Annotated in this window: 108 protein-coding genes and 3 pseudogenes; 25 read left to right on the top strand and 86 right to left on the bottom strand. The window is 31.1% G+C overall.

The window, feature by feature from the left end; genetic code table 11:
- Positions 1-13 precede the first annotated feature (13 nt).
- A complete protein-coding gene (locus J5A73_RS02015) occupies positions 14-1,249 on the bottom strand; it encodes an ABC transporter substrate-binding protein (RefSeq protein WP_211616176.1) in 1,236 nt (411 codons plus the stop codon).
- Between the two features lie 353 nt (positions 1,250-1,602).
- Here J5A73_RS02015 and J5A73_RS02010 point away from each other — a divergent pair, with 353 nt between their 5' ends.
- From J5A73_RS02010 to J5A73_RS01995, 4 genes are all read left to right on the top strand, one after another.
- Positions 1,603-2,544 carry a tRNA-dihydrouridine synthase gene (locus tag J5A73_RS02010; RefSeq protein WP_211616174.1) on the top strand — a complete coding sequence of 314 codons (942 nt, stop codon included), beginning with the start codon at positions 1,603-1,605 and terminating at the stop codon, positions 2,542-2,544.
- Between the two features lie 18 nt (positions 2,545-2,562).
- Positions 2,563-3,621 (top strand): LD-carboxypeptidase, encoded by a 1,059-nt coding sequence (locus J5A73_RS02005; RefSeq protein ID WP_249069343.1) that lies wholly within the window; start codon positions 2,563-2,565, stop codon positions 3,619-3,621.
- A 162-nt stretch (positions 3,622-3,783) separates the two neighbouring features.
- The gene (locus tag J5A73_RS02000; RefSeq protein WP_211616172.1) at positions 3,784-4,749 is read left to right on the top strand and encodes a dipeptidase; all 966 of its coding nucleotides are present in this window, start codon (positions 3,784-3,786) and stop codon (positions 4,747-4,749) included.
- Positions 4,750-4,992: 243 nt separating this feature from the next.
- Entirely contained in the window at positions 4,993-5,721 is a 729-nt protein-coding gene (locus J5A73_RS01995; protein WP_211616170.1) for a gamma-glutamyl-gamma-aminobutyrate hydrolase family protein, read from the top strand.
- Between the two features lie 42 nt (positions 5,722-5,763).
- On the opposite strand, the gene J5A73_RS01990 is transcribed toward J5A73_RS01995, so the two are convergent.
- The 3 genes from J5A73_RS01990 to J5A73_RS01980 all read right to left on the bottom strand — a co-directional run bounded on the left by J5A73_RS01990 (position 5,764) and on the right by J5A73_RS01980 (position 10,148).
- A complete protein-coding gene (locus J5A73_RS01990) occupies positions 5,764-7,095 on the bottom strand; it encodes a citrate synthase (RefSeq protein WP_211616168.1) in 1,332 nt (443 codons plus the stop codon).
- A gap of 25 nt (positions 7,096-7,120) precedes the next feature.
- Positions 7,121-8,125: an isocitrate/isopropylmalate dehydrogenase family protein gene (locus J5A73_RS01985; protein ID WP_211616166.1), complete on the bottom strand. Its 1,005-nt coding sequence runs from the start codon at positions 8,123-8,125 to the stop codon at positions 7,121-7,123.
- Between the two features lie 85 nt (positions 8,126-8,210).
- Positions 8,211-10,148: an aconitate hydratase gene (locus J5A73_RS01980; RefSeq protein WP_211616164.1), complete on the bottom strand. Its 1,938-nt coding sequence runs from the start codon at positions 10,146-10,148 to the stop codon at positions 8,211-8,213.
- Positions 10,149-10,368: 220 nt separating this feature from the next.
- On the opposite strand from J5A73_RS01980, the gene J5A73_RS01975 reads away from it, so the two are divergent.
- Positions 10,369-11,553, top strand: coding sequence for a CDP-glycerol glycerophosphotransferase family protein (locus tag J5A73_RS01975; RefSeq protein WP_211616163.1), 1,185 nt, complete (start codon positions 10,369-10,371; stop codon positions 11,551-11,553).
- 55 nt (positions 11,554-11,608) lie between these two features.
- On the opposite strand, the gene J5A73_RS01970 is transcribed toward J5A73_RS01975, so the two are convergent.
- From J5A73_RS01970 to J5A73_RS01950, 5 genes and pseudogenes are all read right to left on the bottom strand, one after another.
- A complete protein-coding gene (locus J5A73_RS01970; protein ID WP_211616161.1) occupies positions 11,609-19,189 on the bottom strand; it encodes an S-layer family protein in 7,581 nt (2,526 codons plus the stop codon).
- A 51-nt stretch (positions 19,190-19,240) separates the two neighbouring features.
- Positions 19,241-21,301, bottom strand: a complete 2,061-nt coding sequence (locus J5A73_RS01965) for a hypothetical protein (protein ID WP_211616159.1) — start codon at positions 21,299-21,301, stop codon at positions 19,241-19,243.
- Between the two features lie 329 nt (positions 21,302-21,630).
- Positions 21,631-22,287 (bottom strand): hypothetical protein, encoded by a 657-nt coding sequence (locus tag J5A73_RS01960; RefSeq protein ID WP_211616157.1) that lies wholly within the window; start codon positions 22,285-22,287, stop codon positions 21,631-21,633.
- Positions 22,288-22,509: 222 nt separating this feature from the next.
- Positions 22,510-22,623: pseudogene (locus J5A73_RS10755) on the bottom strand (PhnA domain-containing protein); the annotation flags it as partial.
- A 119-nt stretch (positions 22,624-22,742) separates the two neighbouring features.
- Positions 22,743-23,840 carry an RNA-guided endonuclease TnpB family protein gene (locus tag J5A73_RS01950; protein ID WP_211616155.1) on the bottom strand — a complete coding sequence of 366 codons (1,098 nt, stop codon included), beginning with the start codon at positions 23,838-23,840 and terminating at the stop codon, positions 22,743-22,745.
- A gap of 417 nt (positions 23,841-24,257) precedes the next feature.
- On the opposite strand from J5A73_RS01950, the gene mnmA reads away from it, so the two are divergent.
- From mnmA to J5A73_RS01915, 7 genes are all read left to right on the top strand, one after another.
- Positions 24,258-25,361: a tRNA 2-thiouridine(34) synthase MnmA gene (gene mnmA, locus J5A73_RS01945; RefSeq protein WP_256438655.1), complete on the top strand. Its 1,104-nt coding sequence runs from the start codon at positions 24,258-24,260 to the stop codon at positions 25,359-25,361.
- A 153-nt stretch (positions 25,362-25,514) separates the two neighbouring features.
- A complete protein-coding gene (locus J5A73_RS01940) occupies positions 25,515-25,970 on the top strand; it encodes a bifunctional precorrin-2 dehydrogenase/sirohydrochlorin ferrochelatase (protein WP_249069342.1) in 456 nt (151 codons plus the stop codon).
- A 40-nt stretch (positions 25,971-26,010) separates the two neighbouring features.
- A complete protein-coding gene (gene hemB / locus J5A73_RS01935; protein WP_211616149.1) occupies positions 26,011-26,979 on the top strand; it encodes a porphobilinogen synthase in 969 nt (322 codons plus the stop codon).
- Positions 26,980-27,122: 143 nt separating this feature from the next.
- Positions 27,123-28,475 carry a Trk system potassium transporter TrkA gene (trkA, locus tag J5A73_RS01930; protein ID WP_211616147.1) on the top strand — a complete coding sequence of 451 codons (1,353 nt, stop codon included), beginning with the start codon at positions 27,123-27,125 and terminating at the stop codon, positions 28,473-28,475.
- A gap of 36 nt (positions 28,476-28,511) precedes the next feature.
- On the top strand, positions 28,512-29,960 hold the full coding sequence (locus tag J5A73_RS01925) for a TrkH family potassium uptake protein (RefSeq protein ID WP_211616145.1): 1,449 nt from the start codon (positions 28,512-28,514) through the stop codon (positions 29,958-29,960).
- A gap of 154 nt (positions 29,961-30,114) precedes the next feature.
- A complete protein-coding gene (gene tuf, locus J5A73_RS01920) occupies positions 30,115-31,299 on the top strand; it encodes an elongation factor Tu (RefSeq protein WP_211615219.1) in 1,185 nt (394 codons plus the stop codon).
- Positions 31,300-31,473: 174 nt separating this feature from the next.
- On the top strand, positions 31,474-32,517 hold the full coding sequence (locus J5A73_RS01915; RefSeq protein ID WP_211616143.1) for a succinate dehydrogenase/fumarate reductase iron-sulfur subunit: 1,044 nt from the start codon (positions 31,474-31,476) through the stop codon (positions 32,515-32,517).
- Between the two features lie 308 nt (positions 32,518-32,825).
- Here J5A73_RS01915 and J5A73_RS01910 read toward each other — a convergent pair whose 3' ends face one another.
- The 8 genes from J5A73_RS01910 to J5A73_RS01875 form a co-directional block, all read right to left on the bottom strand.
- Positions 32,826-33,158, bottom strand: coding sequence for a hypothetical protein (locus J5A73_RS01910; protein ID WP_249069341.1), 333 nt, complete (start codon positions 33,156-33,158; stop codon positions 32,826-32,828).
- Positions 33,127-33,498 carry a hypothetical protein gene (locus tag J5A73_RS01905; protein ID WP_211616141.1) on the bottom strand — a complete coding sequence of 124 codons (372 nt, stop codon included), beginning with the start codon at positions 33,496-33,498 and terminating at the stop codon, positions 33,127-33,129. The genes J5A73_RS01910 and J5A73_RS01905 overlap by 32 nt, the downstream gene beginning before the upstream one ends.
- An 11-nt stretch (positions 33,499-33,509) precedes the next feature.
- Positions 33,510-33,836: a universal stress protein gene (locus tag J5A73_RS01900; protein ID WP_211616139.1), complete on the bottom strand. Its 327-nt coding sequence runs from the start codon at positions 33,834-33,836 to the stop codon at positions 33,510-33,512.
- An 11-nt stretch (positions 33,837-33,847) separates the two neighbouring features.
- Entirely contained in the window at positions 33,848-34,126 is a 279-nt protein-coding gene (locus J5A73_RS01895) for a hypothetical protein (RefSeq protein WP_211616137.1), read from the bottom strand.
- Positions 34,127-34,179: 53 nt separating this feature from the next.
- Positions 34,180-34,722 carry an N-acetylmuramoyl-L-alanine amidase gene (locus tag J5A73_RS01890; protein WP_211616135.1) on the bottom strand — a complete coding sequence of 181 codons (543 nt, stop codon included), beginning with the start codon at positions 34,720-34,722 and terminating at the stop codon, positions 34,180-34,182.
- Complete coding sequence (locus J5A73_RS01885) at positions 34,723-35,247, bottom strand: glycoside hydrolase family 108 protein (protein ID WP_249069340.1); 525 nt, start codon at positions 35,245-35,247, stop codon at positions 34,723-34,725.
- An 18-nt stretch (positions 35,248-35,265) separates the two neighbouring features.
- The gene (locus tag J5A73_RS01880) at positions 35,266-36,000 is read right to left on the bottom strand and encodes a hypothetical protein (protein WP_249069339.1); all 735 of its coding nucleotides are present in this window, start codon (positions 35,998-36,000) and stop codon (positions 35,266-35,268) included.
- A 259-nt stretch (positions 36,001-36,259) separates the two neighbouring features.
- Positions 36,260-37,075, bottom strand: a complete 816-nt coding sequence (locus J5A73_RS01875; protein WP_211616133.1) for a tyrosine-type recombinase/integrase — start codon at positions 37,073-37,075, stop codon at positions 36,260-36,262.
- Positions 37,076-37,239: 164 nt separating this feature from the next.
- Here J5A73_RS01875 and J5A73_RS01870 point away from each other — a divergent pair, with 164 nt between their 5' ends.
- Positions 37,240-37,425 (top strand): hypothetical protein, encoded by a 186-nt coding sequence (locus tag J5A73_RS01870; protein ID WP_211616131.1) that lies wholly within the window; start codon positions 37,240-37,242, stop codon positions 37,423-37,425.
- 50 nt (positions 37,426-37,475) lie between these two features.
- On the opposite strand, the gene J5A73_RS01865 is transcribed toward J5A73_RS01870, so the two are convergent.
- The 44 genes and pseudogenes from J5A73_RS01865 to J5A73_RS01645 form a co-directional block, all read right to left on the bottom strand.
- On the bottom strand, positions 37,476-38,198 hold the full coding sequence (locus J5A73_RS01865) for a hypothetical protein (protein WP_211616129.1): 723 nt from the start codon (positions 38,196-38,198) through the stop codon (positions 37,476-37,478).
- Between the two features lie 15 nt (positions 38,199-38,213).
- On the bottom strand, positions 38,214-39,023 hold the full coding sequence (locus tag J5A73_RS01860; RefSeq protein ID WP_211616127.1) for a hypothetical protein: 810 nt from the start codon (positions 39,021-39,023) through the stop codon (positions 38,214-38,216).
- Positions 39,023-39,409: a hypothetical protein gene (locus tag J5A73_RS01855; protein ID WP_211616125.1), complete on the bottom strand. Its 387-nt coding sequence runs from the start codon at positions 39,407-39,409 to the stop codon at positions 39,023-39,025. Before J5A73_RS01855 ends, J5A73_RS01860 begins: the two co-directional genes overlap by 1 nt.
- A 14-nt stretch (positions 39,410-39,423) precedes the next feature.
- Positions 39,424-40,521, bottom strand: a complete 1,098-nt coding sequence (locus J5A73_RS01850) for a baseplate J/gp47 family protein (RefSeq protein WP_211616123.1) — start codon at positions 40,519-40,521, stop codon at positions 39,424-39,426.
- An 18-nt stretch (positions 40,522-40,539) separates the two neighbouring features.
- The gene (locus J5A73_RS01845; RefSeq protein WP_211616120.1) at positions 40,540-41,019 is read right to left on the bottom strand and encodes a DUF2634 domain-containing protein; all 480 of its coding nucleotides are present in this window, start codon (positions 41,017-41,019) and stop codon (positions 40,540-40,542) included.
- Between the two features lies 1 nt (position 41,020).
- A complete protein-coding gene (locus J5A73_RS01840; RefSeq protein ID WP_211616118.1) occupies positions 41,021-41,488 on the bottom strand; it encodes a DUF2577 family protein in 468 nt (155 codons plus the stop codon).
- Between the two features lie 5 nt (positions 41,489-41,493).
- Positions 41,494-41,892, bottom strand: a complete 399-nt coding sequence (locus tag J5A73_RS01835; RefSeq protein ID WP_211616116.1) for a hypothetical protein — start codon at positions 41,890-41,892, stop codon at positions 41,494-41,496.
- Positions 41,892-42,821: a hypothetical protein gene (locus J5A73_RS01830; RefSeq protein WP_211616114.1), complete on the bottom strand. Its 930-nt coding sequence runs from the start codon at positions 42,819-42,821 to the stop codon at positions 41,892-41,894. Before J5A73_RS01830 ends, J5A73_RS01835 begins: the two co-directional genes overlap by 1 nt.
- The gene (locus tag J5A73_RS01825; RefSeq protein WP_211616112.1) at positions 42,802-43,530 is read right to left on the bottom strand and encodes a hypothetical protein; all 729 of its coding nucleotides are present in this window, start codon (positions 43,528-43,530) and stop codon (positions 42,802-42,804) included. Before J5A73_RS01825 ends, J5A73_RS01830 begins: the two co-directional genes overlap by 20 nt.
- Positions 43,531-43,533: 3 nt before the next feature.
- Entirely contained in the window at positions 43,534-46,284 is a 2,751-nt protein-coding gene (locus J5A73_RS01820) for a phage tail tape measure protein (RefSeq protein ID WP_211616110.1), read from the bottom strand.
- Positions 46,274-46,426: a hypothetical protein gene (locus J5A73_RS01815; protein WP_157697372.1), complete on the bottom strand. Its 153-nt coding sequence runs from the start codon at positions 46,424-46,426 to the stop codon at positions 46,274-46,276. The genes J5A73_RS01820 and J5A73_RS01815 overlap by 11 nt, the downstream gene beginning before the upstream one ends.
- A gap of 44 nt (positions 46,427-46,470) precedes the next feature.
- On the bottom strand, positions 46,471-46,923 hold the full coding sequence (locus J5A73_RS01810; RefSeq protein ID WP_211616108.1) for a hypothetical protein: 453 nt from the start codon (positions 46,921-46,923) through the stop codon (positions 46,471-46,473).
- A 17-nt stretch (positions 46,924-46,940) separates the two neighbouring features.
- Positions 46,941-47,369 (bottom strand): phage tail tube protein, encoded by a 429-nt coding sequence (locus J5A73_RS01805; RefSeq protein WP_060917200.1) that lies wholly within the window; start codon positions 47,367-47,369, stop codon positions 46,941-46,943.
- Positions 47,370-47,386: 17 nt separating this feature from the next.
- Positions 47,387-48,520 (bottom strand): phage tail sheath C-terminal domain-containing protein, encoded by a 1,134-nt coding sequence (locus tag J5A73_RS01800; RefSeq protein WP_211616106.1) that lies wholly within the window; start codon positions 48,518-48,520, stop codon positions 47,387-47,389.
- Complete coding sequence (locus J5A73_RS01795) at positions 48,520-48,984, bottom strand: hypothetical protein (protein WP_211616104.1); 465 nt, start codon at positions 48,982-48,984, stop codon at positions 48,520-48,522. The genes J5A73_RS01800 and J5A73_RS01795 overlap by 1 nt, the downstream gene beginning before the upstream one ends.
- Before the next feature lie 11 nt (positions 48,985-48,995).
- Positions 48,996-49,418, bottom strand: coding sequence for a hypothetical protein (locus J5A73_RS01790; RefSeq protein WP_094080187.1), 423 nt, complete (start codon positions 49,416-49,418; stop codon positions 48,996-48,998).
- Between the two features lie 13 nt (positions 49,419-49,431).
- Entirely contained in the window at positions 49,432-50,436 is a 1,005-nt protein-coding gene (locus tag J5A73_RS01785) for a major capsid protein (RefSeq protein ID WP_060917196.1), read from the bottom strand.
- Between the two features lie 18 nt (positions 50,437-50,454).
- On the bottom strand, positions 50,455-50,832 hold the full coding sequence (locus J5A73_RS01780) for a hypothetical protein (RefSeq protein ID WP_211616102.1): 378 nt from the start codon (positions 50,830-50,832) through the stop codon (positions 50,455-50,457).
- Positions 50,833-50,844: 12 nt separating this feature from the next.
- Positions 50,845-51,810 carry a hypothetical protein gene (locus J5A73_RS01775; protein WP_211616100.1) on the bottom strand — a complete coding sequence of 322 codons (966 nt, stop codon included), beginning with the start codon at positions 51,808-51,810 and terminating at the stop codon, positions 50,845-50,847.
- A gap of 81 nt (positions 51,811-51,891) precedes the next feature.
- Entirely contained in the window at positions 51,892-52,740 is an 849-nt protein-coding gene (locus J5A73_RS01770) for a Rha family transcriptional regulator (RefSeq protein WP_249069337.1), read from the bottom strand.
- A gap of 110 nt (positions 52,741-52,850) precedes the next feature.
- Entirely contained in the window at positions 52,851-53,030 is a 180-nt protein-coding gene (locus J5A73_RS01765; protein WP_211616098.1) for a dihydrolipoamide acetyltransferase, read from the bottom strand.
- A gap of 457 nt (positions 53,031-53,487) precedes the next feature.
- Positions 53,488-53,982: a phage virion morphogenesis protein gene (locus J5A73_RS01760; protein ID WP_211616096.1), complete on the bottom strand. Its 495-nt coding sequence runs from the start codon at positions 53,980-53,982 to the stop codon at positions 53,488-53,490.
- A gap of 45 nt (positions 53,983-54,027) precedes the next feature.
- Positions 54,028-54,243, bottom strand: a complete 216-nt coding sequence (locus J5A73_RS01755) for a hypothetical protein (RefSeq protein ID WP_211616094.1) — start codon at positions 54,241-54,243, stop codon at positions 54,028-54,030.
- Positions 54,222-57,179 carry a DUF935 family protein gene (locus J5A73_RS01750; protein ID WP_211616092.1) on the bottom strand — a complete coding sequence of 986 codons (2,958 nt, stop codon included), beginning with the start codon at positions 57,177-57,179 and terminating at the stop codon, positions 54,222-54,224. Before J5A73_RS01750 ends, J5A73_RS01755 begins: the two co-directional genes overlap by 22 nt.
- Before the next feature lie 12 nt (positions 57,180-57,191).
- A complete protein-coding gene (terL, locus tag J5A73_RS01745) occupies positions 57,192-58,634 on the bottom strand; it encodes a phage terminase large subunit (RefSeq protein WP_249069448.1) in 1,443 nt (480 codons plus the stop codon).
- Between the two features lies 1 nt (position 58,635).
- Positions 58,636-59,040 (bottom strand): terminase small subunit, encoded by a 405-nt coding sequence (locus J5A73_RS01740; protein WP_249069336.1) that lies wholly within the window; start codon positions 59,038-59,040, stop codon positions 58,636-58,638.
- Between the two features lie 180 nt (positions 59,041-59,220).
- Positions 59,221-59,727, bottom strand: coding sequence for a sigma factor-like helix-turn-helix DNA-binding protein (locus tag J5A73_RS01735; RefSeq protein WP_211616086.1), 507 nt, complete (start codon positions 59,725-59,727; stop codon positions 59,221-59,223).
- Positions 59,728-59,736: 9 nt separating this feature from the next.
- The gene (locus J5A73_RS01730; RefSeq protein ID WP_211616084.1) at positions 59,737-60,234 is read right to left on the bottom strand and encodes a hypothetical protein; all 498 of its coding nucleotides are present in this window, start codon (positions 60,232-60,234) and stop codon (positions 59,737-59,739) included.
- Entirely contained in the window at positions 60,235-61,614 is a 1,380-nt protein-coding gene (locus J5A73_RS01725) for a DEAD/DEAH box helicase (RefSeq protein ID WP_211616082.1), read from the bottom strand.
- A gap of 20 nt (positions 61,615-61,634) precedes the next feature.
- Positions 61,635-61,916 carry a VRR-NUC domain-containing protein gene (locus J5A73_RS01720; protein WP_211616080.1) on the bottom strand — a complete coding sequence of 94 codons (282 nt, stop codon included), beginning with the start codon at positions 61,914-61,916 and terminating at the stop codon, positions 61,635-61,637.
- A 516-nt stretch (positions 61,917-62,432) separates the two neighbouring features.
- Positions 62,433-64,397, bottom strand: a complete 1,965-nt coding sequence (locus J5A73_RS01715) for a virulence-associated E family protein (protein WP_249069335.1) — start codon at positions 64,395-64,397, stop codon at positions 62,433-62,435.
- 482 nt (positions 64,398-64,879) lie between these two features.
- Positions 64,880-66,847: a DNA polymerase gene (locus J5A73_RS01710; RefSeq protein WP_211616075.1), complete on the bottom strand. Its 1,968-nt coding sequence runs from the start codon at positions 66,845-66,847 to the stop codon at positions 64,880-64,882.
- 62 nt (positions 66,848-66,909) lie between these two features.
- On the bottom strand, positions 66,910-67,464 hold the full coding sequence (locus J5A73_RS01705; protein ID WP_211616073.1) for a DUF2815 family protein: 555 nt from the start codon (positions 67,462-67,464) through the stop codon (positions 66,910-66,912).
- 132 nt (positions 67,465-67,596) lie between these two features.
- A pseudogene (locus J5A73_RS01695) lies at positions 67,597-68,579 on the bottom strand (DUF2800 domain-containing protein); the annotation flags it as partial.
- 86 nt (positions 68,580-68,665) lie between these two features.
- Positions 68,666-69,091, bottom strand: coding sequence for a hypothetical protein (locus tag J5A73_RS01690; RefSeq protein WP_211616067.1), 426 nt, complete (start codon positions 69,089-69,091; stop codon positions 68,666-68,668).
- A gap of 45 nt (positions 69,092-69,136) precedes the next feature.
- The gene (gene dnaN / locus J5A73_RS01685; RefSeq protein WP_211616065.1) at positions 69,137-70,243 is read right to left on the bottom strand and encodes a DNA polymerase III subunit beta; all 1,107 of its coding nucleotides are present in this window, start codon (positions 70,241-70,243) and stop codon (positions 69,137-69,139) included.
- Positions 70,234-70,527 (bottom strand): hypothetical protein, encoded by a 294-nt coding sequence (locus J5A73_RS01680; protein ID WP_211616063.1) that lies wholly within the window; start codon positions 70,525-70,527, stop codon positions 70,234-70,236. The genes dnaN and J5A73_RS01680 overlap by 10 nt, the downstream gene beginning before the upstream one ends.
- A 177-nt stretch (positions 70,528-70,704) precedes the next feature.
- Positions 70,705-71,490: a hypothetical protein gene (locus J5A73_RS01675; protein WP_211616061.1), complete on the bottom strand. Its 786-nt coding sequence runs from the start codon at positions 71,488-71,490 to the stop codon at positions 70,705-70,707.
- Between the two features lie 9 nt (positions 71,491-71,499).
- Entirely contained in the window at positions 71,500-71,697 is a 198-nt protein-coding gene (locus J5A73_RS01670; RefSeq protein ID WP_211616059.1) for a hypothetical protein, read from the bottom strand.
- A complete protein-coding gene (locus J5A73_RS01665) occupies positions 71,694-71,846 on the bottom strand; it encodes a hypothetical protein (RefSeq protein WP_211616057.1) in 153 nt (50 codons plus the stop codon). Before J5A73_RS01665 ends, J5A73_RS01670 begins: the two co-directional genes overlap by 4 nt.
- 19 nt (positions 71,847-71,865) lie before the next feature.
- Positions 71,866-72,135 carry a hypothetical protein gene (locus J5A73_RS01660; RefSeq protein ID WP_211616055.1) on the bottom strand — a complete coding sequence of 90 codons (270 nt, stop codon included), beginning with the start codon at positions 72,133-72,135 and terminating at the stop codon, positions 71,866-71,868.
- 74 nt (positions 72,136-72,209) lie between these two features.
- Positions 72,210-72,737, bottom strand: a complete 528-nt coding sequence (locus tag J5A73_RS01655) for a phage antirepressor KilAC domain-containing protein (RefSeq protein WP_211616053.1) — start codon at positions 72,735-72,737, stop codon at positions 72,210-72,212.
- A gap of 68 nt (positions 72,738-72,805) precedes the next feature.
- Positions 72,806-73,006, bottom strand: coding sequence for a hypothetical protein (locus J5A73_RS01650; RefSeq protein WP_211616051.1), 201 nt, complete (start codon positions 73,004-73,006; stop codon positions 72,806-72,808).
- 72 nt (positions 73,007-73,078) lie between these two features.
- Positions 73,079-73,291: a DUF739 family protein gene (locus tag J5A73_RS01645; RefSeq protein WP_211616049.1), complete on the bottom strand. Its 213-nt coding sequence runs from the start codon at positions 73,289-73,291 to the stop codon at positions 73,079-73,081.
- Positions 73,292-73,460: 169 nt separating this feature from the next.
- On the opposite strand from J5A73_RS01645, the gene J5A73_RS01640 reads away from it, so the two are divergent.
- From J5A73_RS01640 to J5A73_RS01595, 11 genes and pseudogenes are all read left to right on the top strand, one after another.
- Positions 73,461-73,901: a helix-turn-helix transcriptional regulator gene (locus J5A73_RS01640; protein WP_211616047.1), complete on the top strand. Its 441-nt coding sequence runs from the start codon at positions 73,461-73,463 to the stop codon at positions 73,899-73,901.
- 4 nt (positions 73,902-73,905) lie between these two features.
- Complete coding sequence (locus J5A73_RS01635) at positions 73,906-74,325, top strand: ImmA/IrrE family metallo-endopeptidase (RefSeq protein WP_211616045.1); 420 nt, start codon at positions 73,906-73,908, stop codon at positions 74,323-74,325.
- Between the two features lie 20 nt (positions 74,326-74,345).
- Positions 74,346-74,975, top strand: a complete 630-nt coding sequence (locus J5A73_RS01630; protein ID WP_211616043.1) for a hypothetical protein — start codon at positions 74,346-74,348, stop codon at positions 74,973-74,975.
- Positions 74,976-75,036: 61 nt separating this feature from the next.
- The gene (locus J5A73_RS01625; protein WP_211616041.1) at positions 75,037-75,180 is read left to right on the top strand and encodes a YHYH domain-containing protein; all 144 of its coding nucleotides are present in this window, start codon (positions 75,037-75,039) and stop codon (positions 75,178-75,180) included.
- Positions 75,181-75,219: 39 nt separating this feature from the next.
- Entirely contained in the window at positions 75,220-75,579 is a 360-nt protein-coding gene (locus J5A73_RS10750) for a hypothetical protein (protein ID WP_371813408.1), read from the top strand.
- A 165-nt stretch (positions 75,580-75,744) separates the two neighbouring features.
- Positions 75,745-75,912, top strand: a pseudogene (locus tag J5A73_RS10745) (Fic/DOC family N-terminal domain-containing protein); the annotation flags it as partial.
- A gap of 9 nt (positions 75,913-75,921) precedes the next feature.
- Entirely contained in the window at positions 75,922-76,269 is a 348-nt protein-coding gene (locus J5A73_RS01615) for a GIY-YIG nuclease family protein (protein ID WP_211616039.1), read from the top strand.
- Between the two features lie 73 nt (positions 76,270-76,342).
- Complete coding sequence (locus tag J5A73_RS01610) at positions 76,343-77,227, top strand: hypothetical protein (RefSeq protein WP_211616036.1); 885 nt, start codon at positions 76,343-76,345, stop codon at positions 77,225-77,227.
- Positions 77,228-77,351: 124 nt separating this feature from the next.
- Positions 77,352-78,380: a site-specific integrase gene (locus J5A73_RS01605; protein ID WP_211616034.1), complete on the top strand. Its 1,029-nt coding sequence runs from the start codon at positions 77,352-77,354 to the stop codon at positions 78,378-78,380.
- Positions 78,381-78,581: 201 nt separating this feature from the next.
- Positions 78,582-80,213: a L,D-transpeptidase family protein gene (locus tag J5A73_RS01600; RefSeq protein WP_249069334.1), complete on the top strand. Its 1,632-nt coding sequence runs from the start codon at positions 78,582-78,584 to the stop codon at positions 80,211-80,213.
- A 33-nt stretch (positions 80,214-80,246) separates the two neighbouring features.
- Positions 80,247-81,902, top strand: coding sequence for an SH3 domain-containing protein (locus tag J5A73_RS01595; protein WP_211616032.1), 1,656 nt, complete (start codon positions 80,247-80,249; stop codon positions 81,900-81,902).
- Between the two features lie 78 nt (positions 81,903-81,980).
- On the opposite strand, the gene J5A73_RS01590 is transcribed toward J5A73_RS01595, so the two are convergent.
- The 9 genes from J5A73_RS01590 to J5A73_RS01550 all read right to left on the bottom strand — a co-directional run bounded on the left by J5A73_RS01590 (position 81,981) and on the right by J5A73_RS01550 (position 95,414).
- Positions 81,981-83,435, bottom strand: a complete 1,455-nt coding sequence (locus tag J5A73_RS01590; RefSeq protein ID WP_211616030.1) for a ComEC/Rec2 family competence protein — start codon at positions 83,433-83,435, stop codon at positions 81,981-81,983.
- Complete coding sequence (locus J5A73_RS01585) at positions 83,436-83,978, bottom strand: type II secretion system protein (protein ID WP_211616028.1); 543 nt, start codon at positions 83,976-83,978, stop codon at positions 83,436-83,438.
- Positions 83,979-84,175: 197 nt separating this feature from the next.
- Entirely contained in the window at positions 84,176-87,745 is a 3,570-nt protein-coding gene (nifJ, locus tag J5A73_RS01580; RefSeq protein WP_211616026.1) for a pyruvate:ferredoxin (flavodoxin) oxidoreductase, read from the bottom strand.
- A 278-nt stretch (positions 87,746-88,023) separates the two neighbouring features.
- A complete protein-coding gene (locus J5A73_RS01575) occupies positions 88,024-88,860 on the bottom strand; it encodes a sulfate ABC transporter permease (RefSeq protein WP_249069332.1) in 837 nt (278 codons plus the stop codon).
- 103 nt (positions 88,861-88,963) lie between these two features.
- The gene (cysT, locus tag J5A73_RS01570) at positions 88,964-89,827 is read right to left on the bottom strand and encodes a sulfate ABC transporter permease subunit CysT (RefSeq protein WP_211616022.1); all 864 of its coding nucleotides are present in this window, start codon (positions 89,825-89,827) and stop codon (positions 88,964-88,966) included.
- Between the two features lie 43 nt (positions 89,828-89,870).
- Complete coding sequence (locus tag J5A73_RS01565) at positions 89,871-90,905, bottom strand: sulfate ABC transporter substrate-binding protein (RefSeq protein WP_211616020.1); 1,035 nt, start codon at positions 90,903-90,905, stop codon at positions 89,871-89,873.
- 19 nt (positions 90,906-90,924) lie between these two features.
- Positions 90,925-92,613, bottom strand: a complete 1,689-nt coding sequence (locus J5A73_RS01560; protein ID WP_211616018.1) for a sulfate adenylyltransferase subunit 1 — start codon at positions 92,611-92,613, stop codon at positions 90,925-90,927.
- Positions 92,613-93,515 carry a sulfate adenylyltransferase subunit CysD gene (gene cysD, locus J5A73_RS01555; protein ID WP_094079957.1) on the bottom strand — a complete coding sequence of 301 codons (903 nt, stop codon included), beginning with the start codon at positions 93,513-93,515 and terminating at the stop codon, positions 92,613-92,615. The genes J5A73_RS01560 and cysD overlap by 1 nt, the downstream gene beginning before the upstream one ends.
- Positions 93,516-93,743: 228 nt before the next feature.
- Positions 93,744-95,414 carry a S16 family serine protease gene (locus J5A73_RS01550; RefSeq protein ID WP_211616016.1) on the bottom strand — a complete coding sequence of 557 codons (1,671 nt, stop codon included), beginning with the start codon at positions 95,412-95,414 and terminating at the stop codon, positions 93,744-93,746.
- 271 nt (positions 95,415-95,685) lie between these two features.
- On the opposite strand from J5A73_RS01550, the gene J5A73_RS01545 reads away from it, so the two are divergent.
- Positions 95,686-96,639: a helix-turn-helix domain-containing protein gene (locus tag J5A73_RS01545; protein ID WP_211616014.1), complete on the top strand. Its 954-nt coding sequence runs from the start codon at positions 95,686-95,688 to the stop codon at positions 96,637-96,639.
- A gap of 455 nt (positions 96,640-97,094) precedes the next feature.
- Here J5A73_RS01545 and J5A73_RS01540 read toward each other — a convergent pair whose 3' ends face one another.
- The 16 genes from J5A73_RS01540 to J5A73_RS01470 all read right to left on the bottom strand — a co-directional run bounded on the left by J5A73_RS01540 (position 97,095) and on the right by J5A73_RS01470 (position 115,338).
- Complete coding sequence (locus J5A73_RS01540; protein ID WP_211616012.1) at positions 97,095-100,400, bottom strand: protein kinase; 3,306 nt, start codon at positions 100,398-100,400, stop codon at positions 97,095-97,097.
- On the bottom strand, positions 100,393-101,157 hold the full coding sequence (locus J5A73_RS01535; protein ID WP_211616010.1) for a PP2C family serine/threonine-protein phosphatase: 765 nt from the start codon (positions 101,155-101,157) through the stop codon (positions 100,393-100,395). Before J5A73_RS01535 ends, J5A73_RS01540 begins: the two co-directional genes overlap by 8 nt.
- Positions 101,158-101,163: 6 nt before the next feature.
- Positions 101,164-101,493, bottom strand: a complete 330-nt coding sequence (locus J5A73_RS01530; protein ID WP_256438654.1) for a hypothetical protein — start codon at positions 101,491-101,493, stop codon at positions 101,164-101,166.
- A gap of 41 nt (positions 101,494-101,534) precedes the next feature.
- The gene (locus tag J5A73_RS01525; protein WP_211616008.1) at positions 101,535-102,782 is read right to left on the bottom strand and encodes an RNA-guided endonuclease TnpB family protein; all 1,248 of its coding nucleotides are present in this window, start codon (positions 102,780-102,782) and stop codon (positions 101,535-101,537) included.
- A 447-nt stretch (positions 102,783-103,229) separates the two neighbouring features.
- A complete protein-coding gene (locus J5A73_RS01520) occupies positions 103,230-103,346 on the bottom strand; it encodes a MarR family transcriptional regulator (RefSeq protein WP_080667958.1) in 117 nt (38 codons plus the stop codon).
- 35 nt (positions 103,347-103,381) lie between these two features.
- The gene (locus J5A73_RS01515) at positions 103,382-104,932 is read right to left on the bottom strand and encodes an AAA family ATPase (RefSeq protein ID WP_211616006.1); all 1,551 of its coding nucleotides are present in this window, start codon (positions 104,930-104,932) and stop codon (positions 103,382-103,384) included.
- Entirely contained in the window at positions 104,929-105,495 is a 567-nt protein-coding gene (locus J5A73_RS01510; protein ID WP_211616004.1) for a 4Fe-4S single cluster domain-containing protein, read from the bottom strand. Before J5A73_RS01510 ends, J5A73_RS01515 begins: the two co-directional genes overlap by 4 nt.
- Entirely contained in the window at positions 105,495-106,229 is a 735-nt protein-coding gene (locus tag J5A73_RS01505; RefSeq protein ID WP_211616002.1) for an FHA domain-containing protein, read from the bottom strand. Before J5A73_RS01505 ends, J5A73_RS01510 begins: the two co-directional genes overlap by 1 nt.
- A gap of 67 nt (positions 106,230-106,296) precedes the next feature.
- Positions 106,297-107,799 (bottom strand): hypothetical protein, encoded by a 1,503-nt coding sequence (locus tag J5A73_RS01500; protein WP_211616000.1) that lies wholly within the window; start codon positions 107,797-107,799, stop codon positions 106,297-106,299.
- Between the two features lie 265 nt (positions 107,800-108,064).
- Entirely contained in the window at positions 108,065-108,193 is a 129-nt protein-coding gene (locus J5A73_RS10635; RefSeq protein WP_256438645.1) for a hypothetical protein, read from the bottom strand.
- Positions 108,194-108,318: 125 nt separating this feature from the next.
- Positions 108,319-108,645, bottom strand: coding sequence for a ferredoxin family protein (locus J5A73_RS01495; RefSeq protein ID WP_068154877.1), 327 nt, complete (start codon positions 108,643-108,645; stop codon positions 108,319-108,321).
- The gene (locus J5A73_RS01490; RefSeq protein ID WP_249069330.1) at positions 108,629-110,326 is read right to left on the bottom strand and encodes an adenylyl-sulfate reductase subunit alpha; all 1,698 of its coding nucleotides are present in this window, start codon (positions 110,324-110,326) and stop codon (positions 108,629-108,631) included. The genes J5A73_RS01495 and J5A73_RS01490 overlap by 17 nt, the downstream gene beginning before the upstream one ends.
- A gap of 24 nt (positions 110,327-110,350) precedes the next feature.
- Entirely contained in the window at positions 110,351-111,415 is a 1,065-nt protein-coding gene (locus J5A73_RS01485) for a sulfate/molybdate ABC transporter ATP-binding protein (RefSeq protein ID WP_211615998.1), read from the bottom strand.
- Between the two features lie 23 nt (positions 111,416-111,438).
- Positions 111,439-113,148, bottom strand: coding sequence for a nitrite/sulfite reductase (locus tag J5A73_RS01480; RefSeq protein WP_211615996.1), 1,710 nt, complete (start codon positions 113,146-113,148; stop codon positions 111,439-111,441).
- A 161-nt stretch (positions 113,149-113,309) separates the two neighbouring features.
- On the bottom strand, positions 113,310-113,981 hold the full coding sequence (locus tag J5A73_RS01475; protein WP_094079962.1) for a TrkA family potassium uptake protein: 672 nt from the start codon (positions 113,979-113,981) through the stop codon (positions 113,310-113,312).
- 16 nt (positions 113,982-113,997) lie between these two features.
- Positions 113,998-115,338 carry a TrkH family potassium uptake protein gene (locus J5A73_RS01470; RefSeq protein WP_060917505.1) on the bottom strand — a complete coding sequence of 447 codons (1,341 nt, stop codon included), beginning with the start codon at positions 115,336-115,338 and terminating at the stop codon, positions 113,998-114,000.
- Positions 115,339-115,343 lie beyond the last annotated feature (5 nt).

Below are 115,343 nucleotides of genomic sequence, written 5' to 3'. Positions count from 1 at the left end.
TTCTCCTAATTTATTAAAAATATTTTTTTATTTCTTCGTCAAATAATTTTTCTCCATCACGAATAATTTTTCCTACATCGTTTTTGTAAATAAAATCCCAGCCAACCCATTTAAAATTTTGATTTTCTTCCAAGTGATTGTCAACATTTGGATTTGTTGTAGGAAATTTTCCATTTGCTGAAAATAAATTTCCAATTTTTTCCGACAAAAATAAATCTAAAAATGGTTTAATTTTATCCGCTTTTTCTTTTTTTGTAATCATAAAAATCGGACTTAAAAGAGCTCCATCTTTTGGCCAGACAACTTCTAAATCACTCGCTCCATTTACCATTTGTGAAAAAAAGTATGGAATAATGCTTATTGCCGGTGCTTCTTGCGCTTTTGTCCTAGCTTTTACCATTTGTGCTGGATGAAGATTTTTTTTGTAAGATTTTGCAAGTTTTTTAATTCCATCCATTCCATACTCTTTATAAATCATCACGATTAATGCATTAAATAAATCCAAATCCGCCATTGGAAGTGCGACCGAATTTTCAAATTCATCGGATAAAATCTCATCCCAAGTATGTGGCACTTTTCTATCTTTTAGAGCAGTTTTGTTTACCAAAAATACGGCTGGAACAACTCCCATTATTGCATATCTTTTTTTAGGATCTCGCAAATCAATATTTTCATTGCAAAAATCTTTATTCATATTTTCAAAATATGTTTCAAAAATTCCATTTTCCATATATTGACCCATCAAATTTTTATCAAAAAAAAGCTCAAATCCAGCTGACAACAAAACATCTGGAACTTCATTTGCATCTCCAGTCTTAACTTTTTCAACAACCCAGTCAAGTCCTAAATTTGCAGACTGCAATTCATATTTAATTGTGTAATCATTTTTTTTATTTTGAGCGTCAACCCATGCTTTAATTCCTTCCAATAGCGGAATTCTAATCGGACATGGCAAAACTCCTTCAATCAAAACATCGTTTTTACTAGCTTTGCCTTTATTAACTTCATTTTCTTCAAGCGAAATATCGACTTCACTATCTTTTTTTAAAAAAGCATTTAGTTTTTCCAGAAATAATTCGGGATTAATTTTTTTTGTTTTTAATGCCATTCCCAATTTTATATTTTTCCCCATAATTTGAAGCATTTTTTTATTTTTAAGAGTATCAAATCCATTTGTAATGAAAAAATCATATATTTTTGGATCGTCATTTATAATATCATATAGCGTTTTATTCAGTAAATCTTTCATATTTTTCCCCTCACATTTAAAAATTAATTTTAGATTTTTTTATAAATAAAATATTTTTTTTATTAAATTTAAAAACAAGTCTTTTTTTCTTTAGATTTAGTTGAGTTAAGTTAAGTTAAGTTAAATTTAGTTTATTTTAATTTAATTTAATTATTTTTTATTATTTAAAAAAATAATAATAATTTTTATATTTAAAAATACTTGCTTTAAATATTTATTTTAAATATTTTTTTCTTTCGAGTAAGATTTTATCATATTTTTAAAAAAAAATCTGTAATATATATTACAAAAAAATTTTAATTTGATTTTTTTTATTTTAAATTATATAATAAATAAAAAATCTAGGAGAAAAAATGAAAATATATGTAGCTCCAATGTCGGGAATTACCGATTATTCCTTTAGAAAAATAATGGAAAAATTTAATCCAGATCTTTTATTTACAGAAATGGTCAATGCCAATTTATTAAATCGTGAAAATGAAGCCACTATTAACGAACTTTTGAAGTGCGATGACAAAGAAAAAACTGGAACACAGATTTTTGGTGGCGATAAAAACGAACTTTTTTTAGGAATTTTAAAATTAGAAAAAATTGGGTTTAAAAAAATTAATATAAATATGGGTTGTCCACAGCCAAAAATTATAAAAAATGGAGCGGGTTCAGCACTTTTGGAAAATTATAATTTAATGGACGAACTTTTTTCAGAATTGCTTCCAAAATTAAATTCGGACACAAAACTTTCAATAAAAATTCGGACTGGCTACAAAAATTTTAACAATCCAGAAATTTTTTTGGATTTGGCAAATAAATACAATCTTGATTTTATCTGCGTTCACGGTAGAACACAAAATCAATTTTATTCTGGCACAGCAAATTGGGAAATTGTTTCAAATTTAAGTAAACTTCCACGAAATACAGAATTTTTTGGAAACGGAGATTTATTTGAGCCAAAATTTATAAAAGAACAAGTTAAAAAATGTAATTTGGATGGAATTATGCTCTCAAGAGGAGTTATTGGAAATCCTTGGCTGATCGCTCAAGCAAGGGAATTTTTACAAACCGGGGAAATAAAAACTGTTAAGACATTTGATAATACAAAAAAAATTGTCTTAGAGCATTTGGAAAATATTTTTGAAAACAAGGGGGAAATTAAAGCAGTTCTTGAGATAAATAAATTTTTGAAACCGTATTTTTTGGAATTTCAAGATGAAATTTTTGACTTTAAAAATAAAATTGGAAAAATTATTGTCGAAAAAAATTTTATTCAAAAACAAAATTTAATAAAAAAATTGTAAAATTAAAAGGAGAAAAAGATGATAAAATTTCCACAAGCGCCTAAATATGGCGATAAAGTTTTTTTAATATGCACTTCTTCGCCTATTTTACCAGAAGAAATAGAAAAGTGTAAACAAATTATAAAAAATCTTGGATTTTATCCTGTCGCTGGAAAAAGCCTTTCTCAAAATATTGGAGGATATATGGCAGGAAGCGCTGATATTCGGATAAATGATTTGCACGAAGCATTTTCAAACCCTGAAATAAAAGCTATTTTTTGTGTAAAAGGCGGATTTTCTTCTTCACAGCTTTTAGATAAAATCGACTATGAGCTAATTAAAAAAAATCCAAAACTTTTTGTCGGCTACAGCGATGTCACTAACTTAAATGTCGTCTTTAACCAAAAATGCGAGCTTGGAACATACCACGGTCCAATGATAAGATCAAATATGCTTTATGATTTTAACGAATTTACAAAAAAATCTTTTCTTTTTTCAATAAATAAGAAAAATGAAGAAAAATGGGAACTTGAAAATCCAAATTCAAAAAAATTAAATTTATTAAATAAAAATAATTTTATCGAAATTGAAATCAAAAGAGAAAAAGAAGTAATAGAGAAAGAAAGAATAGCGAAAGAAAAAGAAAAAGAAAATAAAGAACAAATAAAAAAAGAAATTAAAAGTAAATTTAGAGAAATACAAGGTGAATTAATTGGAGGAAATTTATCTTTACTTGTTACAATGCTTGGAACTGATTATGAAATTGATACAAAAGATAAAATTTTGTTTATCGAAGAAATTGAAGAAGAAATTAGCCGAATTGACAGAATGATGACACATTTAAAACTTTCTGGAAAATTTGACGACTGCCGTGCCGTTTTATTTGGAAATTTTGACGGCTGTGAAAACACTTACGACCCAAATTACACTTTGGATGATTTTTTAAATAATTTTTTTAAAGATTTTAAAAAGCCTGTCATTACTGGAATCGAATGTGGCCATAAAAAACCAGATTTAGTAACTTTGCCACTGGGAGCAGAATGTACAATAAATATTGACAAAAATTTTGATAATATCAAAATTTATTTTAAAAAATAGCTAAAAAAAGAGTTTAAAAAAGAGAAAAAAAGAAAAAAATATAAAATTAACAGATAAAAGAAATATATAAATAAATATAACTAAATATAAAGAAAAAAAGAAAAATAAAATAAAATAAAATAAAGAAAAAAAAGAAATAGAAAAAAAGAAAGAAGGAAAATTATGATTTTTGATATGCACGCTGATGTTTGGACTGATAATTTTTGGGAGTATCAAAAGGGAAATTTTGATGTAATTAGAAAAAAATATGAAAAAAAATTTCTGGAAGGTGGACTTTTTGGAGGAATTTTTGTAATTTATATTGATTTTAGAAAAGTTGAAAATATTGAAAAATATTTTTTGGAAGATCTTTGTGCAATGACCAGAGAATTGCACTATTCTAAAGATTTAATTCATGTTGTAAAAAGTTCAGAAGATTTTGAAATTTTGGAAAAAGAAAAGAGCAAAAAATTTAGAGTTGTTCTTGGAATCGAAGGATTAATTGGAATTGGCGACAATCTTAACTATATTTATTTACTTCATCAATTGGGAATTCGCCACATTGGACTAACTTGGAATGAAACAAACGCTTTTGCAACTGGACAAAGCGGAGATAAAAACCGTGGACTTACGCCACTTGGCATAGATGCCATAAAAGTGATAAATGAACTTGGAATTTTACTTGATTTATCCCACGCCAACGACAAGACTTTCTGGGACGTGGCAAAACATTCAAAAAAACCTTTTTTTGCCTCGCACTCAAATTCCAGAACACTTTGTCCATCTCTTAGAAACTTGACTGACGACCAGATTTTATGCATTGGAGAACACGAAGGAATGGTTGGAATGAATAGCTACCACAATTTTGTGAGTCAAAATGAAAATAAAAAAAATCTTGATACTCTAATTGAGCACATGGAATATGTTGCTGGAAAAATTGGACTTGATAAAGTTGGATTTGGACTTGATTTTGATGAATATTATACTCCTACAGGTGAAACTAGCGAAGGACTTAGTGGAATTGAAGATGTGACAAAATTAAAAAATATAATTTTGGCACTAAAAAATCGAGGATATTCTCAAAAAGAAATAGAAATGGTAACTTATAAAAATTTTATTAATTTTTATAAAAGAGTAGAAAACAAATAAATAAATAAATAAATAAATAAAATTTAAATTTTGAAAATAAAAAAATAAAAATTAAAAAATAAAATAAATAAATAAAATAAAAAGTTAAAATAAAAGAGAAAAAAGAAAAAAATATAAAATATTAAAAAAAATAAAATAATAATAATAAATAATTAAGTGAACTACTCCCGCTTGTAGAAGAGGGAGACTTCTTGCTAGATATTGTTAAAAATTTAAAAAAATAAAAGGAAAGGAAAGAAAAAAATGAAAAAGCCTATTATTGCAATAACTTCGTCGATGGACTTAAATCCCGATAGACTAAATGACAACAGAACTATGGTTTCACTTGATTACAGCAATTCTGTAATAAATTCTGGCGGAATTCCTGTAATTCTTCCAATTACAGACAATCTTGAAGTTATAAAAGAACAAGTAAAGTATTTTGACGGTCTAATTTTATCAGGTGGTGGAGATCCTGATCCAAATTTATACGGCGAAGACTGCCTTCAAGAGCTAGGAGATATTACACCTGAACGAGACGCTTTCGAACTTGCAATTTTGGAAGAATTTTTAAAAACTAAAAAGCCTATTTTAGGGATTTGTCGTGGACTTCAATTGATGAATGTCTTTTACGGCGGAACTCTTTATCAGGATATAAAATATGTAGATACAAATATTCAGCATAAGCAAAAATGGCTTGCTGATTTGCCGACACACGACATAAATATTTTAGAAAATAATATTTTATTTGAAATTTTTGGAAAAAAAGCTCGGACAAATTCATTTCATCATCAAATGATAAAAGATTTGGGAAAAGAATTGACTTCGATTGCAACTGCAAATGATGGTGTTGTGGAAGCAATTCAAAATAAAAATTATCCATTTTTTTATGGAGTGCAGTGGCATCCTGAAATGATGGCTTCTAGAGGAAATTTAGGAATGAAAAAAATATTTGATAAATTTATTGAAAGTTGTGAAAATCTTAAAAAATAAAAACAAGGGGTCTTTTACCCCTTGTAAAAATATATAAATTAACTATAAAATGACATTCCCTTCTTCATCAATTGTCTTGTAAGCTGGTCGAATCAATTTTTTATCAATTATAATCTGCTCAATTCTATGCGCATTCCAACTGGCAATCCTTGCAAGTGCAAAAAGTGGTGTAAAAATATTTTGAGGAATGTCTAATAAATTATAGACAAATCCAGAATATAAGTCAACATTTGCACAAATCGTAAAATCTTCTCCCTTTAATTCTTTTCCAACTTCTTTTGTAAGTTCTTCAATATCAGAAAACAGCTTAAACTCTTCCAATGAATCTTTATCTTTGGCAAGTTCATAAGCCTTTTCTTTTAAAAGTACGGCTCTTGGGTCTGAAAGCGTGTAAATGGCATGTCCCATTCCATAAATTTTCCCTTTTTTATCAAAAGCTTCTTTTTGAAAAATCTTTTTTATATATTCTTTTAATTTTTCTCTATCCGTATAATTACAATTTTTCTTGATATCCTGAATCATTTTTGCCACCATCGAATTTGCTCCACCGTGCATAGGTCCTTTTAATGAACCAATTGACGCTGAAATTGACGAATATGTGTCAGTTCTTGTCGAAGAAACCACATGTGAAGTAAATGTCGAGTTATTTCCTCCACCATGCTCAGAATGAATAACCAAAACTAAATCTAAAATTTCCGCTTCAAGCTCAGTAAATTTGTTATCTGGTCTTAACATATGTAGTATATTTTCAGCAACACTGTATTCTTCAACAGGGTTATGAATAATTAAACTTTTATTAAAATGCTTGTAATTGGTCGCCTGATAGCAATAAACCAAAAGACTTGGAAATTTTGCGATTAAATTTAAAGTTTGATTTATCAAATTATTTAATTCTACAGAATCAGGATTTGGGTCAAGAGTATAAAGACACAAAACCGTTCTTTGAAGCTGATTCATAATGTCAATACTTGGTTTTCGCAAAATAAAATCTTCGATAAATTCTTCTGGCAAATTTTGCAACTCTTTTAATGTACTTAAAAACATTTTCAGTTCAAAATTTTCTGGCACTTTTCCAAAAAGCAGTAAAAACATTGTTTTTTCAAAAGCAAATCTTTTTTCTTTTTCCTTAAATTTTTCAATAAGATTTTTTAGCGGAATTCCACGAAAAAAAAGCTGACCTTCTTTCGGAATTTTTTTCCCATCTTCAACGGAATATCCGATTACCGCTCCAATTTTTGTCAGTCCTACCAAAACTCCTGTTCCATTTTTATTTCTAAGTCCTCTTTTAACATCCAGCTTGTCATAAATATCTTTTGAGATGAAATTATGCTCCTGTATTAAAAGGCTCAGCTCGTGTATAAAATCACTTTTCAAATAGCTTCCTCCCTTCAAGCAAAATTTATAAATTTTCTATAATTTTTTGCGTAAATTCACTAGTTGTTGCAACACCACCTAAATCAGCTGTCTTTACTCCTGATTCCAATGTTTTCAAAATGGCATTTTCAATTTTTTCGGCAAATTCGTCCATTTTTAAATATTTCAGCATTTCCACACCTGATAAAAGAATTGCTAATGGATTTGCTTTATTTTGTCCTGCAATATCAGGTGCTGAACCGTGAACTGCCTCAAATATAGCAATGTCATCTCCAATATTTGCTCCTGGTGCAACACCAAGTCCTCCGACAAGTCCTGCAACCAAATCAGACAAAATATCTCCATATAAGTTCATTGTCACAATAACTTTATATTTTTCTGGATTTGTGACAAGCTGCATACACATATTGTCAATTATAACTTCTTCTAATTTAATATTTTCATAACCAGCTTCTTGCGAAATTTCTCTTGCGGTATTCAAAAACATTCCGTCAGCCAATTTTAAAATATTTGCTTTATGCACAACTGTCACTTTATCAATATTATTCTTTTTGGCATATTCAAAAGCATTTTTTATTATTCTGTAACTTCCTTTTTTTGTAATTCTTTTTATGGCAACTGCCACATTTTTTTTATCATCTTCATATTTTTCTTCTCCAATATAAAGTCCTTCTGTATTTTCTCTAAAAATTACCAAGTCGATGTTGTCATATCTCGTCTTAACTCCTGGAAGAGTTCTTGATGGTCTAAAATTTGAATACAAGTCATATTTTTTTCTCAAATAGACATTTATGCTTCTAAATCCTTTTCCAATTGGTGTTGTAATCGGTCCTTTAATCGCTATTTTGTTTTTTTCCACACTTTTATACAAACTCTCAGGTATAAGTTCTCCAGTTTTTTCATAAACAGTTGTCCCAGCGTTTTCTTTTTCAAATTCAATTGGAACTTTTGCTGCTTCAAATACTTTTTCTAAACTTTCTGATATTTCAAATCCAATCCCATCTCCAGGAATTAATGTAACTTTTTTCATAAATTCACCTTCTTTTTTTATTTGTTTTATTTTTAAAAAACTGCCATTTATAAAAAATAAATGACAATTTTTTTATAAAGAAAAATTAGTTTAAAAATTCATCACTTACTGCAAATTTCAAGTATCCACCATATTTCAATATTTTAAGTTCTCTTGCCGAACCATTGAATTTTGCTTTAAATTCATTATTTTTTGTAAGATTTTTTACTGTAAATTCTCCTTTTGCTAAAGAGTTTTCGATATCAGTCAACTGCAATTCATCATATTCGTCAATTCCGTCGTAATCACTCTGATTTTCAAATTCTAAAGGAATTATTCCACTATTTATTAAATTTGCCTTGTGAATTCTTGCAAAAGATTTAGCAATTACAGCTTTTATTCCTAAATATAATGGAAGAAGTGCTGCGTGTTCACGGCTTGAACCTTGTCCATAGTTATCTCCACCAACTATGATTCCACCGTCATTTTTTTCAGCTCTTTCTTTAAAATCTGGAATTATTGTTTCAAAACAATGTTGTGACAATTTTGGAATATTTGAACGGAATGGTAATAATCCCGCATTTGATGGACAAATATCATCTGTTGTCACATTATCTTTAGTTTTTAAAATAACTTTTTTTGTAATTGTATCTTTTAACTCATCTCCAATTGGGAATGGTTTAATATTTGGTCCCATAACAATTTCTACATTTTTTCTCTCATTTTCATCTTGGCTTGGGAAAATAAAATAGTTTTCTGAAAATTCAAATTTTTCTGGCTGTTCAATGATTATTTCTTCACCTAAAGTACGAGGATCTGTCAAATATCCTGTAAGTGCTGAAGCTGCCGCAGTTTCTGTACTTACCAAATAAACTTCGGCATTCATTGTTCCACATCTTCCTTTAAAGTTACGATTAAATGTTCTAAGCGAAATTCCGTGTGATTTTGGTGCTTGTCCCATTCCAATACAAGGTCCACAAGCTGCTTCCAAAAGTCTTGCTCCAGCTCCAATAAATTTAGCAAGTGCTCCATTTTCAGAAATCATTTTCATAATATTGCTTGAACCAGGCGACAATACTAAGCTCACATCTGGATGAACTTTTTTTCCGTCAAGAATTTTTGCAAGTTTCATAAAATCTGAATAAGAAGAATTTGTGCAAGAACCTATCGCAATTTGGTCAACTTTTATTTTTTCATCTGGAATTTCGTGCACATTGTCTGGACTGTGTGGAAATGCTGCAAGTGGCACCAATTCGTCCAAATTCACAACCAATTTTTTATCATATTCGGCATCTGCGTCCGGTAATAATTCTACGAAATCAGATTCTCTTGACTGTTTTTTAAGAAAATCTCTTGTAATTTCGTCACTTGGAAAAATAGAAGTTGTTGCTCCTAATTCAGCTCCCATATTTGTAATTGTGGCTCTATCTTCTACAGAAAGTGATTTTATCCCTTCTCCAGTATATTCCATTACAAATCCAACTCCACCTTTTACACTAAGTTCTTTTAAAACATAAAGAATTATATCTTTTGCTGAAACCCAAGGTTTTAATTTTCCTCTCAATTCTATGTTATAAACTTTTGGAACTTTTAAATAGTAAAGACCTCTTGCCATTCCTATTGCAACATCAAGTCCTCCAGCTCCAATTGCTAACATTCCAAGTCCACCGCCAGTCGGAGTGTGGCTATCAGAACCAATTAAAATTTTCCCTGGTTTTCCAAATCTCTCTAAATGAAGTCTGTGGCAAATTCCATTTCCAGGTTTTGAGAAAACTATCCCATGTTTTGCAGCCGATGTTTTTATAAATTCGTGGTCGTCTGCATTTTCAAAGCTAGACTGAAGCATATTGTGATCAACATATGCAACAGAAATATCAGTTGCGACTTTATCAACATTCATCGCATTTAACTGAAGATATGCCATCGTCCCAGTCGAATCTTGTGTAAGTGTCTGGTTTACTTTTACGGCAATTTCATTTCCAGCTTTCAGCTCGCCTTTTAATAAATTGTTTTTCAAAATTTTGTAAGTTAAACTCATTCCCATTTTGTTACCTCCTAAAAATTTAAGTTCTCATTTCATCACATTTTATATTATATTCTGCAAATCAAATAATGTCAATAATTTGATTATAAAAAAATTATTTTGATAAAAAAAGTATAGAAAAATTTTTAAAGATATAGTATAATTTTATACAAAAATATTATATTATAATTATATTATATAACAAAAAAAAAAAAAAAAAACAGAAAGGAAAAAATGAAAAATGAATAAACTAAAATTTTTAGCAAATATGTTAATTGCCTATATTTTGTACCCTTTTAAAAAAAATTCGTTTAAAAATAGAAAAATTTGGATTGTCGGTGGAAATGCTGGTGAACTTTATGTCGACAACGGCCGTGCAATGTACGAGTATTTAAGAGCTAAAGAAGAAATTGAAGAATATTGGGTAATTAATAAAAATTCAAAATCAGCTCAAAAAATTCCAGGAAAAAAATTAATTAAAGGTAGCATAAAAAGTTATTTATATTTTATGAATGCTGAAGTTGCACTATTTTCTCATTCAATTTCTGCTGATATAGTTCCTTATCTTTTCGTTGTCCCGCTTTTGAAAAAATTTCACAAAAAAATTTTTAAAGTTTTCCTAAATCATGGAACAGTTGGATTTAAAGTCAATCATCCGATGAACAAAAAGACGCAAAAAATTGCTCAAGATATTGTAAAATCTTATGATTTAAACATTTGCGACTCCAATTTTGAAAAAAACATAAAAACTAAAATGTGGTGGCAAGTTCCAGAAAATACTGCTATTGTAACTGGTTATCCCAGATATGACAAACTTTATAATGTTAAAAGTTCCCAAAAAGAAATACTTTTTATGCCAACTTGGAGAAATTGGATAAAATCAGAAAATTTAAAAATTGAAGATACAGATTATTTTAAAAATATTACAAATTTGATTACAGACCCAAAATTAAACGAATTTCTTAAAAAAAATAATATAAAATTCAATATTTATATACATCAGCTTATGCAAAATTACCTAAAAAATTTTGACAACATAAAACTTTCTGAAAATGTAAAAATTTTGCCAGTTGAAGCTGAAATTACGCAGGAACTTGAGAAATCTGAAATTTTAATTACCGATTATTCCAGCGTTGCATATGATTTTTATTATTTAAATAAGCCGATTATATTTTTTCAGTTTGACAAAGATGAATATGATAAAAAAGTTGGCTCATATGTGAAAACTAAAGATTTGTTTGGAATACAGGCAAAAACTTTAGAAAAATGTGTTGAAAATATTATAAAAATTTCAGAAAATAATTTTAATTACGAAAAAAATTTAAAAGAGAAATTTGAAAAATTACAGCCAAAATTTTTAAAATATACAGATAAAAAAAATTGTGACAGAGTTTATGCTGAAATTTTAAAACATTTAAAAAAATAGATAATTAAAGCACCCAAAATCCTTTTAAGATAATGGGTGCATTTTTATTTGTATATTATCCTTTTTTGCTCTTATTCTTCAACTCTTGAACTTCTTGCATTAATTGTCTAATAAGTTCTGAATTTTCCTGATTTTTCCTAGATTCTTGCTCAAGTTGCTGTTTCAATTGTCGACTGTAGCTATCTTTCTGCTCTTCAATAAATGCAACCATAGATTTCATTCTGTCAAGTTCATTCGGCATAACATCTCTTTTACCAAATTGATACCCAACTCCTAAACCTACCGCCACATCTCGTTTATTGTTCAAACTTGCACTAGCTCTGTAAACAAATCTTCCGCCATCAGAAACTCCACTAAATCCTAAAGCCATAGCTCTACCATTTTTATATGCTCCTCCAGCCACTGCTATATTAAATCTATTTGAAGCCGAGTCATTGATTTGCGGTAAATTAGCCATCGCCGCAACTCCTGCAATTCCAGCTGTCAAGTTATTATTTACTCCTGCCAGTTCTGCTCTTGTCGCTTTGTCAGCAGCACCAGCACTTATAGCATTGTAAACTTGTCGTCCTGTTACTGCGTCGTTACTTGTTGGACTTATATCACCTTCAGCAATATTCGTAACTTTTTTTCCTCCAGCATCAATTCCTGACGATGTCACGCTTGGACCACCTGTAATTTTAATTCCGTCATCATTAACAACGGTTTTTCCCATAGTAACTCTTCCATTTGGTCCTAAATCAACATTTTCAGCCAGTCTCAATTCCAATGTATCTGGTCCAGCTGCTACAACTCCAATATTTCCAGTAGTAAGCGGTCCTGTCGCTCTACCCATAATATTTAAATTTTGTCCTAAATTACGAGTAACTGTCGTTCCATTATCATCTGTATAAGTCAAAGGATTATTTTGAATGTAATTATGCACTGTAGAACCTGTTACTGTATTATTGTCTCCTGCAGCAATATTTCCAGTTCCAATACTGTTTAGTTTGTCTTTTGTTCCTTGTGCCAGGTCAACCTTGTAATCAGTTATATTATTTGCATCTTTTGTTCCCTGAGTTACAGAAACAAAGCTGCTTCCACCTGAAACTGTTGTTCCATCAGCATCAACCTTATAAACTATCTGTCCATTTGAACCTGTTGAACTAGTCACATTTGTGTTTGTTCCGCCAACTACTTCCGATTTTGAAGCATTAATAGCTGTTGTTAAATTATTTACAGCATTTCCTAATTGACTAACATTTACTGCATCTGTCGGAGCAACTCCTGCAGCAATATTTGTAATTCTATTTCCACCATTGTCAAGTCCGCTATTTGTAAGTGAAACTGACTTGCTAGGATCCGCTGCTGACTTATTAATTGTCACTCCAGAAGAATTTACGGTTGTTGTATTTCCTGCTGCATTTGTGTAAGTGTTTCCTGCCGCAGTTGCCACATTTTTATTTCCTGCTGCATCAGTAATGGTTGTACCTTGTCCATTAGTTACAGTTGTATTTCCTGCTCCATCATCCGCCGTAAATGTCTTAGCTTTTACAGAATTAAATTCTGGATTTTCAGTTATTCCAACTATAATTTTACCATTTCCTGCTCCATCTGACACATATGATGTTTCAAGATTTTGTCCTTTATAATTTACTCCGCCACTTGCAAAATCTCCGCTCTCAACAGTCAATCTGCTTCCCAATTGCTGTCTAGTTCCAGCCGTATTATTATCAGCACCATAAATTATTCCTTCATTTACTTTATCTATCGTTTGATCAACAGCATCTTTAAATGTTGTCGGCGCTGCTCCAGTCGAACCATTTACATTTTTTAGTCCAGCAAATGTTGGATTTGAAAACCCAGTTCCAGACGGATCAACTGTCAATCCCAATTGAGTTCCCAAATTATTCAACTGGCTTCCATTTATGGCCTGTTTTGAAGATGAAGAAATCTTTCCTTTTCCTACATTATCTAATGTACTCGGATTTGTAGTACTTCCATCAGCATTTAATAAACTATGTTGAATATCACTTGAACTAACTGGCAATTTACCTGGTAGTGGATTTCCATCTGAATCGACATCCAATGCTTTATAGTAATTTCCATTATTTGCTTTAACAATTTTTTCTCTAGCAGCATTTGTATAAACTACAGGTCCATTATAAGTTGATTTATTTATAGCTTTATCCAATTGACTAACATTTACTGCATCCGTTGGATTTACTCCTGACGCAACATTTGTAATTTTATTTCCACCGTTATCAAGTCCGTTATCTGTAAGTGAAACAGACTTGCTAGGATCTGCTGCCGATTTATTGATCACTACTCCTGTAGGATTTATAACAGTTGTATTTCCTGCCGCATTTGTATAAGTAGTTCCTGATGGTGTAGTTATCGCTTTATTTCCTGCCGCATCACTAATTGTCAATCCTGATGTATCAAACTTATTATTTCCAGCAGTTATACTATTAACATTAATATCATTTTTCAAGCTATATGTAAATGTTTCACCTGACTGGTCTACATTTAAATTATCTCCAGCCTGTAATTTTACTGTTTCTCCTGGCGTTATCAATTTATTTGACACACTTCCAGATGTTGTACCTGTTCCTGTACTTCCTGCTACTGCATTCCATCCCGAATTATTTACAGCATTTTGAATTGCTGTTGCTACATCCCCTGCTGTTGCATAAGTATTTCCGCTTGTTACTGGTGTTACTGTCGTTTTCCCGCCTGTTGTCGATGTATTCAGTCCAGACTGCGCAATTGTAACATTTATCGTATCTCCACTTGCCGTTGTTGTTATTCCATTGCTTCCTGTTATGTTAAATTCTAGTCCCCCATCTTTATTCAATGACTGTTTTGTCGTTATATTTCCATCTGAAGCCTTTAAATTTATTGTATTATCCCCAAGTTTATTTATCGCATTTGCAACTGTCTGTCCTGTTACTGCCTGATTTCCTGTTCCAGCTGGTACAGTAACTTTTCCACCTGTCGAAGAAGTTAGCGGTGTTGAATTTGTCAATGTCAATGACGGTGTTGTAACTCCATTGTCGTTAATTACTGTATTTCCACCATTTGTCGTAATACTGTTAATTCCTGCAACTGTCGGGTTCAAGCTGTATTTTACTTCTCCATTCGGTCCAACTGTTGCTACCGTATTATCTCCATCTTTGAAATCCAGTCCATTTGCCAATGTCGTTGTCAAACCTGTTCCGCTATTTGCCTTGTAAGTTAGGTTTGTATTTGCAGCTATCTTATTTGTGTCTACTGATAAATCATAATTATAGTGTCCATCTGATTTTTGTACTTTATTTACTGTTACTGAAGCATCATTCGAAGAAACTGTTGTTATCGCCGCTTTAACCGCATCACTTATATTTGTCTGTCCTGTTCCTCCAATATTTGCTGCACTCGTATCTATTTTTCCTGTTGTCGGATCAAATTTCGTATTCCCGCCAATTGCATCTGCTATTGATGTAAAATCAGTATTAACTTTGTAAATTGTTTGTCCATTCGACCCAGTTCTGCTAGACACTGTCGTATTTGTCCCATTTTCAAGCTCTGTTTTTGCCGCATTCAACTGACCAACATTAACTGCATCATTTTTATTTGTCCCTGCAGCTACATTTGTAATTTTATTACCGCCATTATTTAAGCCATTATTTGTCAATGATACTTGATTCGATCCAGCTCCAATTGTAATTCCGCCATTAGCAACTTTCGTATCTCCTGTTGTCACACTGTCAAGCGAAATATCATTTTTCAAGCTATATGTAAATGTTCCACCTGACTGATCTACATTTAAATTATCCCCAGCCTGTAATTTTACTGTTTCTCCCGGCGTTATCAATTTATTTGACACACTTCCAGATGTTGTCCCTGTTCCTGTACTTCCTGCTACTGCATTCCATCCCGAATTATTTACAGCATTTTGAATTGCTGTTGCTACATCCCCTGCTGTTGCATAAGTATTTCCACCTGTTACTGGTGTTACTGTCGTTTTCCCGCCTGTTGTCGATGTATTCAGTCCAGACTGCGCAATTGTAATATTTATCGTATCTCCACTTGCCGTTGTTGTTATCCCATTGCTTCCTGTTATGTTAAATTCTAGTCCACCATCTTTATTCAATGACTGTTTTGTCGTTATATTTCCATCTGAAGCCTTTAAATTTATTGTATTATCCCCAAGTTTATTTATCGCATTTGCAACTGTCTGTCCTGTTACTGCTTGATTTCCTGTTCCAGCTGGAACAGTGACTTTTCCGCCTGATGAAGAAGTTAGCGGTGTTGAATTTGTCAATGTCAATGACGGCGTTGTAACTCCATTGTCATTAATTACTGTATTTCCACCATTTGTCGTAATACTGTTAATTCCTGCAACTGTCGGATTTAAGCTGTATTTCACTTCTCCATTCGGTCCAACTGTTGCTTTCGTATTATCTCCATCTTTGAAATCCAGTCCGTTTGCCAATGTCGTTGTTAAACCTGTTCCACTGTTTGCCTTGTAAGTCAAGTTCGTATTTGCGGCTACTTTGCTTGTATCTACCGACAAATCATAATTTACATGTCCATCTCCTGAGTCTACCTTTGAAACTACAGTTACTGAACTGTCATTTGAAGTTACTGTCGTTTTCGATGCTTTCCCTACATTTGTTATCGCCGTTGCTACATCTCCTGCTTTCGCATAACTGTTATTATCCCCTGCTGTTACTGTCGTTGAGCCTGGCGCTGCTGTCAATGTCGTATTTTTTACTGACACTGTGTAATCTGTAATATTGTTTGAACCTGGTGTCCCTGTCGCTACTGTCACTCCATCTCCTGCTAATACTTTTGCTCCATTCGCATTTATTGTATATGTTGTCGTTGTTGTTCCATCTGAATTTTGAACATCATTTTTAACTATATCCTTTATATTCGTTCCTGCTACTACATCTATTGATTTTCTCGCAATATCGCTTATTACTTTATTTCCTGCATTATTGATGTTGCTTAAACTTTTATTTGCTGCATCCAGTTTTGTAACATCTACCGACAAATCATAGATGTCTTGATTTCCGCTTGTCGTTTTATTTACTACAACCGAACTGTCATTCGATGTCACTTTCGTTTTCGTGCTGTCTACATAATCTTTATTTGTCGCATCTGTTCCCGCTGTTGGTGCATTGTTTATTGTAACTTTTGGCGTTGTAATTCCATTGTCGTTAATTACTGTATTTCCACCATTTGTTGAGATGCTGTCCAATCCAGTTAAATTTTTTGCTAATTGAATATTTAAAGTATTATTTCCATCTGCTATAACAGCTATATTCCCTGATGTTGTTGCTCCTGTTGCTCCACCTTTAATATCCAGCTGATCTCCCAATTTTCTAGTTACAACTGTTCCACTATCTCCTCCAAATTTTAAAGGATTATTTTTTACTGCTTTTAATTGTCCCAAATTCACTGCATCATCATCATTTACCGCATTGCCAACACCTGTTATTGTATTTCCGCCATTATTCAATCCTGATGGTCCTAATGTTACTGGATTTCCTGATGGATTTGTGATTGTTATTCCGCCATTGGCAACTTTTGTATCTCCTGTTGTTACGCTATCAAGTGAAATATCTTTTTTCAAGCTATATGTAAATATCCCGCCTGACTGATCTACATTCAAGTTATCCCCAGCCTGTAATTTTACTGTTTCTCCTGGCGTTATCAATTTATTCGCCACATTTCCAGATGTTGTTCCTGTTCCTGTATTTCCTGCTACTACATTCCATCCTGCACTATTTATTGCTGTCGCTATATCTCCTGCTGTCACCACTTTTCCTGGATCTGTCGGTGCATCTACTTTTCCACCTGTTGTTGTCAATTGTGTAGTATCAAGTCCCAATGTATATTTTGTTGTTTTTGTTCCATTTGAATCTGTAGTAGTTTTTGAATCCAAACTTAATCCTGTTCCTGTTACTGCAACTTCTGATTTATCTGCATTTACTTGATAAATAGTTTGACCAGCAGTCCCTTGATGACTTGTTACATTCGTATTTGTTCCATTTTGAAGTTCCGTTTTTGACGCAGCACCCACTTTTGTTATTGCCGTTGCCACATCTCCTGCTTTTGCATAACTATTATTGTCTCCTGCTGTTACCGTTGTTGAACCTGGTGCCGCTGTCAATGTCGTATTCTTTACTGATACTGTGTAATCTGTAATATTGTTTGAACCTGGTGTCCCTGTCGCTACTGTCACTCCATCTCCTGCTAATACTTTTGCTCCATTCGCATTTATTGTATATGTAGTCGTTGTTGTTCCATCTGAATTTTGAACATCATTTTTAACTATATCTTTTATATTCGTTCCTGCTACTACATCTATTGATTTTCTTGCAATATTACTTATTACTTTATTTCCATCATTATTGATGTTGCTTAAACTTTTGTTTGCCGCATCCAGTTTTGTAACATCTACCGACAAATCATACACGTCTTGATTTCCGCTTGTCGTTTTATTTATTACAACCGAACTGTCATTCGATGTCACTTTCGTTTTCGTGCTGTCTACATAATCTTTATTTGTCGCATCTGTTCCCACTGTTGGCGCATTGTTTATTGTAACTTTTGGCGTTGTAATTCCATTGTCGTTAATTACTGTATTTCCACCATTTGTTGTAATACTGTTAATTCCTGCAACTGTCGGATTCAAGCTGTATTTCACTTCTCCATTCGGTCCAACTGTCGCTACTGTATTATCTCCATTTTTGAAATCCAGTCCGTTTGCTAATGTCGTTGTTAAACCTGTTCCGCTGTTTGCCTTGTAAGTCAAGTTTGTATTCGCAGCTACTTTGCTTGTATCTACCGACAAATCATAATTTACATGTCCATCTCCTGAGTCTACCTTTGAAACTACAGTTACTGAACTGTCATTTGAAGTTACTGTCGTTTTCGATGCTTTCCCTACATTTGTTATCGCCGTTGCCACATCTCCTGCTTTTGCATAACTGTTATTATCTCCTGCTGTTACTGTCGTTGACCCTGGCGCTGCTGTCAATGTCGTATTTTTTACTGACACTGTGTAATCTGTAATATTGTTTGAACCTGGCGTACCTGTCGCCACTGTCACTCCATCTCCTGCTACTACTCTTGCTCCGTTTGCATTTATTGTATATGTAGTTTTTGTTGTACCATCTGGATTTGTTGTGTTCGCTTTCGTTACATCTTTTATGTTTGTTCCCGCTATTATGTCCACTGAATTTCTTGCAATATCGCTTATTACACCTTTTCCAGCATTATTAATGTTACTTAAACTTTTATTTGCCGCATCCAGTTTTGTTACATCAACTTTCAAATCATAGTTTGTATGTCCATCTGTTCCATCAACACTTGAACTCACTACTACTGATTTATCTGCTGAAGTTACAGTTGTTTTCGCCGCTTTCACTTGTCCATAATTTGCCGCATCTGTATTATTAGTTCCAGGAGAAACATTTGATATTTTTTTATTTCCAGCATCAATACCGTTATTATTAATTGTTACAGGCCCTGCTTTAAGACTTCCATTTGGTCCTAAATCCACATCTTTTTTCAATGAATATGTATATTTTTGCGAACCTGTCGCCAAATTTTGCTCCACTTCCAAATTTTTCCCTGCAACAAATTGAACTTCATCTCCAGGCATAACCTGTGTAGATGTTGCGGAACCGCTTAAATTTCCACCAGCATTTGCCTTCTAAGTTTTCCCAAGTTCATTTGCTACTGCAAATAATTGTGAACCATTGATTGCATCTGTACTTGTTGCTGAAATTTGTCCTGCTGCAACATTTTGAATTTGTCTTTCATTTCCAGCTGTTCCAACTGAAACTGCTGATTGTGGATTATTTCCTGCAAATGTTCCATAAGTAATAGATTTTGAACTTGGCGGTGTTATTGTTGCATTTGAAACTGCTGTAACTGCTTTTGTTGCAGAACCTGAACCTAAAGCTACATCTCCGTTTGCAGTATTTGCTAATGTTCCATTTCCAATAGCCATTGAATTATCTTTACTTGCTTTTGAACCTTGACCAATTGCTATTGCTGCTTTCCCTGTCGCTTCAGAATATGAACCAATAGACATAGAGTTATCAGTATATGCTTTAGAGTTTGTACCAAGACTTACAACATTCTGTACTTTCAAGCTTCCACCTGTAGTGTATAATCTAGTTGCATTTGTCCCCAGTATAATATTGTTGTCACCTTCTACTCCACCAATACCTGCCTGGTTTCCTATTACAGTGTTAGAACTTCCTTTTAAGCCTTTAGCAGATTGATAACCCATTGAAATATTTTGACCACCTTTTACTGCTTGACCTGATTGCCACCCTATAGCAGTATTACCTAATCCATCAGTATTCTGTCCTGAATCTGCTCCTATTGATACATTGTTATTATTTTTTACTCCAATTCCTGCATTAGCTCCCATTGCTGTATTATAGCTTCCTGTTACACTTTTTCCTGAACCTGAACCAAATGCAACGTTATAATCTCCATTACTAGTTTGACCTGAACTAGTTCCTAAGAAAAGGTTATCTTTTCCTCCCATTCCTTTTCCTGCTTCAGATCCTATTGAAACGTTTCGAATATCAGTATTATTTGAAGAACCTGCCACTTGAGTTTTTCCTGTTTCTGTTTTATACCCAATTGCTATATTTTGCATATTATTTGCATTAGAACCACTACCTAACGCAATTCCATCAGAACCTTTTGCACTCGCTCCATTACCGATTGCTACTGCACTTGATCCAATTCCTGTTGAACCACCAATACTTCCAGTACCTATTGCCACTGAATTCGTTGTTAATGATTGAGAATTTGTTCCCATTGCTATTGTATTTTCTTCCGTTGATCCTGTATTACCAGATTTTGAATTCAATCCAATTGCTATAGAACCTTTGTTATTTGCTTGTGATCCATATCCTATTGCTGAAGCAGATTCTCCAATTGTTGTTACCTTTGTCCCTATTGCAATAGCCGTTGCTCCTACTGAACTTGCTGCCCCACCTATAGCAATCGAACCTTGTCCATCTGAAGTCGCTCCTACTCCTAATGCTGTAGAAAACTTACCTGAGGCTTTTGTTTTAGTACCAAATGCTGTAGCCAAATCTCCTGCTGATGTCGCTTGTACTCCCACTGCTATTGAGGCTTCTCCACTTGCCTTTGTTTGAATCCAACGATCTGTACCTGTACCAACTAACGGAGCTCCTGTTAATGAACTATAAAGAGTCCCTACTGTTCTATTAGCTGCATCTAAATCATCTCCTCCAATTGCTATCGATGATGATCCACTTGCAACAGTATCTCCACCTATACTGATAGACTGATCTCCTGTTGCTTGAGCACCTCTATCATTTTGAATATTTCCTCCAATTGCTACTGACTGTCCTCCTGAAGCTTTTGAGTTATAACCTAAAGCTACTGCTGATTTATTCAAAGCATTTGAATCTTTTCCTATAGCTATAGCTCCCTCTTGAACAGATGTTGAATCTTTACCTAAAGCTATTCCATAAGCGCCACTGACTTTTGAAGATTTACCTATTGCTATTCCCTCTAAATTTCCAGATCCTATTAACGAAGCACCTGTCGGTGTAACAGATGATCCACTTGTTGAACCTATCGTTATACTCGCTTCTGCTTTACTAGACGCAACCATCTCACCGGCAACTACAGTCGTAGCCAGTGATGCTACTCTTGCCACTTTACCAAGTAATACTTTTGAAATTTTTTTCTTATTTTTCTTTTTTATTTTTGTTTTCATTTGACCTCCATATTAATTCCTTTTATTTTATTGAAAGTTACACAAATATATTCTGTTTGCAATTTTTTATTTTTTTAATTATCTTTTTTATTTCACATGTCAAAATTTTATAAATTTTGTAGAATTTTCTTTCTTAATTCTATCACTTTTCTAAGAATATATTATACTTTATTTTTTTTATTTTAACAAGGATTTTTTTTGTGTAACACCTGTTTTTTAATTATTTTTTTTATAAAAAAAAGATCATAAATTTAAAATAAAAAATATGCCATTCATCTCACAATTATAGTTGCAAGTGTTCTGGCATATTTCACAAAATTTATTTTTATTTATCTTTTTTCAATATTTGCTTCTTCAAGTTTTATTCCATATTTTTTCCCATATTGCTCCTGAAATTTTTCATAAAATAAATCTCTCAATTCCTTTTGAACAACATTTTTTGGCTCCAAATATCTTCTCTTTATTTCCGCTTCTTTTTCTGGTCTTGTATACTTTGCATAAGCTGTATAAGGTAAATCACTGTAAACCTTATCTGATGGATCTAACTTTTTATCTTCTATCAATTTTTTCCAAACATATTTATTTTCGGTATTTGCCACATAATACTGAATTTCATCCACTTCCATCTTTGAACCTTCCACTCTAGCACCTGGCGTATCAAGTCTACATAATCTCACCATTTCCCCAGTTATGCTGTCTTCTCTCAAAATCGAATGTCCCCTTTTTTTTCTGCAATGTTTTGCTGGAGCGTCATCCAAATCTGAATAAACTATTATTTCATTACTATTATCTCTTTCATTCAAAAATTTTGTTCTATATTGTCTCCCATTTTTATCCAGTTTTGGAAATCCATCACTTTCTCTTGAATACGGCACTACATAAGTTTTTCCTTCAATTTCACGAGATTCTCCTATAACTCCTGTCGAATATGAATTTAACACACTTAAAAAAAATGTGGATATAATAAAAATTACTTTTTTTCTCATTTTTCTTTATTTCTCCTTTTATTTTATTTGATTTGATTTTACTCTATTCTTTTATTTTTTTATTTTTTATGTTTTATGTTTTATGTTTTTTAAAAAATATTAATTTTTAATATATTATTTTAGAAAAAAACTGCACCTTCTAACTTTGTTTTTTTTTCAAAATTTTTAGTGCAGCTTAAAAAGTTCATTTTTTATTTTATAAATTTTTTCCCAAAATTTATATTAGTTTTTCTTAACAAATTCCGATTTTAATTTCATCGCTCCAAATCCGTCTATTTTACAGTCGATATTATGAATCCCATCGTCAATTAATCTAATATTTTTAACTTTTGTACCTCTTTGTGAACTACTCCCGCTTTTAGAAGCGGGAGCTTCTTGGGAAGTATCTGCTTTTGTTAGCCAAATATATTTACCAAGCTCTTCGGGTAGTTCCTACCCTGTCTTTTTTTATTTTCCTAATATTTCAACATCAATTTTCCAATGTTTTTTATATTCACTGCAGCATTGTAATCTCTATCAATTTCAATTCCACAGCACTCACATTTATAACTTCTTTCTGATAATTTCAATTTTTCTTTAACATTTCCACATTTACTACAAGTTTTCGACGATGGAAACCACTTATCTATCTTCAAAAATTGCTTTCCTAAAAACATCAGTTTATACTCAACCATCCTCAAAAACATTCCCCATCCATTATCTCCTACACTTTTCCCAAAATTTAATGCCTGACTCATCCCTTTCATATTCAAATCTTCAACAACCACAGCATTATAATCTTCAGACAATTTTTTCGATAATTTATGCAAAAAATCTCCTCGGCAATTTTTGATATACTCATGCAATTTTGATATTTTCGCTTTTTGCTTATACCAATTTTTAGAAAACTTCACTTTTCTCGATAATGATTTCTGTAATTTTTTCAATTCTTCTTCCAACATTCTAAAATATTTTGGATAATCAGCCCTTTGGTTTTCAGAACTGACAAATAATTCAGACATTGAAAAATCAAGTCCAATTACTTTATCACTATTTGGCATTTTTTGAATTTCTTTTTCAAATTCTGTCAAAACAGAAACATAGTAATTTCCATTACTGTTTGTTAGTGTTACCGACTTTATCTTGTAATCTTCTGGTATTTCTCTATGATATTTCAATTTTATTCTTTTCAATTTTGGCAAAACCAAATATTTATTTTCCTCAATTCGTATCGAATTGTTCACACAATTTGTCGTGTAACTTTTAACATTATTCTTTTTAGATTTGAACTTTGGAAACTTTGCTCTCTTCTGAAAGAAATTCGTAAACGATCGTTTTACATTCATTTGAGCATTTGAAAGTGCCAAGCTGTCCACTTCTTTTAAAAATTGATTTTCACTTTTCAAACTGGCAGGTGTAATTATTTTATTTTTTCCAGTTTCTTCATAAAATTTATTCGCAGTATACAAAATCGTATTGTAAACAAAACGAACACATCCAAAAGTCTTATTTATCAACAATTCTTGATCTTTATTTGGATAAATTCTATATTTGAATGCTAAATTATATTTCATGAAATTACACCTCCTTTTGATTTTGAATATTATTTTTAATTATTTCTTTAGAAATTTTATTATTAATGATTTTTCTTTTATATTTTATATAAAAATTGTATCATGGATATGTCCTTTTTTCAATTTTTTTTACAAAAAAAGCAATTCATCTCCCACTTGTAGAAAGCCTACGACTTCTTACTATCTTTTTGTTAAAATAAATTTTTTCATAATTTAAAACCTTCTTTCTTTTTTTATTTTTTTAATTTTAAATTTTTATATGATAAATTATACCATAAAAATTTAATTTTTTCATTTTTTTGATAAAAAAATAATTCTTCTTAGTTTTTTGCATTACAAGTATTTTTATACTATTTTATAAAAAAATTATGAATTTTTTTCATATTGTGATAAAATATAATGAATATTAAATAAAAAATAAAATTTTTAAGAAAGGCAAAATCAAAAAAAGAAAAAATGAAAAAAGAAAAAGTTGTGGTTGGAATGAGTGGCGGAATTGACAGTTCTGTTGCTGCGCTTTTGTTAAAACAGCAAGGATATGAAGTAATTGGCGTAACTTTAAAACATTTACCTGATGAACTTTCAGAAAATCCAGGAAAAACTTGTTGTTCACTGGACGATATTAACGATGCAAGATACACATGCTACAAACTTGGAATTCCCCACTATGTGATTAATGTTACAAAAGAATTTCAAAATGAAGTGATGGACTATTTTGTAAAAATGTATAATGCTGGTAAAACTCCGTCGCCGTGCGTAATTTGTGATGAAAGGGTAAAAATAAAAAAAATTGTGGAATTTGCCGATAAAATGGGAATAAAATACATTTCAACTGGACATTATTCTAAAAAAAGTTTGAATGGACTGCTTTTGTGGGATAAAAACAATAGAAAAGATCAGTCATATATGCTTTATCGACTCGACAAAGATGTTGTAAAAAGATTTTTATTTCCACTCTCAGAATATGAAAAACCACAAGTTCGTGAAATTGCAAGGCAAAATGGGATTCACACTCACGATAAACCCGACAGCCAAGGGATTTGTTTTGCACCAAACGGTTATATTCCTTATTTAAAAAAAGTTTTGGGAAATGAAATCAAAGAAGGAAATTTTGTGGATAAAAACGGGAAAATAATTGGAAAACATTTAGGTTACCAATTTTACACGGTTGGACAGCGAAGAGGACTTGGACTTAATTTGGGAAAAGCGTTTTTTGTTGTGGAAATAAGACCTTTTTCAAATGAAGTTGTCGTCGGAGATTTTGAAGAAATCCTAATTGATAAAGTTGAAATTATAAATTACAAATTTCATTGTGAAATAAAAAAAATTCTTTGCAGAGAACTTACTGCAAGACCAAGATTTTCGTCTAAAGGATTAAGTGGAAAACTATATTTTGAAAATGAAAAGTTGTATTTTAAATTTAACGAAAAAACGCATGAAAACTCACAAGGACAACATATCGTATTTTATTTAAAAAATGAATTGATTGGTGGCGGAGAAATAAAGAACTTTGAAAAATAAGTTTTTTATTAAAAAAAAACTAATTCAAAAAAATTATGATGTTGTAAAATAAACAATATATTTTTTATTAAAAAAATTTTTTAAAATAAACTAAAGAAAAAAATAAATTAAAATAAATAAAGCAAAGAAAGAAGGTATAAAATGTTTTTTCCAATGTGCATTAATTTAGAAAACAAAAAGATTTTAGTAATTGGCGCTGGAAAAGTTGCTGCTAGAAAAATTAAAAAAATTGCTGATTATGGCACGGATATTACGGTTTTGTCAAAAGAAATAAAAAAAAGTGAAATTTTGGAAATTAAAAATATAAAGTTTGAAAAAAAGACTTTGGAAAATAATCAAAATGAAATTGAAAAAATTGTGAAAAATTATTTTTTAGTGATAACTGCGACTAACGATGAGAATTTGAACGAAAAAATTGCACTAATTTGTGATAAAAATAATATTTTAGTGAACAATGTTTCTTCAAAAACTACGATGAATGCAATGTTTACAGGAATTGTAAAAAATGATGAGTTTCAGATTTCAATTTCTACAAATGGAAAAAACTGTAAACGAAGTCGAGCAATGAAAGAAGAAATAAAAAAAGTTTTGAATAAAATTGAAAATTAAAAAAATTAAAAATTTAGAAAATTAAAAAATGGAGAAAAAAATGTTTAAAAGACACAGAAAATTGAGAAAAAACGAAATGATTAGAAATCTTGTAAAAGATGTTTATTTGGAAAAATCTGATTTGATTTATCCAATTTTTATTGAAGAAGGGGAAAATATCAAAAGTGAAATTCCATCAATGCCAGGAATTTTCAGATATTCGATAGACAGAGTTTCAGAAGAGTTAGATGAGCTTGTAAAATTGGGAATAAATTCCATTTTGCTCTTTGGAATTCCAAAACATAAAGACGAATGTGCAACACAGGCTTACAACGAAAACGGCATCATTCAAAATGCAATAAAATTTATTAAAAAAAATTATGACAATTTTTTGATAATTTGTGATGTTTGCTGCTGCGAGTACACAAGTCACGGTCATTGTGGAATTTTGGATAAAAACGGATATGTGAAAAACGACGAAACGATAGAAGTTATTGGAAAAATTGCATTATCTTATGCAAAAGCTGGAGCTGATATTGTAGCGCCATCAGATATGATGGACGGAAGAATTGAAAAGATTAAAGAAGTTTTGGAGCAAAATCATTTTGAAAATATACCGATAATGGCTTATTCTGTCAAATATTCTTCAGCATTTTATGGTCCTTTTAGAGATGCAGCTGATTCAGCACCACAATTTGGCGACAGAAAATCATATCAGATGGACTTTAGAAGAACCAAAGACATTACTGGCGAAGTTTTTGAAGATTTGAAGCAAGGAGCGGACATTATTATTGTAAAACCAGGACTTGCCTACCTTGATGTGCTAAAAAAAGTGAGTGACTCTTTTGATGTTCCAACTGTTGCATACAGCGTTTCTGGAGAATATTCAATGACAAAAGCTGCAGCACAAAATGGCTGGATAGACGAAGAAAAAGTCGTAATGGAACAGATGTTTTCAATGAAAAGAGCTGGAGCAAGTGCAATAATAACTTATTATGCAAAAGAAGTTGCAAAAAATTTAAAACAATAATTTTTTATTTTTAGCATAAAAAATACAATAAAAAATTTATTATTGTTTGTAATTGATAAAACTAAAAAATACTAAAAATACTAAAAATATGTTATAATAATTTCAAAAATTTATTATTTTAAATAAAAGAAAGTGAGAAAACTATGAAAATAATTATAGTTGGAGCAGGTGTCGTTGGAGAATCCCTTTGCAGCGAATTATCTGAAGTGGGAAACGATGTCATAGTAGTTGAAAAAGAAGAGGATAGATTAAACAAAATAGTTGAAACAAATGATGTAACAGGTTTCATAGGAAATGGCGCTTCATATGAAACGCTTCTCGAAGCTGGTGCTGACTCAGCAGATATTTTTATCGCAACAACGCCAACTGACGAACTAAATATAATGGCTTGTGTTATTGCAAGAAAAATGGGAGCAAAATATACGATTGCAAGAGTAAGAAATCCTGAATATGGTTCAAATTTGAGATTTGTCAGAGATGACTTGGGAATTTCATTAATTGTCAATCCAGAAATGGAGTCAGCTAAAAATATAGCCAATAAACTATTTTTCCCAAATGCCTTAAGTGCGGAAAGTTTTTTTTGGCAAAGAGCGAATATGATTTCGCTAAAAATTGAAGAAAATAGTTTTTTAAAAGACATGCATTTAAAAGATTTAGAAGTTAAGCAAAATGAAAAAGTTATAATTTGCATTGTTGAAAGAGGAAACGATGCATTTATCCCATCTGGAGATTTTCAAATTTTAAAAGATGACATAATTTATGTAATGGGTCCGACAGAAGCTGTCAGAAAATTTTATAAAAAAATGGGATTCAAACGATATGTAAATTCTTCGATGATTATTGGTGGTGGAACAATTTCACACTATTTGATAGATATTCTTTTAAAAGAAAAAAAACAAGTTAAAGTTATTGACAATGATATGGAAAAATTAGAACATTTAAGTCAAGCATATCCAAATGTCTGCGCAATTTATGGAGATGAAACAGACCATAAATTTTTAATAGATGAAGGTATTAAAAAATTTGATTCGGTTGTTATACTGAGCGAAAGTGATGAAGAAAACATGGTTTTATCAATGTTTGCAAGATCACTTACAGATTCAAAAATAGTTACAAAAATAGATAGAACTCTGCTTCTTCCAATAATTGAAGATTATGGAGTGAGAGCAACTGTAATTCCAAAAAAAGTTATTGCAGATATTATAATAAGAGTAGTCAGAGCCAGAATTAACACAAGAGGTTCAAAAATGAAAACTCTTCACAGATTGTGCGACAACAAAGTAGAACTTATTATTTTTGAGATAAAAAAAGAAAGTCATATAGTCGGAATTCCGCTAAAAGATTTAAAATTACAAACAAATGTAATAATTGCAAGTATTTTTAGAAACGATAATTTAATTTTTCCAGGTGGAAACGACACAATTGAAATTGGAGATTATGTAATTATCATAACGACAACTCCAATAGATGATTTCGAAGGAATTGTCTTAAAATAAATACTTAATAATAAATTAATTACAAGGAGCAAGGAAATGAACAAAAAAATGATAAGTTTTGTAATTGGAAAAATTTTGATACTGGAAGCTGGGTTAATGCTTTTGCCACTAATTATAAGTTTTTTGTATAAAGAGGATATTTTACATAAAATGTCATACGGAATAGTTATTTTACTACTTTTAGCAGTTGGCTTTCTGATGTCGATAAAAGTTCCAGCAGATAAAAATATTCAAGGAAGAGAAGGTTTTGTAATCGTTTCCTTATCTTGGATTTTTATGTCAGCTTTCGGAGCGCTTCCATTTGTAATTTCAAAGGAAATTCCATCATTTGTTGATGCTTTTTTTGAGGTAGTCAGCGGATTTACAACAACAGGTTCTAGTATAATTCCAGATTTAACAAAAATTAGCCACTCAAATTTATTTTGGCGAAGTTTTACTCACTTTGTTGGTGGAATGGGAGTTCTAGTTTTAGCACTTGCAATTTTGCCAAAATATTCTCCAACTTCTGTATATGTAATGAAAGCTGAAGTTCCAGGACCAACATTTGGAAAAATAGTTTCAAAATTATCTTCTACTGCAAGAGTGTTATACAAAATATATACAGTTATGACAATAGTTTTAATAATTTTACTTCTATTTGGAGGTTTAAACTTATTTGAAGCAAGTTTACTAGCATTTGGAACGGCTGGAACAGGTGGTTTTGGAGTAAGAAACGGAAGTATTCTGCCGTACCACAGTGCTTATATTGATATTGTACTGTCAATCGGAATGTTAGTTTTTGGAGTGAACTTCAATGTCTATTATTTCATTTTAATTGGAAAAGTAAAAGAAGCGCTAAACAACGAAGAACTAAAATATTATTTACTAATTGTATTTATTTCAATTGTATTAATAGTTGCAAATATTTCAAAATCATATAGTTCAATATTACATTGTATAAGAGATGTACTTTTTTCCGTATCTTCCGTGATGACAACAACAGGTTATTCAACAGCAGATTTTGGAAAATGGCCACTTTTCTCACAAGTAATTTTACTAATTTTAATGTTTTTTGGTGCATGTGCTGGTTCTACTGCAGGTGGACTAAAAATTTCCAGAGTAATTTTAATGATAAAAATACATTTTGCAGAAATAAGACAAATGATAAGTCCAAATCGTGTTATTTCAATCTCTTACGAAGACAAACCTGTAAGTTTGAAGATGCAAAATAGCATAGCAGTATATTTTGTCGTCTACGCAATAGTTTTTATGGCAATACTTTTACTAATTTCATTTTCCACAGACGATTTTTTAACAGCATTCAGTGCGGTTGCTGCAACTTTTAATAACATAGGTCCAGGACTCGGAAAAGTAGGTCCCGCATACAGCTTCGCCGACTTAAATAATTTTTCAAAAATTCTGTTAAGTTTTGCAATGTTAGCTGGAAGACTTGAAATTTTTCCAATGTTAATATTATTTTCACCATCAACTTGGAAATTAAAATAAAATTTTAGGAGAAAATATTTTTCTCCTTTTTTATTTTTTTTATTAAATTCTTAGAAATTTTTTTTGAAAAAATTATTTATCATACTTGCATTTTTTTTATAAATATGCTAATATTAAGATAAGAAATAAAAAAATATGGAGGAAAAAGAGAAAGATGGCAAAAGCTAAATTCGAGAGAAGTAAACCACATGTAAACATAGGAACAATTGGTCACGTTGACCACGGAAAAACAACAACAACAGCAGCAATTTCAAAAGTATTATCTGAAAAAGGATTAGCTGAAAAAGTTGATTTTGAAAACATTGACCAAGCTCCTGAAGAAAGAGAAAGAGGAATTACAATTAACACAGCTCACATTGAGTATGAAACTGCAAAAAGACACTACGCTCATGTAGATTGTCCAGGACATGCGGATTATGTAAAAAACATGATCACAGGAGCAGCTCAAATGGATGGTGCTATCCTAGTAGTATCAGCAGCTGACGGTCCAATGCCTCAAACAAGAGAACACATCTTGCTAGCAAGACAAGTAGGAGTACCTTATATCGTAGTATACTTGAATAAAGTAGATATGGTAGACGACGAAGAATTATTAGAATTAGTAGAAATGGAAGTAAGAGAATTATTAAATGAATATGGATTCCCTGGAGACGATGTACCAGTAATTAAAGGGTCTTCATTAGGAGCATTAAATGGAGAACAAAAATGGGTAGATGCAATCATGGAATTGATGGATGCAGTGGATGAATATATCCCAACACCAGAAAGACCTATTGACCAACCATTCCTTATGCCAATTGAAGATGTATTCACAATTACAGGAAGAGGGACAGTAGTAACAGGAAGAGTAGAAAGAGGAGTAGTAAAAGTTGGGGAAGAAGTAGAAATCGTAGGAATTAAACCAACTTCAAAAACTACAGTAACAGGAGTAGAAATGTTCAGAAAATTATTAGATTCAGGACAAGCTGGAGATAATATAGGAGCATTATTAAGAGGAACTAAGAAAGAAGAAGTTGAAAGAGGACAAGTACTTGCTAAACCAGGAACAATCACTCCACATACAGGATTTAAATCAGAAGTATATGTATTGACAAAAGATGAAGGAGGAAGACATACTCCATTCTTTACAGGATACAAACCACAATTCTATTTCAGAACAACTGATATTACAGGAGAAGTAAACTTACCAGAAGGTGTAGAAATGGTAATGCCTGGAGATAACATTGAAATGACAGTAGAATTGATTCACCCAATTGCAATGGAAGAAGGATTAAGATTTGCGATTAGAGAAGGTGGAAGAACAGTAGCTTCAGGAGTAGTTGCAACTATTACTAAATAATTGATTTGTCAAAGTCATCATAAATAAAAAGGAACTGGAAAATGTCTAGTTCTTTTTTATTAATTTCTTTATAAAAAGAAATTTTTTTGAAAACACTTTACAAAAAAAGCTAGTTATGGTAAAATAATACTAAATTATTAGATTAAGTTTTTAGATTTTTAGGAGGAAAAGATTATGAAAAAATTATTAGGATTATTAGCATTTATGTTAGCAACTGTATCTTTTGCAGAAACTAGCCAAGATGTTGTAAAAAATTTTTACTTTGATCAAGATTTTAGAGTAAAATATAATGACCAATATGGAGACAAAGCTAACCACATTGGAAATGCAGGATTTAAGAAAAAAAATATTGAAGGAGTAAAATCAAGAACTGAAGTTGGAACAACTTTAGGATTAAATGATGAAGGTGGATTAAACGCTAACCTTTTATATAGACACGAAGTATTTGGAGAATTCGAAAACGGTAAAAGAAATCATTACCTACAATCAACAGATTTAGTAGATGGAAATTTATCTAAAGATATTAAATGGGGAGATTTAGACACAACTACTAAATTAGGTGTTAGACACTGGACAAATAAAGATGGTAAAAAACACACAAAAACAAATGGAGAATCAAATGAACTTTATTTCGGACCAACTTTTGGAATGAATGTATTGGGACAAAACATAAAAACAACTTTAGAAGCTGTTTACTTTGGACAAAGACAAAGTGGTAACCAAGATAACAGATATTACAGAAGTGGAAACGATGGAGCTAAAAATGGTTGGGGAGCTAACTTATCATTAGGAACTGACGGAAAACTTTTGGATGGTAACTTTGGAACAATTAGTTACGATGTAGCTTTAGATCACTACTTAAGAGATGCTAGTGGAAAAAACAACAAATCAAATGTTAGACTTGACTATACAGTAGGTGTAGCTTATGACACACCTTCATTCGGTGGATTCTATGCATTTGTAAGACCTGAAAATGAATGGTCTAAACATACTGCAACTGATGGATACGAAAACGAATTTACAGTATGGACTGGATTTGGATACAAAAAAGGATTTGAAACTTCAGTTGGAACAATCACTGTTAATCCTAGCGTAAGATATTCTCCAGTTCATAAATTAACTGATAAAGGTGAATACTGGAACGGTAGCGAAAAGAAAAATACAGTTGAAAACAACGAATTAAGAGCTGGAGTTAAAGTAAGTTTAGATGTTAAATAATTAAAATAAAAAAGAATTGGTAGTTAAAAACTGCCAATTTTTTTATTGCAAAAAAATAAAATTTTTACTTTTTCAATAAAAAGTTAAAAAAACTTATTTTTATGAAAATTTTGCCTTTTTAATGGGTTTCCTATATATTCCTTATAAAAATAATACCCTAAAAAACACCACAAAATTGATACATATGCAACAGGTATGTAACAAAAATACACTATATGTTGTGCTTTTCTGATATACTTTTACCACAACATATAGTGCTAATAATTCTAGTTTTTTTTCTCTTATCCAGATTTTTTTTGCCCTGAAATTTACAAAAACAATTCCACAAATTTTTTCTTATTTTTCTTTACAGTTTCATCACTTTCTTCAAATACTCCGAATCTGTCGAATCCAACAGTTATCATTAAAGCGACAAAGTTTGTACTTATCAGAAGTATTAAATCTTCCGTTTTCGACTTTTCTTCTATTGAATCAAATATTTCTTTTTTGCTTTCACTCTTCAACTCGTTCCGTAATAAATTTAGATTCTGTCTTCTTTGATAGCCTCTTAATTTTAGCGTGATTGCTGAATTTAAAAATATCAGTGCAAACATTACGATTGCAAACTTCCTACTTCTGTGATATATTTTCATCTTTATCATCCTTCTTCTTGACAAATCCGAACTTTTCTAGCATTAGCTCCAAAAATCCTTTGCTGATTCCGTATCTTTTCTGATTGATCATTTCCATTACAGCTTCCCCAAAAAATCCCAGCACAGGACTCCAGGGGTATAGGAATCCGGCATTGAAATGCCCCACCAACTTATTAAGAGATAGAGCAATAGCCATTGTCATTCCAGCAACAGCTATTCTTTTTACATATGGTTTTACTGGCTGGTTGTCTATCATTTTTTGAGCAACCACTCCGAACAGCACCCCGCTGAAAAACAATATCAGAAAAAGTCCGTGATTGTCTATTATTACCTTCAAATCCTCTATCATTGATTATGCTCCTACAATATGTTTTTATTCCCTGCTTTTTCCTCATCGAAAATTTGTTGCAGTATAACTTTCAAGTCAAACGTCTTTCTGGCTTCTTTTAAAACTTCTGTTAGAACTTCTTCGCCAATTTCTTCTGCAAAGTCAGGAATCCATTTTCTGTCAATTGATTTTTCTTTTTTTAACAGATCTTCCAGCTTATCCCAAAAACCTTCATACACCTGCTTAAACTTTTCTGCTCCAGCTTTTCCTTTGGCAACTATTTCTGTTTTATAGATTAAAGTCTTTCCTAATTCTAAAATTTTACCTGTCAAATATATTTTTGCTGCTAATTTATCCATTTCATCATCTCCTATTTTATTCTTTTTCTTAAAATATTTGCATATTTATTCATTATTTCCCTTTGTTCTTTTAACAATTCTTGTTCTTCCAAATCTATTGTTTTAAAAATATCATTTTTTTCAATGAAGTTATTTAATTTTTCAATTTTAAAATTCAAATCTTCCAGTTCTTTTCTTAATCTTGATTTATAATCGTTCATTTTTATCGCTCCCTTTTCCTTATTTTTCTTAATATCAATTCTAAGCCGCCTGGCAAGCCCTACAATCAATTTTGTCTTACCAAGCGACAATTAAATCCAAAAACTTTTTTAACGTTCTCATACGGCTCGCAACGAAGCCTTTTTTAATTATTTTTCCAATAATTCTTTACTGCCGCTACATAGTATTTTGCTAGTTCTTTTTTTGCTGCTTCCAATATTTCCATATCATTTTTATTTGTGATAAATCCACTTTCAACAATAACGCAAGGCGTTGAAGTTTTTCTTAAAAGATTTGCTCCTCTGTCATCATAATCGCGTGCTTTTATTCCTCTATTTCTTAAATGCGTTGCTTCTAAGTTTGCTTCTTGCAAATATTCTGCCAATTCTTTACTTTTTTTTGAACTGTGCCAGTACAGCATTTCTGCTCCTGTTGCATTTTCCCCTGCAGCGTTAAGATGAAATGATAACGTCACATCTCCTTGATTTGCTATACTATTGATTTTCTTTGCTAATGTAGAATAATAGTCTTGATATACTACAACATAATCTACACCTTGCTCTTTGCACTCAGGAACAATATAATTATTCACAAAATCCTTATTCCAAGCGTGTTCCTCAAAACCATTTCCACATGCCCCTGGATCTCTTTTCACTCCACCATGTCCTACATTCAATATTACTTTCATTTATATCATCTCCTTTAAATATTTTTCTTTTCTATCAACACGATTCAACCATCCAACCAAAAAATCTTGTTGTGTTTTATCCTTACTTACTAAATATTTATAAAAATTTCTTTGCATTTCATGATATTCTTTCAAAAAAGTTTCAGGATTTATTTTATTAATAGCTTCAACTGTCTTTGGTCCAATTATTCCATCTACAGTTAAATTTGAACCAAATTTATTTGCTACAATCTGAGCTTTCTTCTTTCCTGTTTTTCCACTATTTACAATCCAGTCAAAAATTGAAAGAGCTATTTTATCACTTACTATTTTGTCAAGATGATTCCCCTTGTAGTATATTTTTTCATAAATTTTCTCGGCATCTGATTTTTTAAATTTTCTCATATCTCCTGTATACCCTAGATACGTTTTAGCGTCTTCGTGTGTTATTCCAAAATTTGTTGCTCCACCTTTATCATTTTTATCATTAGTATAACCGCCTTCAACTTTAAAGATATAATCTAAAAATTTGTTAAATCTATTCATTTACATCACTCCTCTTAATTAATTTTGAAAAAAATCACTTACATTTAACTCTAACATTTGTTCGACATTATATCTACTGATTCCAACTACTGCCATTTGTTCGGCAACATCGGCTATTTCTAAAATATCTTGCATTTTTTTAGCCAAAACTTTTAATTCAGTTCTATTCAACCCGATAAATTCAACCATTTTCTTATCATTTAAAACTTTTACTTTTTCAATTTTATCTTGTTCTAAAGTCCACATTAGCGACATTTTTAACGATAAACTGTTTCTATTTCTTTCGTTGTTCTCAAATGTATATTTTTTGTCATTTTTTTCTATTTCAAGCGGCTGATTTAAAAAGTTCGATTTAGCTTCAGCTAAGTCTTTCAACGCTTTTTCCCTTAACTCTTCTAATTTTTTGTTTAACAAATCATTGTCAACTTTCCAAGCGTGAGAGTCTTCGTCCCATACACTCCACTCATTTGGTTTTGTAACAGTTTTTATTTCTTCACCCTCTAAATACTGTCCATCTGATAAAATTAATATTCCTGCTTGAACTTGTTCTGAAATAGTCATTTCTCTAAGTTCCCCAGTTTTTTTATCCAAGATTGGATTTTTAATTTCCGTGTAGGATATAAAATTTTCCCCTTCTCTATATTCACTACAATATTTCAATTTATCAGCCTCAAATTTTTTTTGAGATGGTGCTAAAAATATTCCTATTATATTCCCATTTTTATCGTATAAATATACTCTGAATCCTTCCATTTTTTTATTTCTCCTTTCAAATTTAATTCTGTGCTAACTTATGAATTTGCACGAAATTTAAAAATACAAATACTGATTTTTAAAGACTTTGAGATGATTTTAGTTAATGCTTACATACATTTTTTATTAAATTACTAAAATCTAAAGTATGCATAAAGTCAATAAAATCAATAAATATTTTTCAAAATTCTGTATAAATTCATAAATTTCTCTACTTTTTATTGTTAAAATCCCGCTTTTTTACGAATTTCTAACAGTTTTATTCTTCTATCTCTAGCAGTTGTTTTCTTAACGAGTGTGGATATAGATTTTCTATTCCTACAAGTTTTCCAATTTTTCTCACTCTGTCTCTTATCGTTGACTTGCTCATCTGCTTAAATACTCCGTTATATTTAGTAATAAGCAAGTATTCTACATTGTCATTTCTACATCTCAACCACTCCCTTATCAATTCCGTCGTTTCCTCGAATATTGCAAACTCTACAATCTTTTGTTCCTTTTCTACTATTCCGAATATTATTCCACTCTCTAAATCAATGTTATCAATTTTAATTGATTGCAATGCCGAAATCCTACAAGCTGTATCAATAATCAAGTTAAATACAATCCTGTCTTGCAAATCATACCGTTTGTCCATTTCCATTTTGATATTAATCTCTATTATTTCCTTATTACTCAAATAATAACTATTTCTCCGTTTTTCTACATCTGTAACTTTCAAGCGATCTAATTTGTCCCTAAACGGATGTGTTGTTATTAAATCACGCTTAACTGCCCAAATATAAAAGCTACTAATTGCCGTGATTTTGTTATTAATCGTTCTAGCATTGTTGCCTTTCATCTCTCTACAATATCTGATATATCTCTCTAAAATACTCACAATAAACTTTAGTGTATCTTTACTCAGCAAATAACGATTATTCTCATATACTTTCAAATACTCAACAAACTGTTTCATATTGTTAAGATATGTCTTATAAGTCGTGTTTTTAGTTGCCTCATTTTTCGCTATACAGCTGTTTAGATACTCCCAATAAATTTCTGCATTTCTTCCTTTCAATTCTTGCAATTTCATTTTTTTATCATCTCCTCTATAATATTAGTCAATAATATTATAGACTAGAAAATTTGTCCGAAAACTGGCAATTGGTTTTCCACGGTCTTTTATTTTCTTTTTCGAGAAATAATTTTATAATTCCAATTTCGAAAAAATGCAAGAAATTGAAGGTCGTTTCAAGCATGGGCATCGATGATCCAAATTTACATTGGGTGACATATGAATATGATATTAAAAAGACTAACTATACTCTTGTTGCTGGTGAAAATGACTTAAATTATTTTTATGAAGATAACAGTTATTATTATTTTAAAATTTCTAAGAATACAGCTCTCGACGATAATTATGCATATATTTATGCAAGATAATAAAAATATAGATAATTTACCCTCGGTCAGTTCGGCTGGAATACAAGTGTTTAAAATACAAACATAACATAAATCGTTCTTCCATCTATAACAGAAGAATTTTTAGCTATAGAGTATTGCAAAAATCCTTTTTGAGACATTCCAAAATTTATAATTATCTCGCTACTTGCATATTGATGAGCTTTGTTTAAATCAACTAAATAGTTATTTCCTGTCACGACTGTGCAAAAGAATTTAAAAGGTTTTGAAGGTATTTTAATCTTTGTTTCAAAAACTTGAGCAATTGCTACATTGTTTCCAACATTAATTGAATATGTTTCGTATAAATTTTCTAATTTGTCCGAAAGTCCAACATTCGTAATATCCACAAATTTAGTAATATCAAAACTCGTACTTGTATGAGTCTGTATACATTTATATATTTTCCCATCTGTTAAATCATTTATGTACCATTTCCCAGCTTCTTTGTTTTCAACTTTACTTACATATCCACCTAAAGATTGTCCTATTGCTTGTTTCCAAGTTTCTGCATCTATCGCATTTCCTGTTTCTGTGCCGAATTTTACAATACCCTCTTTTTCTTTCGTGGCGTTTGAAGTCTGATTATCGAAATGTTCCAAAAGTTCATACACTTTCATAAAATTTCTTGAAACTTTTCTTAAATCAGCGACTGTATCTAATTGAAACAGTTCAAATAATTCATTTTGAGTAGTTGCAGGTATAAAGGTATTTTCATTTATATTTTTTATTAAATCTAGTGTTGTTTGTTTCATTTTTTCTCCCTTCATTTAATATACAATTTTTATGTCGTACCAGATTGGTATAACTTCATAAATCAATTCCAGCCAGTAATTTAAATATTCTTTGTCTACAGGGCTAGAACGAAAATCTACAATGTACTGAAAATTATTTTTATCATTCGTTATTGTTACATTGTCGTTATAGATAAAATATAGTTCCATTGTATCTTTGAAATTCTGTAAAGTGGTTGCACGCCTTAAAATACGTTTGGAAATGATTCTGTTTATTTTAAAAATTGTTGATAAATTTTTACTTGATATTAATTTATAATGTTCTTCAAAATCTTCTAAAACTTCATTTCTTGCCGTTATAAATCTTCTGTTTTTTACTAATGTTCCAATTATAAATTCCAGTGATTTTAATTGAAGATCCGCAAAATGAAATACATCTTGTATAAGATTTGAATTTCTGAATATTCCCGGAAGAGAATTTATCATACTGTTGTAGTAATCATTTTTAGCAAGATTGTATATAACATCAGCATAATCATTGTCGTATGAAAAAATTAACGGGAACTTTTTTTCAGTAATTTTTTGTGTAAAGTTTACATAATCATCCAATCCAACGAAAAATGAAAAATCACTCACTTTATAATTTAATAATTCTGATACTGTCATTTCAGATAATTTATTCGTATGTTTCACAAAATTTGCTACTTTAGGATTGCTTTTGATTAAAGCAAAATCATTATTTCTACCATCATTTATGAAATCTTTTACATAAAAATTTGATAATTCGCTTATATTAAAATTATCTTTTATATATTCAACTGACTTCTGGTGTACATTTTTTGCCATTAGTTTCTAAATCCAATCACATAAAAATTTTTGGCTATTTCATATTGCATTAAAGCATAAATTATAACCTCATCTCTTGCGTCAAAAGTAGCATAATTTATTAAATTTCCACCAGTTATCGAATCATAAATTCCAATTCCTATTACACGCCCCCAGTCTTCCCTTGCTTCAGGAAATTTTACTGAAGCCAAGTTACTTGTTTCATTCGATGTTGTTGACCCGAAATTTATAGCCCTTCTTGTATACGAAGCTGAAACAAGCTCTGTAGCATTTTCTTTTCCATTTTCTCCCGTTGTAACTGCTGTCAAAAGCCCAGCATAATATGTTTTGCCTTCAAACAGTGTATTCAATATTCTAGCTTTTGCCCCTAATGTGAATCCGCTCATTTTTCCTCCTAAAATTAATCTAAAGTTTTCAGCGTTATATTTAAAACACTTATTAAATCTTCATCTTCCAATATAATATCCTCTTTAGTGTTATTAATATCTATATTTGAAATTTTCTTAAATGCTTTTATTTCTAACAACTTATCAATTACTTCCGCATAATAAATTCTATTCTCTTCAAACAATTTATCTAAAAACACTTGATTTAAAATATTTTTTGTAAGTTCAATCGCACTTTGCTCATTGTATTCTTTGTTTAATATAGCTTCAAATGTAAGACTTATACTTTTCTCTTTGATAGTTTTTACCGTAAATTCCGCGTCTGTTATAATTTCATTATCCAAATATGTTTTTATATTGTTCAGCTCTTCGTCTTTTAATTTCAGTCCAGCTTCGCCAATTCCAATAATTTTAGCTGTCCCTTTACCATTCCATCTTGGAATTACTCTTAATTTCTTCACATTCTTAAATTTATTTAATATCATTTCTTTAATTATATTTGTATTGTAATTTACACTTGGGACCGATAATATTTTTCTTCTTCTCTCGCGTAATTCTGCGTCATTCTCTTCATCTGTTCCATCCGAAATAATATTAAGATTTTCTACTTTTTCAAGTCCGACATAACTTTCAGAGAATTTATTTATTTCTCCGATTCCGCAATTTCCAATTTTTCCAGCGATGTTTGCAACAACATTAACCTCACTATATCCAACTGTTCCAGTTTCTTTGTATGCTACTATTTTCGATTCAGCAATAGTGTATGTGCAATTATTACTTGCTACTATCATTCCTTTTTGAATCAATGCACCACTTGTCCCATAAATTCTAACTGTTCCAGTCGCCGTAGTTGCTTTTTTCCTAAAAATATAGTCTTCCTTACAAATACTATCAAGATAAATACCTTCAGCTGTATCAACGCTGTAATTTTTTGACATTTCATCATATAATTTCTGTTGCACAATTAATTCTGTTGAAAATGCTCTCACAATATCTGCTGTAAAACTTCCAGCGGTGTCACTATACTTAATCATAAATTCACCATTAAATATATCCGATACTAAACTGTTTATGTCATTTTCATAAACATCTACATCTTTTCTAGTTACCATTTCTTCACCTTCTTCCAATTAAAAATCTTTAAATTCAATTGTTTCAGAAATGTTGAGCATTTCTTTTTCTCCGCCTTTTAACACTATATCGAACTCAAAACTTAGTTTATCTTCTTTAAATTCAGAATAATAATTTATAATTGATTTTATATAATCGTGTTCTTTCAATGCAGATATTATCTCTCTTTTAATCTCACTTTGAGCATAATCTTGATACAGGGGATTTATGCCTTTGTATTTGTTAATTCCTACGCCAAATGGAAATATATCCCTATAGTACACTCTCCAAGCATTTTTAGTAACAATCAAACATTTAATAACCCATTGCTTAACGATTTCCTTTTTTGTTGTTAAAAGAACTGGGGTTCCTTTTTCATAAACAAAATCACCTTTTTTAAAGTCCCATTTCAAATCAAAATAAACTTCAGAATTGTCGTATTCCAAATTTTTGGTACTAGAATATATATCAAGAGCTGTAATCGCTGAATTAGGTAACATCTTATCCACCTGCCTTATTATAATAATAAGCCTTGTCTACTAAATAAAATTTCTTCTGATTTTTAAATTCATTTAAGATAACTTCATCTCCAACTTTTAATTCATCAGTCCACTTATTTGTTCCACTAGCTTTATATGTCCCTTTTGCTGCTATTTTATTATGTGTGTTTCCGCCAGAATCCGTGTTCTCACTATCAGTCACATTTATTTCAATATTCCCTTCAACTTCAAATTCTCTGGTATATCCTGCTACTTTTTCAAAAGCTACAACAATTCTATCCGCCTTTAATATTATTCTTTCATCAATTTGAACTTCTAAATTTGGAGGTGCTTTTACAACTTTTCCCAAAAAAGGCCCATTCCAATCAGGATTGCCAAAATTTTTCCTTAAAATCCGAGCTAAATTATCAAATGCCTTATTAGGTTCTGAATGTTTTGCTTCTTCAGGTTGCAACATTTCTTTATCCATAAAAATCACTCGCTTTCTCCTTCATTTTCTTCCAATTCTGCTACTAAATTTAAAGTTAAGCTCATAAAATATATCCCCATTCCGTAAAAACTGTATTTTTGACTAAAATTATGATTCACACTTTTAACTTCAAAAACTCCAGCAATACCGGTACTATTTTTAGGAATCTTAACCAAATCTCCTGCTCTTAAAACTGGTACTCCAGGAACTGTCAAAGTAAATGTTTTCTCAAGTTTATTTTTTTCTTTTAAAACATTTACAGCTTTTATAGGTTTTTTCTCTTTTTGCTTCTTTTTCGATTTTTTACTATTTTTTGCACTTTTACTAGATTTTTTATTAGCTTTATTATCTTTTTTACTAGAACTTTTGCTACTTTTTTTATTCCTTTTTGTGTTTTTAGCCATTACTTCTTACCTCTTGCTTTATTTCGTTTAGAAGTTTTAACCCTAGTTTTTTCAGCTTTTTTATTATTTTTCTCGTCCTCTTTTTTATCAGTTTTATTGCTTTTGGTCTTTCCTCTACCTTTTTTAGCTGACTTATCTTGATTGTTCTTCTCTTGTTTAACCATATATTGTAGCAATCCATATTTTTTGATATTTTCTTCATCTCTCGCTGTATCGACTTTATTCATTTTTTCATCATCTCCATCTACGACAATGACACTATTTCTCATATTTTCAAAACTTACTGAATAATTAGGATCTTTTATAAAATTAAAAATATTTACAAATCCATCACCAATTGAAATTTTATATTCTTTGGGCTGTATTTTACCGTCTAAATATTTGTCGCTATTTCGTTTAACAAAATGAAAAGCATTATCTGCAAAATAAAAATACCAATTTTCCTCGTAATCTTCTTTTATAGTTTCTATTATTTTTTTAATAATATCGGCGATACTTTCCTTGTAATAATATTCATCAATTTTCACGATGCAGGGTTCGATAGTTCCAACAGGCATATCAAATTCATTTAACATCTTTTTTATACATTTGTCCGCTTCTAAATTATCAAATTGAAATATTTCAGATATTCTTGAAATATAAAAAGCTAGGTCATAAGCTGTAAATTTAGGAGCCTTGCTGTTTACACTAATTTTAGGAATTATCCCTTGAAATATCAGAGTTTCCATATTGTCATAAAGTTCCACAAAATAAGCTCCTTTATCCAAATCAATTGTGTGATATGGCATATCTTCCCTATAATTGTAGGCAAGTTCAAACTCCATCTGTGCTGTAATATTATCAATACTGCTTGACAACTGAATATTATCTTTTACAATGCTTGTCAAATCATATCTTTTACTGTTCGGATCAGTTACTATTATTTTCATCTTTACCACTTACCTTGTAAAATAATTTTTCTTCAGTCACCCCAGCTTCTTCTATATCCGAAAACTCTGGAAACTCTTCAAACTCAATATCAAAATTTAGTGTTCCGATAGCGTCAAAACTGCACTCAAATTTATTCACAGTTGCAAGAAAATTCAAGTCAACAGGATTTAAAATGGAACTAAGAGTCCCTTTCCCTAATTTCCCTACTAAAATAACCCGTATCGGCTTATCAGATATTTCCAGTGATTTAAATAACAGGAATGTTGTAAACGGGTCAAGCAAATGGTGTGCCGCAAATTTATATTTCTGTTCCGGAATAAAAGAACTAAAAGCTAGAGACTGTAATTTCTTCTTATTTTTAAGTTTTAATATGCCATTTACGGTATCTATACTTTCCCATCCACCGATACTTTTAAATTTCATCTCACTAGGCGGAACTGGAAAAAGATAAAATTCTTTTAATTCTGATATCTTACTATTTATTTGTGAAAACAAGGCATTTCCACCTGCTATACTGTCAACTTTTCCTTTTAAATCATTCAAACCACTAGCTAACATTCCTTTCGCTTTTTCAATGAAATTGTTGTCACCAAGTTTTTGGGATAAAAAATCCATTGTGTTAAATGATTTATTTCCTAAAAATTCCAGCTCCTTATAATCAACATTCTCGTCAAATTTAATAAATATTTTATAATCCAGTAGTCCCATAACCTATCCTTTCTGCAAACTTGCCGCAATTTTATTCGCTATCGCATCCCCGCTAGGAGCCGCTGGAACATTAACATTAATTTTAATAGCCCTTACTGCTCCTACAACTTCTCCTAATTTCCCAACAATTGCACTTCTAGTGGAAGCGATTTCACCTTTCAATGCGCTAATCTGACCTTTGATTTCTCCTAGAATACTGTTTCTAGTAGTATCAAGCGGATTTCCTTTTATATCTGCACTCACTTGTTTTACTGCTTGCTGTAAATTATTAAAAGCCGCAGGATCTATTTTCATTTGAGTATTCGCAAATGAACCAGGATCAACTTTCATCTGCATTTCATTGAATGCGCTTGGGTCTATTTTCATTTGGGTATTTGCAAGCGAAGCAGGGTCGATTGAAACTTTAGCTGTCGGATCAAGTTTTACTGTCTGCGATTGTGTATTTGCCAAGGGTTGCTGCTGCGGCATTTGTGGCATCTGCATACCCGCAAATTGACCATTAGCTCCCATTTGTGCCATTTGAGTGTTAATTTGAGCATTTATATCAACCTGTTTTTGAGTGGGTTTCGATGCTTCGTTATTCAAGTCCTCCATACCCTTTTTAACTTCATTTATCGCTTCAGTAGCCTTTTGTGCATCATCTTTTCCAAATAACTTTTTAAAGAATCCGCCAACTTTAGAAATGACATTCCCAAAAAATAAGAAAGTATTGATAATCCCTTTTACAGCAAATCCAAGTACACCACCAATTATTTGTGCCAAACCAACTAAAAGAGGCATTATAAATTGCAAAGCTCCCCCAACTACACTAGCTATTGTACTAAAAGCACCTGATATAGTGGCAGAAAAAGTTTGCCCTTGTTCCCCTGCAAGTCCTGCCGCACTTGCAAAACTTCCAAAAAGATTAATGATAACTGCAAAAACTGCATTAAAAACAGCTCCTAATATTGATATTCCAGCTCCAATTCCAGAAAATATAGCAGTTAATACACTCCCAAGCCCTTGAAAGGCTGCTCCAAATTGACTTGCATTTGCTTGAATCGTTTGGAAAAATCCACTAATTACACCTGACCAGCTGCTAATATACGGCATAAAGGACTGTCCTATGCTCGAAAAAGCCGTCCCTATTGCTGGAAGAGCCCCTTCAAAACTTTGAACCATTTGGGTAGCCATTGGAGTTATCGCTTGTCCTGCCTCTATCATTCCTCTACCCATAGAAGATTTTATTCGATCCATTGTCGGACCTATTCCTTGATTCATCTGTTTAAATGCCTGTTCAGTTGCACCATCAGATTTTTGCATTTCTTTCATATTTTCCGCAAAATCTTTAGCATTTTTTCCAGTAACCGACAAGGCAAATGACCCTGCTTCAACACTTCCAAAAAATTCATTAATATTCTTACCACTTTTTTGTGCATGTTGGTCCAGTGCCTGCATAGCAGTTTGCAAATTTCCACCTTGTGCTATAAAATCTTTAAACGATTTACCTGTTGCGGCTTTAAATTCTTTAGAAGCTGTTGATGAACCTTTTGAAAATTCACTAAATGCAGCCTTCATTTGTGTCATTGTCTCACTTGTAGGTGTTCCTTTTGCTGTCATAGTTGCTACTACAGCAGTCAAATCACTAAACTGTACTCCTAAGCTACTTGCTACAGGGGAAACTTGAGCAATACTGCTAGCCATTTCTGGAAAGGTAGTTTTACCTTTTCTTACTGCTGTAAACATTAAATCACTTGCTTTTTTTGCACTTATATTCTTCTCTCCAAAAGCATTTACAACTGAAGTTATACCGTCCACAGCAACCGATGTATCATTTAATCCAGACGCTATCGTCGCTTGTTGTGCTACATCCAAAAATCCCTTAACATCATTAGCTTTAACTCCAGCAGATAGAGCTTGATACATTGAATTTGATATATTGTTAGCCGACTGCCCATATTTTTCTGATAAATCCAATACATCTTTGCTTAATTTATCTTTAGTTTGCTGTGAAGCATTCGGTAACATCGTGTAAACCATGTTCATTCCCTTTTGGAATTCCCCTGAAGCTTGTACCGCTTTTACACCGAACCCGGCAGTTGCAGCAGTAAGAGCAGCTACCCCGACAACAGCTGCTCCAACAGGTCCTGTTGCAAGTCCAGCAATTCCTTTTAATGCAGAACCTAATGCTCCTACTCCGCCGCCACTTGCACCAGCTTCAGCCGATGCCTTCGCAATATCCTTTAACTTGCCAGCAAAATTTCCCATACTTCCACCAAGACCCCCAGTCAAAAAAGAAAAAGCCTTTTTTCCAAGACTTCCTATTTTTTTCAAAGGTTCTATTAAAAATTTAAGTTTTCCGCCTATCACACTTATAAGCGAAGCCACTTTACCACCAAAAGCTTTCATCAGTGAATTTCCTGTTCCCTCGGCAGCAGGTTTTACTTTCTTGATTTGCTCTCCACTTTTTCCCGCTTCGTCCCCCAGTTTTTTCACATCATCAGAAGCCTTTTTAGAATTACTGGAAAGTTTTTCTGTATCTGTTGCGGTCTTTTGTGCGTCATCCCCTAGTTTTTTTACTTTTTCTCCTGAAGAGTTGGCACTGTCCGCCGCTTTTGATAAACTTTCTCCTAATTTTTCATTACTAGCTGAGCCCGTTTCAGCCGCCTGTGACAATTCTCCGAAACTTTTTGCAAGTGAACTGAATTTTGATATGGCTTCGTCTATCCCGTCAACCTTGACTTCCATAGCCACGACATTTCCACTATCCGCCATACAACATCACCCCCATTTTAGAGTATTCGGAAAATCTCTCATTTTCTTTTTCCTGTAAAATCTCATAAGCCGCTATGTAATAATCCCAAATATAGCCGTCATGTATTTGATTAAAATCAGCAGGTGTCCAGCCCTTTTGCATATAGTAAATAATTGCATTAAGTTCAGAATCAAAAATATTTTGATTTATTTTTTTTTTAATTCTACAACATTTGGATTCTTACTGCTTTCAAAAAGAGCGGTCTGTTTATTTATAACTAAAATTAATATTTCCATAATTTCGTTGTCAGCAAAAAAACTTTTAATAATCCCTGCTCTGCTTTGTGCTTTTAGTTCCACCATCAGTTCCCCTGCCAAATCTGTAAAATTAGGTTCCACGAAAGTATCAAATAAATAATCGCAAATAACAGCATTTGATTTTGTAATTTTTTCGGCAAATATTCGTTCTATTTCTTTTTTTGAAATAGTAAAATCCGTAATTCCAATTTTACTGCAAAGTTCTATAAAGGCTTTAAAGTCAGGAACTTTTAATTTAAAGACAGTATCTTTATAGCTTTCTAAAGTAAATTCTACCAATGATTTTTCTTCACGAATTTTATTCGCTTCCTCACGCCTTTTCAATAATTCCTTTAAATCCATAACTTACTCCTTTCTTTCTAAATTAACTCAACAGCTTTAAGATTTATTGGAAGATAACCGATTTTCAATTCTTCGTCCATTTCTTCCCCACGCTTAGCTTCTATAGAAAACCCGTCCTTATTCCAGCAGTCAGTAATTCTAATTGCTTCAGCACCTGCAACATCAGGGTCGTCAACTTGGAAATATAATTCAAAATACACTTCATTCCCCTTAGCCAATTTTGTAAATTTCTTAAACCAGTTTGAATTTAACTTATATCTTTTAATAGTGCCCTCCCCACTAGCACCGACAATCTTTTCACCTTTCTGCCCACCAGGAAGCCAAACTTCTTTTCTCTCTATTTTAGTCTCTATTTTCACTTCAGATACTTCCGCAAATACTTCCCCATCAATCATAAGTGTTCCATGTGAGCCAGAGATTACCTGATTTGCCTTAAATATATCCATTCCTTATCATTCCTTTCCTAACTTTGAATTATAGCTTTTCCAAAAAAGTCTTCCATACAGTCAAGCGGCATTAATTCATCACATCTTGCATAAACTACATCAACAGTATTGATTCTACGAAGTTTAGCTTCACTCATTTTATCCACTTCTTCCTTCGATATACCTTTTTCTGTCATCAAATATAATTTGTGCCGCTCCACATCAATATCAAAAGAATTTGAATAATTGGGGTCTAATATTCCTTGATTCATAAGACTTTGTGTGTAGGCATTGACCGCATTTAGAAAAGCCATTTTATTTAAATATCCATTTAATCTTGCACCTTTATAGTCATTCCAAGATTTTTTCAAATCCTCAATTATTGTGAATAAACTTCTTACGACTTTAACCTTGCTGAATCTACGCTGTCTAGTAGTATCAGGCGTTATAAACGAAGTAACTCCACGATTAATCACATAATAGCTGATTCCGCTGTCATCTTTTTGCACATTGACTGCTATTTTTCCTTGTTTAGTTATTTTACCTGGTTCTGCTGGAACATCACATTTTTCCAAGAATCCCATTTTCATATTTGTAATACTTCTTGAAATAGGACATCCCGCTTCCATACTAGCAATAGCGAGTGCAAATTCTTTATCACTGTATGAATGGCCATTCACAGTTGCTCCTGTTATGCCGCAATTTACCACTGCGTGATGGTCTGGCACTTTATCCGAAGCAACAAATACAAAAAAGTGGGCCTGGTCAAAATCCAGTGCTAATTTTCCCAATTCTGTGTTATGTCTACTTTTAGCGTAGCTTATTAAATTATCTGTCTCGCTTTCTGTTGCACTTGGTATAACTATACTGTCAACTCTGCTTTCCAAATCACTTAAGACATCTGTTATTTTTATTGATTCCCTTTCATCTTCCTTTACTCTTTTAACAATAACTTTATAAGGGCTTCCAACAAATGCCAAATCTTTTAATAAGTTAAAATTTTCAGTACTCCAGTCTGTCTGTCGCACATCCCCTCTGCTGTTAAAAGTGTAATCCCTGTCATCTTTTGTACTGTCAAACAGCACTACTCCTATGACTCCTTGCTCACTTCTGGCAATGGCAGTTCCCGCTCTTTCTTCGATTTCCAAAACAAACTTTGGACTTCCGTTCATTATTCATCACTCCTTTTACTTAAATATATATTCTTAGCTGGACTATATTCCTTCATATTGTCAATCGCATATTTTATTGGAAAACTTGTATCAAATGTCCCAGTTATAAGACATATCCTCAAAGTTTCTTTTGCTTCTACCGATTTCAGTTCTCCAAATTGTAAACTCATTTTTTCAGAAAAGAATATTCTCTTGTTCTCATCTAAATTTTGTATTTTCTTTTGAATATCCAGCGCCTGCAAAATAAAGTTCCCCAAGTCATCCTGCACTTTAGGCTTTATAATATAAAAATTCAGTATTGCACTGTATTCTTTAGCATTTTTCACAGTAATTCCGTTTATTTCACAAATTACTGAATTTATCACAAAATCCTCGGCTTCCAAGTCATCTGTTATATAAAACGCATAATCAGGATAATCTTTTTCCAGCTCTTCCTTAAATTTTTTAAATACTATGTCAAACATCACATCAGCTCCTAAAATCTATAAATCCGTCCGTATCTATTGTCGTTCAAAAGACTTGAACCGCTGCTATCTTCAGAACTTCCTTTCAAACTTTCCAGTAGCTTATAGAGTGTATCTCTCTTATCTTCTGAAATTTTTTCTTTCTCTAGGCTTTCATATATTTTCCAAGCCACATAAAGCTCATTTAATACTCTTTTTGTTTCGGAATCCAAAAATTTATATTTCTCATCACCTATAAAAATCGTTACAAAAATTTTACAATCCGGGACAAGCTGATTATTTATATAATCAATAAATTCTTGAGCCGTCCTTTTGGAATATCTGCAAACTTCAATAGATACGACTTTAGGAATATAGGATATTTTTTCTAACAACTTTTCATCAAGTTCAGGAGCAGCTCCATTTTCAGAAGTCCCTCCCACCTTTTCCAGCATAATCAATCACTTCCTATTTTGAGTTGGGAACAATGGCGATGCTGTCCACATTAGAAATTTCATATCTGACAATAAAATCTTTAATAGCAACTACTGGAGCAAATGCTGATTTGCAGAACATTTTAGCTCTTGCAGTCTCTTTATTGGCAGCTGTTTCATCCAGAATTTCCTGTCCAACAAATACAAAAGGTTTTCCTGTTGCATCCACCGCTTCAAGTGCCGCAAATACAGGAACTAAGGCATTGTCATTTGATAAATAAATCATATTGTCAGTTGCAATATCTCTGCCATTAAAGTCTTGAGCAGTTCTCAACTTAGAAATTCTTTGTCCTAGCAAGTCTAAATAAACTTGTTTTTCATCAGCAGATAATCCAATTGAATTGGAATAGGCTTTTGCAACTTCAATAAATTCATTGTTTTTGATTAACTTATCAAATAAAGTTCTCCCTAATTCAATTCTGTCCGGCATTACTCCATTTTTTTTCTCATAGTCATCAATTATGTCAAAGAAAAAAGTAACCCAGTTATTAATTTTCTTGGCATCTTTTGCAATTGGATTATTGAATTTAAAATCAATTTCAGTTTGAGAATTTGCTTGAACATATTTCCCTTGCAAGAAAGCATTAGCAGCCATTTTTTCCTTAGTTTTCAACATCGCATTTTTCAATTTTAAAAGCAATCTGTCTTCCTGATATTTTTGCGGATCAACCATTTGACCATTAATAAAGGTAGCAGTTCCTCCATTCATAATAGGTTTTAATTCATAAGAAGCGGCCACAATATCAGGCGTAATTGCCATACTTTCCATACCATTTACCTTTATGAAAGGAATCTCGCTCCCACGCTCAATAATACTTGCTTCAACCAAGTAATCATTCAAATCTTTTAAAAGAATAGTTTCATTGTCGCTCATATATTCAGGATTTGCATTTCCAAATCTGTCCAGATAGTGCGTCTGCACCTTCGGCTCTACAACCGCATATAAAGCCATTAATTTTAATTGTATATCGTTTAACATCTATAATCATCTCCTCTGTTATTTTGCTTCAATATTATCAAATCTTACATTTATTCCGTATTTATCCAGGTTATCAAGTGCCGCATAATCTGTATCGGTCACTCCAACAACAAGTTTTCCATCAATATCACTAGCTCTTACAACTTGAATCTTAACATCTTCAGTTGTCGCATCCACATCTTCATCCGCACCGACATAAAAAGTTTTTGGCAACTTACCTCCAGGTGTGCTGGAATCATATTTCTTATATTTCCCAGTAGTTGTATCATAAACTAATGCCTGACCGTATTTTATAACTTCACCTTGTGCCAATGTAACCGTTTTTCTTGGAAAAAACTCATTTAGCACAATATCTTTTTTCTTATCTTCACCATAAAATTTAACTCTATTTTTCACATCCACCACTCCTTATTTAATATTATTTCTAGCTTTGTATCCCGCTATTTCATCAACTATCATTTGCTGCTGTCTTGAAACTTCGTCATCATCGCTGCTAAACTCCAGCGGCTTATGCCCACCAAAACTTGGCAAGTTTTCAAAAAGTTTAGATAAAATATCGCTCGACTTAACTGATTGATTATTGCCGTTTACAGAAAATTCAATAATGCCGTCATTATTTTCAAAAGATTGTTTAACAAATTCTTCAATACCTAATTTTTTCAAGGCAGGTGTTATTTTATTGGAGTTTTTCAACATAAATTCTCTTATTTCCTGCTCCCTTGCAAACTCTTTTTTAACTTCCGCTCTAATTTCGTCTTCAGTTTTATCAGACCCTTTGTCTTTTGGAATCTCAACTTTTTTCAATTCTTCTTCAGACAAGGTTTTCAATACTTCATTGACCGCTTTTATCTTGTCTTCGCTTCCAGCTTCCAACAATTTTTTCAAAAATTCTTCAAAATTCATTCCGTTTTTCCCTCCATTATTATTTTTACCTTCGGCACTTCCACCGTTGCTAAATTCAATTATATTATTTTGATTAATCCAATCCATCTCAAATCCTTGAGAAAACTCTCCATCGGCAAAACTTCCGCTATTGCTGACAGCAGGTTCAACCCCAACAGGAAGTGCACCAACACGAGTTATCTCCCCATTTTCAATCTCAACAGAAAGCCTGTCGACCTTACGGTTCTTAAATTCTTTTCTGTCAAAGATTTCAACATTATCAGCAACTATCTCATCGCCTTTAATATTTATATCTTTGAACTTCCCAATAACCGGAATTTCATTTCTCAATACTCCAAGTTTTGTAAACTCGCTTGTATGATAAGGGATTATATCCAGCTCTTTCTTATTATTGACAAGACTAGCCAAATGCTTATTATCCCATTTGCCCTTATTGCCGTAATCCCCAGCTTTAAATAGTACAAAAGACATCTTTTGCTCCTTTCTTCTCAAAAAATTTATATAATAAAAAATCACGACTAAATTAATAATCGTGACCTTTGTAAAATTTAATTATTTCTCTAATTCGTGAATGTCATAATTCATAAATTGGATATATGCAAGAATTTGCATTTTTAATTCCTTAAGTTTTTCAATACTTTCTTCCAATTTCTTCACTTCAGCAAAGAATACCTTTCCAGATACACATAACTCGCTCTGCATATCTTTTATTCTTCTCCAATGTCTGCTGTCCTTAATGCTCTCCATATCAGGAATGAAGTATCTCATAAGTTCTTGTTTACTTTCTTCGCTGACATTTTTAATCCTTTCAGCAACCTGAACAGCCTCATCCTTGTTCAGTATTGTCAAGCAGGACATGTATTTCTTCCCCTGATTCTCAGACTTGAACTCTCTCAAGTCATTACCTGATATTACATTTTTGTGTTCCAGTTTGCTTCCTATAGTTTCCCTGTCCTTTCCAAGAATCTCTGATAGCTGAGACAATGTAATAACAATTTCTCCCCTAAATGTTAATTTCTTGGGTGCTTCAATTTGGATTACTTTTGTTTCATTTTCTTTTCTCTCATTTAACGCTTTTTCCATTCTATTAAACTCATTTATGTATGAAATTTTAAACTTGTTATGCCCCTGAATGTTGAACATGTAAAGAATAAATCCATCTTTGGTTAAGAGATATTCTTTATATTTTCTCTTTTGATTAGAAACCCTGTATTCATTAGGGAAAATCAGAAAGCCCAAATTTGGGTTCTCTGAATTTACGGGGGTTTCAAGTATATTTTCCAAATCTCTTATAACATTTTTGTGTCTTCTCCCTAACCCTTTCGCAATAACTCTACTGCTGACAACCAACCCGTAATTTTTATCTCTTTCAATTTTTACTAAATCCATAATGTTTTCCATTAAATTTCCTCCTAAAAATATTTGTTTTTTAAGAGAATATATAGTATAATGGTATTGGCGAATACATTATATGTATATATCCTCTTTTTCGTTACGAGAGAGAGGATTTTTTATTTCGCCTTTTTTATTATGATTTCTTTTGTTTCTTTATTGTATCTTACCTCTATTTCATTATCTTCTCTAGTTATACCCATATCTTCAACCCATTTACTATTCAATGTTATTCTTGGGGTATATCCACCTGCACCTCCTTTATTAAAATTTACTTTTTTCATAATTTTTTCTTCCATATTCTCACCTCTTCCGTACGATAACTAATATTAACATTTACGTACGGAAAAGTCAAGAACTTTTTTATAAAATTTCTATTAAAATTAGAGAGCTCAAATTTGAGCTTTCTGAATTTACCAGAGTTTCAACAAAGATTTCTACTTTTGGTATGGATTGTAATTTTAATCTACCCAAATCTGGGTCAGTTAAATCTCCACAAATCTGTGGAGACTAAATCGGCTGAAATTTGAGCCGATTGATTTTTCGATTTTTACATATCCAGCTCTTTTCAAGTAATTTTAATTGGCAAATAGTCAAGTTCTAGTAGCATAGTTTCTTTAATTCCAAATCCTGTATTAACTGGGGTTAATTTTGACCCCACCTTTAAAAGCTCGTCTTTTTGAATTTTTAAAAGCTGGGAGAAAATTCTCTCCCCTTTACAAACCCTTTAAAAATCAATGCAACAAATAGATAAATTTATAAAAATAATTTCTTACTAACAAGATAATCATTAATAATTTTTTTCAAATCCTCTTTATTTTTATCACTGATACCACTAAACTGCCGTTTAGGAATAGTTACCGATTTAGCAAAGTAATCAGTGCCGCCAACTTTAAAATGCAGAACTTTAGCATTCTTAGGCGTTATAGTTCCACCTCTATCGTGAATCCCTGCATAAACTAAATTACTGAATATTGAAATACTGTTTCCCTTTATCGCAGCTGTCCCCAAAGAGCCTTTAAGCATTCCTGTGTCATTAAGCGGTTTCCCTTTTCTGATTTTCAAAGAGGCCCACGCATTTCCCTGATAATCTGTTCCGCTGTCAAACCTTTTTCGCATTTCATTTTCCATATAAAATGCTATCTCGTCAAACATTTCTTCCTTACTGACGCTTCCAAGTCTTTCCTTAAAACTGGAACCCGCACTATCGAGATTGGTTGTTATAGTAATTCTCATAATAAGTCCTTTCATAAAAAAATCACAGAATTTTTTACATCCTGTGATTAATTTTTATCATTATTCGTATGTGCACTCTTTCTCTTCTTCCTCTGTTAGAAATCCCTCACCACTAAACTCAAATACTTCAGCAATTATTGCTTCCGCTTTCTCTTTTGGTGTCATTTTATCAAATCTCGCATTTCTTTCTTCCTGAGTTTCTTCTGGATCAAAATCTCGCTCTTCAGCTCTCTTTAAAGCCTCTTCCAAATCCTTTATAAATTTTTCTTTTGCCACTCTTTCCACGACCTTTCTATAAATTTACCTACTTTTCTTGAAATTTCTCGTGGTTTTGGATTATTTTTATATTCACTCCATGCTTCAGCTATAAATTCCTCGACTTTTACAGTTGCATATTTGGAAAGATTTTTTGATATTACCGTTTTATTGGTTTCAAAATATTTTTTTACATCTTTGGATTTAGAAATACCCAGTAATTTATCAATTTGATGTCCAAACTCATGATCAAATATAGATTTCATTGTATCACAGCCAACAGGTTTCCATCCGTTAGTTACTTGTCTTTTTCTTTCAGCAATAACATTATCATAATTATTATAATAGTTTGAGTTCAATGATATTCCAGCATACTTGTTTACTATTTTTATAATTTCATTCTCATCTGGATTATTTCCTAGTCTAGTAACATGAAAAGATTCCGCTGTTCGATTACTTTTTATATTCAATTTTCCTAAAACATAATCAAGCAATTCTTTAGTGCCTTTTGTCAATTTATTATTCTTAGCATAATTTTTTAATTCTGCTTCCAATAATTCATTTCTCTTTTGCATACTTCCAACAAATTTAATTTGCTCTGCAACTTCTGGATATTTATTTTTCATAGCCGCAAGTCCACGATTCCACTCATTAGCACAACGTACATCAATACCAGTATAATCCGCTTTCACTTTCAATACTTTTTCAGCATAGCTATTCGCTTCTTTAACTGTCTTTATCGAGTCAATTATACTACTATCGCCATCTTTTTTCAATGGTTTGGCAACTACAAAATCAGGAATGTCAAACTTATCAGCAAATGCTTCCACCTTTTGCCTATAACTATTCTCAAGTGTTTCTATATAGCCAACATCGCCTATATTATCCGCAAAACTTCCCACATCCAAGCCAATGTCATCACCGCTTACAACTTCACTCGGATCTACTTCATCTTCAGTTAAGGATACGGTATAACATCTGCAATTAAATCCATTTGGCGGAAAGTATTTGTCAGCTTCAGGCGTTCCCACTTTAAATATTTTCCCGTCAAGTTCCTTTGTGTGCTGCTGTTCTCTTCCATCTAAGATACCGCAGTAGCGATAATATGGATAACGCTCTTTGTACTTGTCAACCTTCAAATGAATACCAGCGTTGTAGGCATGATTCATATTTGTTCTGAATACGGTTTTTAAATATCCCTCATTTAGCTTTAATCCGCTCTCTGACAGTATTTTATCAACATCTTTTTTCCAGTCTTTAAATGTTCCGCCATTCTCGAGTGTATTCGACATCTGCTTAAATATTTTTTCTGTCACATTGACATCCGTGACCTTCTTTATCCAAAAATACTTTTGCCTTGAATAATCCATTTCTTTTTCCACATCAGTGTATAAGGCGGGATGTTTTTTCAGAAAATTATCAAGTGCGGCATTCTTTGTCTTGGTTCTAGTATTTGCAAATTCTGTTACTCCGTTATCGACCATAGCGGCATTGTCAAATCCCTGCAAAGTCGACATCAGCATTAAATCTTCCAGTATATTTTCATAGTTAAAGTTCAAGTCATAGAAATCTGAAATATCTTTAGCTTTTTCTATCTTTTCTCGTACAGCTTTCAATACATCCTTCTGCCATCTTTTAAAATTATTTTCAACAAATCTGTCAAATCTAGCCTGATTCCTTTCAATTAATTTTCGTTTCTCATTTATTTTATTGATGTTCAGTTTTTTTTTACCTTTGGCGAACTCACTTACTTCAGCCTTCTCTACTTCCACCAAGTCAATCACATCCACGCCCAGCATTTCTGCTATCTTATCTTTAGTGAAGGCATATCCGCTCTCCATAATTTTAACTATCGAGTTCACTTTCTCAGTCATAGTTTTCGCTTTCTTATCTTCCAGCTCCAATGTTTCTTTTTCGTCAATCTCTTCGACAAACTTAAAATAAAACTTGCTGGGGTCGTACCCATACAAGACAGAATCCAGCTCAATAAGTTTTTGAATCCAGTCCCTAATCTTTTTGACTTTAGATTCTATCTTATAATTTTGCTGTTCCTTATGAACTTCACCCAAGGCCCTGTTACCGCTATTTCCATCCACTCCAACTACTAATGTACTTCCAAGCAAATATCTTTGCACTGCTTTTGACTTCTCGCTCAACAATTCCTGATAGATTTCAGGTTTCAAATCATCTAATTTAATAAATTTTATGAAGTCATCAAGTGATTTCTCCCCAGCACTCGGTACTGCCAGCACATCTTTACCTTTAGCATTTTTTAAATCTTTAGCCTGTGCTTCTACATCTTTTTGCCTAGCTTTAATAACTTCTGGCGGATCTGTTTCAACAGCAGGTTCATAAGCGAATACCGTTATAATGTCCCCATATTTTTCTATAATCGCATTTAACTTACTCTCCAAATGCTCTTTAGCCTTGAATACTGGAACAAGCGGCAACAAATCTGAACTTCCCTGTAAATTATCCAGTCTTTCTTCATTAACACAAACTAAAAAACGGTTGGGTTCTTTCGCAATAACAATCTCACTATCACGAGTTTTAATCATCCAACCGTTATCCTTGTTATATTTTATATATTTATTCGGCAACAGTACCAAATCATCAATTACTGTTCCACCTGTATCATCTTTTCCGTATATAATCTCAAATATAGACTTCTTATATATTTCCGCTCTTAGCACATTTTCCAAAAGTTTAACCATATTAAAATTATTAAATCTTTCTTGAATACTTTCAGCTGTTTCCAGATACTCAGTCATATCCGTCTCAATTTTCCACTCTTTAGATGTCACACTTTGCGTCATAAGCTGTATAGCCTGTGCCACATCGACATCAGCCAACATCTTCTGCAATGTTTCATCGTCAATATCCCCACTATAAGAAACCGAACCAAGCGATATTATTTCTTTTACCAAAGCACTTACTACATTTTCCCTGATACTCACATTTCCTCCTTTCTATACACTTATAAATTTTCTAATATATCTTTTTGAATTTTGAATCAAATCATTTATAACAACGCCCGCATAACTGCACACATCAACAGCGTCATCATGCAAAGCATTTGGAAATTTCAAAAGTTCCTCTTCAAGTTCAAAAAGTTTATCTAAATTTTTATTGAAATAAACTTTCCCATTTTCAAACATAACCGATATGTTCAAGGCCCTTGTCATTTTATCTGTATCGGCTTTCAACTCCTTTAAGGGCATTCCCTCTCTGTTTGCCTGCTGAATTATCCCAATACCACTACTTTTGCTTTCTATGGCTTGAAATCTCAACTTATATCTATTCCTAAATTCCTTAATCACATTCCATTGGTCAGGAACTTCTAATTTTTCTAGCATTAAGTCAATTAAATACAAGTTCCATTCCCTGTCGCACATAAAAGTAGCGATTGCCGTATAATCACTATTTTTTCGAGTACTCATAGCGGTATCTATTGTTTGAAAATAAAAGCAATCTTTCACATTTACATTTTTATCAGAAGTTTTGATGAAGTCATTATCAATATCAAAATATTTAAAGTACTGCCGTTTAAAAAGTCCGCCGTCTTCAATTTGGGGCCTCTGCTGATAAAGTGCCGCAAATTCACGGCTACCTATCGCCTTTTTAATATTTTTAAGTTCTTTCAATCCGTACCGTTCTTCCCATAATGCCTCCCCAACATTTCTTCCTAAAATATCATTTTCTTCGGCAATCGCTGGAAGCACAATACTCTCAAAAATTTCTCCAGTACCGCTTTCCATCTCCTTAGAAATTCTACCGACCAAGTCATCCTCATGCCACCTGGTTTGGATAATTATAATCCCTCCACCAGGTGCCAATCTTGTCCGAATAGTTGACTGATACCAGGCCCAGACCTTGTCTCTTTGAAGTTTACTGTTAGCGTCTTCCCTATTCTTAAACGGATCATCAATAATCGCAATATGTGCCCCCTTACCTGTTGCACTTCCTCCGACACCTGTACTCACAACAGCACCACGATGTTCTGAAATTCCCCAGTTATCACCAGCACTCTTATCCCTGTCGATGATATTATTAAAAATCCCAGTCCCATTTTTACTGTGCTCCCTATAAGTATCTCTTGCTATTTTCCCAAAATCTCTAGCCAAATCCATTGAATAACTCGCGATTATAATCTCATAGTCAGGATTATTCCCAATTATCCAAGCAGGAAATTTCTTCGTCATAGTTTCCGATTTAGAATGTCGTGGCGGCATGCAAATATAAAGTCTTGGACTTTTACCAGCTTTCACATCTTCCAAAAACTGCTGAGCCTTATCAGTCAAAAACTGTATATGCCTAGAATTTTTATATCTTCCATTCCCATCAAAAATAAGGAAATCTAGCAAATTCCGTCGTGAAAGCTCCTTAGTTGCTTCCAGCTGTATCATTTCCATCTTATCCACCCTTACCACCAGCTAACGCTCTTAACTCTTCGATAGTAAGTCCAGAAAAAGGATTAGTATTTAATTGTCCTGACAACTGCATTTTCTCAATATATTCACCGTCCATTTTATTCAAAATATCCAAAGCCTTTAACCTGTCCTGTATTTTCTCTTTTCCATTTTTAATAACTTCCGTCAAAAATTCTCTTCTTTCAATAGCAGTCATTATCCTGCTAGTTTTAGTTTTTTCTCGTAATTCTTTTATATATCCCACCAATGTCGTATTTCGTAGTAATTTAGGTGTATTCTGTCTTGCATATCTTTCTTTATATCCAGCTTTTATTGCGGATTCAGTAGCATTTCCACTAGCTACGTAATATTCACAAAAAGCTTTCTGCCTTGCATTTAATTTCAACACTACCGCCTCCTTTTTTGCAACAAAAAAAGACAGCTTTTAAACTGTCTTAATTCCTAATATAGCTAATCAAATCCATTGGTCATTGACATTGATTGTCAATTTCCAAAAATCTCAATATAACATATTATACCATAAAAAAAGGTATAGTCAAGGTACTAAAAAGGTAGTCAAAAGGTAATTTTAGTCAAGTAAAACTTCCGGAAAGAGTAAATACTGTATTCCTTCAACCAATCTCGTTCTATTTTTTCCTATAGTCTTCTCAGTTACTCCTATTTCTTCCGATATTTCCTCTATAGTAAAATTTTTAAAATATCTCAATTCGATAATTTTAAAATATTTATCTCTTTCAAAATATTTCAAAGCATCTTCCACCCTAAAAATTCTTTTTTCCAGTTTTCTGTTTTCTTCTTCCAAATATTCAATTCTATTTAGTTCTTTCTCAGGAATTCCTTCAATTTTAACAGCCCCACCTTTTATATTTTCAGAAAAAACAGGTTTTGATTTTATTGCCATTAATCCTTTTTCTTTTATTTGTGTTATTTCATCCTCATTTCTTTTTAAATTAATTTTATAAAGCGGATAAGACCTAAGCATTGCCTCTGTCTCCGTGTATTTATCCCCCGATTTTCTTTTTTCCATCTTTTCAAATATTTTATCCGCAATTTTTTCTATGTCTTTTTCGTTCATATATTTTTTTTATTCTCCTTCAATAATTTCTTTTAACTTCGGTTCTTCAAACAGTTCACTTTTTCCTATTTTACCTTTTTTAACTCCTTTTGTGTAATAAACAGGTTGACCATTCTTATCTAATTTCGTCATATTAGAACGATGAACTTCTTTAAATGCCAAAAGAAATATCCCATTAAAATTATTTTTTTCAATTTTATTAAAAATCCCAATCAATTCAGGATCCATCGTATCAAAGTATAAGATCCTTGCAACAAGGTCGACATTTCCTTTACATTGCTCTAATAATGTTCCTATATACACATAAGCCATATCCACAACTGCATCTAGTTTCCCCACCGTATCATTTTCTATCTCTGCTTTCATGTACTCCGTTTTCTCTTCCATAAGCAGTAAATCTCTTAAATGACCTCTCTCTTCTGCCATATCCTTATTTAAAAATTCTTCCTGCTTGAAAGCCAAATAAAATTCCTTGACCATTTTAGCCATCATTTCCCATTGTTCCATCTATTTCTCCTCTTCTCTTTTATATTTTTCAATTCTAGCTTTTAGACTAGACAATAATTCATCTTGAACATCGCCTTTACTTTGTAATGCTTTCATTACATCCTCATCTCTTGTATCTTGTGTTACAAGGTGATGGATTATAACCTTTTCCTTCTGCCCCTGTCTGTGAAGCCTTTTATTTGCCTGCTGATAAAGCTCCAAGCTCCAGTTAAGACCAAACCATATTATATGGTTCCCACCTGTCTGTAAATTAAGTCCATATGCCGCACTTGCTGGGTGTGCCAGAAGTATATCAATCTTCCCCGCATTCCAATCTTTTTCGTCTTCAGGAGTTTTTAGCTCCCTAACTTCCAGCTTTAATTTTGACAATGCATCTTTCAGCCTAATCAAATCATGTTTAAAATTATAAAAAACCAATGCTGATTTTCCATTTAGTTCTTCCACAAGCTCTAAAAATCTTTCAATTTTGCAATTATGAATTTCATAAATATTTCTCTCGTCGTCATAAACTGCTCCGTTTGACAGCTGCAACAATTTATTTGTAAGTGCTGCCGCATTTGCCACATCTATGGCTTCTATATCGTTTAGAGACAAAAGCCATTCCTTTTCCAGAGTTTCATATTTCTTCAAGGATCTATTATCCAATGTTACTGGAATCGCATTATAAGTTATATCGGGAAGTTCCAGATAATCTTCAGCCTTCATGCTTATACAAATATCTCCAATCTTATTTCTTATACTTGAATCTGCTCCTTCCTTTAAGGAGTATTCCCCAAAACTTCCATAGCTTCTGTAATCAAAGAATTTATCCCGAAAGGCAGTTATGTTTTTCCCCAGACGCTCCCCTCTATCCAGTAAATAAATTTGAGACCAAATATCTTTCAGCCCGTTTGGTGCTGGAGTCCCGGTCAGCCCAACAACTCTGTCTATTTTCCCAAGCACAAGCTTCAAAGCCTTAAATCTTTTACTCGCATGATTCTTAAAACTTGAAAACTCGTCAACTACAACCATATCAAATGGCCACTCATTCTTATAATATTCAACAAGCCAAGATACATTCTCACGATTGATTATGTAAATATCGGAAATTGTGTTCAGTGCTTTTATCCTTTTAGTTAAACTCCCTAAAACTTTTGATATTTTCAAATATTTCAGATGATCCCATTTTTCAATTTCACCAGACCAGGTGCTTTCTGCAACTTTTTTCGGTGCTATAATAAGAACTTTATCAACTTCAAACATATTGAACTTCAGTTCGTTAATCGCTGTCAAGGTTATTATCGTTTTCCCAAGTCCCATATCAAGCATTAATCCTACGCTCTTGCCATTCACAATTCTGTCGATACAGTATTTTTGGTAATTGTGCGGCACAAATTTCATGATATATTCTCCCCCCCCTTCTAATTTTGTAGTTCTTGTTTGATTATAAAGTCGATTTGAGTTTTTGAATCTATGACATAAACCGTTTGTCCGCATTGCCTTATCCTCAAAATCTGCTTACTCTGCGACGGTCTTGGCTTTTTACCAGGTGCCTTGAGTTCCGCAAAGAATACTCTTCCGTTATTAAGTATACAAAGCCTGTCAGGTACTCCGGCATTGCCAGGACTCACAAATTTATAGCACAGTCCACCTACTTTTTTTATTTCTTTTGCCAAATAATTTTCAATTTCTTTTTCTAGCATTTCTACCTCCAAATAAATTTAATTTTCATTAATTCGAGTTCCTAAAAAAATGTCTACAATCTCCGCGCGCGCGTATAGAGATGTTAAATTAAAGGGGAATATACGCGTATTATTAAATATATATTAATATTTCTCCTTTATTTTAAAATTCTATATAGGGTTTTTTATATATTTTGTAGTAAATTATATAGTAAGTACCATAAATAAAGGGTTTTATTGGCTACAAAGTATGGCTACAATCTTTTTTTAATTTTTTGATGTTTTAGGTTCTAACTCTTGTTTTATAAGGATTTGTGGCGGCAACAATCTTTTGAAAAATAGCAACAAAACTACTAAAAAGGGCTACAATCTTATTCTTTAAAACTTATAAAACCTTAGAATTAGCCTTGAAAACTTTGTAGCCATTTTTTTAACTTTGTAGCCAGTTTTTTATTTATTTCAATCTTTATTTTCAGAAATAAGATTCAATCCCTTTATTCGTGCCACTTTGAGTTTGTCTCGGAAAAGGCTACAATCTTATTTTTCGCGATTTTTCCAATCCAAAAATTCACTTGATGAAACTCTTTTAAACCCTCTTTGCTTGCCATAATTTCCAAACTTTCTTGGGGTTCTCATTCGCTCCCACCCTGGTATACTTTCCATAATGCTGTTTATCTCCGAACTTTCAAAATTTCTTATATTTTTAGTCTGCATTCCGAAGCATTCAACTAAAATCTCAACAGCACAAATTTTATCCCTATAGATAAAGTCCCCTTCATAAGTGTAATTGCCGCTCAAGTAATCTCTCCGCTTATCAGGAGACAGTTTGTTCCAGTTATCTGGGACTTTTCTGTCCAGAAACTCTTGAATTATACCTTCTTTAGGATTTGATACCCTATGCTCTGCCTGATATTGTCTTGAAAGCTCTTCAGCTTCTCCAGTAAGCATTAAGACTTCCCCAGTTTTATAGTTTTCGTAGGCTTCTGCCCAAATTTGGTCAACTTCGTTATCCAGATCGTCCCAGATTGATTTTCTAGGTTCATTGATTCCCACGACCACCGGCCAAAAACGACGGTTCCCCGTTCGGTCTCTTAAGAACTCCCAGTCATTTGAAGTACCAAAGAAAACACATCTTCTAGGATATTTATTTGTTCTTCTTCCATATGCTTCCCTATAAATATCCTCATTTTTACTCAAGAACTGCTTTATCAAATTAGTTTCAGTCTTATTAAATCCTGTAAGTTCTCCTATTTCATTAATCCATGTCCCCTGAATCATTTCAGCGGCTTCTTTTCCTTCAAAATTCTGTAAACTGTCCGAGTACCATTCCATCCCTAGCTTATTCAGAAATGTGCTCTTACCTAAGCCCTGCCTACCTGTAAAGATTGGCATGTAATCGTACTTAATGCCACCTTCTACCGCTCTTGCAACTGCTGCTGTCAAGGATACTCTAATTACCGCTCTCGTATAAACATTGTCTTCGGCGCCTAGATAATCAATCAGCAAGGTTTCCAGTCTTTTTTGGCCATCCCATTTTAAATTTTCTAAATATCTTTTTACCTTGTTGAACCTATTTTTGTGTGAGTTCAATAAGAGTGCGTCATTTATTTTCTTTTCTCCGCTTAACCCAAATTTAGTTTCCAGATAGTTTCTCAGTCCGCTGTCATCGACTTCCTCATATTGCCTTACAATATTTGATTTGTTCCATGGAAGACTTCCTAAGACTACTGCTCTGTTTGAAAACTCATCAAGTGCCATTTTCCCCTTTAAGTGGGGGTCATTTTCTAATACAATTTGAACATTTCTTATCGTTTTTTTAATAACTCCGTTAGAAGTTATCTCAAATTTTGACATCCAGGACAGATCCTTTTCATCGTTTTCTTCTTCATCAAGAATTTCAAAGTCATCTTTCGCATTATATATTTCAGCATTCACGATATTTGCTACTTCCGAAATCCCTCTTGCAAGTTTGTACATTTCAACAAATGAAGGTAATTTCGCATTTGGAGTATTTTCTTTCGCATCAGCATCCAAATTAGAGAACTTATGTATTCTCACTAAGTCAAAAGCGTTACACAATATTCCACTTGCAGGGTCTGTCGCATGGTGCGAGTAGCTGAACAAATCGTCATATACAACCACTCCGCCATAAGTACTTCCGCCTGTATAGGTCATCCTTTTTCCATCGTCTGACACCTCATAAACATCTGGAATAAATTTATTGACGGCTTCTATAATTCCATAAGTTTTACAGAAAGCTCCAATTATCCCAGTCTTTTCTAGCGGATTTTCCTGCTTTTTCTTTAGCCGCTCTAGCATCTTTTCAGAACCGGGAACTTGTGGCCACTCTTTCATATCGCGCCAGTCATCATACATTTTTAAAACCGCTTTTACATCAAACATAGGAGATTCTATATCATATTCATAGATATAATTGCTATCTTTTGAACAGCTAGGCCAGTACATTAATCTTGCCGGTTCAAAAGTTGTGGGGTCACACATTGAAATTCCTAACATAGAACCAATCTTTCGCGCTACGGGCTCATATTCATCACAAGCCATACTTTCATTTGCTAAAAAGATTACCCGAAGCCTAGGAGCTGATTCTGTGTGCTTACGAGTGCTGTAAACCACATAGCTTACTCCTAGATCTTTTATCTTTTTTAAAACTTCTAAAGTCTTTCCTGGTTTTATGTTATCCAAATCCAGCGTTATCAAATTTCTGCTTAGCAGATTTGAGTTTTTTCTTCTGCCGTCTTTCAGTTCTCCACCAACGAAACCACCTACATCTTTTAAGTCGTCCTGTTTTGCTTTTGGCATTTTCATATACTCTTCCAATGTTTCGGTGCTTCTAAATGGAGTTTTAAGTCTTTCTATGAACTCCGACCAAAACAGCTTCTCCTGTTTCCACACCATATCTTTTCTGCTGTTGGCGGTACTTATTGATATTTCTCTATTTGTCATACTTTTACCTCCTCCTTTCATTAATCTTTTTTATAATACATAGTTTCAAATCCATCAGCCCTTAATAGTAGCCCTTTAGCCCATTCTATTTCCTGTCCCATTATCTCGCATACTTCATCTACCGTTGTTTCCATAGGAGCTTCAATAACTACTTCATCGTGAATGTGCATTACAATTTTGAATCCTTTTTCAGTTAATCTTTTTATCGACACCGCCAGGCAATCTCTAGCGATAGCCTGCACAATATTTTCCACTAATTTTCCTCCATAGGTTTCTGCCGTTTCCCATTTTCCAGTAGTTTGATTCTGTGCCATGTAAGTTATAACTTTTGAATCCCAGCTGTTTAATTTTGTTCCTGGATTGACATAGTATAGTTTTCGTCCGCTTGGAAGCTGTACTGTTAAAAAATCCAGACCATTCGATAGATCCCCTTCCTTTTCAAAAATAATGCCGTTCACGGCTTTTCTTCCGCCACCTTCGACAACTTCTATAGCTGTGCTTCCTATTGCCCACCAGAGCCCAGTAATGTTCTTATTTGAGTCTCTCCACATCTTTACTATGCCTGGCAGTTCTTCTTCAGTCAATCCCATGTTTAAAGCTCCCATTGCCTTTAATGCGCCAGGTCCTCCCTGATAGCCAAGAGCAAGTTCTGCGACTTTTCCTTTTTGTCTTAAAGCATACTCAGGATTCCCTTTTTTTATCTTCTCAATTGGAACTCCAAACATTTGGCTGGCGCTGGCTTCATAAATTTTTCCATGAGTTTTAAATACTTCACTTCTCCAATGCTCTCCGGCAAGCCAGGCAATCACTCTTGCTTCTATAGCTGAAAAGTCTGCAATTACAAACTTTTTCCCTTCTTCCGGAACAAAAGCTGTACGGATTAGCTGCGACAAGGTGTCAGGAATGTTTCCGTAGAGAATTTCTAGTGTTGCCACATCCCTTCTTTTTACGACCTCACGAGTTCCACTTAAATTCTGTATGTAATTTCTTGGTAAATTTTGAACCTGCACAAGCCTACCAGCCCATCTGCCGGTTCTATTTGCTCCGTAAAACTGCAGCAATCCTCTTACACGATTCTGTTCGCCTAATGCCGCTTTCATTGCAACATATTTTTTTGTGCTTGTCTTTGACAATTCTTTTCTTATTTCCAGAACTCTTTTTATTTTCCCTGTAACTTCTTTTATCAGTTTCTCTACCGTTGCTTTCTGCAAATTTTCAACTTCTACATCTTGGCTTTTTAGCCATTCCAGCAACTGGCTTGTACTATTTGGATTATCAAGTCCTGTAATATCTCTAGCCTCATCCATTAATTTTTCATTCCAGTATTCGCTTATCCACAATGAGCTATCAACTAAATCAGTATCTATCGCAATACCTCTTTCATTCATCCTAATATCCATCCGCCATTGCTCCCATTCATCTTCAGGAACTTTTACGCTTTTTAATTTGTTCATTATCGCCATTTCTGCCACTACATCCTGCCTGTTATATTCCACAAACAAATTCCACTTATCCAAGTCGTGATACGGTAAATTTCTTGTTCTTCCGCCGTTAGCTCGGGTCGCTTTGCAGGGAACAGAAAAATATCTTATAAGTGCTTTCCCGGACATATCCTTTTTCTTATCTTCTTCAAATCCTAATGCTTTACCCACTTTACCTAATCCGCCAGGAAATCCGGCATAATAGGCATGTACCATTGTGCATTTCCATTGCTCTAAATTAGTTTTAAACCCAGCACGATTCAAACAATACCATTCAAAATTTGCATTGTAGGCCCTTAATTCAGTTTCATTGTCGCTGAGCCTTTTTATAATCTCATCAGGAACTGTTTCTCCCTGTGCTAAATCAATAACTTTTACTTCCGAGCCGTTCAGTGAGTAAGCAAAAAGAAGGATTTCAAAATCATTGCTTTGAGTATATTTGTATAAACCTGATTTTCCAATGTCTATACTGCTGTAAGTTTCAATGTCTATATTTAATACATCCATATTTTTTTTATCCTTCTTTCTGTTTTTATCTATTTTAATCTTCTTCTATGCATAACACTTTTTTACCAAGGCATATCGTCATCTTGGACAACCTGAAAATCCTGCTGAGCATTTCTTCCTCCGGCTAAACTTTCACCATCTTTTATCTTTTGTACATTTCCTAATCCAACTCCGATACCTCTTTTATTCATGTATGCATAAGGGTAAAAGTTAATTGAAACATTGGCATAAATTCCGCTATAAATTTCGCTTTGGTCCATAATGGGTTCCACTTTAGCATTTACTACTTGTGGCGGATAATCCACTTTTGCTGATGCATTAATAACCCAGCACCCTTTGCATTCATCTCCATAAGGTGTTCCGTCTTCTTTTGTTCCATCACCATCTTTTAACGGGGAATTTATTTTAACTGGTCTGACTCCTCCCCATCTGTCTGAAATTCCATATTCTTCTGCCGCTTTTATCGCCGCATCTATTTTCACTTTTGTTTTTGTATCTCTCTTATCGATTAAAATCGTTGTGCTATATTTTTCCTCTTGTCCTTGAACTGCCGCATGTGGTTTAAATAAATGAACATAACTTAATCTTCCTCTTACTACTATTCTTGTATCTGCCATAAAATATCATCCTCTCTATTCTTCTATTTTTTTAAATTCATCTGATGCATCAATTACATCTTTTTCATACTTTTTTCTTTTATCCGATTCAACTACCAAAGTTGGCTTTCCCTTTGGCTTAATAATCAAATCTCCTGCAATCTCTCCAAATCTTTTTTACCTACAATCCCCTCAAGCTGTGTCAGCGGCAGCAACCTTTTTTCAAACAGTAAAGCCTCTTCAACATCATTTTCCTTAAGTGCTTCCACTAATTTATCCGAGTCTTTAATTTGTCTGATTGACCTTCCTTCCACAACTTTCCATCCAGGAATCTCTTCGCCATTTAATAACTTTGTCAAACTTTGATTTTCTATATCTTTGACCCATTTAACTAAGTCTTGGGCCTTTTTTAAAATTTCCCCCAGTTCTTCATTTGTCAAAACATTTCCTTTTAACTTCATTTCGGTTTCAAGTTCCAAATTTTTCTCAGCTCTTGCCTTGCACAAAGCCTTAGCTCTGCAAAAAGTACATTCCCCCGGAGTAAATTCCCCATCGCCTTCATAAGCCTTTTGTGCTGCGGGTTTTACTTCATTTTCCGCCCAGTCCATCAATTCTTTAGAACTAATTTGAAAAGTGCTGACGCTATCCAATCTTGGCTGTACGATTCCCATATCTATGAGGTCTATGTCAAAATAAAGTGAATATTCTAAGTAAGCTCCAAGTGCATAAAGCATTAACTGTGGGTTGCTTTCAGCGAAAACTGGAACCCCTTTTCCATATTTTAAATCCCTGATATATAAAACTCTTTTCTCTGTATCAATGGATATGAAATCTGCAGTTCCGAATCCATCTGGCACATATTCGCTAAAGTCCACTTTCTTTTCTATTACTGTTGTGTTTATTGGATTTCCATTGAATTTCATCAATAATTCTTTTATGTGATCAACATAAAATTCTGTGAATCCATCCATTTCATTTTTATACAAATCATCTGATTTTATTTTTTTTAGTTCAATGTTATATTTTTTGAGCCCTAATGGGCTTAGATATTTTCTAAGCTTAAGCTCTGACAGTTCATGAGCCAATGTTCCTTCTCTTGCATAATCGGATGTTACATCTTCAAACATATCTTCCATTCTTGCACTTGGCGGACACTTCATCCACCTTTTAGCCCCACTTGCACTAAGTAAAGCGTGTCCTCTTTCGGAATGATTTATGGTCATTATATTCTTACCCCCAGTTCTCTTAAATCGTTAGCAAAATCTAAATATCTTTCATCAGATAATGCATCAAGTTTTTTAACATCATATTTTTCATTAAGCAGCTTTTTAATCTCCATACCTTTTCCAAGCCCAGAACCCTCAACACATCCAGCTCTTAACTGCTCAAGCGTCAATTTTGGTGCAACAGCTTTTGGAAGTTCAACCTTTTCTTCTTTTGATTCCTTTAATTTTTCATCCTTAACAGAATCCACTTTTATGTCTACTCCTGAACTTTTTTCCCCTTGAATCTTGTCTGTTATTTTTTCAATAACAGCTTCACCTTTCATTATGTCATTATTATTTCCCAGCGACATTATCGCCTTTGAAAAATTTTCAATCACAGGTCTGCTGCTTTCTTCAATTTCGATTATTAACTTTATTTCCATAATTAATTTATCCTTTCTAAAATTTTATATAATTTATATATTTTGCTAATCTCTTAACGCTAAAGGCATAGTGAAGTAAATACTGTCTTCTTCATTATTCCCTTTAACTTTTACTGAGCTTCTTTTGTTTAGCAGGTGTAGTTCAGTTATCCCATCTTTCACAACATTTAAATAATCAAGTAAAAACTTAACATTTAAAGCAATTCGCAAATCTTCCCCAGATTGAACAGTTTTTATTCCTTCATTGACCGTTAATGCTTCGTTTTGTCCGAGTATTGTAAGCTTGTTGTTATGAAAGTCAAATGTTGCTCCATTTTTACTCTCTTTATTACTTTTACAAACATTTAACACTCTTTTTAGAGCATCTTTAAATTCTTTTGTGTTCAGTAATATCTTTTCATCATAATTAGAGTTAGATATTATGGAATTATAATCCGGATATTGTAAATTGTGAGGACAAAACTTAACTTTTAAGTTGCCAAACTGTATGCAAAACTGATTTTCATTGTGCGCTATTTCAACGATAAATCCTTGTTTTGTTTTCATCTTAATTATTCCAGCAGCAACTTGAGCCGGAATAAGAATATCAATTGCTCCATTTGTTTTTGTATCAAATGCTTTTTTTGCATACGATAATCTGTAGGTATCTGTCGCAACCACTTCTAAAATATTATCCTTTGCAATCAGTTTAACCCCACATGTTGCTAAATTCTCCTGGTCTGTGTCGGCAGAAATAATCACTTTTTTTAACAGATCTATGAAATCGGATTTATCTATTTTAAAGTTTTCTCCATCTATAACTTCGGTTTCAATACTTTTTTCTTGAATACAGTTAATTATTGCGGATGAGTTTCCCATTCTTATAAAAAGTGAACTTTCACCGCCGTTACTGCTGATTGTGATAATGTCTTCGTTAAATCCGCTTAATATATCCTTCATCACCGATGTTTCTACTAATGCGCTTCCTTCATCAACCACACTAGCGTTATTCAATCTATAGCTTGCCCAAATTCTGTCCTTATCAGTTTTGCTAATATAAACTTTTCCATCTTTTGACTTTATTTCCAGAAAGTCGTTTCTTCCTGTTGCAGCAATCCGTTTCAGACCATTTATTGCTTTTAACAGTTCTTTTCTGTCTACAGTTAATTCCATTTTTTCTTTCCTCTTTCTATTTTATATTTTACATCTTCTAAAAATGTCATAATTTCATTTAATTTTTCCAACTTTTCATCCTGTGTTAAATAATCAGCTCCTACAGGAATGCTAAATCGCACAATACTACATGTCTTCGGCTTCCATCCTAACTTATAATACTCGACAGATAAAGTCTCTACATGCCCAGAATAATTGAAAAACAGCGTATTTTTTTCTCTTGAATTAATGTCTAGGCATAATTCAGCTATTTTCAATATTTTCTCCTTCATTAACTTTTCCATTTTCTTTTCATCCTTTCTATATTTAGTAAGCTGACACCGATAAAGGAATGACGGTCCTTTATCGTTATAAATATTTAGGAGATAAAATGTCAGCCAAGTTTTTTATGGAGTTTCTTCTCTCCAAAGTATTGATTTGTTCGACAAAACCTGTTATAATACTAGTGAAAGATTAATGACTTATCCATTTTCGGTCGATGTCTCTTGACATCGGCTTTTTCTTATTTTAAGCGCTTTTTCCCTGCTGTAACCTTTGCCGACCCACTTTATATCAAAACCTGCTTCTTCGAATTCTAATAATGAGAGCATGTCTTCTTCATGATTAACTTCCCCACCTTCCACGATAACCTCTTCCATTTCTGCAAATTTTTTGTCTGTTTTCGTTATCAAAGTTTTTATATACATTCTGTTCTTTTTATTAAAATCTTTTATTTTGTTGCAAATTTGCGCTTTAAATATATTATAGTATGCAAATATTACAAGTATCTGTTTTAGCGCATTTTCTGTTTCTTTGTATCTAGTTTTTAGATATTTGTTAAACTTAATTTTTAATTTTATTAATTCTTTTTGATAAATTTTTGAAAATTCGACGACTACAAATTCATTTTTAAAGTCTTTTATTTTGCGCTGTTTTGGATTTTGCAAATCTTCATAATCATATTCCTCTATGAGTCTTGTCAATGTCCTGAAACTTCGCTGGATGATGTCTTCGAGCTCGAAGCTGCACCACAAAGTCTGTTCCTCTGATAGCCTAGATATTTTTGTATCACCTTTTACAAGATTTTTGTCTGTGATATTTGGAATACTAAAGTAGTTTCTATAATGTTTGCACAAATTTGACAGCGCCATCATCGAGAAAACTTTTGTCTTTTCGTTTTCATCTAGCACAAATTTTGTGTAATCCATTGCTTTTTCAGTTATTTCCTCTTTAAACTTTTTCTTTTTAATTCTTCTCAAACTGCTCATAATTTCCTTCTACTTTCTCAGCATCTCTTTAACTATTGAAGGCAAAATCCAAAACAGCATTCCGCATAGTACTGGGACAAAAGTTTCTCCTCCACCGATTATCCCCAAGTAATATCCTCTCTCAATTGCCGCATATCTGTACGCTGTAATAGTTAAAATAGCTGTTAAAATCACTTTTACAGTATTTTTCAATATTTTATTTTTCATCGCTCTTCACTCCTTTTAATTCCTTCAGATAATTTTTTCAAGGCAATTAGTAAATTCCTTTTTTCATTCTCTCTTTTTTTCTTAAGTTCTTTTCTCGCCCTGTGGCTGTTTTGGTTTACCATCCATAACCCATCAAATTTGCAACCCATTTTTAATCACATCCTTCTCCTAATCTGCATATTTTAATTTCAAAAATTTTTTGTAGCTCATGCCGACATATCTTTCAACCTGTATTCGCTGTATGTCATAATCCCAAGCTCCACGGGGTCTAGTTCTGGTCGGCTCTCTAGTCTGAACTGCCGAGCCAAAACTAAGCCTTCCTGTCTGTAGGCCCATTCTTACATACTGCTGACCTTTTCCGATAAACTCTGCTGTTTCTTTAATTGACAACTGCAATTTTGAAGCCTGCTTATTTATCCAGAATTCCAAATTTTCCATAGTTTTTCCTTTCCGGGATTGCCGTCCCTTAATTTTTTTTGGTGTCTGTTGTCATTACTTAGCCCCTTAAACGATTAATTCATCCGATTCCTTAGGAACAAATTTATAAAATACTGCTGACCTTTTCCTGTTACTTTAGTAGTTCTTGTTAATCTGACACTTCCGTCTGGATTATTTATAGTTCTCTCTTTTACTTCAAACAGTTTCATTTCCATAGCTCTTTGAGTTGGCATATTATAACTGCTTCCTTGCTTCATTAAGTAGCCGTTTGTTCTCAAATGCTCGAATAACCGTCTTTGTCCTGTATCAATTCCATTTTGCTTTAACAGTTTAGCCAAATCTCCTATTAAGATACTTGTATTAGATGTAGCAACTGCATCTGCAAACAATAATTTCGGTGCCTGCTGCTGAATTGTAAATTCTAAGCTAGATATTCTCTTTGTATAATTCTCAATCATTCTGCTACTTAACTGATTAGCACGGCTTAATACCATTTCAGGACTGTTCCACGCTTCTTCGCATTGAATGAAGTAAAGTCTTGCTTGTCTACCTTTTTCGTTGTTCTCTGTCATCGAAACTTCTTTTGCCATTGATAGTTTCATTATGTGATCTTGAAGTTCTGTGTATGGATTTCTTGGATTATTGGTTTCCCATTTTTGAGAAACCAAAACTAGGATAAGTATTTATCAACAAAAGAAAATAAATTTTTATTATGTTTCAAATTAATTGTACTTATTAATAGCGATATACTAAATATTAAAGCCGTTTCAAAATTTGTAAGTTTTAAAAGCAGTAATGTCGCTATTACTTCTTTTAGGTAAATCAAAATTCCTATTAAAAATAACAAACCTAATTTAAAAATTCTTTTCACTCAATCACCTTCCTCTTCTCTATTTTTTAGATGTTTGTCATACTCATCTTTTTTATTTTCGTATTTTACGAATTAAATAGGTAAAAAAAATACATCGTATACTTCCTCTTTTTTTAAATTAAGTAGTTTAACAATACTCAAAATCTCACTTCTCGTAAATTCGCTTTTATTGTTTAATTTACCGCTTAAAGTAGATAAAGCCATACCCAAAGCCTCTCCAAAAGCATATTCAGAACCGAAATTTTCTCTTATTTTTCCTCTTAATTTTGAGTTATTAAACTTCATCCGCTCACCTCCTATTTCGTTTTTTACGAATTAATTATATAACACAAATTTTATTTTGTCAACACTTTTTTTCGTAAATTACTAATTTTTTTAATTTTTTTCATAAAAATAATTGTATTTTACGAAAAAATAAGGTATAATTGGAGTATAAAATTGAAGGAGCAGAACTATGAAAAAGAAAGAAAGTATTGCAACTTTTGGGGATAGACTAAAAGAAGCCTTGAAAGTTAATAACATGACACAATCAAAACTTTCTGAAATTTCAGGAATAAATACTTCGACTATTAGCGAATACATAAAAGGAAAATATGATCCTAGTAGAAGTAGAATTTTTGAATTTTCTGAAATTTTAAAGGTAAATCCTGTATGGTTAATGGGTTTTGATGTACCAATGAAAGATGAAAAATTAGAAAAAGAAATTGAAGCACCACCAGTTGTTGACACAAGCGTATTGACAGCTGAAGAGCTTGCAGAATTTGAAAAAGTGACTCAGACAAATAAACTTTTATTTTTTCACGGTATTGAAGATGACGACCACGACATGGCGGTTTTCAAGAATTTGGTTATAGATATTTTGCTAAAACAGCGAAAGAACAAAGAAAAGGAGTAGAAATGTGGTCAGACTGGGGAGCAAAGACAGGTTTAAAAGAATTGCAATAGGATTGATAGCAAAATACGGAACTAATGATCCGTTTGAGCTGTGCAATTTGTTAAATATAAAAATCATTTACGAAGACAACTTCAAATCCTTTTTTGGGATGTACTGCGAAGTAAACAAAGAAAAATGTATCATAATCAACTCAAGCCACGATGAACTGACCAAGCGGATAATCTGTTCACACGAACTGGGCCATTCATTCCAGAACTTTGAAAGCGTAGTATTCATGAAAGAAAACTACCTGTTTGGGACAGAAAAATTGGAAAATGAAGCAAACTACTTCGCAGCAGCACTGGTATTTGGGAACTTGATTCCAGATAACTTGGTAAATGATGAAAATAGAAAAATGTTGAATGATTTGACTAGATATTTGTGATATAGGAGCGTGATTTAACAATGGAAAAAAATGATACTGGAAAAGCAAAGGCAAAAAAGCCTATTTATAAACGATGGTGGTTTATTTTTTTAGTCGTATGTTTTATTATTGGGACGCTAAATAACATATTTGGGGATAAAAGCGAAGAAATCATCGGTAAAAACATTGAGAATACATTATCTTCGGCAGGTGTAAAAGATTATACTCTGGAAAAAGATGAATCATTAGATGAAAATGGCCAAAAAGGTTATAGAGCAAAAACTGATTTTACCAACACAGGTATAATCATACATGTTGACAAGGATAAAAAAGTCTCTTCTTTGAAATTTGATAACATTGAATTTGTAAAAAATGGAGAGGTGACAGGAAAAATTACTGATTGGGCTGTAACTGGAAAAGAACAGGTAAATTATAAAGTTTCCGCAGAAGGAGCTATAAAATCAATTTTAAAATCTCCATCGACTGCTAAATTTGCTCCTTTCTCTGAATGGGGTTTTAACAAAGTTAGAGGAGTTGTTTCTGTAACAGGTTATGTTGATTCTCAAAATTCATTTGGGGCGATGCTAAGAAATAAATTTATCGTCGAATTTGATGCCAAAACGGAAAAAATCAATCATTTAATTTTTGAAGGAAAAGATTATATTAAATAAAATGGGTGAATAAAACGGATATTGGGGTTATATAGTGTAAAAATTTCAGGAGGAATAGAAAATGAAAAAATCAATTATTTTATTATTAGCTGTATTCACTGTAACATCAAGCCTAACTTTTGCTCACCGAGGAAGAACAGACAGCAAGGGTTGTCACACAAACAGAAAAACTGGGGAATATTATTGCCACAGAAAAAAGAAATAGAAAATTTTGCAATATATGTGCTGGGAGAGTGATTTAATAATGAAAATAGGAGTTAGAAAACCAAGTTTGAAAAAGAGTTTTAAAGCAAAGACAACAGGAGCTTTGAAAAGAAAAGTCAAAAAAGCTCTGATTCCAGGTTATGGTAAAAAGGGGATGGGGTGGATTACAAATCCTAAAAAGGCTTTATACAACAAAGTCTATAATAAAACTACAGTGAGTGCTAAAGATGTGGTCAAATCGTCCTTAAAAAATTCTAAAAATTCAAAAAGAGCTGCTACACTAAATACTCAACAATCTTTGCTGCTAAATATCGTTATTTGGTTCTTTGTCATCTCCATAATAATGTTATTTTTACCATTTTTCATAGGATATTGGATGATTAAAAGTATAAAACTATAAAAAGTTGTGTAAAAAAAATGAAAAAAATTACAAAACTATTATGTAGGAGAGTGTAAAAAAAATGAATATTAATTTTAACGATATTAATATACCAAAACCATACATCCCAGAAGAACTTCCAATAAATTTGGATAGCGTTTTATTAAATAGAGAAATGTTTATTTTATTTTAATAACTACCGCAAGTAACGAAATGGGAATTTATAAAGGGTTTTTAAGTAATACGCCAAATCCAATACTGCTTATATCACCTTTATTGATCCAAGAAGCTGTTCTGTCTTCTAAAATAGAAGGAACTCATGCTACACTTGAAGACTTCTTGAATTATGAAACTGGAAATAAAATGTTCAAAATCGTCATGACAAGAAGGTTAGATCCACAGGAAAGAGTAAACGAACTAGAAAGTGCTTCAGTTCCTTTCAAAATTGATGTTTACAGCTTTATATTCTCTGAAAATGCAATAGAATTAGAAAAAACATTACACAAACGATTGAATGACAAAAGAGTAAATAAAGTGAATTTAAGAAAGGAATTTTTTTACAGTACAGTAGATGAATTAGAAGAATTAGTAAACGAATTAGATCCAACAGCAGTCTTCAACAAAACTATGCTTGCTAAAGAATATAAGCAAACAACATCGGTTAGTTCTGATGAATACGTAATTGAGTATGAAGATGATTTGTATGATTAATATATTTTATAATTAATATTTTTCAATGTAATAATCACAACAAAGAAAATGAAAGGAAATTATAAAATAAGATATGAGAAATAACAAATTAATTATAGGAATAGAAAATTCTAACGGCGAGATTATTCAGAAACAAGATTTTTTAGATTTTAAACAAGGTAAAGGAAGCATCCCAATTATAAATTTATATACTGGACAAAAATTATTTGATATTTTACTAAGTGAGTTAGGTTTTATAAAATGGCAAGAAAACAAATTTGTTTTTAGTTACATTCTAAATAAAAACCCTTTTATTTCTGTAATGCAAATCCTAGGTAAAATAGCTGAAGCTATTGTTGTTAGAAATTGTAATAACAATGAATATTTAAATCGTATTTGGTTTTCAAAAGCGCGTCTAAAACGAGCTAATAAAAAAACTGTTAGAAATTTTACAGCAATAGGAACAGGATTATTAAGTACCAAAAAAAATTTTTTTCAAAAATATAATCCTTCTGATCCCCAACGAGATATTATTTGGATTGATAAAAATGAAAACTATGCACTTATTCCAAATAAAAATACTTTACAATCAGGATTAGTGGCTGGACTTCAACTTAAAGTTAGTAGTGATTACCATAAGTATATTTTAGATGCTATACTTAAATCAAAATATGAAAATCCAATAGTATATTTTGATTTAAACAATGATTTTTATAATCTGATAGAGTATTTGATTTCTAATAAACTCATTGAAGTGAGTGAGGTAGGGAAAAATATTATTCAAGGTAAAAGTTTAGATCCAACAGCCCACCAAGAACTTTTATATTATTATGATCTTGTCAAAGCTATTGTTAATAATAAATTAACTATTGATGATTTAATTTTAAATTCCGATGCTTATGAAACTAAAAATGTATTAAAAAACGCTCTTATGGGTACTGCTATAAATAAAATTAATGCTGAAGATTTATTACTTTAAAAACTTAAAATATAAAAATAACCCCTACGGCAATAGGGGCTAAGTAATGTGATATACTCACAAACACCAGTAAAAGTATATCACACAAACCTTAAAAATTCAATACAAGGAGTGTGATTTTTTTATGAGAAATCCGAATGGGTATGGCAGCATATCAAAATTAAGCGGGAAAAGAAGAAGACCTTATATGGTTAGGATTACAACTGGTTTTGATGTAAATGGCAAACAATTAATGAAAGTTTTGGGGTACTACAGGACACGAACCGAAGCTATGAAAGCTTTAGCGGATTTTAATGATAATCCTTATAATATTAGTCTAAATGATGTTACACTTAAAGAAGTTTTAGATAGATTCATGAAAAATAGAAGGGGTACGATTACAGAATCTACTCTAAAAACATATAAAGTTTGGTGTAATTATTTGAAACCTTTATACAATAAAAAAATTAAAGACTTAAGAACATTAGAACTTCAAAATTTTATAGATAGTTTAGGTCACCTGTCTACTGGAAGTTTAAAACTTGTAAAAACTTTCATAGGAATGCTTTTTAAGGATGCGATGGAGATGGACATAATAGCAAAAGACTACAGCCAGTTTATAAAATTACCAAAACACAGAGCCAAAATAAAACGAAAAGTATTTACAGATGAAGAAATAGCATTGCTGTGGACGAATGTAGATAGGATTGACTATGCTGACACGATACTGATTTTAATTTACACAGGAATGAGAATAAATGAATTATTAAAACTTAAGAAAGTAAATGTTGATTTGGGGCAGAATATAATCACTGGTGGAAGCAAGACTGAAGCTGGGAAAAATCGTATTATCCCAATACACCCTAAGATACTCCCTTTAATTATAAAAAGGATGGACAATAAAACAGAATATCTCATACCTAACAAAGGGGAAACAAATCATTATGACTACAATAATTTTAGAAAATTTGGGTTCATGAAAATAATGGAAATTCTTGGAATGGAGCACACCATACACGACACAAGACATACTTTTGCTACATTAATAAGTAGTGTATCAAATAATGAAAGCGCAATAACCGAAATAATAGGACACACTAATATGGATATGACTAAAAAATATATACATACAAATATTGAAAAAATAAGAGCGGAAATAGAAAAGATAAATTAAAATCTATAAGCAACAGATATGTAACAAACTGTAAAAAAAATCCCTGACATTTAGGACTTTTGATATATATACTGATTTCTTTTTACAAAATTGGTTCACAAATGTTTAAAAATTTAGTATAATATAGATGTTAAAAATTAATTATAATTTATAAAATAGGAGAAAACAATGAAGAAAAAATTTTAGAAGGGGGAATACAATTTGAAAAATAATTTTAAAAAGGTTTTGAAGAAAAAAATAAAGAAAAAAAACAGGTCAAAAAAAATAAAAATAGGTATTTTTGCTTTATTGAATACATTTTTTGGAATGACTTCTATCGCAAGTCAAAATATTAATTTACCTAAGGAATTTACTCAAGATGCTGCTGCAAGTGGTTATGAAAATGAAACTTTTAACTACGATTTTAACAACGATGGAACTGATGAAAAAGTTGTAGTCAGTTATAAAGACGAAAATAATTTCCTAGATGCAGTTGTTTCTATTTATACTAATCAAAATGGGAAAGATTTGTTGACTTATCAAATAACTTTTGACAAAGCAATAAATATTCTGAATTTGGACGAAATGTCTAAAATGCTTGATAAAGTCAAAGAATATTACGGTGAATATTCTAAAAATATAGCGCCAAATGAAACTAGATATATTATGATCTATGACGATAACAGAAATTCTGAAATATCATTTGACAAATTAAAATTTGACAAACATTCACCAAAAGATTTGGATAATTTTTTATTTATAAAAAGTTCTTCAAATATGCTTGATGCACCAAATGGAAATAAAATTACAACGCTTAGTTACAGTGAAAAGCCAAAACTTCTGTTTGAAATGACATCAACTGCGAATCCACAAAAATTATATTACACTGAATTTACAAAAAAAGGAAGTACAAATGTAAACCATATCAAAGAAAGTAAATCTAAAGTAAAGCCTGAAACTTTCAAAGGATTTATCGTAGATACTGGAAATAATGTGATAAAAAGAGGATTTTACTGGGATAAAGTTCTTACAAAAATAGAAAATGTCAATAAATTTATCCAAGATGCTATAGATTCAGGGGAAAATATTAACATAATCACAGAATATGCACCACTTACACATGATGTACCAAGTAAAAAAGATAAATTTGGAAATAAAAATAATCAAAGTATTGTAGCTTATACAAGTCCTGACAAAAAAGGAGAAATTATAAATATTCCAGACCAATCTTTATTTAGAATTTTAGGGGAAGAAAAAGGTATGATAAAAATACAGACACCATTTTATGGCGGACCTTACTACATTCCAAAAAATGAAAATAATTATAAAAAAGTTGAAAATATAAATGGAGCTGTCAATAAATTTATTGCTATTGATCCAAGTAGCCAAGCTGAAATGCTTTTTGAACGAGATCCACAAACAAATAAATTTAAAGTTGTCTCTTATTCATTTGTTACAACCGGAAAAGATGGCAGCGGTTCGTATGAAACACCTCATGGAGCATTTTTAATTGCTTTTACAAGAGGATATATGCCATTTACAAGAAAAGCTAGACCTGGAGACACACCGCTTTCTGGAAGACCTGATTTAACGATTGGAGGAGTCGCTAAATTTGCTGTGAGATTCAGCGGCGGCGGATATTTACACGGAATACCTGTAAATACTCATTTTAAAGGTGAAACTGCTCTAACTGAAACAGCTGCAAAAATTGGAACTTATAAGGAATCACATAAATGCGTCAGACATTTTGATGACCAAGTTGGATTTATTGTCGACTGGGTAAATGCGGGAAGTAAAATAAAAGATGGAGATAATACGATTCCTGAAGAACCTGTTGTTGCAATAGTTTTATAAAATAAAAAATGGAGAAAAATAAGGAGAAAAATTATGAAAATAAAAAAAATAAAATTGTTTATTCTAGCATTGGCTTTGATTTCAATGTTTTCGATAAATGCTTTTTCAGCTTCTAAAAGTACGCCAAAAAATGAAAAAAATGATTGGAAAAAAGTAATTCTTGAACCTGACTTAGATGGAGACGGAGTTAAAGATAAAATAGAAGTTGAATATATGCAATCTGGAGACAGTGTTAAAATGACATTTACACCATTTGTATCAAAGCAAGATGGAAAATATACAAAAGGTGAAAAAATCGAAAAAACAATAAAAAAAGAAGATTTTGAAAAAGAATTTGACAATTTTACAAAAAGTTATATAGCTGAATATCCAAAAAAACAAAATACTAAAAAAAATCCACAAGATGAAATAAATAAAAATAATAAAAATAAAGAAAATTTGGATAATATTAAAAAAGCACAAGATTCTGTGATAACTCCTGACACTCAAGACAAAAAAGATAATAAAAAAGATAATAAAAAAGATGATAAAAAAGATGATAAAAAAGTTCAAATTAAAGATTCAAATTCAATAAAAGGACCTTACAGTTATTCGACTTATTATTTGAAAGAAAGACCAAAAAATCTGACTTTTAATTATGCTTATGACAAAAATTCTCCAAAAGATATGGATGAGTTTGTCTTTATCAAAAGTAATTCAAATATTAGAAAAGAGCCAAATGCAAATGCAAAAGTTATAAAAGAAGCAAAATATGGAAATAAATTTAAAGTTGTCGGAGTTGTTAAAGGTAATGGCGATGGAAAAGGCGACTGGTACGAAGTATTTTTTGACGGTCAACTTGGGTATATTTCAAAATCTGTCGCTGAAAAAAGAGAATTTGACTGGCACGATATGATGAACAAAGTCGATAAAACAAACGCTTTTATCAGAGACGCACTTGCAAAAAATAAAAAAATTTATGTCCTAGATGACTATGTTCCATTAGGTGGAAGCAGTGGCGGAAATCGTGATAAATTTGGGAATAGAGCGAATCAAAGTGAACCAGCTTACGCCAATTCAAGTTTTAAAGAGGCAATAAATATACCTGATAGAACAATTATGACAATTGAAGAAGACAATGACAAATACACAAAAGTTAAAATAGACGCTTTCGACGAAGGAACTTACTACATAAAACCTTCAACACGAAAAATGTTAAAAGATTCTGGAATAACAAAAGAAATCGAAAGATTTATCTATGTTGACAGAAGCAGCCAAAATGAAATGGTCATTGAAAAATCTGGAAACAACTGGAATGTTGTAACTTCATCATTTGTGACAACTGGAAAAGACAGCGGAAGTTCTTTTGCAACACCGTACGGAACATTCTTAATCGCTTATTCAAAACCTGTTATGCAATATACTGGTTCTGATAACAAAGCTGTGGTAGGAGATGCTAAAAATGCTGTAAGATTTAGCGGTGGCGGATATATGCACAGTATCCCTTCACTATTTGAGCCAAAAAATACAAGGGAACAAAGAAAAAAAGCTACAGCTGCAAAAATTGGAACTTATCCAGAATCACATAAATGTATAAGACATTACGACGACCAAATCAAATTTATTTACGATTGGTTAGGAAATTCGACTCCTAATGATAAAAATGGACTTAGAACTCCAAGTAAACCAACTGTGATGTTAGTTAAATAAAATTATATTTAAATTTTTAAAATAAAAAAGAGAATATCTTAAAAATTAGATATTTTCTTTTTTTTTATTATTTTTTTACTATTTTTTATCAAATGTAAAAAACGGAATAATTTTAAAAACTAAAATAAACAAAATTATATAAAAACTAAAAACAAATAAAATCGAAAATTTTTGTGAAACTCCAATTTGAAGCAACGGAATTTTACTTCCAGCATAAATAAATCCTTCAAATGCACCAAAAATAATTTTTGAAATTAAGACTAAAATTGAATTTAAAAATGTTATTTTTAAAATATTTAAAAGCATTATAAAAAATAAAATTTGAATCACAATTGTTCCAATTGGTACACCAATTATATTTAATAAAAAAGAAAATAATGGCAATTTTTGAAAATAATATAAAAACAAAGGAATACTCGTAAATTGAATTACCAAACTTAAAAACATTAAATCAACAGTATTTCTTAAAATTTCATTTTTTATTTTAGAAAAAATTGACTTTTCTAAAAATTTTTTTATTGGCGGATATACAAAAATAATAGCAATTACAGCCATATAAGAAAGCTGCATTGAAATATCAAAAATCGAATAAGGATTTAGCACAACATTTACAACAAACGATATTAAAAGTGATTTTTTACTCTCTTCTTTCTCAAATAAAATTCTTGCTAAAATCATCATCGCACCCATGATATAAGCTCTTAAAATTCCAGGAGAAAATCCTATCAATGCACAATAAAATGTCAAAATAATTAGAGAAAAAATATATTTTGGACGATATGGCAGCGAAATAATATCCAAAAGTTTGACAATTCCAATAATTACAAGAGAAATATGTGTCCCAGAAATTACAATTAAATGTGCAAGTCCTGTATATTTGAATTTATCTTTCATATCTTTTGAAACTTCAGATTTTTCTCCCAAAATTGCTGCTTTGGAAAATGCATAAAGATTTTCTTCAGTCAAAAATAAATTATCAAAAATATTTAAAATATATTTTCTAAAAACATTTAGCTTCGATTCCTTCCAGCCAATTATTTTTCCATCAAAAGTTGTATAATTATTTTTTGTCGTAATTCTTTTTACATCAAATTTTATCAAATAAGTTCCATATTCAAAATTTTTTGTATTTTTTATGGATGCCTGATTTTTTAAATATTTATTATCTATTTTCAAAATGCTTCCACGGCTTCCGTCCATTTTTACATAAAGAATTTTTTCACCTTTTAAATTTCCTTTAAAAGTTACAAAATTAAGATAAAAAATAAAAATTATAACGCTAACTAAAAATAAAATAATAATTTTAAAATTATTTTTTATCTCTTCAATTCCAATTTTTTTGTTGAAAAATTTTAAAAAATTTTCTTTTTCTTTTTGAAGTCTTTTTTGTAATTCAATTTTTTTCTTTTCTTTTTCTTGCAATATTTTCATTTGTAAATCATATTCTTCAAGCGAACTATTTTTTTGTATTTTTGTATTTTTTTGAATTTCTACTTTTTTAAATTTAATTTTATCAAAATCTCTTTTCTCCATTTAAATTTCTTCTTCCCATAAACTTGCTTTCAAATAATCTTCGTTCAAATTTATTGGAGTTTTTGCACGATAAATGCTTATAATTGGATATTTTGCTGCATTTATTGTATTTGTAGAAATTCTGTAATAAATTTTTTCACCTTTTTTATCCAAAAGATAAATTGAAAATCCTTTTTCAAAATTGCCTTCATTTGTAGTATTTCTCAAAAAATCAGCATTTTTATTGGAATTATTTGTCATATAAGACAAATTATCCGAAATTTTTAATTTATCAATTATCTCTTTTTTTCCTTTGACATTATCTAAAAAATATGCCATTTTTTCAGATATTTTAAAATCTAGCGTATAAACTTTTTTATTGTATTGTGCATATTGCTGAATCTTACGGACAAAACCACTTATATTTCGCTTTTGGATTGCAAATTCTTGGAGCTGTTTTTGTTTTTGTAAATTATTTGAGATAGCTAAAAATAAAATAGCTATAATTGAAATGTATAATAAAACCTCAACAAGAGTAAATCCGTTTGATTTATTCTCGTTCATATTTAACCGTCCCCTTTTCCTTTTCTTTCTTAATTTTTTTATTTTTTTATTTTTCTCTCCCTTTGGTTTTATTATACAATAAAAATTAATAAAAATCAATATATAATTAATTAATTTTTAATTTATTTTTATTATAAAAAAAACTATCTCAAAAATTTAAATTTCTAAGATAGTTTTTTATATTATTATTTTTTTTATTATTCTTCTACTGAATAGTCAATTGATGCTAATCTTCTGTAATAATTCCAAGTTGCTCTTGAATCACTCATATTAGCTTCAAGTAATACTTTTGCTTTTTCTGGGAATTCTTTTGCAAGTGTTGCATATCTTCTTTCACCCAATAAAAATTCCTCATATTTGTCCCAAGCTGGACTTCTTGAATCTAGTTGCAATGGATTTTTACCTTTTTCAACCAATTGCGGATCGAATCTGAATATTGGCCAATATCCAACTTCTGTAGCTAATTTTTCTTCTGACATAGCTTTACCCATACCTGTTTTAATTCCGTGTTCGATACAAGGTGAATATGCTATAATTATTGAAGGTCCTTTGTAATTTTCAGCTTCTCTTATTGCTTTTAATGCTTGATTTTGGTTTGCTCCCATTGAAATTTTAGCAACATAAATATTTCCATATGTCATAAGCATAGCTGCCAAGTCTTTTTTCTTAGATGGTTTTCCAGAGGCTGCAAATTTTTCAACTGAACCAGTTCTTGATGATTTAGACGCTTGTCCTCCTGTATTTGAATAAACTTCTGTATCAAGTACTAAAATATTCACATCTTCTCCTGAAGCAAGAACATGGTCAAGTCCACCAAATCCGATATCATAAGCCCATCCATCTCCACCAAAGATCCAAATTGATTTTTTAACTAAATATTGTTTTAATGCTATCATATCATCAATTTTTGCTTTAACTTCGGCATCAGCTGCAGATTTACTTTCTTTTTCAAGTAATTTTACCAATTCATCTCTAATTTCAATTGTTTTATCTCCATTATCAAAATTTTCGATAAAATTATTAAATGTTTCTGCCAATTCTGGTGAAACTTTTTCTTTAATTTCTTTCATATTTCCCAAAATTCTTTGTCTAATTGTATCATTTGCGTGATACATTCCAAATCCGTATTCTGCGTTATCTTCAAATAATGATGAAGCCCAAGCTGGACCACATCCACTTTCAGCTGTTGTATAAGGTGTCGAAGGAACTGAAGCTCCATAAATTGAAGAACATCCTGTCGCATTCGCAACCATCATTCTTTCACCAAATAACTGAGTTACTAATTTTATATAAGGAGTTTCTCCACAACCTGCACATGCTCCAGAAAATTCAAATAATGGTTTTGCAAATTGTGAACCTTTTACAGTATTTTTACCTAAAAGTTTATCTTTGTATGAAACATTATTAAATAAATAATCTGTATATTCAACTTCATTTTTTTCAATTTGTGATTCAATAGGTTTCATAACAATTGCTTTTCCTTTTGGTGCAGGACAGACATCTACACAGACGCTACATCCTGTACAGTCAAGAGTCGATACTTGAATTTTAAATTTCAAATCATTCATTCCACGACCCATTGCTTTAAGTGTAGGCATTCCTTCTGGTGCTTTAGACATTTCTTCTTCATCTATTAAAAATGGTCTAATTACAGCGTGTGGACAAACATATGCACATTGATTACATTGTATACACATATCTGGCTGCCATTCAGGAACTTCTGAAGCAACCCCTCTTTTTTCATAGTTAGCTGTTCCACTTTGGAAAGTTCCATCAACCATTCCATTTTCAATGATTGCTGATACTGATAAATCATTACCTTTCATCAAATTAATTGGGTCAACAATTCTTTTTATAAACTCTGGTTTTGCTTCATCTATGATTTTTTCATCAACTTCTAAATTTGCCCATTCTGGTAGCACTTCAACTTCTTCCAGTCCATCTGTTCCTTTGTCAATCGCATTCCAGTTTTTCTGAACTATGTCGTCACCTTTTCTTCCATAACTTTTTTTAGCATATTCTTTCATATACTCTTTAGCTTCTTCATAAGGAATTACATTTGCTAAATTGAAAAATGCCGATTGCATAATTGTATTTGTTCTATTTCCCAAGCCAATTTCTTTTGCCAATTTTGTCGCATTTATGATATAAAATTTAGCTTTTTTAAGTGCTAACGCTCTTTTAACTTCATTTGATAAATGTTCCACCAATTTTTCTTTATCCCAAATTGTATTTAATAAGAATGTTCCACCTTCTTTTAGTCCTGAAATCATATCATATTTTCCAAGATATGCAGCCACAGAACAAGCAACAAAGTTTGGTCTAGTTACCAAATATGTCGAACGAATTGGATCTTTACTAAATCTTAAGTGAGAACGAGTAACTCCTCCCGCTTTTTTAGAGTCATATGCAAAATATCCTTGTGCATACAAATTTGTTTTATCTCCAATAATTTTAATTGAATTTTTATTAGCTCCAACTGTTCCATCTGAACCTAGTCCATAAAATAAACATTCTTTTACATCTTCATTTCCTGTAAAAATTTCATCTTCTAAAGCTAATGAAGTAAAAGTCACATCATCAATAATTCCAATTGTAAAGTTATTTTTGATTTCTTTTTGTGCCAAGTTTTTATAAACTGCAACAATTTGTTCAGGTGTTGTATCTTTTGAAGAAAGACCATATCTTCCACCAACGATTTCAGGTGCATTTTCTTTTCCGTAATAAAGCGCTTTAACATCTGTATATAAAGGTTCTCCAACTGCACCTTGCTCTTTTGTTCTATCTAAAACTGCAATTTTTTTAACTGATTTTGGCATTGCTTCAAAGAAATATTTGCTTGAAAAAGGTCTATATAAGTGTACATTTAAAACTCCTACATTTTCTCCTTTTGCATTCAAATAATCTACTACTTCTTTTATTGTTTCATTTACTGATCCCATTGCAATTATTACTCTTTCAGCATTTTCTGAACCATAATAAACAAATGGTGCGTATTTTCTTCCAGTATATTCACTTATCTTTTGCATATAGTCATTTATTATGTCAGGTACTGCTTCATAGTATTTATTTTGAGCTTCTTTTGCCTGAAAATAAATATCATCATTTTGTGCTGTTCCACGAGTTACAGGATTTTCTGGATTTAATGCTTTTTGTCTAAATTCACGCAATGCATCTTGATCAATCAAACTTTCTAAAAATTTATAATCCATAACTTCCACTTTGTTAATTTCGTGAGAAGTTCTAAATCCATCAAAAAAATGTAATGTTGGAACTTTAGATTTTAGTGCCGAAAGATGCGCTACTGCCGCTAAATCCATAACTTCTTGCACAGAACTTGTCGCAAACATCGCCCATCCAGTCATTCTTGCTGAATAAATATCTTGGTGATCTCCAAATATTGAAAGTGCATGAGAAGATAGTGAACGAGCTGCCACATGCATAACTCCTGGCAACAATTCTCCTGCAATTTTATACATATTAGGCAATTTTAAAAGTAAGCCTTGTGATGCAGTAAAAGTCGTAGTTAGCGCTCCCGCTTGAAGTGAACCATGAACCATTCCCGCAGCTCCTGCTTCTGATTGCATTTCCACAACTTTAACTGGTTTTCCAAATATATTTTTTTGTCCATATGCCGCCCATTGGTCAATTACTTCAGACATAGTTGATGACGGCGTAATTGGATAGATTCCTGCTACTTCAGTAAATGCGTATGCCACATGTGCCGCAGCCATATTTCCATCCATTGTTTTCATTTCTTTAGCCATTTTTCCCTCCAAAAATTAAAATTTCATAGATTTCCTATGATTTTATCAAATACATTTTATAATTAAATATGTATTTTTTATTACACAATTTAATAAATTATCCACAATTTTATTAAATTTTATCTTCAAATATATATTTTTAGAAAAAATAATTATATAAAAATGATTTGATTTTTAACAACTACTAATATAAATTCTAATACCTTTTTTCTTAGTTGTCAAGTATTATTATATATTTTTTAAACTATTTTTGTCAATTAGTTTTTTTGTCAAAATTTTTAAATTTTTTCTGATTTATGTTCCACAATATTTTTTATTATAAGAATAACTATTGAAACTAAAACAAGTATTGATGATACTGCAAACGCTGAAGTTATCGCATCTGATGTTCCAGATAAATAAAGCGCATCAATTTCAAGCGGCAATGTAAATGTTTTCCCTCTCGCTTTTGACAAAGCATTTACCGCACCAAATTCTCCTAAAGCTCTTGCTGTACAAAGTATTATTCCGTAAAAAAGCCCCCATTTTATCTGCGGAAAAGTTATTTTTCTAAAAATTGTAAATCCACTTGCTCCCATCAACGCTGCTGCTTCTTCTTCAGCTTTTCCTTGTGCATTCAAAATCGGAATAATTTCTCTTGCAATAAACGGAAATGTGACAAAGATTGTAGCAAGAATTACTCCTGGGATTGCAAATACAATTTTTATATCCAGGACAAAAAATTGATTTATTTTTTCAATAATCGCATTCGCCCAGCCCATTCGACCAAAAGTCATAATAAAGGCAAGTCCCGCTATTACGGGAGAAATTGAAAAAGGAATGTCAATTACTGTCGCAAGAATATTTTTTCCACGAAAAGAAAATTTTGTTATTAGCCACGCAACTGTCACTCCAAAAACAGTATTTATCAAAACTGCCGAAACTGTAGCAATTATTGTAACTTTTAATGCTGATAAGACATTTTTATCCGTTATGCTGCTAAAATAAAACTTCCAGCCTTTTTGAAGTGAATTTAGAATTATTGAAGCGAGTGGCAGCAAAAGCATTGTAAATACAAATAAAAAACTTATTGTGATAAGAACATATTTTATTATATTATTTTCTTTTTTCATCATTATTTTCTCCATTTTTTATTTTTTAAATGCAAATATGTTTATGCAAATAAACATAATTTCTTTTTTTCTTTTTCTCTATTTTTTACTTTTTACTTTTTACTTTTTAAATATTATTTGTTCTTTTAAATTGTTTCATCTGCACCATATTTATTAAAAACAGCAAAACAAAAGAAATTACTAACATAAGTAAAGCTATTGCCGTTGCTGATGGATAATCCACATAATTTAATTTTTGCATAATTACATATGAAATAACTTGCGTATGTTCTTTAAAACTGTTTCCAGAAATATAAATTACACTTCCATACTCGCCAATTCCTCTTGAAAAAGCCAATCCAAATCCTGTGAGAAGCGCAGGTTTTATCTCAGGAAAAATCACTTTAAAAAAAGTCGTAGTTTTATTTGCACCCAAAATATATGCGGCTTCTTCATATTGACCGTCCAGTTTTTTCAAAATTGGTTGAACACTTCTCACAACAAAAGGAATTCCAACAAATATCAAAGCTATAATAATTCCTGTATGAGTGTACGAAATCTTTATTCCGAATTTTGCAAAATATTTTCCAACCATTCCCGTATCCGAATACATTTTTGCAAGAGTTATTCCTGCAACAGCTGTTGGAAGTGCAAAAGGAAGCTCTAGAAGTCCATCTAAAAATTTTTTTCCAAAAAATTCATATTTTACAAGAACCCAAGCTAAAATTAAGCCAAAAATGCAGTTTACAACCGCTGCTAAAAAAGAAAGCGAAATACTTGTAAATAAAGCATAAACAACTGATTTTTGCGAAATTAACTTCCAAAATTGACTCGGCGACAATTTAAACGAATAAATCAGTATTGAAACAAGCGGAATCAAGACCAAAACTGAAAGCATCGTAAGCGTTATTCCAAGCGATAAATTAAATCCAGGAATTGTCGCTTTGGCACTTTTTTTTGCAAAAAAACTTTTCTTTAATTTTAATAACATCTTCCACTTCCTTTCTATTCTATTCTATATTTTAACCTATATTTTAATTTTCCATAATTTTGTCAAAAATTTTACCTTCCTCAAAAAATTTCTCATAAACTTTTTTCCATCCACCAAAATCTTTTATTGTTGTTAGTTTCACATTCAAATTAAATTTATCCTTATATTTCTCAAGTATTTCTTTATTATACGGTCTATATCCGCTTTGTGCTATAATATTTTGAGCTTTATCCGAATACAAATACTCCAAATATTTTTGGCTAATTTGAAAATTTCCATTTTTCTTTGCAATCTTATCCACTACAGCAACCGTCGGCTGAGCTAAAATACTCACAGTCGGATAAATAATCTCAAAATCATTTGGATATTCCTTCATTGTTGTAAGTGCTTCATTTTCCCAAGAAATAAGCACATCTCCTTGTCCATTTTCCACAAAAGTAGTAGTTGCAGCTCTAGCCCCAGAATCCATAACCGCTACATTTTTATAAATTTTTTTCACAAATTCACTGATTTTATTCTCATTATTTCCAAATTTTTTCATTCCATAAGACCAAGCCGCTAAAAAATTCCAACAGGCCCCTCCACTGCTTTTTGGATCTGGAGTTATCACTTTTACTCCATTTTTAGTCAAATCTTCCCAATCTTTTATATTTTTAGGATTTTTCCGTCTAACGAGAAACACAATTGTCGAAGTATATGGCGAAGAATTTCCTGGAAAATTATTTATCCAGTTTTTTCCTAATAAATCAACTTTTTCCAAAAGCGAAACATCATTTTCTAGCGCCAAAGTTACAACATCCGCATCAAGCCCTTCAATTACAGAACGAGCTTGAGAACCCGAGCCACCGTGAGACTGCACAATTCTTACATCTTTTCCATATGCCTTTTTATAATATTTTGAAAATTCCTTATTATATTTTTCGTATAATTCACGAGTTGGATCGTATGAAACATTTGTAATTTCTATTTGAGAATTTTTATTTTTAATTTTTGAATTTTGTCTTACAATTCCAATTGTATATAAAATTATTACTGCAAAAATAAGTATTATTGGTATTTTAAAACTTTTTATTCCCATTTTTTCCCCCTTTTTGCAACTATATCACATAAGAGTAATCAGCGCTCACAACTCTTCTATAAGTTTCAAATTTCGCCCATTTATTATGAATTTCAGAAATATTTTTATTTTTTTGCCAGTCTTCTAAAAAGTCTTGCATATCTTGTTTTTTATTAATATTTAGTGCACATCCTCCCGTATCAACAAGTGGAAGTCCTGTGTAATGATAATCAGAAAGTTTAATTATATCAAAAATTTTATAATTTCTCACAAGCACTGCTGCGCCATCTTCAACTGAAATAATGTCAAAATATTCTGGATACTCAAAACTGTCCCCTTTTCCAGTAATTTTGTCATCTACGAAATAAGTTTTCTTATTTTCTTCAGATTTAAAAAGTCTTGCGTTTTTTAAATCAAAATACATTTCTTCAAAAATATAACCATTTTTTATAACTATGTCATCTTTTTGAAAATACGGTATTTCTTCGCTAATTTTCACATTTTCTACAACCCCAGCAGCAGCCGTCTGATGTGATAATCTATCAATTAAGATAAGTTCTCCCAAAACCTTATTTTTCTTAAATTTATCAACTATCACTTTATCTGAAAACTCTATTTCACAAAGTGCAATTTCATTTTTAGTTATCGAATTTGTTTTTATCTTTTCTCCAGTATTTACATCAATTTGGTATTCCACTTTTTTAATTATTGCAGGAATTTTTTTAGTTCCAATTTTTGCCAAATACTCTTTTCCAATTGTCAATTTATCATCGTCCATCCAAAGCAATGTTGCACTTATATTTTTTGCTGCAAAAAGTTCATTATTGTCAGTTATAACCGAACCACGGCTCACATCCACTTCCCTATCCAGCTGAATAGTTACCGCTTGTCCTACAAAAGCGCTATCTACGATTTTATCTCCATTTAAAATTGATTTTACAACGGCAGTTTCATTACTTGGCAGCACAGTTACAGTTTGTCCAACTTTCACTTCACCGCTCTCAATTTGCCCTTGAAATCCTCTAAATTCATGATTCGGTCGACAAACTCTTTGAATTGGCACATAAAAAGATAAATCTTTATCTTCACTTGTAACATCGACTGTTTCCAAATATTCAAGAACACTCTCACCTTTGTACCATTCCATATTTTTGGATTTTGTTGTAACATTATCCCCTTCAGTTGCACTCACAGGTATAATTTTAATATTTTCTAAATTAAGCTCTCTTGCAAGTTCATCAATCTGCGCCACAATTTCGTCAAACTTTTCTTTGCTATAATTTGCCAAATCCATTTTATTTACCGCAAAAACAAAATATTTAATTCCAACTAAAGAACAAATTCTTGCGTGTCTTCTAGTTTGAATTAAAACTCCTTTTGTGACATCTAAAAGTAAAATTGCAACTTGTGCAAAAGATGCTCCAACAGCCATATTTCTAGTATATTCCTCATGACCAGGAGTGTCTGCCACGATAAAACTTCTCTTGTCTGTTGTAAAATAACGATATGCCACATCTATCGTTATCCCTTGCTCTCTTTCTGCAATAAGTCCATCTAAAAGCAATGAATAATCAATTGCACCGCCTCTTGAACCAACTTTACTATCTAAAATAAGCGCTTCTTCCTGATCCGCATAAAGTAATTTGGAGTTGTATAAAATATTTCCAATTAAAGTGGACTTCCCGTCATCCACACTTCCGCAAGTTATAAATTTTAATAATTTTGCCATTAAAAATACCCCTCTCTTTTTCTTTTTTCCATACTTCCAGCACCGTTATCGCTGTCAATGACACGGCTTGTACGCTCTGATTCTACCGAACTTAATGTTTCATCTATTATTTCTTCCAAAGTTACGGCATTTGATTCAACAGCACCTGAAAGCGGGTAATCTCCAAGCGTTCTAAATCTCACCATTTTCATTTCAGGAACTTCTCCGTCATTTAATCTCATTCGCTCGTCATCCACCATAATTAAATTTGATCCTCTTTTTACAACAGGTCTTTCCTTTGCTGAATAAAGCGAAACTATTGGTATATTTTCTCTTTTTATGTATTCCCAAATATCTTTTTCAGTCCAATTTGAAATTGGAAAAACACGGATACTTTCCCCTTTATTTATTTCCGTATTATAAAGTTTCCACATCTCAGGTCTTTGATTTTTTGGATCCCAAGCCTGATTTGAATTTCTAAATGAAAAAATTCTCTCTTTTGCACGACTTTTTTCTTCATCTCTTCTTCCACCACCAAATGCGGCAGTAAATCCATATTTATTAAGTGCCTGTTTTAACGCCTGTGTTTTCATTATGTCCGTAAAAGACGAACCGTGGTCAAAAGGATTGATATTTTTTTCAACTCCTTCAGGATTAATGTATTCAAGCATCTCAATCCCCAATTCTTTCGCTCTTCTATCTCTAAATTCTATCATCTCTCGAAATTTCCAAGTCGTGTTCACATGTAAAAACGGAAATGGCGGTTTTTCTGGATAAAATGCCTTCATCGCCAAATGCAGCATAACAGAACTGTCTTTTCCAATTGAGTAAAGCATAACTGGATTTTCACATTCCGCTGCTACTTCTCTTATGATATATATCGCTTCTGCTTCTAATTCATCTAAATGAGATAATTCTTTCATATTTTACTCTCCTTTTCTTTATTTTTTTTATTTTCTTTTTTTCTTTTTCTTTTTTATTTATTATAAATAAATAATTTTTGTTTTTATTTTTATAATTTATTATCTCATATAATATTTTCACAATCAATTGTATATACAAATATATTAAAGATAATTTTACTTTGATTAACAAAGTACTTTTAAAAAAATAAAAAACCAGCACAAAGCTGATTTTTTTTATAAAATTATTTAAAATATTCTTTTTTTATTTTCTTCTGACATAAAAAGTTTTGAATAGATTTGTTCATAATCGTCTACAAGTTCTATTTTTATTTTGTCTAAAATATTTTTATCCAATTTTTTTATATAATTTTCGTTTTCTTTTGGAATAAAAAATTTTTTTATTCCCAATTTATATGCACCTTCAATTTTCTGGTCAACTCCACCCACTGGCAACACTTCTCCCAGAATTGTAATTTCTCCTGTAAAAGCTACATCTTGCTTTATCTTAACTTTATTTAATGCTGAAAGTATTGATGTCACAATGGTAATTCCAGCAGAAGGACCGTCTTTTGGAATAGCATTTTCACTAAAATGGACATGTATGTCGTTTTCCTTGTAAAAATTAGGATTTTTTAAGTGAAACTCTTCAGTTTTTGTTCGCAAATATGTGACTGCCACATTTATGCCTTCTTTCATTACTTCCGAAAGATTTCCTGTTACTATAATTTTTCCATTTCCTGGCATAATAGCCGTTTGAATTGGTAAAATTTTTCCTCCAAGTGGAGTTACACCCATTCCTAGTACTTTTCCAATTTTTTCTTCTTTTGTGTCTAATTTTAGAGAAATTTCTGGTATTTTATCAGCACTAATGAATGAGTCAATATTTTTTAATGTTATTTCTGGTATTTTTTTCTTTTCCATCGCATCTTTTGCAATTTTTCCATAAATTTTCAACAAAATTGTCTTTAATTTTCTGACTCCAGCTTCATTTGTATAATTTTGTATCACATATCTCAAAATATCGTCGCTAAAAGATAATTTTGAACCAATATTCTTATTTATACTAGGAACTAAATATTTTTTTGCAATTTCAACTTTTTGATTTAAATTGTAATCTTCCAAACAAATAATTTCCATACGGCTTTTTAATGGCGCTGAAATTCTACTTAAATCGTTTGCTGTCGCAACAAACATTACATTTGACAAATCATATTCAAGTTCTAAAAATTCATCTCTAAACCTTTTATTTTGATCTGGATCTAAAATTTCAAGCAAAACTCCTTCAATATCTCCATCTCCATTTTTTTTATTAGTTTTATCAATTTCATCTAACAAAATCAAAGGATCATCACAACCACACTTAGCCAAAGTTTTTATAATTCTTCCAGGAGCTGATCCAGAATAACTTTTTGTAAGACCTGTTAATTCAAATGCTGTACTTATACCACTCAAAGAAACTTTCTCAAATTTTTTCCCCAGACCTTTGGCAATTGCTTCAACAATCGAAGTTTTCCCGACTCCAGCAGAACCAGCTAAACAGATTATAATCGGTATTTTTTTATTAGATTTTCCCATGTAATGTCGCAATGCCAAATTTTCTAAAATAGTTTCTTTCACTTTTTCCATTCCGTAATGACTTTTATTTAGAAATTCCCGTATTTTAGAAATATTTATTTTTTCTTTTTTTAAATTTTTTTTCCAATCAAGTTTTTCAGCGTAATTAAGACAGTCTTTTACTCTTTTATAATACGCCTCATCTGTTTTTTTATCTTTAGAGTAACCTATTACATACTCTTTTAACTTTTTTTTATTTTCTTCTGTAGTATTCAAACTTTCAATTTCTGCAATTTTTCTTTTTATTTCTTCTGCTTCTTTTTCTGTTTCTGTTTCTTCATTTAAATCTCCAATGATAGACATAATTTTCACTCCTGTAATTTAAATTTTTTAAACTTTGTATATCGCATAATTGTGTTTTTTTATCTTAAAAAGTTATTTTTTAACTTTTTACGATAATATTTTACCATATTTTAGAAAAATGTCAAGGATTTTTTCTAAAAAATAAAATTTATTTGCAATTTTTTTCTTAAAAAGTTAAAAAAGTTTTGAAAATTAAACAAATTGTTATATAATCATAAGTAAGATAAAATAGATAATCGCTAAAATTCTTTGTAACAAAGGAGGTTGTACAATGTTGAAAAAAAATTCAAAAGTTATAAAAGAAGAGAGTGACAGAGCTATCAGATTAAAAAAATTAAGAAATTACAATTCTTTTAATTTAAAGACAGTTGCTCATGAATTGGATCTTTCTCAAATGACAATTTCACGCTATGAATCTGCTGAAATTACAAATATTCCAATAAATAACTTAAAAAAATTAGCTGAGTTATATAAAGTTTCCCCACAATATCTGATGGGATGGAAAGATTCAAATTATAATGACACTTTAGGAGGTAAGTTAAAAAATTTAAGAAAATTTAAAGGTCTTTCAAGAGAAGATTTTTACAACGAAATTTTTTATAAATTTTTAAAAAATAATAAAAATAATGAGGATTTCAACAAAAAAGTTGAATTAATAAATATTTTGAGATGGGAAAATAATTTGGAAAAAATTCCAAACAAATTTATTATTCTTTGTGCACATTTTTATGAAACTGACATAAAATCTATTGCACCAAATATTTCATTAACTTTTGGTGACAGATTATACAAATATCGAATTGAAAATTTCAATTTAGAAAAAGAAAGAAAGCCAGTGTTATCGCTAATAAAAAAATTGGAAAAATCTAGCGAAATTTTAAAATCTGAAATTAAAAATTTGACAAATGAAGATTTTAACAAAATAAATTTATATTTTGAATGGGAAAATGATAAAATAAAACCTGGCAAAGATGTGCTAAAAGAATTCGATAATTTTTTGAACTGTGACAACAAAATTGATTCAGCTTCAGAAAATGACAGTCTAGTTAAATTTTTAAACTTAAAGGAAATCTCAAATAACAAAAAAATAATTTCTTTTCAAATTAATTACGAAGATATGACCGAAGAAGAAAAAAATCAAATTATCGGAGAAATTGCCGAATATTCTGAGTACATTAATTCAAAATTCTTGAAACGAAGAAAAGCTAGAGAAAATAATTTTTAGAATAAAAATTTAAAAAAAATAATAATAACAATAATTAATTTAAATTAAGAAATTAAATTAAATTAATTAAAGTAAAAGAAAAGAAAAGAAAAAAAAGAAAGTAGAGCAAAGCAGAGTAAAGTAAATTAAAATAAAAGAAAAAAAGACAGTAACACAAAAAAATGAAAAAAACAAAGGAAGTGATAAATTAAAAGAAAAATTATTTTGGAATAAAAATTAAATGTGATTATTCTATTTTATCGATATATTTTATTTTATTAATTTTATAAAAAATATATATTAGATATGTTCGATAACCTAAGTTTTTTTATCTATACAAGGGGTCAAGACCCCTTGCTTCAAGATGTTTATTTTATTAAATTCTAAGTTTGTATAGTTATCGAACAGGTCTATTATAATTAATAAAAAATCCGAATATAATTTCGGATTTTTTTATTAAGATAAATTTTTAAATTTTATAATTCACCAAGAAATACAACTGCTATTGCCACTAAAATATCTCCCAAAAGAAATAGAAAAAAACCAAAAATTCCAGAGACAATATTTGTAAGTACATCACTTGAAGGATTCCCTAAATTTATTAATGCAATTGAATATCCTAAAAATGCAAACGGAATTTTATATGTAATCCACCCTAGAATTGCATTATCATAGCTACCATCAGAACCTGTTATAAATATCACCGCTGCTGGTGCAAGTAAGAAAAGCCATCCCCACCATTTCATCGGCAAAGTTAAAAAATAAATTGGAACTAAAATTCCTATGATTAAACCAATATAAAATAATGCACCTTTTGTATTATTAATCGGAACTTCAGTTACTTCGTCTATTTTTAAAACAAGCATCACTAAAAGTGCTATTGCAACTCCACACGGAAGCCAAAATTTAAGTTCAAACTCTAATGTTCTGTTATAAATAAAAAATCCTATTACAGTAACAATTGATAAACCAAGAAAAACTTTGTCCAAATTTTTTAGACTTCTGCTTACATAATTTTCTATTGCATTCACATAAATTATTGATAAAAATAAAAAATAACAAAATACTTTGAATATAAAATAACTATTTGCTTCAATAATATCTGTTTTGTAGACATCACTTATAAAATAATTTTTATACCCAAAAAACAAAATTGCTAATAAAGGCAGTATTGGCAATACACCAATTATCACTTTCATACCTTTTTTATTCTTTTCATAACTTTCGACACTTCTAGCATATTTATTTTCCAAATTTTCCAATTCATCAAAACTCTGCGAATAATCTTCTGTAAATTTTCCACTATTTTTATTTAAAATCAAATTGTAAATTTCATTCAAACGATTTTCATAATTACTTCCAAATGTTTCTTTGAAAAAATTATTATACCGTATTTTTAAAATAATATAATCTCTCGTACTAATAAACATAATTATACAAATCAAAAACTTAACCAGAAAATATGCACCTAATCCAAAAAATAAATATTTTATTTGAAAAAGCAATTCTTTTACTCCGATATTTTTAATATTTGCAAATAAATTAAACTGATCACCTGAAATATATCCCAATATAAAAAAAGCAAAAGCAAATACAAAAATTAATTTTAAATTGACTATAATATGATCTACTCTTATATTTTCCAACGATGTTCGTTTTAAAGAAATTTCATTTTTTAATTCTTCACAATAATTTCTTAAATTATTATCTCTAAAATATTTATCATAATATCGTGTTATTATAACATCGTCGTCATAAGACTTCATTACCACATTATACAGATTATTTTCAAATTTTATCTCAAACTTTTTATATTCATTTTCAAATTCAGTCATTTTTCTATTTATTTCGTTTATATCCATTTTATCCGAAAAAATTTGACAATTTTTTATATTTTGAAGAATATTTCTCGATTCATTTCCAGTTGCTTCGTATTTATCAATATCTTTAATAAAATTTTTTAATCTATTGTATCTTTCATTTTGCCAATCTAAATAATATTCTCTAATTTTTTCTTTAACCCAATTCTCATGAGCATTTTCTTCAAGAGCGATTAAAAATTTAAATTTATAATAAATTTCGTTTGAAAGAATTTCTTTGTAACCTTCTAAATATAATAAAGCTAATAATGGTACCGTTAGCATTTGACTATAATTACTTTCCGTCCATTCTGTAATCAATTTATTCAAATTTTTCCCTTGATATTCAAAACCATTTTGACCAGAATTAAAATAAATATTTAATATGCATTTTATCAAACCGTCATTATAATTTTTAATTTCTTCAAACATATCAAGAATTTCTTTATTTATTTGAAAATTTTCACTCAAAAAGTTTTGAATAACTTTTCTTTGAATTAATTGTTTCAAATCGCTCGAAGAAATTTTAAGAATATCTTTTGGTTCTTTTAATTCAAAATCATCCCAAATTAATGTGTTTTCATCTTTTAAAAACTTAAAAAGTTCCATTATTTGATATTTTTTATCAAAATCATTTCCGCTCAAATAATTTCTCTCAATAATTTCTGTTTTATTTTCATCTGAAAACATATTATTTTTTTCAAAATATCGAGATAAATATTCATTATTTAATAATTCATCTATTTTATTTGTATTTTTAAACAAGAACTCAAATATTTCACTTTTTGACCAAAAATTATTTCCAAAAATTTTTAATGGCGAATTGAAAAATTCTTCATTTTCTTCTTCCATTTTTGCTTTTCTTATCAAAGATTCATCATCATTAATAAATTTTTCAACATCAGTATCGTTAAATCTATCTGAAATTGAATATTTTAACAAACCCTTTAATAATGCTCCAAATAATTTATATTTCTGAAAATAAGCAAAGCCATAAGTTCCCTCTTTTCTCATCATCATATCAAGTATTTCACTTTTTTTATTTTCGTATGTCTTATTATTATTTTTCAAAATATTCTCATACATCATTTTTCCTGTAAAAAGTGTATACAAAGTCTGTCCCAATGAATAATAATCAGATTCTTTCGTAACTCTTCCTTTTTCTGCTATCAAAAGCTCAGGAGCACAATATCCCAATGTTCCAACTTTTTTTTCGTCATAATCAATATCTCTTTGCGAAAAACGAGCTATTCCAAAATCTCCCAAATAATATTCTCCGTTGTGAATATAAATATTTTCAGGTTTTATATCCCTGTGAATTATATTATTTTTATGAAGATATCTTATAGCTTTTAACAGCGACGGCACAACTTTATTTTTAATTTTTTCGTAGTCCATCGGCAATTTTTGTGACAAATCTCCGCCAGAATAATATCTATAAACTTCTGCAAAATATTCTTTTCCTTCTATCACAACTTTTCCGTAAGAAATAACCCGTGCCAAATTATTTTCTTCAACTTCCGCTCTTTTTTGATAAACTACATCCAAGATTTTTTTACGATTTTCCAATTTTTCAGAATCAGAATCAACATCTATATTCAAAAGAATTTTTATGACAACTTCAACTTCGTTCTTCCTTCTGTCGAAAACTCTATTTTTAAATAATATTGATTCTCCCCCAGAAACACTCATTCTATCTTCTGGTTTAATTTCCAAAATTAGCCGATCGTTATCAGAAATATATTTCAAATTTTCTCTTATATTAAAATTTTTAGATTCTACTTTGTCTTCTTGCGAAATCGCAGGAAATCTGTCATTCTGAGGAATTGTGTGCATTCTTCCACTATCCTGTGGCATAGTAGGATTTCTTTTGTCTTCCGATTGTGGCATTGTTGGAATTCTAGTATTCTTTTTATCACTCATTCGTATCCTTCTCCTTTTTTATCAAAATCAAACTTATGTTATCCATACTTTTGTTTTTCAAACTTGTCAAATGTATTTCCTTCAAAGTTTCTTCCACAGTTTTTTTCTTATCAAAAATTTCCTTTAAAGAACTATCGTCAATGACATCTGTAATTCCGTCCGAGCACAATAATATCACATCGCCGTCCATCAATCCAACTTTAGAAGAATTTATATTAATCCCAAATTCATTTTTGCCACCAATACATCTAGTTATAATATTTTTAAGTGGAGATTCAAACGCTTGTTCTGGTGTCAAAACTCCGTCATCTATAAATTCTTGCACTTTTGAGTCGTCTCTTGTAAGTCTTTGTAAATAACCATTTCTATATCTGTAAACTCTGCTATCTCCAATGTTATAATAAATAAATACTTCTTTATTTGCATAAATTCCCGCTAATGTAGTTTTTAACCCTTTTTCCCTATTTTCTTCTCTTTGAAGTTTCAAAACTTCCAAATTTGCTTTTCTTGCCGTATCTTTAATTTTTTCTTTATCCACATTTTCCGACTGAATTTCTTTAAAGACTTCAAGTGTCTTAAGTGCCGCTCTATATCCTTGCGCTTCTCCTCCAACTCCGTCACACAAAACCGCACTTACATAATTTTTAACTTCTCCGCTAAAATCTCCATCTTCAACAATTTTCCCATTAATCATAAATTTATCATCATTAACTTTTTCATAAGCGCCAATATCGTTTCTCGAATAAAATTTATACATAACTATCTATCCCTCTCTTCTAAAATCAATTTCTCCATTTTCAATAAAAGTTAAAATTTTCCCTTTTTCATTTCTTGAATCAAACATATAATCAGACAATTTATTTATATATTTTTCTTCAATCAAGTTTCCGATTCCTCTTCCACCCATTTCCCTTACTTTTTGCTCCTGTGCCAATTTATAATAATATTCCAATATTTCTTCGTTCGTCACAACTTCTATTTTTTTCAATTTTTTAATATTTTTGTTTATTTTATTAATTTGTGCCTTAACTATAAGTTTTGTAACTTCTTCCCTTCTGAACCTCCCACAACCAAAGTCGCAGGGTTCTAAAATTTTTAAAAATATTTAAAAATTTTCTAAGAAATTTGATAGCTTTACACTACCCTTATTCTTTTAGGTGTGTTCAGCTCACCTCTATTGTATAGGATATTTAAATCCACAACTTTACTTTTTCTTAATATATTTAATGCTCCATTACAATCTGCATTTAATTGATAGCCTTTACTTGTTTGATATAGTCCTCTTTTTATCCTTTTTCCACTGAATATATATTCTTTTTGATTTTCTTTATCATATATTGGAATCTCATCTCCATCAAAGAAACTTGCTTTTGATGTATAACTCTCTTCTTGCAGTTTAAATTCTATTCCATATAGTTTACATAGATATATTAATTTATCTCTTAATTTTCCATATGGTATATTTGCAAAGTTCTGATTATTTATACTTCCAATATTTGAATTTCTTTGAAAATCTTCATTGTATCCTAGAACTAGTTTTCCTATATCATTATTAAGACAATAATTTATAATTATTTTTGCTGCTTTTGAAAGATAATCATTTATGCGATTATTTCTCTTTCTAGCTATTCTCTTTTGTCTTAATGTCGTTCGCTCAATCTTTTGCTTATCTTTTATACTTTGTAATTTTGCATTTATCTTATTATAGTATTGATTAATAGATTTTAATTTTCTACCATCTATTATGAATGATGCTCCGTTATTAGTTACACAAGTACAAAGATTGTTTATACCTAAATCAATTCCTAGTGCATTTTCTTTATTTAATTCCCTTTGAACTTCTTCTACCTCATAAGTATATTGAATTTCAAAGTACCTAGAATGTTGTTTTGGTATTATTCTAATCTCTTTTATTTTCTTGTCTTTTAATACTGGTGGCAGCTTAATTTTAACTTCCTGATGAGTTTTCTTAAACGAATTTGAATAAGGAACTATCAGAATATCGTCTTTTAATCTAACAAAACCTATAACAAGAGTTATAAATCCATCTTTAGCAAGATATTTAGGTAATTTTATTTTCTTATTATCATATTGACCATTTTTAGCAAGTTTTAAAAGTCCAAAAAATGATTTGAAACTTCCGTCTACTTCTTTTAGAATTTGTTGAGCCATATTAGAATTTAATTTCTTGTAATTTTCACTATTTTTAAGCATTTTATAGTTTTCGTTATAACTTAAATACTTTTTCTTATTAAAATAATACTGTCTAACATTATATATAGCTTGATTCTTTAAATTCTTAGCTATATGGCACAAATATTTTAAATTTCTAAACTCTTTTTTACTAAGATGTTTTACCTGTTGTTTTAATGTTAAATACATATATAATCACCTCCTTTTCATCAGAGATATTATACCGTATATTCTACATTTTATCTATTAAAAAGTAATATTTTTTAAATATTTTTAAAGTTTTTAAAACCCCACAACAGTGGGAAGCGTCGTTCACATAAGTGCGCTACTACTTATGCAGTTCTCATGGCATATGTACTCCTTAATAAATTAAGGAGATTAGCCTTGAACTTCTTGTTATCTCTAACAAGCACAGACTATATCTTATCCATATCCTATTTCAAGGACTTAGGCGAAACCACTTCCAATACCAATCGCTTGTATTGTACTCCCCTCACGAGGGATAGTCGTTGAACTTTCCTTTTCAGGCTTAGCTGCTGATTGTCTATTATTATAATGTTTAGGATTTAACCTTGCACCATCTAGTATATTTTTTCTGCTTTCGCCACCTTCACACTTATACCATTCACTTAGGTATTATGTTGTGGTTATACTAGCTTTAAGAGTTCCCAGCAATTCAGTTTCTTTGTTGCACGGTTTTGCTCCGTGTCTACATACAAGTTTCCCTATATGCTTACTAAAATTTTCATACAATTCATCTCACGACTAAAGTTGCGAGTGTTCTTGTACTATTTAATAAAATCAAACACAACAATGTTATTTCCAATTCTATTGACAACTTCTGGCTTAAAATGCGCCGTTATCCCATTTATAACTTTTTGCTCCATAGTTTTGTAATCTTCGTCAATATTCACAAGCATTTGCCTACTCTCGTTTCCAGACAAATCTACTACTTTTTTTGTAATTCCCAAATTAGAAGTAAAAATTATAAGCGATTCTGAAAAATACACAGTATTACCTTGACCATCGGTCATTCTTCCATCCTCAAGTATTTGCAAAAATTTATCCATTATTGAAGGATGCGCCTTTTCTATTTCGTCAAAAAGTAAAATTGAAAAAGGTCTTTCTTTAATCGCATTTGTAAGCTGCCCACCAGCTTCATAGCCAACATATCCCGGCGGTGCTCCAAATAGCTTCTGGTCCGAATGTGATTCTGAGTACTCACTCATGTCAAATCTTATGCAATTATTTTCATCTCCAAAAAGTTCTTCCGCAAGCGCTTTTGTAAGTTCAGTTTTCCCAGTCCCTGTAGGCCCTGCAAAAAATAAAATCCCTTTTGGTTTGCTGCCAGATGAATGCTGCAGACCTGACATTCCCACAACCGCTCTTTTTACAACTGAAACTGCTTTTTTCACAGCTCTATCCTGCCCTTTTACTCTTTCTTTCAGTTTTTCTTCAAGACTTTTTACTTTTTCCTCGCTGATAGATTCCCACATATTTTCTTTAATTCCATATTTATACATCGTCAATGCATCTAGCAATGAATATTCAGAATCTATTTTCTTGTACCTATTAAAAAGGTTTTTTAGTTCTTTTAATTCTCTATTTTTCAGTCCTTCAGTATTGTCAATAAATTTATCTTTAGTCTCAAATTCTTCTTTCAATTCATTTTCATATATTTTTTCAATATAATTTTTTCTCATATTTTTATCAGGATTCGGAATCGTGATAGTTCTGACATTTGGATTATTATAATAAAACCACGACGGCAAATCATTAAATTTTTCAACAACTAGTATCAAAGTATTCACATAGCCGTTTGTCATTCTAGCTCTTATCGACGCTTCCAATAAATTAATAAACATATTGTTCTCGCTTGTTTCCAGAGAATTTGGAGAAGAGATATATCTTGCGGCAAAGTTCACAACTACTGCAACAGGATTTTCTCCTTTTGCCATCACCACATTTTTCACAATTTCAGAAAATTTTTCAATATCATTAATCTTATAATTCAAATTTTCTCTCGAACTAAAAATACTGTTTTTAGAATTATCATATTTTTTCAAAATATCAGCGACATTGTCTTTAATACTTCTATTGTAAAATCCCAAAACAGGATTACAAAAAACAAAATCATATTTAATTTTTTCTTCATTCTCATTTTCAAAAAAATCTTTAAATGTTTTCATCAAAAGCCAGTCTAATTCAATATAATTAACAATTTTACCATTTTCATAAAATGGATACAAATCATTTATATTTCCTTCAATTATAAAAGTAGATTTTATTCCCTTAAAACTTTCCAGCTCTTTTTGCCACTTAGGTTTTCTATCAGTCATAGTTCCTCCTGTCTATTATGTATTCCCACGGATATTATTTTTTCCCCCATCATAACATTTTGTATCATTCTTCCCTTTTTCAAATATTTCTCATATTTATTTCTCAAATTTTTGTTAAAATAAATTATATTCTGATTTTTAGACCCTCTCAAATTTACATCTTTAAAATTAAGTTCATGAATATAAGGTCCATCTATCAAAACACCAATATTTTCTCTAATCTTTTCTTTTTTCTCTTCATCAAAATTTGCAAAATAATCCCCAGTATAAACCAGAATATCGTCAGTTAAATTTTTTAATAGCTTTGCAAACTCAATAATTTCACCAAACTGCTCAAGCGGATCTCCACCAGTAAAAGTTATCCCATCAACACGATTTTCTTTATTTATATTAACTATTATCTGAAAAAGTTCTCTTACACTTCTCTTTCTGGCTTTTCCAACATCCCACAATTCTGGATTAGAACAATTTTTACATCTTTTGGTACATCCTTTTGTCCAAATTACCACTCTTTTTCCAGGTCCTAGTGAAAAAATTGGATAAATTATTCTATCTACATACATTAGGATCTTATCCTAACTGTAAAAACTATTCTTTTAGCAAGTGTAATCTTAAAACCGTCTTTCAAAATAATAGGACTTTCATATTCCATTTTTTCCCCGTTCACTTCCGTATCATTAGTTTTACTAAGATGTTCAATTATCCAGTCGCCACCTCTATAATCAATCTTTAAATGTTCTCCCGACACCGTTTGCATATATCTTTCATTAAAAAATTTAGCTCCGTAATCTCCATACCTTCCAACTGTTCCACCAGTTTTAGGGATTTTAATAAATTCAGTTTCATTACCTCGAAAAAGCAGATAAAGTGCTTCTTCTTCAAATTTCTTTTCAGTTTTTAAATTTTTTTCTTTTTGTTCTTCTCTTTTTTTTCTTTTTTCTTCTATTTCTTCAATTTTTTCCTCTTTTTCCAAATTTATAGCAACATACATTTCGCCATCTATACTGTGCTCTTCTTGACAATCTTCACAATAAAACTCAGTTTCACCTTCATTTATTTCAACTTCAAAACCTGTCACATTACATCTTGCCAACATTTTCCCAGTTTTAGTTTCTTCTCTTTTCTCTTCTTCTTTTTCAATATTTTTCTCTATATCTTTTTCAGTTTTTTTATTATTTTTGTCATCGTCAATTTTTTTTATATTTTTTTCTTCACTTTCAGCAAAAACTTCCCCACAATTAGGACATTCTATCTCATCATCTTCAAGTTCATAACCGCATTCTTTACAAATTTTCATTTATTTACCTCTATCTTAATATTATTTATATTATATCTTAATTTCTTATTTTTTTATTTTTTGTTTTTTATTTTTTATACATTTTTTTCTTTTTGACAGCATCTCTTAATTTTCTTTTATTTTTTCCATCAGATTTCTTATCACTTGCAAAATTTTTCACTCTAATTTTAGAATTATATCTTTTATCAGCCTTATTATATTTTTTCTCTTCCAAAATAACTCCCCGATTTCTCAACTCATCCAAAAGTTCTGGATGAAGTGAACAGAAATTGCATTGCTCCTGATACAATCTTTCCGATTCCTGATCCGTAATTTCATCATCAAATCCAATTCCAATAACTTTTAGTGTAACAAGCGATGCATTCTCTGTCATAAATACATTTATCCCTGTAGAATCATCAATTCCGTAAAGTACTTCTGTATTTTTTCTGACTCCATCAATTTCTTCTGGATCAATCACATTAAATCCATGCTTTGCCATAACTTCGTCAATCTGTTCCTTAATATAGTTTCTTTTGACGATTTCTTTACCTTTTTTCTTAAGCAAATCTATTTCTTTTTTTATTTCTTCTTCAGACAAAAAATCTTTTATCAATTTTTTCTCTTCAATTCCCAAAAAATAAACTTCTTTTAAATAATCGTTATACAATTTTTCTATTTTTTTATTTTCAATTTCTATATCTTTCAATCTATTTTCAATTATTTCTTTTTCTTCCAAAATCAATTTTTCTTTTATTTCAAAATTAACTTTTTTATCATCTTTAATTTTCAATATTTCTTTTTCCAAATACAAAATTTCATTTTTAGTTTTCACAACAAACTTGTCTGAATCAAAAAAACTTTTCAATTCTTCCAAAACATCATTTACATTTTTATCAATTTCTAAAAAAATAGTTTTCTCATCAACCTTTTTGTTCTTTCTCTCTTCTCTTTCTTCGCTTTTTTTTCTTTCTTCATTTTCACCATTTTTCTGATTTTTCAAATTTTTTTGTGAAAATTCAAATGCTTTCAAACTTTTTTGCTTAGACAATTTCACATCTTGCACTTTCACTTCTTCAACTTTACTAATATCTCTTCTATTTGCACTCAAAAACTTATTCACTAGTTTTTCAAGTTTAGGTGAAATAAGTCTCATCTGCAAACTTCCAGTAACAGAAATCTGATCTATCAAGTTAATTGTTTCATTTTTCATTTTAAAAATTTCGTTTTGATCAATTTTATTCAAGTTACTTTCAAAAAATAAAAATACTTTTTCATAATTTTCTTTAAATTCAGAAAAAGAACTCTCAAACTCTCTTCCCATCTTTTCCAAAGTTTCTACATTTTTATTAGGAACTGCCTTCCTAGATAAATTTTTTAACTTTTTATCAAAATTTTTTTTATAAGCCAAAAATTTTTCATTTAATTTTTTTTGAATATCACAGTCAGTAATATTAATATTTGAATTATAAAAAAATTCTTCTCCACTTTTTATCTTATATATTATATACGATTTTTTTATTCGTTCTTCTTCCATTTTTCTTTCTCTTGAAACATCCAATCGTGCTTCACTAGTCTTCGGTCCACTCATCCACTTTTCTCCCATTCATTTTATTAATAAAAATAACCAAAATGCAAAAAAGACCATCTTTAAATTTTAAAATAAATTCTTCTACGACGGTCTTTCTCATTGTGCAATTATTTTACTTTAAATTATTTTCACTTGCAAAAGCAAGAGACTTCTTATTAATATTTATAAAAATTTTATCATATTTTAAAAGAAAAAGTCAATAAAAAAGATTGGACCTATTTTTCATCCAATCTTTTTTGTAAACTAAATTTTAAATAATATATTTTTATTTCTCATAATTATGATCATATCTTATACAAGCCGTTCGTGACCCCAGTTCGCATAAATAACCATCACAACTGACCAACGACATTGTCGCTAAAACAATAACCAAAAATTTAAATAATTTTGACATTTTTATTCCCCCTTTAAAAATATAAAACTCTCAATTTATTTTAATTATAACATAAAAAAATTATATTTTTATTATTTTTTAATTTTTTATTAATTATTATTCAAAATTATCTAAAATTTAATTTTTTAATATTTATTTGCATCTTTCCTGTTAATATCAATTACTTGAGTCGTTCCATCTCTTTTCTCGATTATCCAGCTCAAAATATCACCTTTTTCCTTTGTTACCATCGTACTTCCATTTCCTCCAATATCAGCTCCCAAAAAGAATGAAATCGCTTGAACTGGACATTCTTTTACGCATGAAACGCATCCCCAGCAGTCTTTTGGATATTTCATAACCGCTTTTTTTCTGTCCATTTTTAAATCGGTCATTTCTATCAAAGTTCCTGGACAAACTTGTGTGCATTTTGTACAGCCTATACATTTTAATGGATCAATTACTATGCTCATAGAAATCCTCCTTCACTATTTCTCTTGTAAAAACTTCCAACTTGTCATCTATTAATTTCGAATTAACATATTTAAAAAATTTCTCGTCTGTTTTCGGATGATCCAAATTTTCATTAAATGTGTGCCATCTCGTCTCTTTTCGGTAAAATAAGTGCGCAATTAACGATTTACAAACTAAAAGTCTATCTTTTAATTCATACGCAAACATCAAATCATGCATATCTTCTGCTTTTACATCTTTCGAAAGTTCAAGCAGCTGAGAAATTTTTTCATCCGCTAATTTTAACTGTTTTTCATTAAACTGATAATTTGCAGAAATTCCTCCAGCGTATTCGTCCATCACTTTTTGCATTCCCTCTTCCAAATCTTCTATTGAAAATTCATTTATCTTATTTTTCTCAAAATTTAAAATATTTTCATATTCTTTTATTATTTTTTCAGATTGTTCAGAAAAATTTTGATTTTCTTTATTTTCTTTATTTTCTAATTTTATTTTTGAAATTATGTCAAGTGCAGCAATTTCTCCTTCTGCCAGTGCTCCTGTGACATATTTTTGCGGAAAGCCACCAGCTACATCTCCTGCCGCATAAAGACCTTTTACAGTCGTCTCTCTATTCGTATTTATCCAAAATCCACTCGCTGTATGTCCTCCAACTATATAAGGCTCTGTTCCTTGAATTTCAACATCTTGCTCATTCGGATTTTTCCCACTTTCTATCCATTTAAGCGTCTGACTTGGTGCCATATTTAAATATGCTTTTAACAAACTTTCACTTTCTTCATCTGTAATTCCACTTGTTTTCAAATAGCAAGGACCATTTCCCAGCTGATTTTCCTTAACTGTTCCATAAACTCGCTCACTTGTTGTAATTCCGTATTTATCCTCATATACAAAACCTCTTGAGTTTACTTGCTTTGCTCCAACTCCCTGTGCAATCGTTCCAGTCGGCGCAATTGTGTCCTTACATCTAAGCGCAATAAATCTCATCTCAAAAGTTGTCATTTCTGCTCCAGCTTTTATTCCCATCGCATATCCAGCACCCGTGTTAAATGGCGGATACCACATTTTATGTCTAGAAAATCCAGGATTATTTGGTTTATAAAGTCCAGAGGCTCCTCCTGTCGCAACAATCACTTTTTTTGCTAAAATTTTATAAGCCGCATTTTCTATTATAGAAAAACCTACCGCTCCTTTAATTTCGCCATTTTCTGTGATTAAGTCTGTTATATTTACAGTATTTAATACTTTTACATTTTTAGACTTTTTCACAGCATTGGCAAGTATCGGTTTAAAATTTTCTCCATTTATTTTAATATTTCTATTTCCACGGTTGACATATTCCCCGTTTGCATCTTTCAAAATTACAAGTCCTAATTTTTCAACCTCAGCCGTAATTTCGTTAAATCTATTTGCAGCGGTTAAAACCAAATCTTTTCTCACAATTCCATTTGCATCTTTTATCGTGTAATCCACATAATCTTGTGGTACTCTGCCTTTCACATTATAAGCATTAATAGCATTAATCCCAGCCGCAAGACATCCGCTTCTTTTAATATTTGCTTTTTCCACAACAAGCACCGATAAATCAGAGTTTTTGCTAATTGTTACAGCCGCATAGCAACCAGCTGTTCCACCGCCAATAATTAGCACATCTGTTTCAAGTTCTTTTATTTTTAGCACATTAAATCTCCTTTTTATAAGTTTTTAAATTACGACATCGTTTTGATTTCGAGTATTCGCATTTTCCACAATTTTCACTTTTTCGTCATTATCAAAAACAAAAGCACGATAAATATATACATTCACTTCTTCATTATTAAAAACCGCATCTTCTTCAATTTTTCTATTCCCTTTTATTAGAATCCCGTTAACTCTAACTCCAATTTCTACTTCTTTTCCACGAAAAAGCGTATATTCTACAATTCCTTTTTCTGTCGAAGCCGAATATCTAAACTGCTCTCCATTTTTTATAATCGTAACATTTTCTGCTCTAATTATCGCTTTTGAATTATTTTCCAAATGTTCAAATCCCTTAAACTTATTTATGTTCTCAAGCTCAATCGGGTTTCCCATAAATTTTGCCACAAATGCAGTTTTTGGATTACTGTAAATTTCTTTAGGAGAACCCACTTGCTCAATTCTCCCTTTGTTTGTAACAATTATTTCATCAGCAACTTCTATCGCTTCTTCTTGGTCGTGTGTCACAAAAATACTCGTAATTCCAACTTTGTCAATAGTTTCACGAAGCCAGTTTCTAAGCTCCTGTCTAACTTTGGCATCAATTGCCGCAAAAGGTTCATCTAACAAAAGAAGTTCTGGATTTGGTGCTAATGCCCTTGCAAAAGCCACTCTTTGTCTTTGTCCACCAGACAGCTGATTTGGATAACGATCTCCCAAATTTTCAATATTTACAAGTTTCATAAGTTTTTTAACTCTCTCTTTTATGACACTTTTTTTCTCCTTCATAATTTTTAGTCCAAACGCAATATTGTCAAAAACAGTCATATACCGAAAAAGCGCATAATTTTGAAAAACAAATCCGATTCCTCTTTTACTTGGTGAAATATCATTTACAACTTTTTTGTCAATGATTATCTCTCCAGAATCAGGTGTTTCAAGTCCCGCAATCATTCGCAAAATTGTTGACTTTCCACTTCCAGATGGACCAAGTAATGCCACTAATTTTCCTTTTTTTATTCCTAAATTGATGTCATTTGACGCTTTGTAGTCATTGTACATCTTATTCACATTTTTTAATTCAACATACATATATTCCCTCACACTTTTTTAGTTTACCAAGCCTTTTCGGCATCAATTTTACGAAATTCATTAAAATCAACATTTTCTACTTCAATTTCTTTGTAATCTTCAATTAATCCAAGAAATCTATCTTCATTTGCAAATTTTTCAAATTCAATATTTTCATTTTTTATAATATTTGCAATATCTTCAAGAAAATATGGTATTTTATTCGCTTTTATTTCTCCCAAGTTTTCATTAAGTTTAACAGTTTTTCCACTAAATTCTCCCCTTGCAAAAATTGCAAAATATTCCCCATCTTTTTTTCTTCTTCCGCTAAAACCAAGTCTGGCAATTTGCGGAGTTGCACAAGAATTTGGACATCCAGTAACTTTTATTTGTGGTAAATAATTTGTAAGCTCTCTTTTTTCATCATTGTCAAAAAATTCAAAAATATAGTCTAAAATTGGCGGAGTATCCAAAATTCCGACATTACAAGTTGTACTCCCAATACAAGAATATGAACTGTAAAATTCATTTCCGCCATAATATTCGCTCATAATTTCTTTTAATTTTAATACATCTTCTTTTTTAAGTCCACGAACCAAAATACTTTGAAAACTTGTAAGTTTCAATTCAACTTTGTAATCCAAATTTTTTACAAATTCAATTAATTTTTCTCCGTCTTCCTTATAAATATTTCCTCTCGTAGGTCTCAAATAATATCCGTATTCTCCTTTATATTTTCCTGCCACGATATTTTTTTCATTTTTCAAGAATTCGTCGTTTTTAATACTTTCATCCGTATTTTCTTCACTAGAAAATATTTTTATTTTTTCTAATTCTTTTTCTCTATCCAAAATTTCTCTTTCTTCAAGTAATTTTCTCGTATAAATTTTAAGACTGCCCCCTTTTTCTGCATAAAAATTAGAAATATATTCGTTACACAATTCCAAGAATTTCTCTTCCCCTAAATTTAGCAAAACATAACGAAGTCTTGCTCTAGCACGAATTTTACGATTTCCATGGTCATTAAACACATTTCTTATTGCATGAATATAATACAAAAATTCGTCTTCTTCGATAAATTCTCTTAAAACAATCGCATTAGTTGAAATCGGTCCAATTCCTCCACCAACATACACACGAAATCCTTTTTTTTCATCTTGAATAACTGCTTGAAATCCAATGTCGTTTATTTTCACATAAAGCGAATTTTCTTCTTTATTCGAAAAAGCAATTTTATATTTTCTTGGCAAGTGCATAAATTCACGACCATTTAAAATATAGTCTGTAACTATTCTCGCATGAGGTGAAACATCAAAGACTTCTTCTTCAAATCCAGTTGTTTCAGGTGTAATTACAGCTCTAGTTGAATCTCCGCAAGTCGCTTTTGTAAAAAATCCTCTTTTTGAAATAACCTCCAAAATTTTTGGTAAATTTTCTTTTTTCATTCCATGAAGCTGAAAATCTTGTCTAGTTGTAAGATGAAGTCTTCCATCACAATATTTTTGCACAACATCCAATAAATATTCAAAATCTTCAATGTCTATTTTACTCTCAAAAAATCGAGGTCTTGTCATATAAGTCCCTTTAATTCTACCTTCAGTATAAAGTGCAAACGAAGTCCTAAGTTTATTCCATTCCTTTTCTTTTTCCTTATCATTAAAAGATTCTTGAGTCAAATTTAAAATAAAATCCAGCTCCTTTTTTTCTCTCTCTTTTTGATAGTTTTCAATTTCCTTAAAATCATTTAATTTCATATTTTTCCCTCCAAAAATTTTTTTATTTACTAAAAAATTATTTATCCACAATTATTTTTTATTTATTATATACTTTTTTACATTATTTTATAATTGTATATACAAAAATAAACCTATATTTTAAATTTGTATAAAATGATTGTCAAAGTTTTGTTTAACCTTTAATTCCCTAGATATTCCCTATTAAACTGTATCATTTTTTCAACATTTACAACGACCAAAAGCATATCGTTTTCCAAAATTTTTTCATCTGGCAAAAGCGATATTCTCAGTTCTTCGCCTTTTCTTTTTATTCCAATTACATTCATTTCATATTTTTTCCTTAAATTCAGCTCGATAAGACTTTTTCCAATAATTTTTTTAGGCGCTTTAAATTCAAAAATCCTATATTTTTCAGAAAATTTCAAATGCTCTGTCACATCTGGCTTTAAAAATTCAAAAGCTAATTCTCTTCCAACACTTTCATCAGGAAATACAACTTTTTTCGCTCCAATTTTTTCTAAAATTTTTCCTTCAATTTTTGTAATAGCTTTACAAATAATTGTTTTTATTCCCAGCTCCTTTAACATAACTGTAACTAATGCGCTTGTTTGCAAACTTCCTTCAATGCAAATAAAAGCCACTTCAAAATCATCACTGCTCACCACTTTTTTTAGAGAATTTTCTTCTGTTACATCAAAAGAAACCGCTTCTCCAACAATTCCGTCATCTATTATCTGCTGTGTAAGTTCTTCATTTTTATCGATTACAAGCACAGTTTCGTTGTGATTATAAAGCGTCTTTGCAATACTTCTTCCAAATTTTCCCGCTCCTATAACTAAATATCCTGCCATTTTTTCCTCCTAAAAATTATCCTATTAAAATATTTTCCTGTGGATAAGTGTAACGTCCTTTTTTTAAATTTGACTTTGATAATGCCAAAGCAATTGTAAGTGGACCAACTCTTCCAACAAACATCGTAACTATAAGTATAAATTTTGAAATGTCCGCAAGGCTTGGAGTCAAATTTCTTGAAAGTCCGACAGTTCCAAACGCTGAAAACACTTCAAAAACCAAATCCAAAAGATTCTTATTCCTTTCAAATAAAATCAATAAAAATACACAAATTGTCGTATAAATAAGTGAAATGAATAATACGGTTATTGCTTTACTGTATATCCTCCAGCTTACGCTTCTTTTATCATATTCAATCGTATCTTTATTTTTTAATGTCGCTAAAGTTCCTAAAATTATAAGTCCAATCGTTGTAGTCTTTATTCCGCCACCAGTTGATCCAGGGGAAGCTCCAATAAACATAAGAATAACAAATAATAGTGAAGTTGACCTCTTTAGACCCAAAATTGAAATGGTATTAAATCCTGCTGTTCTCGTCGTTACACTTTGAAAAAATGATGCTTCCAATTTTTGTCCAAAAGATAAATTTCCAATTGTACTTTTATTGGAATATTCCAAAATAAACATCGCAACCATTCCTATTATTACTAAGAAAATAGATATTTTAATACTTAATTTAGTTGTTGAAGTCAATCTTTTTTCTTTTTTCCGCAAAACATTATAACAATTTAAAATCGTTGAAAATCCAATTCCACCCAAAAATATCAGAAGCGGAATTGTCATATTTATTATAAAACTATTTTTAAATCCGTATAAATTATCTGAAAATAGTGAAAATCCCGCATTACAGAAAGCCGAAACAGAATGAAAGAAAGAATAATAAACTGCTTTTAAAAAACCAAATTTTTTTATAAATTCAAAAAACAAAATAACAGTTCCGATAAATTCAATGACAATTACAGACAAAATAACTTTTTTCACATATTCTTCGATTTTAAAAGTCGTGTCAATATTTATATCTTCCTGAACGATTTTTTTCGTGTAATACCCAATTTTTTTGGAAATCATAATGATTATAACTGAGGTGAATGTTATAACTCCAAGCCCTCCAAGCTGGATCAATACTAAAATCACCATTTGCCCAAAAATATTATAAACACTGCCTATATCAATACTGGAAAGCCCTGTCACACAAATAGCTGAAGTTGCTATAAAAAATCCGTCAATCAATTTCACACTTTTACCATACCTCATAGAAATTGGCAAAGACAACAAAATCCCACCTAAAATTGTAACTACCATAAATGAGAGCAATATTGTCATATATGGCGAAAAAGATTTATTTTTTAAAAACATTTTAT

Source organism: Leptotrichia sp. oral taxon 218 (genome assembly GCF_018128225.1).
Classification (GTDB): domain Bacteria; phylum Fusobacteriota; class Fusobacteriia; order Fusobacteriales; family Leptotrichiaceae; genus Leptotrichia.
This window is presented reverse-complemented; position numbering and strand designations above follow the sequence as displayed.

Coding starts and splice junctions, on each gene's coding strand:
- J5A73_RS01660 (WP_211616055.1), bottom strand. CDS start 72,135: ATGGAAAATTTGGAATTCTGGATAAATAAGCAGGCTTCAAAATTGCAG.
- J5A73_RS01865 (WP_211616129.1), bottom strand. CDS start 38,198: ATGAAACAAACAACACTAGATTTAATAAAAAATATAAATGAAAATACC.
- J5A73_RS01665 (WP_211616057.1), bottom strand. CDS start 71,846: ATGGGTTGCAAATTTGATGGGTTATGGATGGTAAACCAAAACAGCCAC.
- J5A73_RS01805 (WP_060917200.1), bottom strand. CDS start 47,369: ATGGATATATTTAAGGCAAATCAGGTAATCTCTGGCTCACATGGAACA.
- J5A73_RS01480 (WP_211615996.1), bottom strand. CDS start 113,148: ATGAAATTAAATGATTTTAAGGAAATTGAAAACTATCAAAAAGAGAGA.
- J5A73_RS10635 (WP_256438645.1), bottom strand. CDS start 108,193: ATGTCAAAATTATTTAAATTTTTGGTTATTGTTTTAGCGACAATGTCG.
- J5A73_RS01515 (WP_211616006.1), bottom strand. CDS start 104,932: ATGACTGATAGAAAACCTAAGTGGCAAAAAGAGCTGGAAAGTTTTAAG.
- cysT (WP_211616022.1), bottom strand. CDS start 89,827: ATGTTATTAAAATTAAAGAAAAGTTTTTTTGCAAAAAAAAGTGCCAAA.
- J5A73_RS01925 (WP_211616145.1), top strand. CDS start 28,512: ATGAACAAAAAAATGATAAGTTTTGTAATTGGAAAAATTTTGATACTG.
- J5A73_RS01960 (WP_211616157.1), bottom strand. CDS start 22,287: ATGAGAAAAAAAGTAATTTTTATTATATCCACATTTTTTTTAAGTGTG.
- J5A73_RS01915 (WP_211616143.1), top strand. CDS start 31,474: ATGAAAAAATTATTAGGATTATTAGCATTTATGTTAGCAACTGTATCT.
- hemB (WP_211616149.1), top strand. CDS start 26,011: ATGTTTAAAAGACACAGAAAATTGAGAAAAAACGAAATGATTAGAAAT.
- J5A73_RS01690 (WP_211616067.1), bottom strand. CDS start 69,091: ATGGAAATAAAGTTAATAATCGAAATTGAAGAAAGCAGCAGACCTGTG.
- J5A73_RS01975 (WP_211616163.1), top strand. CDS start 10,369: ATGAATAAACTAAAATTTTTAGCAAATATGTTAATTGCCTATATTTTG.
- J5A73_RS01615 (WP_211616039.1), top strand. CDS start 75,922: ATGTTCAAAATCGTCATGACAAGAAGGTTAGATCCACAGGAAAGAGTA.
- J5A73_RS01575 (WP_249069332.1), bottom strand. CDS start 88,860: ATGATGAAAAAAGAAAATAATATAATAAAATATGTTCTTATCACAATA.
- J5A73_RS01680 (WP_211616063.1), bottom strand. CDS start 70,527: ATGGAAAAGTTAATGAAGGAGAAAATATTGAAAATAGCTGAATTATGC.
- J5A73_RS01775 (WP_211616100.1), bottom strand. CDS start 51,810: ATGTCTTTTGTACTATTTAAAGCTGGGGATTACGGCAATAAGGGCAAA.
- J5A73_RS01675 (WP_211616061.1), bottom strand. CDS start 71,490: ATGAGCAGTTTGAGAAGAATTAAAAAGAAAAAGTTTAAAGAGGAAATA.
- tuf (WP_211615219.1), top strand. CDS start 30,115: ATGGCAAAAGCTAAATTCGAGAGAAGTAAACCACATGTAAACATAGGA.
- J5A73_RS01870 (WP_211616131.1), top strand. CDS start 37,240: ATGGGCATCGATGATCCAAATTTACATTGGGTGACATATGAATATGAT.
- J5A73_RS01995 (WP_211616170.1), top strand. CDS start 4,993: ATGAAAAAGCCTATTATTGCAATAACTTCGTCGATGGACTTAAATCCC.
- J5A73_RS01905 (WP_211616141.1), bottom strand. CDS start 33,498: ATGATAGAGGATTTGAAGGTAATAATAGACAATCACGGACTTTTTCTG.
- J5A73_RS01770 (WP_249069337.1), bottom strand. CDS start 52,740: ATGGAAAACATTATGGATTTAGTAAAAATTGAAAGAGATAAAAATTAC.
- J5A73_RS01655 (WP_211616053.1), bottom strand. CDS start 72,737: ATGAAACTATCAATGGCAAAAGAAGTTTCGATGACAGAGAACAACGAA.
- J5A73_RS01475 (WP_094079962.1), bottom strand. CDS start 113,981: ATGGCAGGATATTTAGTTATAGGAGCGGGAAAATTTGGAAGAAGTATT.
- J5A73_RS01815 (WP_157697372.1), bottom strand. CDS start 46,426: ATGCAAAAGGGCTGGACACCTGCTGATTTTAATCAAATACATGACGGC.
- J5A73_RS01910 (WP_249069341.1), bottom strand. CDS start 33,158: ATGATAAAGATGAAAATATATCACAGAAGTAGGAAGTTTGCAATCGTA.
- J5A73_RS01940 (WP_249069342.1), top strand. CDS start 25,515: ATGTGCATTAATTTAGAAAACAAAAAGATTTTAGTAATTGGCGCTGGA.
- J5A73_RS02005 (WP_249069343.1), top strand. CDS start 2,563: ATGATAAAATTTCCACAAGCGCCTAAATATGGCGATAAAGTTTTTTTA.
- J5A73_RS01890 (WP_211616135.1), bottom strand. CDS start 34,722: ATGAAAGTAATATTGAATGTAGGACATGGTGGAGTGAAAAGAGATCCA.
- J5A73_RS01560 (WP_211616018.1), bottom strand. CDS start 92,613: ATGGCAAAATTATTAAAATTTATAACTTGCGGAAGTGTGGATGACGGG.
- J5A73_RS01850 (WP_211616123.1), bottom strand. CDS start 40,521: ATGGTAACTAGAAAAGATGTAGATGTTTATGAAAATGACATAAACAGT.
- J5A73_RS01875 (WP_211616133.1), bottom strand. CDS start 37,075: ATGAAATTGCAAGAATTGAAAGGAAGAAATGCAGAAATTTATTGGGAG.
- J5A73_RS01595 (WP_211616032.1), top strand. CDS start 80,247: ATGAAAATAAAAAAAATAAAATTGTTTATTCTAGCATTGGCTTTGATT.
- J5A73_RS02010 (WP_211616174.1), top strand. CDS start 1,603: ATGAAAATATATGTAGCTCCAATGTCGGGAATTACCGATTATTCCTTT.
- J5A73_RS01610 (WP_211616036.1), top strand. CDS start 76,343: ATGAGAAATAACAAATTAATTATAGGAATAGAAAATTCTAACGGCGAG.
- J5A73_RS01730 (WP_211616084.1), bottom strand. CDS start 60,234: ATGGAACAATGGGAAATGATGGCTAAAATGGTCAAGGAATTTTATTTG.
- J5A73_RS01585 (WP_211616028.1), bottom strand. CDS start 83,978: ATGAACGAGAATAAATCAAACGGATTTACTCTTGTTGAGGTTTTATTA.
- J5A73_RS01900 (WP_211616139.1), bottom strand. CDS start 33,836: ATGGATAAATTAGCAGCAAAAATATATTTGACAGGTAAAATTTTAGAA.
- trkA (WP_211616147.1), top strand. CDS start 27,123: ATGAAAATAATTATAGTTGGAGCAGGTGTCGTTGGAGAATCCCTTTGC.
- J5A73_RS01540 (WP_211616012.1), bottom strand. CDS start 100,400: ATGAGTGATAAAAAGAATACTAGAATTCCAACAATGCCACAATCGGAA.
- J5A73_RS01565 (WP_211616020.1), bottom strand. CDS start 90,905: ATGGGAATAAAAAGTTTTAAAATACCAATAATACTTATTTTTGCAGTA.
- J5A73_RS01605 (WP_211616034.1), top strand. CDS start 77,352: ATGAGAAATCCGAATGGGTATGGCAGCATATCAAAATTAAGCGGGAAA.
- J5A73_RS01670 (WP_211616059.1), bottom strand. CDS start 71,697: ATGAAAAATAAAATATTGAAAAATACTGTAAAAGTGATTTTAACAGCT.
- J5A73_RS01785 (WP_060917196.1), bottom strand. CDS start 50,436: ATGTTAAACGATATACAATTAAAATTAATGGCTTTATATGCGGTTGTA.
- J5A73_RS01980 (WP_211616164.1), bottom strand. CDS start 10,148: ATGGGAATGAGTTTAACTTACAAAATTTTGAAAAACAATTTATTAAAA.
- J5A73_RS01810 (WP_211616108.1), bottom strand. CDS start 46,923: ATGGATTTAAAGGAATTATTGAAAAGGCGTGAGGAAGCGAATAAAATT.
- J5A73_RS01550 (WP_211616016.1), bottom strand. CDS start 95,414: ATGTCTATCATTGGAGATTTAAATGAAGAAACAGAAACAGAAAAAGAA.
- J5A73_RS01535 (WP_211616010.1), bottom strand. CDS start 101,157: ATGTATAAATTTTATTCGAGAAACGATATTGGCGCTTATGAAAAAGTT.
- J5A73_RS01525 (WP_211616008.1), bottom strand. CDS start 102,782: ATGTATTTAACATTAAAACAACAGGTAAAACATCTTAGTAAAAAAGAG.
- dnaN (WP_211616065.1), bottom strand. CDS start 70,243: ATGGAATTAACTGTAGACAGAAAAGAACTGTTAAAAGCAATAAATGGT.
- J5A73_RS01720 (WP_211616080.1), bottom strand. CDS start 61,916: ATGCTAGAAAAAGAAATTGAAAATTATTTGGCAAAAGAAATAAAAAAA.
- J5A73_RS01705 (WP_211616073.1), bottom strand. CDS start 67,464: ATGGCAGATACAAGAATAGTAGTAAGAGGAAGATTAAGTTATGTTCAT.
- J5A73_RS01765 (WP_211616098.1), bottom strand. CDS start 53,030: ATGGAAGAAAAAATTATGAAAAAAGTAAATTTTAATAAAGGAGGTGCA.
- nifJ (WP_211616026.1), bottom strand. CDS start 87,745: ATGGCTAAAGAAATGAAAACAATGGATGGAAATATGGCTGCGGCACAT.
- J5A73_RS01885 (WP_249069340.1), bottom strand. CDS start 35,247: ATGAATAGATTTAACAAATTTTTAGATTATATCTTTAAAGTTGAAGGC.
- J5A73_RS01545 (WP_211616014.1), top strand. CDS start 95,686: ATGTTGAAAAAAAATTCAAAAGTTATAAAAGAAGAGAGTGACAGAGCT.
- J5A73_RS02015 (WP_211616176.1), bottom strand. CDS start 1,249: ATGAAAGATTTACTGAATAAAACGCTATATGATATTATAAATGACGAT.
- J5A73_RS01795 (WP_211616104.1), bottom strand. CDS start 48,984: ATGTTTGACATAGTATTTAAAAAATTTAAGGAAGAGCTGGAAAAAGAT.
- J5A73_RS01965 (WP_211616159.1), bottom strand. CDS start 21,301: ATGAAAACAAAAATAAAAAAGAAAAATAAGAAAAAAATTTCAAAAGTA.
- J5A73_RS01845 (WP_211616120.1), bottom strand. CDS start 41,019: ATGTTACCTAATTCAGCGATTACAGCTCTTGATATATATTCTAGTACC.
- J5A73_RS01725 (WP_211616082.1), bottom strand. CDS start 61,614: ATGAAATTTGTGCCGCACAATTACCAAAAATACTGTATCGACAGAATT.
- J5A73_RS01510 (WP_211616004.1), bottom strand. CDS start 105,495: ATGTATGTAGATAGAATAATTTATCCAATTTTTTCACTAGGACCTGGA.
- J5A73_RS01880 (WP_249069339.1), bottom strand. CDS start 36,000: ATGGAAGGATTCAGAGTATATTTATACGATAAAAATGGGAATATAATA.
- J5A73_RS01790 (WP_094080187.1), bottom strand. CDS start 49,418: ATGCTGGAAAAGGTGGGAGGGACTTCTGAAAATGGAGCTGCTCCTGAA.
- J5A73_RS01715 (WP_249069335.1), bottom strand. CDS start 64,397: ATGTGTGACCCCACAACTTTTGAACCGGCAAGATTAATGTACTGGCCT.
- J5A73_RS01500 (WP_211616000.1), bottom strand. CDS start 107,799: ATGAGTGGACCGAAGACTAGTGAAGCACGATTGGATGTTTCAAGAGAA.
- J5A73_RS01495 (WP_068154877.1), bottom strand. CDS start 108,645: ATGAGCATAGTAATTGATCCATTAAAATGTATAGGCTGTACAAAATGC.
- J5A73_RS01710 (WP_211616075.1), bottom strand. CDS start 66,847: ATGGATGTATTAAATATAGACATTGAAACTTACAGCAGTATAGACATT.
- J5A73_RS01760 (WP_211616096.1), bottom strand. CDS start 53,982: ATGAAAGGACTTATTATGAGAATTACTATAACAACCAATCTCGATAGT.
- J5A73_RS01625 (WP_211616041.1), top strand. CDS start 75,037: ATGAAAAAATCAATTATTTTATTATTAGCTGTATTCACTGTAACATCA.
- J5A73_RS01820 (WP_211616110.1), bottom strand. CDS start 46,284: ATGGCGGATAGTGGAAATGTCGTGGCTATGGAAGTCAAGGTTGACGGG.
- J5A73_RS01985 (WP_211616166.1), bottom strand. CDS start 8,125: ATGAAAAAAGTTACATTAATTCCTGGAGATGGGATTGGATTTGAAATA.
- J5A73_RS01470 (WP_060917505.1), bottom strand. CDS start 115,338: ATGTTTTTAAAAAATAAATCTTTTTCGCCATATATGACAATATTGCTC.
- J5A73_RS01840 (WP_211616118.1), bottom strand. CDS start 41,488: ATGGATAAAGAAATGTTGCAACCTGAAGAAGCAAAACATTCAGAACCT.
- J5A73_RS01645 (WP_211616049.1), bottom strand. CDS start 73,291: ATGAAGTTTAATAACTCAAAATTAAGAGGAAAAATAAGAGAAAATTTC.
- J5A73_RS01950 (WP_211616155.1), bottom strand. CDS start 23,840: ATGAAATATAATTTAGCATTCAAATATAGAATTTATCCAAATAAAGAT.
- J5A73_RS01825 (WP_211616112.1), bottom strand. CDS start 43,530: ATGGGACTACTGGATTATAAAATATTTATTAAATTTGACGAGAATGTT.
- terL (WP_249069448.1), bottom strand. CDS start 58,634: ATGGAAATGATACAGCTGGAAGCAACTAAGGAGCTTTCACGACGGAAT.
- J5A73_RS02000 (WP_211616172.1), top strand. CDS start 3,784: ATGATTTTTGATATGCACGCTGATGTTTGGACTGATAATTTTTGGGAG.
- J5A73_RS01830 (WP_211616114.1), bottom strand. CDS start 42,821: ATGAAAATAATAGTAACTGATCCGAACAGTAAAAGATATGATTTGACA.
- J5A73_RS01505 (WP_211616002.1), bottom strand. CDS start 106,229: ATGAAAATTTGTAAAGAATGCGGTTATGAACTTGAAGATGATGAGATA.
- J5A73_RS01630 (WP_211616043.1), top strand. CDS start 74,346: ATGGAAAAAAATGATACTGGAAAAGCAAAGGCAAAAAAGCCTATTTAT.
- J5A73_RS01485 (WP_211615998.1), bottom strand. CDS start 111,415: ATGTATGTTGAATTAAAAAATGTGAATAAGATGTACAATGACTACAAA.
- J5A73_RS01735 (WP_211616086.1), bottom strand. CDS start 59,727: ATGAACGAAAAAGACATAGAAAAAATTGCGGATAAAATATTTGAAAAG.
- J5A73_RS01835 (WP_211616116.1), bottom strand. CDS start 41,892: ATGGCTAAAAACACAAAAAGGAATAAAAAAAGTAGCAAAAGTTCTAGT.
- J5A73_RS01860 (WP_211616127.1), bottom strand. CDS start 39,023: ATGGCAAAAAATGTACACCAGAAGTCAGTTGAATATATAAAAGATAAT.
- J5A73_RS01800 (WP_211616106.1), bottom strand. CDS start 48,520: ATGAACGGAAGTCCAAAGTTTGTTTTGGAAATCGAAGAAAGAGCGGGA.
- J5A73_RS01590 (WP_211616030.1), bottom strand. CDS start 83,435: ATGGAGAAAAGAGATTTTGATAAAATTAAATTTAAAAAAGTAGAAATT.
- J5A73_RS10750 (WP_371813408.1), top strand. CDS start 75,220: ATGAAAATAGGAGTTAGAAAACCAAGTTTGAAAAAGAGTTTTAAAGCA.
- J5A73_RS01640 (WP_211616047.1), top strand. CDS start 73,461: ATGAAAAAGAAAGAAAGTATTGCAACTTTTGGGGATAGACTAAAAGAA.
- J5A73_RS01970 (WP_211616161.1), bottom strand. CDS start 19,189: ATGCCTGGAGATGAAGTTCAATTTGTTGCAGGGAAAAATTTGGAAGTG.
- J5A73_RS01855 (WP_211616125.1), bottom strand. CDS start 39,409: ATGAGCGGATTCACATTAGGGGCAAAAGCTAGAATATTGAATACACTG.
- cysD (WP_094079957.1), bottom strand. CDS start 93,515: ATGAAAGAATTATCTCATTTAGATGAATTAGAAGCAGAAGCGATATAT.